Consider the following 111928-nt stretch of genomic DNA (forward strand, 5'->3'; position numbering starts at 1 on the left):
GAACGCCATCTGCCCCAACAACTGTGCCTGCTTGGGGCCAACGGTGCGTTCGATCACATCGATGTCGCGGCTGTAGCTGTTAACGATCTGGCCACCGTTGCGGCCCGACGCGCCAAAACCCACCTTGGCGGCTTCCAGCACCGTGACCTTGAAACCGTGCTCCAGCAGAAACAGGGCAGAGGACAGACCGGTGTAACCGGCACCGATCACACAGACATCAGTCTCTACATCACCCTGCAAGGCCGAGCGTGGCGGAACCGAATTGGCCGATGCGGCGTAATAGGACTCTGGGTAGGGGGTGTTCGCCATCCTGCAGCCTCTGTTTAATATATTTTACGAGTGCCCCGATCCTACCCGAGTTAAAAATCGACCGCCAGCCACCACAAAATCTTCTTCGCAGACGCAAAATTAAATATTTTGCATATTCATAGGGTTAGCTCGAAAAAAGGTGTTGACACCCCTCCGGAATTCCGTAGAATGCCGCCTCACAGCAGGCACGTAGCTCAGTTGGTTAGAGCACCACCTTGACATGGTGGGGGTCGTTGGTTCGAGTCCAATCGCGCCTACCAAACAAAATCCGCTCTGCTGGGCGGTCTAGAAGGGCTCACCGAAAGGTGGGCCCTTTTTTGTTGCTTCGAGTTTCATGCAGGACTTTTGCAACACCCCGCTCAAAACGCCGATCAGCGCCCATCTGCCGTTCATCACCTCAAGGCAATCGCCGAGATATCATCCTGCGCAACCGGATGCGATTCTGAGGTGATGGCAATTTGGCATTGCTGAGATTTACGGGTATCGTAGCGCCCAATCTTTTACAGGCAATGGACGGCAGTAATGACAACAGGGACTTCAATCGTTACGAAGCAAGAGACTTACTCAGGTTACGAGATCCTTGTTGCTACAGTCGGCCCCATCAAAACAAATCCAGACGAACCAGAAAATCTGCAAACGCATCACACGACAAAAATTTCGATTTGGTTCGACGGAAAAGAAGTCAGAGGGGCCAGTGAAGCGCCTTCGATGCTTTTTGTATCCCGTGAAGATGCAGCCGAGTTTGGCTTCGAAATTGGCCGAATGATTGTCACCCAGCGTCGCAAGTCAGCTGCTTTCAAGCGGATAGTTCGCACCAGCGAGCTCTTTAAGCTACCGCGATTGCTTTTCCGTTATTAAGAATTCAGGTCGCGAAGCGGGTGAACTCATCCGTAATCATTGAACTGCCGGGCTGGCACTCCATGACGTGCCGGATAGCGCAGGTAGCCTCCGTCGCAGATGCTTGAAGCGGGCAATGCGATGCTTTTTGGGCTACTACTTCAGGCCAATCCGAACGTTGGCCTGAGGGAGTATATCGATGCTTGTGCACTGGTTTCTTGCTGCGATCCATCTCTTGGCGTTTGCCCTGGGTTTCTGGGCAGTCCTGTCTCGCGGTACGGCCTTTCGGCGCCTGGCTACAGGCGTGGGGGAAGCGCGCAGCGTATTGATCGCGGATAACCTGTGGGGGATTTCTGCAGTCCTCCTGTTGGTCACCGGTGGGATGCGCACCTTTGCCGGGTACGAAAAGGGCGCGGACTACTATCTTCACCAGCCGCTGTTCCACCTCAAGATGACGCTTTTCGTCCTCATTCTGCTGCTTGAAGTTGCGCCGATGGTGACGCTGATCAAATGGCGGATTGCACAGGCGAGGGGGGCGGCCATCAATACCGGCCGTGCAGCGCTGTTTGCACGGATCAGTCACATCGAAGCGCTGCTGGTTCTGTTGATGGTCGTGGCGGCTACCGGCATGGCGCGGGGTGTGACGTTTGGGTAGTCGAGTGCGGTTGCGCACTTCCCCAGGATTTATCCGAAACGTCCGACAGCCATGACGTGAGACATGCCGCTAGTATCGGCTTCACGTTCCGGGTGGCTGCGGTGGTGATAGCGACGCTTGAATCTTAGCCAGCCGTGGTTCCGGGGCGAACGGGCTGGCTACTGACTGCAGCAGGATTCAGGGTTGTGGCTTGTCCGGGGCGGTCAGGCCGGCCTGAATGCGCTGATAAATTTCTTCGCGGTGCACCGCAACGTCTTTCGGGGCGTTGATGCCGATTCTGACTTGCTGGCCGCTTACGCCCAGAATGGTGATCGTAATGTCATCGCCAATGTTTATGCTTTCACCGACTTTGCGGGTGAGTATCAGCATGGTCTTCTCCTTGATTGCTTTATAGGGCACCTGATTCGGACAGTGCAGAGGTCGGTGGTATGTATAGATTAGTGCGAAGTCTCACGGTTTGGGTGCCTCTTTCTGACGCGCAGATGCTGCATTAATTCCCAAGGCGTAACTATACAGAGGCCGCATCCATCATTCTCGTTGTTTTGAGCCCATTTTGCGGCACTCGGGAAGTATTCATGAATGTTAAAATCCCTGCTTTCAGCATTCAGAGGGAAGCGTTGTGCGCAAAATGGCCTTGGTAATCGCAGTACTGGCATTGGCGGGATGTGGTGAAGGCAAGAGCGTAGAGGCGCAAAAACCGCAGCCAGCGGCGACTGCCGCCCCAGTGGTGGCCGCCGCACCCCAGTGGGATCTGGAAGTACGAGGTGAAATAACCCAGGCGGTCAGCGATCTTAGCGGCTGGCTGATCGAGCACAGTTTTGTTGCCAGCGTGGTCAAGGAAAATGGCAAGACCCGCATCCTGATGGGCCCATACAATTCGAAAGCCGAAGCTGAAGCCAAGCAGACGGAGGTTCGCGCGGCGCTGACCCGGGCGAAAAAACAGAACATCGAATTGCTGGTCATCGAGCGTCCGGTGACTCAGTAACGGCGATTGACCACCCTGGTAAAGCGAGGGCGGTTAAAAACAAAAAAGGCCTTGGGCATTCAACCCAAGGCCTTTTTTGCGTTCAGTCAGCGTTCAACCGCACGCTTTCAAGTCAACCGGCCCGACAAACTCGTTTCCACGACCCATCACGCACGCCACACTTTGATTGCGTTGCCGTTCCCAGGCTTGCACCGGATAGGTTTTGTTCCAGGCCTCGTACAGTTGCCGATCCTGTTTTGACAGGCGCAAGCCGTACTGCTTGCTCATGTAGAAGTAAGTCCGGGCGATCATGCCGCGAATGGAAGGGCGAGGCATGACCTTCTTTGCCTTGAAATCAACCTGGGTCAGGCACGAGCCATATTGCCCGGATTGCTCAGGCAGCCAGCCAAAACTGAAGTTGCTGCGATCGCCGTTTACTTCGCCGATGCTCGGCACCAGATTGTGCAAGTCGGCCTCGGCTTTCTGATAGGTCGGGTCGTAGCGCGTGCAATTCTTGCGTCCGCCTTCCTGCCAGCACTGACGCTGGTGACCGATCTGCCAGGCAGGGACGATGTGCTCCCATTCGATGCGAGCAGCACGCTTGGCATTTTTGCGCGGCACATAACCACAGGCGGAGAGGTTCACCTTGTTGCCGGTGTACTTGCACCCGCAGTAGAACTCGGTGGATTGCGGCGCATACAACTTCCAGGCGACTTTCTTGGCTTCGCTGAAGGTGCGCGGAGCGTCAGCCTGGGCACCCATCGCGAAGAGCAGAAACAGCAAAGCAAAACAACGGACACTCATTGACTCAATCTTCCTTCGGCACAACCCAGAAAATCTGCACACCGCCATCGTCGCGATAGGCGAGGGTGACGTTGTCGTTCTCGTCGATTTCTTCGAGCAACTGTTCCCACTCATCCACGGGCTCGTCCGGAAGACGAAAGATCAGCGCAGCTTTGGCTTTTTGAGCGGTGGGGGAATTGATGATTTTCTGGACGCGCATGCCCATGCGTTCATAGGCGTCAGGAGAGGCAGAGGTGGTGGCCACGGAATTATCCTTATTAAGCTGTACGTGCATACAGTATTTAACTGTAGGCAATTTCGCAACTGCTTAAAATTCAAGAAAATCCTCTGACAGCGGTTTTTTCCGTTTGGTGTAGGAAGAGGCGAATTTTTTTATCGGATAAGAAACCACTCGCCGGGGATGGCGAGTGGCAACAGGTGCCCGACCGGGACCGGTCGGGCGAGGGTGAATCAGTATTCCCAGAACATCCGCTGCAGCTCTTTGCTGTCATTGGTCTTGGTCAGTGCGACCATGGCCAGGATGCGTGCTTTCTGTGGATTCAAGTCATGCGCAACGACCCAGTCGTACTTGTCGTCAGGTTGTTCAGCGTTACGCAGTACGAAACCGCCAGCGTTGACGTGGGAGGACCGAATGATCTGCACGCCGTCCTTGCGCAGGGCCTGCAAGGTTGGAACGACCCGCGAAGACACCGATCCATTACCGGTGCCGGCGTGGATGATGGCTTTGGCGCCGGACTGAGCCAGCGCTTTGTAGGCAGTGTCACTCACGTTGCCGTAGGAATAGGCGATTTCGACGTCAGGCAGACTCTTGATGTTCTTGATGTCGAATTCCGAATCCATGGTGTGGCGCTTGGCTGGCAGGCGGAACCAGTAGGATTTGCCTTCGACCACCATGCCGAGTGGACCCCAGGCACTTTTAAACGCCTCGGTCTTGATGTTGATCATCTTGCTGACGTCACGACCTGACTGGATTTCATCGTTCATGGTCACCAGCACGCCTTTGCCACGAGCGTCTTTACTGCTGGCTACAGCGACGGCGTTGTACAGGTTCAGCATGCCGTCGGCGGACATCGCGGTGCCCGGGCGCATGGAGCCCACGACGATGATCGGCTTGTCGGTTTTTTCGACCAGGTTCAGGAAGTAGGCGGTCTCTTCCAGGGTGTCGGTGCCGTGGGTGATGACGATGCCATCGACGTCTTTGCTGTCGGCCAGTTCGGCCACACGGCGGCCCAGTTGCAGCAGGTTGTCGTTGGTGATGCTTTCTGACGCAATCTGCATGACCTGTTCACCGCGAACGTTAGCCAGCTGGCTCAGTTCCGGAACGCCGGCGATCAATTGTTCGATGCCGACTTTCGCCGCTTGATACGTCGCGCTGTTGGCGGCGCTGGCGCCTGCGCCGGCAATGGTGCCGCCGGTGGCGAGGATCACCACGTTCGCCAGTTTCTGTTTGGTTTCGACTTCTTTCGCTTGAAGGGCGGTCGGAAGGAGCAGCAGGAGGGCCAAAGCGCCCGGAACGAAAGTCTTGAAAGCAGATGTCATTATTTTTCTCTCTAGTTGTGAGACGGTGCTGATGCAGGTTCATCTAGATGCGCCCCAGGTTGATCTGAGCGCCTGGGGTGGGGGAGAGGGAGCAGGATCTGTACCAGTCACATCCAGAATTGAAAAAATGCCTTTAACCTAATGATTTGTATCAATTATGTGGTTTTTGTCAGGGGGGCCTTAAACAGCTTGTTGTCCGGGTTTCCGAATATGTTTGGCATTTACGTTCGGCTCTCCGAAAAGGGCTACGGTCACTTTTAAACAACTTGTCATGCCAGTTGCCAATCAGTGCTAAAGAAACCCGTGCACAGGTCGATGCCCTTCAAAGGATCTTTTTCTCCAGGAGTTCACATGTCATTTTCGGTTGGCTTTCCCAATGCAGGCGCGATCACCATTGGTGGCAAGTCCACGGCGACGATCAACGCTTTGAGCGAATCGACTTCCGAAGCGTCGGCGCCGGCGTTGGGTAACGAGGAATCGGCTGACAAAACCAAGGTTCGCACCGGTGGCGGCACCCCGGCCGAAGCCAAAGCAGAAAGCGGCAGCGACCAAAGCATCGCAGTAAAGATGTTGCTCAAACGCATGCAGGAGCTGCAGCAGCAACTGCGCGAGCAACAGCAGCAATTGGCGGCAGCCCAGGCTGCGACTTACCCGACACCGGAAGCCAAGGCTGCAGTGGTCATGTCGATTCAGGGACAGGTCGCCGACACCAACGGCGCGCTATTGGAAGTAACCGGCAATCTGGTCAAGGAACTGGCCAAGGGTTCCAGCGCGGGTGGTATTGTCAGCACCACGGCATAAAAAGAGACACCCGCCGAAGTACAAAACGTTTTTTCGGTCGTTGACAAATGACCACAGGGTTCGCATAGTTCGGTCTACGCAAACGTTTGCGCGGCTCCGCCGATGGCTTGTTCCTCGGCGAATGCAGTGAAGCTTATGCCAGCGCAAGCGTTGCTCAGAATAATCATAAGATCGGAGTGAACCCATGAAGCTGCCATTCGCTGGACGTCTTCTCGCTGTCGCTATGCTGGCTGCCGCATCCGCCGCGTTGCCTGTCTCCTCGGCTTTGGCCGAATCCCCTGAAAAACCCAAAGTCGCGCTGGTCATGAAATCCCTGGCCAACGAATTCTTCCTGACCATGGAAGACGGCGCCAAGGCCTACCAGAAAGACCACTCCGGCGATTTCGAACTGATCTCCAACGGCATCAAGGACGAAACGGACACGGCCAACCAGATCCGCATCGTCGAGCAGATGATCGTCTCCAAGGTCAATGCGCTGGTCATCGCGCCGGCTGATTCCAAAGCCATGGTGCCAGTGATCAAGAAAGCGGTGGATGCCGGCATCACCGTGATCAACATCGATAACCAGCTGGATCCAGCCGTCGTCAAAAGCAAGAACATCACCGTCCCGTTTGTAGGTCCGGACAACCGCAAAGGCGCGCGGTTGGTGGGCGAATACCTGGCCAAGCAGCTGAAGGCCGGTGACGAAGTCGGCATCATCGAAGGCGTGTCCACCACCACCAATGCCCAGGCCCGTACTGCCGGCTTCAAGGATGCGATGGAAGCGGCGCAGATCAAGGTCGTATCCCTGCAATCCGGCGACTGGGAAATCAACAAGGGCAACCAGGTTGCCTCGTCCATGCTCAGCGAATACCCGAACATCAAGGCTCTGCTGGCCGGCAACGACAGCATGGCCGTAGGCGCCGTGTCTGCAGTCCGTGCCGCGGGCAAGGCCGGCAAGGTGCAAGTGGTTGGTTACGACAACATCAATGCCATCAAGCCGATGCTCAAGGATGGCCGTGTCCTGGCTACCGCTGACCAGTTTGCCGCCCGCCAAGCCGTGTTCGGTATCGAGACGGCGCTGAAAATCATCAAGGGCGAGAAGGTCGACAGCGGCACTAACGGTGTGATCGAAACGCCGGTAGAGCTGGTTACCAAGTAGTCCTTCCGGCGATACAACGGTGCTCGCCCGTCCGGGCGAGCACATGGAGATTCTTATGTCAGTTTCCGCTCCGAACGCTGTCCTCTCGGTCAGCGGTATCGGTAAGACCTATGCGCAGCCAGTCCTTGCCGGCATCGACCTGACGTTGATGCGTGGTGAGGTGCTGGCGCTGACCGGCGAGAACGGCGCCGGCAAAAGCACGCTGTCGAAGATCATCGGCGGGCTGGTCACGCCGACCACCGGCCAGATGCAATTCCAGGGTCAGGATTACCGCCCCGGCAGCCGCACCCAGGCTGAAGACCTGGGCATTCGCATGGTCATGCAAGAACTCAATCTGCTGCCGACCCTGTCGGTGGCGGAAAACCTGTTTCTCGACAACCTGCCCAGCAATGCGGGCTGGATCAGTCGCAAGCAACTGCGCAAGGCCGCGATCGAGGCTATGGCCCAGGTTGGGCTCGACGCGATCGACCCGGACACCCTGGTCGGCGAACTGGGCATCGGTCACCAGCAAATGGTCGAAATCGCCCGGAACCTGATCGGCGATTGTCATGTGCTGATCCTCGATGAACCGACCGCAATGCTGACGGCCCGTGAAGTCGAGATGCTGTTCGAGCAGATCACTCGTCTGCAGGCGCGCGGCGTGTCGATCATCTATATCTCGCACCGCCTCGAAGAGCTGGCCCGTGTCGCACAGCGCATTGCGGTGTTGCGCGACGGCAATCTGGTCTGCGTCGAACCGATGGCCAATTACAACAGCGAGCAACTGGTAACCCTGATGGTCGGCCGTGAGCTCGGTGAACACATCGACATGGGCCCACGCAAGATTGGCGCTCCGGCGTTGACGGTCAAGGGGCTGACTCGCTCGGACAAGGTGCGCGACGTGTCGTTCGAAGTGCGCGCTGGCGAGATTTTCGGGATTTCCGGTTTGATCGGGGCAGGGCGTACCGAGTTGCTGCGCCTGATCTTCGGCGCTGACCCGGCGGACAGCGGCACGGTCGCACTGGGATCGCCCGCACGGGTCGTGAGTATTCGTTCACCGGTTGATGCAGTTGATCATGGCATTGCCCTGATCACTGAAGACCGCAAGGGCGAGGGCTTGCTGCTGACGCAATCGATCAGCGCGAATATTGCCCTGGGCAACATGCCAGAGATTTCCAGTGGTGGTTTCGTCAATACCGGTGACGAGATGTCCCTGGCCCAGCGTCAGATCGACGCCATGCGCATCCGCAGTTCCAGCCCGACGCAATTGGTCTCGGAGCTGTCCGGCGGCAACCAGCAGAAAGTCGTGATCGGCCGTTGGCTGGAACGCGATTGTTCGGTGTTGCTGTTCGACGAGCCGACTCGCGGCATCGACGTCGGCGCCAAATTCGACATCTATGCACTGCTCGGCGAACTGACCCGTCAGGGCAAGGCGCTGGTGGTGGTGTCCAGCGACCTGCGCGAACTGATGCTGATCTGCGACCGCATCGGCGTGCTGTCGGCGGGGCGCCTGATCGAGACGTTCGAACGCGATAGCTGGACCCAGGATGACTTGCTTGCCGCCGCTTTCGCCGGTTACCAAAAACATGATGCGTTGCTCAATGAAGCAGCGCCTAGGGACCCTCAATGAAAACTGCAACGTCCGCCGGTAAACGTAGTGGCAATTTTTACGGCCTCGGCACCTATCTGGGCCTGGCCGGTGCCTTGCTGGCGATGGTCGCGCTGTTCTCTGTCCTGAGCAGCCATTTCCTGTCTTACGACACCTTCAGCACACTCGCCAACCAGATTCCGGACTTGATGGTGCTCGCGGTCGGCATGACATTCGTGTTGATCATCGGCGGCATCGACCTGTCGGTGGGCTCGGTGCTGGCGCTTGCAGCGTCGACGGTCAGCGTGGCGATTCTCGGCTGGGGCTGGAGCGTACTGCCGGCGGCGCTACTCGGCATGGCGGCGGCTGCGTTGGCCGGGACCATCACCGGTTCGATCACCGTAGCCTGGCGTATTCCGTCGTTCATCGTGTCCCTCGGCGTGCTGGAAATGGCGCGCGGCGTGGCGTATCAGATGACCGGTTCGCGCACGGCCTACATCGGTGATGCCTTTGCCTGGCTGTCCAACCCGATCGCCTTCGGTATCTCGCCATCGTTCATCATTGCCTTGCTGATCATCTTCATTGCGCAGGCGGTGTTGACCCGCACGGTGTTCGGTCGTTACCTGATCGGCATCGGCACCAATGAAGAAGCGGTACGTCTGGCAGGGATCAATCCAAAGCCCTACAAGATCCTGGTGTTCAGCCTGATGGGACTGCTGGCGGGTATCGCCGCGCTGTTCCAGATTTCGCGCCTGGAAGCGGCGGACCCGAATGCCGGGTCGGGCCTGGAGCTGCAAGTGATTGCCGCCGTGGTGATCGGCGGAACCAGCCTGATGGGCGGCCGCGGTTCGGTCATCAGCACCTTTTTCGGGGTCCTGATCATTTCCGTACTGGCGGCCGGCCTGGCGCAGATCGGCGCAACCGAACCGACCAAACGCATCATCACCGGCGCGGTCATCGTGGTGGCGGTGGTGCTTGATACCTATCGCAGTCAGCGCGCAAGCCGGCGGACCTGAGTCATGGCAACAATCAAGGATGTGGCAGCGCTCGCGGGGATTTCCTACACCACGGTGTCCCACGTGGTGAACAAGACCCGGCCGGTCAGTGAGGAGGTGCGGATCAAGGTCGAGGCCGCGATCAAAACTCTCGACTACGTGCCCAGCGCCGTGGCCCGCTCATTGAAGGCCAAGACCACGGCGACCATCGGTCTGCTGGTGCCCAACAGTCTCAACCCGTACTTTGCCGAACTGGCTCGCGGCATCGAGGATTACTGCGAGCGTAATGGCTATTGCGTGATCCTCTGCAACTCCGACGACAACCCGGAAAAGCAGCGCAGCTACCTGCGCGTGCTACTGGAAAAGCGCATCGACGGGCTGATCGTGGCATCGGCCGGTGGCGACGCGGGGCTGGCAGAAGGTCTGGCAGGCGTGCGCACGCCGATGGTCATCGTCGACCGCGGGCTGGAAGGGGTGAATGCCGATCTGGTGCGCATCGATCATGAGTACGGCGCTTATCTGGCGACCCGACACCTTCTGGAACTGGGGCATCGGGACATCGCCACCATTGGCGGGCCTGCCAGTACCAGCGTGGCGCAGATGCGTCTTGCAGGTTTTTGCCGCGCCTTGAAAGAGGCGGGCGTCGAAGTGCCTGACGAACGCATGCTGGAAAGCGATTTCACCAGCACCGGCGGTTACAGCGCCGCCGCCATCCTTTTGGAGAAGAACCCGCCCAGCGCGATTTTTGCCGGCAACGACATGATCGGCATCGGCGTGTTGCGAGCCGCCGCCGAGCGCAATATTCGTGTGCCGAGCGAGCTGTCGGTAATCGGTTTCGACGATATCCAGATGAGCCGTTATGTCTATCCGGCGTTGACCACCGTGGGCCAGTCGATCCTGCAGCTCGGCGAGATGGCGGCCGGCGTGCTTTTGCGCAGGATCGCCACACCGGACATGGCCACCGATCAACGGATTGTGACGCCCAGTATCGTCCTGCGGGAATCGACCGCGCCGCTGGCCGGTGTGTTTGACCACTTCCGTTGAATATGGAAAGCCGTTAAATCAAAAGCGCCGTTGAAACAGCATTTATGAGTAGTGATGTATGCCAGCAAAAGTAGTGGTGATAGGCAGTCTGAACATGGACTTGGTGACCCGCGCGTCGCGGTTGCCCCGCGGCGGTGAAACGCTGATCGGCGAGTCGTTTGCCACAGTCTCCGGCGGCAAGGGTGCCAATCAGGCGGTTGCGGCAGCGCGACTGGGGGCGCAGGTGTCGATGGTCGGTTGCGTGGGCAGCGATGCCTACGGCGAGGAACTGCGCGGGGCGTTGTTGGCCGACCGTATCGATTGCCAGGCGGTCAGCACCGTCGACGGTGCCAGCGGCGTGGCGTTGATCGTGGTGGATGACAACAGCCAGAACGCGATCGTTATCGTCGCCGGTGCCAATGGCGCGCTGACGCCAGAAGTGATCGATCGCTTTGACGCGGTATTGCAGGCGGCAGATGTGATCATTTGTCAGCTGGAAGTGCCGGATGCCACGGTCGGACATGCGCTCAAGCGCGGTCGTGAGCTAGGAAAAACCGTGATTCTCAACCCGGCGCCAGCCAGTCGTCCACTGCCGGCAGACTGGTATGCCGCCATCGATTACCTGATTCCCAATGAGAGCGAAGCCTCGGCACTGAGCGGTTTGCCGGTGGACTCCCTGGCAACCGCCGAAACCGCTGCGACCCGGTTGATTGCCATGGGGGCGGGCAAGGTCATCATTACCCTGGGGGCCCAAGGCTCGCTGTTTGCCAATGGCAAAAGCTTCGAACACTTTCCGGCGCCAAAGGTAAAAGCTGTGGATACCACGGCGGCAGGCGACACCTTTGTCGGTGGTTTCGCCGCCGCGTTGGCGGCCGGCAAAAACGAGGGCGACGCGATTCGTTTCGGCCAGGTGGCCGCCGCGCTGTCGGTGACCCGTGCCGGCGCGCAGCCCTCGATTCCCGATTTGTCCGATGTACAGGGCTTTAAAACACCATGAAGAAAACACCATTGCTCAACGTCGCGTTGTCGCGACTGATCGCTTCCCTGGGCCACGGCGACAAGGTCGTGATTGGCGATGCCGGTCTGCCGGTGCCGCCGGGCGTCGAGCTGATCGATCTGGCCCTGACCCACGGCATTCCTGATTTCATCAGCACGTTGAAAGTCGTGCTCAGCGAAATGCAGGTCGAAAGCCACGTGTTGGCCCAGGAGATCCTGGACAAGCAACCGTCGGCGCTGTCCACACTGGACGAACTGAATGCCGAAGGTGCGCTGGGTCAGCGTGAGTTGCTCAGTCATGACCAATTCAAGGTCTTGAGCCGACAGGCGCGGGCGATTGTTCGTACAGGCGAATGTCAGCCGTACTGCAACATCGTGCTGGTGGCCGGGGTCACGTTCTGATTCGCCATTGTCTCTCTGTTTTCCCACGCACAAGGAGTGCGCCATGCACCGCTATGCTCAGAAACTGCGCCACCTGCTCCGGAGTTTGCTGCTTTTGTCCTTGATAACCGCAACAAGCGCCCAGGCGGCGGAAAAGATCGACTTGATCATCGACACCGACCCGGGTGCCGATGACGTGGTGGCCTTGCTGTTTGCCCTGGCATCACCGGAAGAGTTGAACATCCGCGCGCTGACCACCGTCGCCGGTAACGTTCGCCTGGACAAGACCTCGCGTAATGCGCGGCTGGCCCGCGAGTGGGCAGGGCGCGAAGACGTTCCGGTGTATGCCGGTGCGCCGAAGCCGCTGATGCGCACGCCCATCTATGCCGAGAACATTCATGGCAAGGAAGGCCTGTCGGGTGTGACCGTGCATGAGCCGAAGAAAGGCCTGGCCAAGGGCAATGCGGTCAATTACCTGATCGACACCTTGAAAACCGCCAAGCCCCACAGCATCACCATCGCCATGCTCGGTCCACAGACCAACCTGGCCCTGGCGCTGATCCAGGAACCTGAAATCGTTCAGGGCATCAAGGAAGTGGTGATCATGGGTGGTGCGCACTTCAATGGCGGCAACATCACCCCGGTGGCGGAATTCAACCTGTTCGCTGACCCGCAAGCGGCGGAAGTGGTGCTGAAAAGTGGCGTCAAGCTGACGTATCTGCCCCTGGACGTAACCCACAAGATCCTCACCAGCGAGGCGCGCCTGAAGCAGATCGCCGCGCTGAACAACAACGCCAGCAAGCTGGTGGGCGATATTCTCAATGAATACGTCAAAGGCGACATGGAGCACTACGGTCTTCCGGGAGGCCCGGTACATGACGCTACGGTCATTGCCTACCTGCTCAAGCCCGAGTTGTTCACTGGTCGTTCGGTCAATGTGGTGGTTGATAGCGATGAGGGCCCGACATTCGGTCAAACCATCGTCGACTGGTATGACGGCCTGAAAGCGCCGAAGAACGCTTTCTGGGTTGAGAGTGGCGACGCTCAGGGTTTCTTCGACCTGCTGACCCAGCGTCTGGCGCGTCTGAAGTAAGTTTCACACCCGCAGGTGCCCGCCTGCGGGTTTCACTCCCTTTCGTTGTATTCGGCGCCTTTGTAGTCGGTCGGGTACTTCTCGAACACCTGCGCGATGAAGGATTGCGCCGCTTCAGTTCCCAGCTCCTTGACCAATAGATCGATACCAATGATTGCCAACTCTTCCGGGCTGCCCGGGCTGTATGAACTATGACCTTGCGGCCATTTGGCTTTGATGTCGGCGTCGATGCTTACGGTGGTCATGATGGGGCTCGTGAATTCGGGAAAGTCTGAGTGTGAGTTAACCATTTTGCCGGACGTTTGGCACTCCGACTTAGGCATGAGGGGAGGGCTATGCGACACTTGGCCTTTGAAGATTTATCAAGGACCGTGCTGTGCAGATCGATTTGAACTCTCCTGACGGCTTGACGCTTGAGGCCGTGCGCCAGCTGCTAGCCTCTGCCAGTGATGATGAGCACGCCCAATTGCGGGTGACCAAGGGCGGCATCGCTTACATTTCATCGGGCGTCGTGGGCGGCACCGACATCGACGGTCTCCTGTTTCGTCTGGAGACGTGGGCCAAAGGCTCTGGGTATGTGGGATTGGTCGCGGCCAGTGACGAAGTCTGGGTCATGCAGATTTTCAATGCGTTGAAAGGCAACTGGCCAACGCCACCGTTCGATTACATCGACATTTATTGAGCGCAGGTCATATAAAGTCACGATTGCGGGGTGAACGACCGGGAATGCTCAGGCAAACTCGCCGATTGTCCGGGTCGAGGGCAGGGTGAAAGCGCTGCCTGTGAAACCAAATGCCAGATTGGCGGTCGCACGATCTCAGCTTAACTATTGAAAAAAGGAGGCTTCATGCCTTGGAAGCTCGCGTCATTGGGTACTTTGTTGGCCGCTAGCCTGCTGGCCGGTTGCAGTAGTACGTCCACCGAATCGGCAACAGACCCTGTCACGACGACTGATACCGGTCACAGCCGTTGCGAAGCAAGGGCTGCCGAATTCACCATTGGCAAAAAGGCTTCGCCCGAACTGCTCGAGCAGGCGCGCATCCGCGCCGGTGCACAGAATGCCCGTATCCTCAAGCCTAACGATATGGTGACTCTGGAGTACCGTTCCGATCGCCTGAACCTGAACACCGATGACAAGCTGGTGATCACGCGCATCAACTGCGGCTGACAGCGTCAGGCTTTTGCTTCACCCATAAAAAACCCCGTCACATGGACGGGGTTTTTTTAGTGCGCCTGGAAATTACTCTGGGCGAACTTGAGCAGCTTGCATACCCTTTTGGCCTTTCTCAGCCACGAAGGAAACGGTCTGGCCTTCTTTCAGGCTTTTGAAACCGTCGCTTTCGATAGCTTTGAAGTGTACGAACAGGTCGTCACCGCCACCTTGAGGAGTGATGAAGCCGAAGCCTTTTTCATCGTTGAACCATTTAACGGTGCCGGTTTGGCGATTAGACATGGTGTATCTCCAAGAAACATATATTTTCAGTAGTACTGTGCTGCTCAGGCCAACTGGGCACACCGGGGTATCATAGTCGAAATGTTCGCTTTGGGAGCCCCCCGGACGTGCTGTTTGCCCTACAGTCACGCTTGCTTTGTTGCTTGATGTGGCTGAAAGCCCCGATTTAAAAGGCTTTCAGCCGAAAGTAAAGACGATAAAAAAAGCTGTAAAACCTGCATAAATTGTACGAAAAACAGCTTTTCAGGGGCTTTTCATCGGCTGTTGAGGCCTTCTAAGACTCCTCTGAGGCTTATTTTTTTGCGTTGGGATCGGCTTTGCACGCCGCGATTTTGGTCAGCGCTTTTTGTTTCAGTGCGTCGCTGGCCTTGTTGTCCATCAATGCCTGAATGTCACTGGCCGGGTACGACTTGATCGCATCGGCGCCACAAGCGCAGTGGGATTTTGCCGCGGCTGCACCGATCTGCGGAGTCGCTGCCTGGGTGCATTGAGCCATGTATTTCTCGCGCTCGCCCTTCGGCCAATCGGCATGGGCGGCCAGTGGCAGCAGCAGGACGATAGGGGCGACTACTGCGAACAAACGATTCAGACGCATGCTGGGATGCTCCTTGTGGGTCAATGTCTTGTTATCTGAGGGGTAAAACCGGGTTCAGTTCAGCACTCTGGCATAAAAACAGCTGATTTGCCCTTGCAGAAAAGCCGGCACCGCGACGACCGTTCATCTGTGCTAGCATGCCTCGCTCGGGCGTTTGCAGGCTCCGGATGACCTTCAGTCCCGGTGGCGGCAGATGTTCGAATAACCCTGATTTGAATCCCAGTCACTCTGGTTCGGTTTTCCGGTTGGCCGCAAGGCTCCTGCCGCTGTAAGGCAGGCGTTCGTCATTGAATGGCCTGGACCGGATCTTGTACTGGCTCATCCCAACCCACGTGACCTTTGGTAGGGGTCACCACTAGGAGAGGAGGCGCCATGCCAACTATTACTCTTCCCGACGGCAGTCAACGTTCATTCGATCACCCGGTTTCCGTAGCCGAGGTCGCCGCATCCATTGGTGCAGGTCTGGCCAAGGCCACCGTGGCCGGCAAGGTCGATGGCAAGCTGGTCGACGCCAGTGACATCATTAGCGCCGACGCGACGCTGCAAATCATTACGCCAAAGGATGAAGAGGGGCTGGAGATCATTCGCCACTCTTGCGCCCACCTGGTTGGTCACGCGGTCAAGCAGCTGTACCCGACGGCCAAAATGGTCATTGGCCCGGTCATCGACGAAGGCTTCTATTACGACATCGCCTTCGAACGTCCCTTCACTCCGGACGACCTGGCCGCCATCGAACAGCGCATGCAGCAACTGATCGAAAAAGATTACGACGTGATCAAGAAAGTCACTCCGCGCGCCGAAGTGATCGAAGTGTTCAAGGCCCGCGGCGAAGACTACAAGCTGCGCCTGGTCGAGGACATGCCGAACGAACAGGCCATGGGCCTGTACTATCACGAAGAATACGTCGACATGTGCCGCGGTCCGCACGTGCCGAACACGCGTTTCCTGAAATCCTTCAAACTGACCAAGTTGTCCGGCGCCTACTGGCGCGGCGATGCCAAGAACGAGCAATTGCAGCGCGTCTACGGCACCGCGTGGGCTGACAAGAAGCAGCTGGCGGCTTACATCCAGCGCATCGAAGAAGCTGAAAAACGCGATCACCGCAAGATCGGCAAGCGCCTGGGCCTGTTCCACACCCAGGAAGAGTCGCCGGGCATGGTGTTCTGGCACCCGAACGGCTGGACGTTGTACCAGGTGCTCGAGCAGTACATGCGCAAGGTTCAGCGCGACAACGGCTACCTGGAGATCAAGACTCCGCAAGTCGTTGACCGCAGCCTGTGGGAGAAATCCGGGCACTGGGCCAACTACGCCGACAACATGTTCACCACCCAGTCGGAAAACCGCGACTACGCCATCAAGCCGATGAACTGCCCTTGCCACGTGCAAGTGTTCAATCAGGGCCTGAAAAGCTACCGCGAGTTGCCGATGCGCCTGGCCGAATTCGGTGCCTGCCACCGTAACGAGCCATCGGGTGCGCTGCACGGCATCATGCGTGTGCGGGCGTTCACTCAGGATGACGCGCACATCTTCTGCACCGAAGAGCAGATGCAGGCCGAATCCGCCGCGTTCATCAAGCTGACCATGGATGTCTACGCCGACTTCGGCTTCAAAGATGTCGAGATGAAGCTGTCCACTCGTCCGGAAAAACGTGTCGGTTCCGACGAGCTGTGGGATCGCGCCGAAGCTGCACTGGCTGCAGCCCTTGACAGCGCTGGCTTGCCGTACGATTTGCAGCCGGGCGAAGGTGCGTTCTACGGTCCGAAGATCGAGTTCTCGCTGAAAGATTGCCTCGGTCGTGTCTGGCAGTGTGGTACCCTGCAGCTCGATTTTAACCTGCCTGTCCGTCTGGGAGCCGAATACGTCTCCGAAGACAACAGTCGCAAGCACCCGGTGATGTTGCACCGGGCGATCCTCGGATCCTTCGAACGTTTCGTCGGCATCCTGATCGAGCACTACGAGGGTGCATTCCCTGCGTGGCTGGCTCCGACCCAGGCAGTGATCATGAACATCACTGACAAACAGGCCGATTTTGCCGCCGAGGTTGAAAAAACTCTCAACGAAAGCGGATTTCGTGCCAAGTCTGACTTGAGAAATGAAAAGATCGGCTTTAAAATCCGCGAGCATACTTTGCTCAAGGTTCCCTATCTCTTGGTTATCGGAGATCGGGAGGTCGAGATGCAGACTGTCGCTGTGCGTACTCGTGAAGGTGCTGACCTGGGCTCGATGCCCGTCGCCCAGTTCGCTGAGTTTCTCGCGCAAGCGGTTTCCCGGCGTGGTCGCCCAGATTCGGAGTAATTATTATTAAGCGTGAAATGAGACAAGATAAACGAGCTGCACCGAAAGCCCCGATCAACGAGAATATCTCGGCACGCGAGGTTCGGTTAATTGGGGCTGAAGGTGAACAGCTTGGGATTGTGTCAATTGAAGACGCGCTTCTTAAGGCTGAAGAGGCCAAACTGGATTTGGTGGAAATTTCCGCCGATGCAGTACCCCCTGTTTGCAAACTGATGGACTACGGCAAATCGATCTTCGAGAAGAAGAAGCAGATTGCCGCGGCCAAGAAAAACCAGAAGCAGATTCAGGTTAAAGAAATCAAGTTTCGTCCAGGGACGGAGGAAGGGGATTACCAGGTAAAACTGCGCAACCTGGTACGTTTCCTGAGTGATGGGGACAGGGCCAAGGTATCCTTGCGATTCCGCGGCCGTGAGATGGCCCACCAGGAGCTGGGGATGGAACTCCTCAAGCGAGTTGAAGGTGACTTGCTCGAGTACGGTTCGGTCGAACAGCATCCTAAGATGGAAGGACGCCAGCTGATCATGGTCATCGCCCCGAAAAAGAAGAAGTAATCATCAGGGCACGGCAGGCCTTCTGATTATGTTTATCAACTGAATGCGGAGTATCCGAACATGCCAAAAATGAAAACGAAAAGTGGTGCTGCTAAGCGGTTTCTGAAAACTGCTAACGGTATCAAGCACAAGCACGCTTTCAAGAGCCACATCCTGACTAAAATGTCGACCAAGCGTAAGCGTCAACTGCGCGGTAGCAGCTTGCTGCATCCGTCTGACGTGGCAAAAGTCGAGCGCATGCTGCGCCTTCGTTAATTTTAGTCAAGAATAGAGGAAGTAACTCATGGCTCGTGTAAAGCGTGGCGTCATTGCCCGTAAACGTCACAAAAAAATTCTGAAACTTGCTAAAGGCTACTACGGCGCTCGCTCGCGCGTATTCCGTGTTGCCAAGCAAGCGGTAATCAAGGCAGGCCAATACGCCTACCGTGACCGTCGTCAGAAAAAACGTCAGTTCCGCGCTCTGTGGATCGCTCGTATCAATGCTGGTGCACGTATCAACGGTCTGTCCTACAGCCGTTTCATCGCCGGCCTGAAAAAAGCGTCCATCGAGATCGACCGTAAGGTTCTGGCTGATCTGGCAGTGAACGAAAAAGCGGCGTTTGCTGCGATTGTCGAGAAAGCTAAAGCCACCTTGGCTTAAGTACCCCCGACAGTCACCCGGCCTCACCTCTGTGGGGCCAGGTGTTAAGCGTCATAAATAGGGGAAGAGCCTTCAAGCTCTTCCCCTATTTTGTATCTGGAGTCTGTACATGGAAAACCTGGATGCGCTCGTCTCTCAAGCACTAGAGGCTGTGCAAAGCGCTGAAGATATCAATGCCCTGGAGCAAATCCGGGTTCACTACCTTGGCAAAAAGGGTGAATTGACTCAGGTGATGAAGACCCTGGGGAATTTGCCGGCAGAAGAGCGTCCGCAAGTCGGCGCGCTGATCAACGTTGCCAAGGAGCGTGTCACAGAGGTTCTCAATGCCCGCAAGGCACTGTTTGAGGAGGCCGACCTGGCCGCCAAACTGTCTGCCGAGTCCATTGACGTGACCCTGCCTGGCCGTGGCCAGACCTCGGGTGGTCTGCATCCGGTTACTCGTACTCTGGAACGTATCGAACAGTTCTTCACCCATATTGGCTACGGCATCGCCGAAGGCCCTGAGGTCGAAGACGATTACCACAACTTCGAAGCGCTCAACATCCCAGGCCATCACCCGGCCCGGTCGATGCATGACACCTTCTATTTCAATGCCAACATGTTGCTGCGCACCCATACCTCGCCGGTACAGGTCCGCACCATGGAATCGAAACGGCCGCCGATCCGCATCGTCTGTCCAGGCCGTGTGTATCGCAGCGACTCCGATATCACTCACTCGCCGATGTTTCACCAGGTCGAAGGCCTGCTGGTCGATCGCGATATCAACTTCGCTGACCTGAAAGGCACCATCGAAGAGTTCCTGCGTGTGTTCTTCGAAAAAGAACTGGCCGTGCGCTTCCGTCCTTCGTACTTCCCGTTCACCGAGCCATCCGCTGAAGTCGACATGGAATGCGTGATGTGCAGCGGCAAAGGCTGCCGTGTCTGCAAGCAGACTGGCTGGCTGGAAGTCATGGGCTGCGGCATGGTTCACCCGAACGTGCTGCGCATGTCCGGGATCGACCCGGAAGAGTTTTCGGGCTTTGCCTTCGGCATGGGCGTTGAACGTCTGGCCATGCTGCGTTACGGCGTGAACGACTTGCGTCTGTTCTTCGACAACGACTTGCGGTTCCTCGCGCAATTTCGCTAGTCGTAACGAATTCTTAGGAGAGCAGGATGAAATTCAGTGAACAATGGCTGCGTGGCTGGGTAAGCCCGCAGGTAAGTCGCGACGAGCTGGTTGCTCGTCTGTCGATGGCCGGTCTTGAGGTCGATAGCGTTACGCCGGCCGCCGGTGAATTCGTTGGCGTAGTGGTGGGCGAGGTGTTGAGCACCGAGCAGCACCCGGACGCTGACAAGTTGCGTGTTTGCCAGGTCAGCAATGGCTCGGAGACTTTCCAGGTTGTGTGCGGTGCGCCAAACGTGCGCCCGGGCCTGAAGATCCCGTTCGCCATGATCGGTGCCGAACTGCCGGGCGACTTCAAAATCAAGAAAGCCAAGCTGCGTGGCGTTGAGTCCAACGGCATGCTGTGCTCGCAAGCCGAGCTGCAAATCGGCGAAGGCAATGATGGCCTGATGGAATTGCCGGCCGATGCGCCGGTGGGCCAGGACATTCGTGAATACCTGAGCCTGGACGACGCCAGCATCGAGGTCGACCTGACCCCGAACCGCGGCGATTGCCTGTCCCTGGCGGGTCTGGCCCGTGAAGTTGGCGCGCTGTACGCCGCTGAAGTCACCCGCCCGGTCATCGCCACCGTTCCAGCCGTGCACGACGAAGTGCGTTCGGTTGAAGTGCTCGCGCCAGCCGCTTGCTCGCGTTACCTGGGGCGTGTGATCCGTAATGTTGATCTGTCCAGGCCTACGCCGCTGTGGATGGTCGAGCGTCTGCGTCGTGGCGATGTGCGCAGCATCGACGCTGCCGTCGACATCACCAATTACGTGATGCTGGAGCTGGGGCAACCGCTGCACGCGTTCGACCTCGCCGAAATCAATGGCGGCATCCGTGTGCGCATGGCCGAAGAAGGCGAGAAGCTGGTATTGCTCGACGGTCAGGAAGTCAGCCTGCGTAGCGATACGCTGGTGATCGCCGACCACACCCGTGCATTGGCTATCGCCGGCGTCATGGGTGGCGAGCACAGCGGCGTCAACACCGCGACCACTCGCGACATCTTCCTCGAAAGCGCGTTCTTCGATCAGATCGCTGTCGCTGGCAAGGCCCGTTCCTATGGCCTGCACACCGACGCTTCGCACCGCTACGAGCGTGGCGTGGACTGGCAACTGGCCCGTGAAGCCATGGAGCGCGCCACTGGCCTGCTGCTGGAAATCACCGGGGGCGAAGCCGGTCCGATCATCGAAACCGTCAGCGAACAGCATCTGCCGAAGATCGCACCGGTCACCCTGCGTGCCCAGCGCATCACCCAGATGCTGGGTATGGAAATGGAACCGGCCGAAGTCGAGCGTTTGCTCAACGGCTTGGGCCTCACCGTTTCGGCGGACGGGGCAGGGCAGTGGCGCGTTGAAGTGCCAAGCCATCGCTTCGATATCAGCCTCGAAGTTGACCTGATCGAAGAGCTGGCCCGTCTGTACGGCTACAACCGTCTACCGGTTCGTTACCCGCAAGCCCGTCTGGCGCCGCAAGCCAAGGCTGAAGCGCGAAGCGACCTGCCTGAGTTGCGTCGTCTGCTGGTAGCCCGTGGTTATCAGGAAGCGATCACCTACAGCTTCATCGATCCGAAACAATTCGAGTTGTTTAATCCGGGTGTCGAGCCGCTGCTGCTGGCCAACCCGATTTCCAACGACATGGCGGCCATGCGCTCGTCCCTGTGGCCAGGTCTGGTCAAGGCGCTTCAGCACAACCTGAATCGTCAACAGGATCGCGTCCGTCTGTTCGAAAGCGGCCTGCGTTTCGTCGGTCAGCTGGAAGGTTTGAAGCAAGAGCCGATGCTGGCTGGCGTGGTGTGCGGCAGCCGTCTGCCGGAAGGCTGGGCGCAAGGTCGCGATGTCGTGGATTTCTTTGACGTCAAGGCTGACGTGGAAGCGGTGCTGGGCTTCGCCGGTGCGCTGGACTCGTTCACGTTTGTGCCGGGCAAGCACCCAGCGCTGCACCCGGGTCAAACCGCGCGCATCGAACGCGAAGGTCGGCTGGTAGGTTTCGTGGGTGCGATTCACCCTGAATTGTCGAAAGCCCTCGGTCTCGATCGTCCGGTCTTCGTTTTCGAGCTGGTTCTGGCTGAAGTGGCGTTGGGCAAAATGCCTAAATTCCAGGAGTTATCGCGCTTTCCTGAAGTGCGTCGTGATCTCGCGTTGATTGCCGAAAAAGGCGTCGCGGCTAGCGCTGTACTGGACGTAATCCGTGAAAATGCAGGGGAATGGCTGACGGACCTCAGGCTATTTGACGTATATCAGGGTAAAGGCATTGATCCTGATAGAAAAAGCCTTGCAGTCGGCTTGACCTGGCAGCATCCATCGCGCACTCTTAATGACGATGAGGTGAATACCGCGACGCAAAACATCCTCACCTCGCTCGAACAAAGGTTGAACGCCACGTTAAGGAAGTGACGTATGGGGGCTCTGACGAAAGCTGAAATGGCGGAACGTCTGTATGAAGAGCTGGGCCTGAACAAACGGGAGGCCAAGGAATTGGTCGAACTGTTTTTTGAAGAAATCAGGCACGCTCTTGAAGACAACGAACAAGTCAAATTGTCCGGTTTCGGCAATTTCGACCTTCGGGACAAACGCCAGCGGCCCGGCCGCAATCCGAAAACGGGTGAAGAAATCCCGATCACGGCTCGCCGTGTGGTCACCTTTCGTCCAGGGCAGAAGTTGAAGGCCCGAGTTGAGGCTTATGCTGGAACCAAGTCATAACGACGAGCTACCCGTCATCCCAGGCAAACGCTACTTCACCATTGGTGAAGTCAGCGAGCTGTGTGCGGTAAAACCGCATGTGCTGCGCTATTGGGAGCAGGAGTTTCCTCAACTCAACCCCGTCAAACGACGCGGAAACCGCCGGTATTATCAGCGACAGGACGTGCTGATGATCCGGCAGATCCGCGCGCTTCTTTACGATCAAGGGTTCACCATCGGCGGCGCACGCTTGCGTTTGTCCGGCGATGAAGCCAAAGACGACACCACTCAATACAAGCAGATGATTCGGCAGATGATTGCCGAACTGGAAGATGTGCTGGTGGTGCTCAAGAAATAAATTCATGCGTTTGAATACTTCCAGTTTTCAAAAGCTTGCGATATATTCTTGACCGTTCTTCGAGATGAAGAACGGGTTTCACGCCTAGTCGGGGCGTAGCGCAGTCCGGTAGCGCACTAGCATGGGGTGCTAGGGGTCGAGTGTTCGAATCACTCCGTCCCGACCATATTTACTGATTAATATCAGACACTTAAGCCGATCAGATAGATCGGCTTTTTTGTGTCCGCGCAAAACCCGCGCAAAACTGGCGCAAAACTACCCGGTGATTTCGCTGATATTTAGGTCTGGAATCGCCTCGGACCAGACAATTTCCTCGTGGTCCCGCTGGTAGTTTTTGGTCATGCCCTCGCTCGCATGCCCCGCAATTTTCTGCCCATCCTTTCCGGCTTTCTTGTACAAGTGCAGCGACAGCGCTCGTACTTCGTGGAAGCCCGGCATCTCCTCTTCCTTCCAGCCCTTGTAACATTCCGCCGCCTCCCGCGCCTCCTTGAATGCTCGCGTCAAATACCGCTCCTCAACCTTCGTCCAGTGGTCCTTGGTCTGCGCCTGCTTCTGTTTCAGTCGATCGGGTTTCCGGTGCACCAGGTACGGCGAGACAACATCGTCACGGCACCGACTGATGACTGCCTGGAGTTCCGGCGTCACCTGAAATCGAATCCATGCGGCGTCACTGACTTTGGCCGTTTTCTTCTGCACCACGTACAAGTACCCCTCTCGGACGCCGTCGAACCTCATGTCGAGGATGTCTGTTCGGCGCTGCGCGGTGATCAGCGCCAGGTCGATCGCGTTCTGCAGCCAGGCTGGCGACTTCTCCCTGATGGCCTTCAGCCCCTCGACGGTGTGACGCTTGCGCAGTTTCTTCTCGATGCGATTGATCGTGCTCGCCGCCGGGTTGTCTGGGCACAGTCCTTTGGAAGCGGCGTGGTTGAATATGTCTGTCAGCAGCGCACGGCACTGGTTCGCCGTGCGCGGCGTAAGTGCATCCAGCATTTCGGCGACCATGCGGATCGTAATCTGGTCGACAGCCTTGCCCTCGAATTGTTTACGGAAACGACGGAAGTGCACCGCGTACAAACTAAGCGTGCCTTTGGCTAGCTCGCGCGGTGGCAGGACGTCTTTTTCATAAGTGTCGAGGAAGCCCGCGAACGACTCCGATGATACGGACATCACGGATCCGACCAAGTCGGCACCGCGCATGAACTCCAGATTCAATTGCTTGGCCGCGTCGATTGCCTTAATGCGATCAGCGCCGAACGGGAACCACTTGCCGTCGGTTGGACGCCGGTAGCGATATGTCGAGCGTCGCGCATCGAAGTACAGATTCTGCGGGAGGTTCTTATTCGCCTTATTCCGCGGCCGAGGGACCATCACGCAGCTCCTTTCAATACCATCGCCACCAAGTCGTTTCCGTACGATCGGTTGAATGCCGTCCAGTCAACGTACCAGAGTTTTCCGATCTGCTCGCCGGGCACCATACCATTGCGGATGTGATTGCGGATCGCTTGGGGGCAGGGAGGGGTTCCGTTTTCGCCCCAGCGCCGGCGCTGAAACTCGCTGATCTTTATCAGTTCTCGCTTCATTGGATGCCTCGGGTTGATCTCTGATGCTGATTCATTTCGCCGGTGTCGTGTTTCGCTATGGAAGGTTGGCTTTGACGAGTAGGGAATGCCTCTCCCTCCCACCTTCCTGGCTTGCCGCGTATGGCTCCATGGTGCTCGTAACGTCGGGCTTTCTTGCTGGCAAAGAGCTTCTCGCAAGCCTCGAACAGCGCCTTCTCCCCCATTGTGGCTATCAGGTCTTGTCCCGCAATTGAGCCAACCTGAATCCAGCCCGACTTGTCGCGGCCGTAGTTTTCAGTCTTGAACAGCCGGTAGCGGTTCCTGTGCCCGGTGTTGGGCGACGAGCTCTCCGTGTTCAGGTAGAAGTGGACCCCGTCCTGATGCACCTGCAGGATTGTTTTAGCCATTACGCACCTCTGCGCCAGGCCCTGAGCGAAGGTTTAGCAGCTTGATGCCGCAGGCCCTTGCTAGCTCTTGTAGATCCCTCACTGTGGTCTGGTCGCGCTTCATCGCCATGCCCAGGTCTATAAGGCGCTGGCCAAACTCCGCGAATTCGCTTGCTGGGGTCTGTGCTTTAGTACTCACTGCGTATCCTCTCGTGTTAAGGGTTGCCAACCACTCAGTTTCTCCAGGACGAGCAAAGGCCCGCCGCGTTGTTGGCATTCGCACCATTTGGTGAAGGCTTTAGGTTTGCCATGAGGCAAAGGAGAAGTGATGCGAAAATAGCAAACGCTAAATTAGCAGTCAATACAAATTGCTAAATGATATTTGACTATGCGGTGACAGAGCGGCAGGTGCAACGCGGTACTGCTCGTAGTGGCGATTCAATGGTGATAAATTTCGCGGCGTTAGCAACCTGTACGGATGAGAGGGGGACGCCTTGTTCTGGGTTCGGACGGCGGCAACAGCTTCACCAAGGTTCAATAGCGGCATGTGTTCCGGTGGGCGATGTATTCGCGCTGAAGCTGATGAAGCAATGCCCTGAAGAAGGGTTGATCAATGCCAAAGAAACGTCAGGAAAGCAAAGCAGCGACTGCTGCTGATATTGAGCGCTCCATCCAAGCCCTGAACAAAATGGCTGAACGCCTTTGGGGAGATGGTCGAGAGACCGAGGCGAAAGCTCTCCTTGATGCCTTAGATGCGTTAAACCGGGCGCTTGATCGGATCAGGATTGGCGAAAGTCGCAGGGTTCTTCATTGAAGACCGTTATGGATCTGGAACGAGGGTTGATGGCATGGCGCACTCTCTTCAATACCAGATAACCGAATCCGTTCGAGTCGTTGAGATCGAGGTGGGAAAGCTTCTCGATCTGGCTGCAACGCTTCGAGACGATGGTAATGATGACTTGGCTTCGGCCGTATCAATCCAAGCGCACAGGCTTCTTGAGGCAGCGGTAGCGCTGAGAATCGCAATGGCAGGCTGACTGCTTACGCCGACGAGATCAGCCGGTGCGATAACTAGGAAACTCATATAAATGACAGATCTAATACAAGCACTCGATGGTCCCAGAACAGCCCAGCAGGAGTTGTTCTACGACTTGGAAGACTTGGCCTCGGTAATCCGCTGGTCGGTCCTTGAGCTGAGTGACTTGGCCAGTCGTACCAAGGCTCCTCTCGACTCGCTCAATCTGTCGAAGTTGTGCGCGCTGCTTACAGCGGAACAGGAAAAGGTTCGCCGCCACGCTGATGAGGTGAAGGCGGGAAGGATTGTCCGGGGAAAGGCTGAGTAGGTGGTTCGTCAGGGTTTTTATATTTTTTCAACGCGCGCTAGACGCAATAACAAATGGACTTGGAAGCATGGCTAAGCCTGGGCAAATACCGTACGCCGACGCGATTCACGCTATTGCCCTCGGCAAAGAGTGGTCCGGCGGCGGCAGCCTGAAATGGATAGTCAAAGGTCCCGAGGGCTTTCCTGACCATCATAAATGTCGTGCAAACATATCCATTAACGGGGTCATACAGGAAGGCTACTTTGTAGACATCTTCCACAAGAAAAGCATGATTGACGGCATACCTGACAAGGTTTCCATTGCGCTGATCGTCAATAGCGCGAGGATTCTTGCCCTAGATGAAAACGGCCCTTCGCAGCATGCCAATACCGTCGGCAAGGGCCACTCTTTTTATCAGCAGATTGCCGACCATCCTCATCTCCATGTCCCTACCGCCGAGTCATCTGCTGGCTACGCTGAGCCACTGAAGCGTACGTCTATCGAAGATTTATGGCAGGTGTTCCTAGACCGTGCCAATATCAACAACGCCCCACCGTTCAATTTTCCACAGAAAGACAGCCAGATGGACCTCCTATGAACTGTGCCCAGATCAGCACTCAGCTTGGCTTTCAATGCAGCTCGATCAGAGAAGGACTTACCTATGTCCAGTCTCCGCTGACGCTTGCGTTTGACGGCCTGTTGATCGGCGCCTTTGTCCAAGACATTGGGCGGGGGCTGGTGCGCATTTCTGATAACGCTGACATTCTGTTTACAGCTATGACTCATGGCATGACGCCAAACGCCAAGCGAGCAAAACGTTTTAGTGCTATCGCTCAAGAAAGCGGAATCTCGCTTTCGGATAACGGCGAGTTGTACACAACGTGTCCCGAGGGTCAGGCAGGATTTTACATCGCACGTTTTATCGAAGCCGCCTCCCGGATAGGGAATGCTTGCGATGACCAGCTAATTATTCCTGTATCTAAATTTGAGAAGACAGTCGGAAGAGCGCTGACCACAGGATTCAGCAAGAGGTTCAAGCGAAGCTTTGCGTTGGTGGGGGCAAGCGGGCACCAACTTGTATTCCCGTTCGTTATTGATCCAGGGACGCCGCAGCAGCGGATAATACAAACGATTTCGTCTGGGAAAAGCGGCAAGCCAAGTTGGGGGTCGGTGTATGGCGCCATAGGAAAAATGGGTGATCTGAAAAACTCCGGGGACAAAACCCGTCGTATTGTTGTGATGCAAGACGGAGACCCCGACACCGTTCAGCAGGCCACCATAGCTCTTGCGCAGACAGCTTCAATCATCATTTATAAGAGCGATGCAAGCCTGATTGAGGCACTAAAAGCCGCTTAATTAAAGCCCGGCTCAGCGCCGGGCTTTTTGTCTACTCAGCCCCGTCCAACCAGTGTCAGGCTGCCACCATTTACATCCCGCTCCCGGCTACTAGGATTAGGTCCTTCTCGTTGGTTTACGGATAAGCGAATGGACACCCTAAGCAAAATGGAAATCGAGGCGGCCCTCGCAAGCCGACTGCCTAACTGCGCGATTTCCTGCACGATTAACCCGGATAGCGGCCTTTCCATCGACATCATCGGTCCAGATTCCCACCAATTCACGATCATCAACATCAATCGGCTTCAGTATCACGGAGAAGCGGGAATCAACAGACTCGTTCGGGAGATCCTGGAAGAGATGGTGATCACCCGGAAGTCCTCCAATTTTTGACACAGCATTGCGGTTGCCATTAAGCCACCACGCTCTACACCCACAGATCGCGTCTTCGACGGCGCGCGCATATGTTGCCGTCGCCACCTCTATCAAGGTCTTGCGTTCTTCTGGGTCAATAATTTCTTTCTCCCGAAAATGGTCAGCAAGCCGAAGTAGTTCTTCGTATTGCTCCTGCGCATTCATCCGATCTTCGGGGTTCGTCAGTAACTCATACCAAGCGTGAAGCGCGTTCGCTTTCGCGTCATCGTACATGGCCCTTCTCCGAGGAGTTTTTCGGTAGAGACCACCATGCCTTAGAGGTTTCGTTGCTGGCGACGGGTGGCATAGGCACGGCGCCGGGCATTTTCGTTCTGGCGTTCACGGGCTGATGGTGGCTGTACGCCATGGTAGAGTTGGAGATCAATCCTGGAGGGAACCATATGCGATTAACTGTTATCGCCTCATTGGCTGCATTAGCGTTGTCTGGCTGTGTGCCGCCTCAGCGTATTGATGCGGCACGTCTTGTGCAGCGACCTGGCCCAGAAACATTTAGCTTGTTGAGCAGCAACCCTTTAAATGGCTCGGCTACAGAAGTCGAAAACGGACTTTCCCTGATCGACAAAATCACAGCAGGGGGTGGTGAAAAAAATGAATATGAGTCGAGCGGCGAATACAACCGCAGGATTTCCGGGCTAATACCTGAGGCCCTTTCTTTTCAGTTAAAACTGGACAGGTCTTTGATTAGTTATGATGCCGATACTGGTCTGCTGGCAGTCAGCGTGGCGCTTGATGATGCGGCAAACAAAGGGTATCAAGGGTCTGGCAGCTCTGCCGGGGCACAAAAAACATATCCCGCGCTTTTGATGGGTGGGAGTGTAAAAATAAACGGCCAGTATCAAGGGCAAAATGCATTCGGGGCTTCGGCAACGGTTAGCCAAGTCAGTGCAAAAAAGGTCTTTGTTGTCTTGGGAGAAGTCTCAGGCTCCATTGGAGTCGTGTCTAGCATCAGCGGAAAAGCTGCGATTCCATCGGCAACCATGAAGTCTATCGCGAACGATCTTGCGCTCCGAATAGACGGGCGCTCCGCTGCGCCTTATTTCACAACATCAGCTGATTTTCAAGAAGCTACTATCTACACCAAGCAACAGACCTCTTCCCGGCTGTACTTCCTAAGACTCGACCCCGTTAGAGTTTCGCTAATCAACACCAAGACCGGGGCTGTTTATGCTGGGGATATCAAGATGACTGTTACCAGATACTAGTCAGCCATCAGCGTCTCGAAAGCCCGCCAGACGCGGGCTTTCTGTCGCCTTCGCTTAGCTCAAGCTTCGGCGCTGATCTGGGTGGCAAGGGGGAGGGCGGCCGCAATCTCGTCCATCGTCGCCTTGTCTCGGTCGAAGTAGGCGGCGCCTGTACGTGTAATCGCAAGCTGATGATCCCCAATCTCGACAACGTCCACCAAAGCAAAGAGAGAGATCAGGGCTAGACCTTCGGCTCTACCGATCTCTGTCGCTGGCCACTCACTTCCCTCATCCAACATTGCAGCAAACTCTTCGGCTTCTTCCTGCGTATTGAAAAGCTCAAGCATCTCCGTCGACCATATCTTGGTGCGATCGCGATACGCCACCGTCTCCGGGGTTCCTGGGCTCCCCAAATAATAGGCGTACCTGTTTGCGAGAGCTTGGGTGTCCGGATGGTTGGGCCCGCGCCGAATTATCCAGGCGCCGTTAGGGCCCTTCGCGCTTACATGTGGAATCAGGACGTACTGCTTGATGGTGGGTTCATCATCGAATGCGTTGTACGGCAAGACTGGGCGCCCCAGATGCAACGCTGTCGCCCCGCAGTCCAACTTTACGCGATAGCTGTCCGACGATTCCCATATCCCGAAGCGCTCGTGTTTTTTCATAAGCCGAATTATCGCGGGTATAAGCACTAGGGATTTCTTCGCCATCATGGGGGCAATCCGAAGGAGCTTTTTATCTCGGTGGCTGATTTCTTCTAGCGGTACCGGCTCGAGGTCCGCCGCGGTGAACTCAACGAACTCCCACTCAAGTAAACCTTCCTTCTCTTGGGTCGCTATCCCCTGCAGACGCTCCGGTTCCATGTACAACTGTTCCGGTCGTAATGGGATCGAGTCCGTCTCTCGTGTTGCACGGCCGGCGCTGGTGACTGGCTTAATTGAATTGATCGCCGCTCCCCAATCACAGCCAGGCTCGGTCCAGATCGGGACAGCGTCAGGGAATACCACACCCGACGTGCTGCTCTCTGGTTTTCCAAAGTAATAGCTAACGTACGGAAGGGCGCCAAAGAAAGTCTTCGTTATTGTCCGAGGCGCAGGGTGGTGTCCCTCAACGAGTCGATGCTCAATGACGAGATCTAGGTCACCACAGGTCATTGCGCCGCGGGCGTATGAGCCCACAACCCACAGCGATGTTATCTGCACCTGGGACGTCGCTGGTTTATTGAAGAAGTCTTTGTGAGCGATGGTGCGGGTGGATGCCTCGTCCAACCTCTGGCAGATCCGCTCCAGCTTCTTGGTGAACGACTCGCGGGGATAACGCTTTTCGAGTGCTGCCATGCTCTTGTCTCTCCACGCAAGGTGAGGAGAGCGACCGTATCATTCATGGTAGCTAAATCACCATTAGCAACAGGTACTGAGAGACGGTTTTCATGACGCATAAAAAGCCCGCTCAATTACGGGCATGTGATTCTACGAGTCCTAGTAGCTTTGATCCAAATTCATAGATGCTTGGTAAACGGTTTCCAGTGGGTGATCACGGCAATATTTATCGACGAAGGCCGTCAATGTCTCTCCATCCGGTTGCTTCTTCATGCTCGTTTCACTATCCATAAATCGTTGAGTGTTGGTTCCACTCAAGTAGCCCTGTATCCATGTTACAACCATGGCGTCAGACATCTCCTTATTGACTGAAGGGGGTCTTAGGTACTGGCCGCACGATAGGGCGCCCACACCAGCGATCGCGAATTTTGGCTCAGCCAGGGATGTATTCGAGTAAACGAACGCGAATGTGACTGCTAGTGCGATGGCTGAGTTTTTTGTTTTATGCGCATGCGCCACGGAATTTCTCCTTATTTTAACAGCTCTATCCATCAGGTTTCAGAAAAACGTACTTAAGCCTAGCGCATCCCTGGCGGCACGCCCCGCTTCGTATGACCACGTCTCATCTATTACATTTTGCTAACTGGCGATAGACTGGATGCTATTTTTGCAGTCCAGGATTTCGTATGAGTGACTCGTTCGATGAGACTAGAGCCCTATTTATAGAAAAAGCTAAAGAGTTTGGGGCTGAGCCAGATGAGGTAATATTTGGTGGTGATGATTTTGTGAGTATGCAAAATCATATTGTTGGGGTATTGGCGTCGATTTCAGCGGTAGGCCTCTCGAGGAAGGTTAAATCTGTAGAAAGTTTGTTTGATCTAGCTGCGGATTTGGGAGCGGTTGTTTTAGGGCCGTTATTGCAGCTTCAAAATTACTTTGATAACACTTCCAATAAATGTATGGCTGAACAGAAGGCGCTCACAGAACTTTTATTCAATATATCTCACTTGTTTTTCATCCCTAGTGGAAATTTACGAAATCGATATAGGGTCGAAAGCTCAGCGTTCAATTCTTCCTTAGGTTTTGTTAATGAGTTGAAAGAGGCTATTAGAGAACGGGCACAAACGATTGCAGATGAAAAGTGGAAATCAGATGCGAAAAAGAAGGAATACCCCCGATTATCAGACATGGCTCTCTATGTCAAGGGACGATTAGAAAGTGAGGGCTGGTCAGACGATTTGCCCAAAACCATCGAAACAATCAAAGGCTGGCTAAGGCCAGTGGCTCCAGCTTACGCGAAGCAACCAGGCCGCTCTCCTAAATCATCCTGAGCGCTACGCTCAAGGGGTTTTACGCCCGTGTAAACCCCTGTTAACGGGGCGTTGACGATGTTTTCCTCTGCATTTCTATCGAGTCCAATGAAGGCTCACTCCGATCAGAGGCTTCCCAATTAGAAAGAAACGAAAGCGCATCGCAATGTGACGCTGAGCACTGGCTGGGAACGAATCACGGCATTAAATCGAAGCTGCTTTGGCGGGGCAGCAGTGGATTGCCAGCAATCCTTCTATTATGTGCTCCCGCAAGCCAAGAAACAGACATTTGGGCCAAACATATTAAAAAGAACGTGCCCTATGGTGTTCGATTAAGATTTAGCGTTGGTGTTTCTGATCCTGATCGCCGTCCTCGTCAAGAGCGTCAATTCGATCCAATAAGCCTGGCGATTCTGCTTCTATCATCTTGCGCATCTCAGGATCTTTTGAGCGCTCCCTCAAACCTACCATTGTCAGCTTACGCACGAGCTCTTCAGTGGTGATTCCGAGACCAGCAGCTGCGGTGTCGAGGTATTGAGCCTCATCAGATGAAAATTCAATTTCGATTTCGTGAGTAGTTTTCCTAAGCTCAGGCATCAAATCGTACGCATCCATTTTTAAGACGCGAGCCAACTTTAGGGCACCACCGAGACGTGGCTTAGATCGGCCAGCTTCATACCGCACGATTTGCGGAAGGCTAATACCGCTCTTTTCCGAGAGATCTTTTTGGGTCAATCCTGCCTCAGATCTGGCCCACAAAAGGCGCTCCGCGAAGGGTCTGAAGTCGGTCATTAGGGATGGCTGCCTTTCGATTGTTGAGTTTCATATCACTATAACAGACAAGAAATGACGTTCGATGATCGGTATTGACAGGTGATCATAAGAGGTATCAAATGATCATAAGTGATCACAAAAAAAGGTTCGGAGGTAGAAAATGAAGCAAGAGAAAAGACCGCTGCTCATCCGATTGCCAGCGCAGATAAGGGAGTGGCTGGATGCGAAATCAGAGGAGAACGGGAGGTCAGCGAACGGGGAGGTGGTTTTCCGGTTGAGGAAAATGATGGAGCAGGAGCTAGTGCATGAAAATCAACAGGCATGAAAAAGCCCCAAGCGCGCCAACGCTTGAGGCCTATGAAGCAGTGAACATTTCTGAGGACATTCACATGAAACAGGATACGGCATCACAAGAAAAACTCAATGCTGGCGGTATCAGGATGCCGGTCACGGTGGAGTTGTCTTTCACGATTTGTAATCCCAACCAAGACCACCTGCTTGCTGTCCGTCCTGGGATCCCAGTAACCGATGCCCTTGAGGAGGCGTCCTGCATTCTTAGTGAGTTGAAATCCTCACTTGAGGCAGCGGCCATGGGGATGGACGGAATCACGCCTAATCAAGCTTGGCTCCTGTTTCGGGCTGCGAATACAGCGAAGGTTATTGTCGACTCTACGCATGCAGGCTTGGAGAGAGCGCAATGAACATTTCCTTTAGTCAGCAGGGGCAGAATGGCATCGCGGCACATTTTCAGATTCAACAAGATATGTCGCGGACCACAATGTCCTCTCGTGAGATTGCCGATTTGGTTGGCTCTCGTCATGACAAGGTCAAGCAATCCATCGAGCGCCTTGTTGAGCGTGGCGTAATCGTCCAACCCCCAATGGGGAGTGAACAGTTTCGCGATTCGATCGGCCGGCCTCGGGATGAATCCGTCTACCAGGTCTGCAAGCGCGATAGCTTCGTCGTCGTCGCCCAACTCAGCCCGGAGTTTACGGCTCGCCTGGTTGATCGCTGGCAGGAACTGGAACAGCAAGTTGCTAAGCCAGCCTTCGACTACGCTGCGGCACTTAGCGATCCCCGCACACTCCTGGCGCTGCTTACCGAAAACGTGACTAAGGTCGTCGCGTTGGAGGCGGATAACACGGAGCTCACCAAAGAGAACCATCTGCTGGAAGTGAAGGTGGAGCAGGACGCGCCGAAGGTGGCGTTCCACGACATGGTCGCGGTTTCGCACAAGACGTACAACGCAGCTCAAGCTGCGAAGATCATCGGCACTGGCCGCACAAGGCTATTGCAGTTCATGCGGCAGAAGGGATGGGTGACCAGGAACAACGAGCCGTACCAAGCGAAGATCGAGGCAGGTTTGCTCGATGTAAAACTGGGCACCTTTGAGCATCCAATCGATGGCACGATCCCTACGTGCTCGACGCTGATCACCGGCAAGGGACTGACCAAGCTGCAGGCTATGTGGCAGGACAGGGAAGAGGACTTGCTGAAGTAATTGAGAGCCCGGCCTAGCGCCGGGCTTTTGCTATCTGGGGTTTATGGCTTTTCGGAGTTGGCTTTCTCAAGCAGTCCCGCGATGCCTTCCAGCAACACCAGGTCCGACTCTTTCAGCTTCCCCTTAGCCGCAGCTCTGGCCAGTTTCTCAACGATGGCAATCGCCCGGGGCGAGGCGGTCCCTAACATCGCTTGGTATGCAGGCGACTGCTCACGTACGACTTCATGACGGGTGAACTCACCCTCGATGACGTTCGAACCGTAGCCGCCCGGGTTAACCAGTACGCCAGGCGCCAAGCCGATCTTCTGCTCAAGATTGAGCGCAGCTTTCTCGCCCAGGCCTCGATGCCCATTGAGGATCTGGGACAAATAGGAAGCGTCCAGATCGTGCTGGTCGGCGAAATCTTTCTGGCTGAGTGGGCCGATTACGCGCCGCAGCGCTTCGACCCGAAGAGTTTTCATATCCATAGGCGAAATATAGGTCTCGATTTAGCAGTTAGTAAATTACGATACGCTATTGCTATGTAATTTAGCATTGTGTAATCTGAGCTTCTTTCGGAGATCACCATGACGCTACTCGACCTCATCCGCTCCTTGGAGCCGGCCCAACTGGATGCTCTAGCAGAGCGCAGCGGTACCAGTGTCGGCAACCTCAAACAGATTGCGTACGGGTATCGCCTGGCTGGTCCTGGGCTCGCCATCAATCTTGATCGCGAGTCGGGGAGGGCGGTGACGTGTGAAGAACTGCGCCCTGATATCGACTGGGCATATCTGCGTAATTCATCCACCAGCTCCGAGCAATCTGCCGCCTGATCCGATGAGCAAAGTTTCGCTCATTGCTAAGACGTGTTGCCACGACAACTGCCAAGAGGTTTCCCGAATGGAACAAGTACATCGCGCAATTCATGAGGCAGTGCTTGATGCGGGGCCAAAACAACTGGCTCACCTGATGGGCATGAGCCACACCGCGCTGCTCAACCGCAGCAATCCAAATGACGACTCGCACCGGCTGAACCTGGAGCAATTCCTTCAAATTCTGGTGCACAGCAAGAACCCTGAACCATTGCAGTTATTGGCGAGCGCCTTGGGGTACGAGTTGGTGCCACTGGTGAAGCCGGAGGGGAAAAGCCTGGTTCAAGCGCTGGTGCACATGGCGGCTGAATCTGGGGATGTTTCTCGCGCGGTTCACGACGCCATGGCAGACGGCCGGGTAACGCAGATCGAGAAGGCCGGCATCCAGAAAGAAATCGGCCATGTGCGGCAGAGCTTGTTGGTGCTGGAAGAGTCGGTAAAGGCGGCGTGAACACGCTGCCAGGGTAGGGTTTGCATTATTTCAAAGGGGCGAATGATGAAATTCGCCCGGTGCATAAAGCAACAAACCCGGCGGGAACCGGGCTTATCAAATCGTCCTGTGCAACCAGGACAACACATCTCGTAGAGGTATTAATCATGGCACACGCAATTGGTGGTGAACAAGCTCGTCGACTGATGTTGATCAACTATCCGCTGATTCGTACGCGCGAAGGCCTGAGTTTTACAGCTCGTGACGTTCAGGGGCGCATGGTCAATTGGCCCCGGAACAACCCTGGCGTCGCTGCCGATTGGGAAAAGGGCATGTCTTTCTTCGATCAAGAAGTCAGCGCATTGGCGGCGTTTGACGAAACCGAAGCGTTCCATGCGATTCAGTTCGCAATCATGGGCATGGGCGGGCGCTACACGAATCTAGAAATTGGCTTTGCTGAGCGCGTTGCTGCAGCTGCAGTGTTGGGCCTGCGCGCATTGCGAGATGGCGAAGCCGATTTCGTTCCTGTCGATCGGGAGGACAACTAATGGGCCGATCAACCGAACCCACAGTGATCGACGAAGCCTACATGGAGCGTTTCGCTGACGACGTGCTTGCGTATAAGGCTTGGGAAGGCGCCGATTTCGCGCAAGAGATCTTGTTCGACGAGGCATCGGACGCGGATAGCTTGAGCGATGCGAAATGCGAGGTCGCTCAAGCAGCCATGGCTTTGCGAGTCCTCGTCCGGCGGATGACCGGGATGGACGCCGACGAGCTCCGCAAGGCCATCTTCGAGCGACGTCTGGAGCATGTCATGCGACTCGATGGTGATGCGCCGGTGACCGCGCACCTACCGGATGGGGAGACTCTTCAATGAGAACTCTACAGGTACCGCATGTGGAGTCCTCCACGGCCTGCAAGATCGCCGGCCCTTGGCCAACCTATGCCAGCTTCCGAAATCTCCCTGAGCGTGAGCGCTGGGTGCTTTACGGAAGTGCCAAGGCATATCGGCAGGCGCTGGAGGATCAGGGATTCGTCATGGCCGAGTCTTACGACGCTTTCATCAAGCGTGTCACTGACGAGATGGAGCTCTGACGTATGAGCATTCAGTCAATGGTCTGGGCTCTAGAGCAGCGATTGGTAGAGGAGTCCACTGCACGCCACGTTCTCCTTTGTCTCGCCAACTATGCCGACAAGAATGGTAAAGGCGCATTCCCCTCTACGAACAGCTTGAGCGATGACACTGGCTTGGCCGTGCGAACGGTCAAGTACAAGCTCGAGGCGCTTGAGGCACTTGGTGCGATTCGCCGCGGCAATCAAGCGATCGCGGCAGCCTATATCGACAGACACGATCGTCGTCCGGTGGTCTACGACATGGCCGTGGAGCGGGGTGCACCAGATGCACCCCGTTGCGAACGGGGTGCAAATGAAGACGTAACGAGGTGCAACTCACAACAGAACGACGTGCAAATGACGACAGAACGGGGTGCACCACATGCACCCAATCCTTCATCTATCCGTCAACTACCCGTTAATAAACCAAAAGAAGGCGCAGGCAAGCCTGCTGGTGCGCAGCCGAAGGGAAAGTTGAGCAAATTTGATCCTCTCACAGCCAAGCCGGAGAACGCATCGACCGAATCCTGGGTTGGGTTCTGCGAAATGCGCAAATCCAAACGCAAGGATCTGACCGAGCGCGCCTGTCAGTTGATCTCGAAGAAGCTGGCTAACCACCCCGATCCTGATGCCGTCTTGGATAACTCCACCACAAATTCGTGGAGCGACATCTACCCGGATTCGGTACTGCCCGGCGCTAGCGCCAAGACAGCGAAAACATCGGCCTATCACGGCCTGCCGAACCATACGCACGAGATGTATCCGGAGGTGCAGAGTGGCGCGAATTTCTAATTTTTGCAGACATCCTCGTGTCCGCTTTTTTGATCTCGAATGTCCGTTGCATGGCTCGGTGAGCAGTTCCGAGATCGAGCAGTTCGGCGGTTCCGTGTTGCCACGTGGTTGCAAGCATTGCCACTGGGAAGCATTGAACACCGCGCCGATCGAAAGTGACGCGCACCTCGAGGCGCGAGGCCGGAAGAAGGCTGAAGACCTCAATAAATTGCTTGTCGGCTCCGGGATTACGCCGCGGTTCAGCACCTGCACCTTCAGCAGTTACAGAACCACTGGCGGCGTAGACGGTATGGCAAAGGCGCTGAAAATCTGCTCGGAGTACGTTGCTCAGTTCGGAGAAAATTATGACGCCGGTCGTTCGTTGATTCTCTCGGGAAACGTAGGTAACGGAAAGACGCATCTGGCTTGCGCGATGGTTCAGGAGGTAGTTCGGGAGCATGGGGCCCAGGCAGTGATCGTATCCGCTGCTGAAATTATTCGGGTCTTCAAAGGGGCGATGGATCGGAGTGCTGAATACACCGACAAAGACGTACTCAATGAACTGGCGAGTTTCGACCTTCTGGTGATCGATGAGGTTGGGGCCCAGGCTGGCAGTGCTTACGAACTGGGCATTCTTCATGAGGTGATCGACCGGCGTTATCAGTTCGTACTGCCTACTGTAGTGGTCTCCAATTTGATGGCTGCGGACCTGGGGCGTTACATCGGCGATCGAGCGTTGGATCGTTTGAGGGAGAGTGGCGGGCAGGCGGTGGGATTTAGCTGGGCCTCAGCTCGAGGTGCTGTATGAGCCGAGAACTTTTTAGCATCGAGGCAGAGCACGGGGTGTTGGGGGCGCTGTTGCAAGACGAATCGCTTTTCGATGAGTTAACAGCCCGCGTAGCTACAAGGGATTTCAGCGATCTTGAAAACGCGGCTATGTACCAGGCAATTCTCGATACTCACGCGAGTGGTCAGCCGATCGACGTTGTTACTGTCGGAGTATGTCGACCCGCTTTACCGAGCGGGTACAGCACCTTCGCCTATGCCGCCGAGATCGCCAAGAACGTACCGAGTGTCGCGAACTGGAAAGCTTACGCCAGAGTCGTGCTGGAGCGCTCGGCACTGCGCAAGGTAGTGGAGGTCGCCGAGATCATCCGTGACAGCGCGAATGAAGACCGACCAGTAGCGGAGATCATAGCGCTGGCTCAGCAAGCCACAGCAGACCTGCGCGAGCTTGGAGATGGTGAGCCAAAGTACCAGCGTCTTGACCACATGATGGGCCGAGCAGCAGAGGTCGTCGACGACAAATTGAACCACCGCCTCCCGACTTGGCCATCAACAAGCCTCTCGGCACTCGACAATTTAATGCAGGGGGTCAGACCGAAAAAGGTCACGGTGATAGCGGGTCTCCCTGGGAGTGGCAAAACAACCCTGGCGCTGCAAATCGCACAGCACAATGCTTGCGTCGCAGGTAAGCCGTGGCTTGTGTTTTCAATCGAGATGCCCGGAGAGGAGCTTGGACTCCGAGCTATTGCTTCACTGGGCGGTGTCGACCTACGGCGGCTTGATAACCCAGAAAAAATGGAAGATGACGACTGGGCCAGAATGGTTGGCGCGGTAGCCAAGGCGAGGGGGGCACCGCTGTTCATTTGCGACGATCCCGTACAAACCCCTGCGAGCATTCGATCGACGGCAAGGCAATGTCAGCGAGAGCATGGATTGGCAGGAATCGTTGTCGATTACCTGGGATTGATTCAGTCGGAAAGAAAGGGGCGGAGTCGAACGGAAGAGGTTGGTGCTATCAGCAAATCCCTTCTGCGGCTTGCGAAGGAGCTTGACGTCCCTGTGCTGGAGTTGGCGCAGCTAAACCGTGACTCAACGAAGCGTGTCGGAAAGAAACCTCAGTCCAGTGATTTACGCGATTCGGGCGAGATCGAGGCTGACGCCAGCTGCATCATCATGGTTCATCGCGATATGGACTCGGAGGAAGGGCAAAACGGTGTCACCGAGCTTTTGATGACCAAATGTCGTCACGCCAAAGTTGGTAGCTGCATCGTCCAACAGCAGGGTGAGTTTGGCCGGTTTGTGAACTTTGCGGGGAATCCATATCCGTCCAGCGAAGAGGTCGAGATGAAACGTCCCTTCGCTGGTAAGTACAAAGGGGGAGCCAAATGAACAACCGAGTAACTGCAATGCTGCCGCGCAAAAGCATGAGTGATCTTGAGCGTCGTTTCTTGAAGATCGCAGGTGAAGAGTTATCGAAGGTCAAAGTTGGCGGCCCCAACGCGCTGGCGTGCTTGCTTGACATGGTCGCCTCCTGGCATGGCATGCGGGCCGAAGTCGGGTTTCACGATTTCGGTCAACGTTGGCTGATTGAGGGCAACGCCAAGAACAAACCTGCAGATCGGTTGTTGCGCGACCTGTTCGGTTTGAGTGATCCAGACCCGAGGAAGGCCGCATGAAAAAGCGAACGTACATCGGTAAAGCCTTGGGGGATACCGAGTGGCTGTTGGAACAGTGGGGCTATTGGCGGATGGATGGGATGGGCGTGCCGCGGTACGTATCGCCGCTTTATGCGCTGATTCGCGACAACACCCCGTGCGAGGGAGGCGTGAAGGAATACTCGCTGACCGATGATCTCGCACTGGTGTTGGATGGGGCTGTCGCACGCTTGATCAATCGTGATGATCAGATGGGAAATTTCATCTGGCTCTACTTCGGCGCCAAGTGGCCAGCCTTGCGAATTGCCAGAGAAAACGGCATCGGCGAGGCAAAGGCGCGGGAGGTCATCAAAGCCGGTGTTGCTTGGATTGATTGCGCACTGGAAGGAATTCGCGAGGCTGCGTAAAAAAGTCTTTCCACGCGGATAACGACCTGTTTTCATGACACGGTGTTCAGCTGTTTCAGCGCGACACCACAGAAAAAGCCCGGCAGCTGAGTCGGGCTTTTTTATGGGCTAAGATCTGTATTCATTTACAGGAGCCCATCATGGGAAACATTCAAATCAAAGAAGCACAAAAAATCGCAGAAAATTGGACCGATGGGGATTGCACCCATCCATCTCTCTACAAAGAGTACGACCTCGGGTCAGCCACTGGCGATTACATATGTAAGACCTGCGGTAAAGCCGGTTTCGGAAGGGACTGGCCTGAAAAAAGACGCACTCAGAATCCTTCAGCCTAAATGAGCCCCGCCATTCGCGGGGCTTTTCGTTTTTAGAGGGTGGCGCTCAGGGTGAGCGGTCCGGTTTGAACCCGGAGTTGCTGGCAACGGCAAAAGTTCGACTCTTTCGCCTTTCCTCGACGCAGCTCAACGTCGTTACAAGTCAGCGATTATTGTCTCGGCCGGATCCAGACGGTTCGCCGGTGGTGCTCGGCCAGTTGCGGTGACAGTCAATGACTACAACGTCTTCGTCTTTCACTGCCATGCGGCGCAGGTTAGAGACAGGGCGTATATCGCAACTCTCAGTAGGCGACCATGTGCAGACATTTTGATCGCCATACCTATCAATTGATTCCTTAAGTGCTTTTATCAGTTCGCTGGCTTTCATCGCGTTCCTTGCCTTTATTAGTTTTGAGGTGCCCAACCATTATGGGTGGCTTACAACACTTTACGATTAGAAGGGCAGCCCCTGCAAATGCAGCCCCGCTGCGTTGATGGTTTGAAAGAATCGTATTTTTTACTTGAATCAAGCCTCGGTATTAACCGGGGCTTTTCCGTTTTCGGCTCCACCACACCCATCGCTCTGAGCTGGGAGTGCTGCTGGAGCTGACTTAAATCCGCACGGTACCGCCAATGACTGAAGTCTCGCGCATTGCAGACAGCACCACGTTCAAGGTCGCTGTCCCGATACTGCAAACGATCCTGTCGGCCGGTGCCATTGGCGCGTTTGTGTACGTAGTCGGATCACTCGGCTCGCTTCAAGTGCAGCTTGCCGCCTACCAGACCAATCAGGCCCTGATCGGCCAGAGGGTCGACTCTTTGGAGCGCTCAAGGGAATCGACAGACAAGTTCGTCGACTCCCTCCGCACATCAGTCCAGCGGCAAGAGTTCCAGATCAACCAGCTCGGCGATGGCCTCAAGGGACTCGCCCAGATGGGTAGGCCTAAATGAAGCGACTGCTGATCGTCCTCATGCTGCTCACTGGTTGCGCGCAGACAGAAACGATCCAGGAGCCTCCCAAGGTTCAGCGCACAACCATCTACCGATACATCAGCGCTCCATGCCTTCCTGATGGTCACCAAAACACCGCACTGCGTGATGCCCTCAAGAGCCGCGATCACTGGAAGCGGTATGCCGAAAGCCTCGAAAAACTACCTGGAGCAACAATCAATGACCCTGATCGATAACTGGAAACAAGCACTGAGCCTGACCAGCGTTCAGGCTGGTGGTGCCATTGCGGCACTGGGTGTGGCTGAGCAACTGATGCCATCGCTTCAGGCGGTCCTTCCGCCGATTGCTTACGGCGTGCTAGGCCTGCTGGTAATGATTGCTCGGGTAATCCTCCAGCCGAAGCTGGCTAAGTAGGTCGTCGCTATGGCTAGGCTTACCACTCTCGCCACCAGGGTGAAGACCCAGGGTGATCGGTTGGCCACTGTAGACCCGGAGTCATGGCGCTCCGACAAGCGCACATCCAATCAGCGTGGCTACACCTACGAATGGCAGCAGGCACGATTGGTGTTCCTCAATGAGAACCCGTTGTGCACGTACTGCGACCGTGAAGGCCGCGTGACTGGCGCATGCATCGTTGACCACAAGATCCCTCATCGTGGAGACATGGTGCTGTTCTGGGACCGAACCAACTGGCAGTCGCTCTGCAAGCCCTGCCACGACGTGGTGAAGAAGCGCGAAGAGGCTCAGCTGCCCAGATGGTGAGGTGGTAGCTAGGGTCAGGCTTGGCGCAGAGGTGAAGCACATCAACTCCCCGAACCCTGCACCAGAACGGTGCGGAACGTCAGTCACTCACCCCGGGGGGGGCAAAATTTGGGAAAGGGAAAAGCTTCTAGACCACTCGCCCCCGCACGGACAGATTTTTTTCCTCTCATAGGTTTTTTGTTAATGGCATTAACACCCAAACAGCAGGCATTTGTGAATGCTGTTAGGGAAGGTGCGTCCAATAAAAGTGCAGCCATCGCCGCGGGCTACGCGGTCGACAGCGCATCGGTCGCCGGTTCAAGGTTGGCAAAACATCCCGCCGTCATGGCTGCCCTTGCAGCGTCGGGCGTTAACAAAATTGTTAAAGCCCGCGCACCTAGGTCTGCACCAGCCGCCGACGTCGGGGAAGCGTTCGAAGAAACTACCGAAGCCGGTTTCGATCTCGCCCAGGCGATGCGGCACAGCGACCCCAAGGACTTTTTGCTCGCCGTAATGAACGACTTCGGTAGCGAAGCCAAGCTTCGAGTCGATGCGGCAAAAGCGCTGATGCCTTTCGTTCACCAGCGCAAGGGCGATGCTGGGAAAAAACAGGACAAGCAGGACGCCGCGAAGCAGGCCGGTACCGGTCGCTTCGGCACCGGTGCGCCACCGCTCCGCGCGGTGAAGTGATATGGAATGGACAACCGCTTGCCCTGATTGGGAAAGGCGCATCTTGGCGAGCGAGTCGCTGGTGCCAGTTGTTCCACTGTTCCCCACAGAACGCACAGAAGCGATGGAGGTTTTCAAACAGCTTCGTGTCGCGGACATGGCCGGCAAGCCAACGATGGGCGAAGTCTCCCGCGACTGGATCATCGATTTTGTTGGTTCAGTGTTCGGTTCGTACGATCCAGAACAGGGTCGCCGTCTGATCACCGAGTTCTTCCTTCTGATCTCGAAGAAGAACACTAAGTCGACGACCGCCGCCGGGATCATGCTCACTGCGCTGATCCGCAACTGGCGTCATTCGGCAGAGTTCCTGATCCTTGCGCCGACGATTGAGATCGCCAACAACAGTTTCTTTCCTGCGCGGGACATGGTGAACAGCGACGACGAACTGTCGGAACTGCTCCAGGTGCAGGACCACACACGAACCATCACTCACCGCCTGACCGGCGCCACATTGAAAGTAGTGGCTGCCGACAGCGACACGGTCGGCGGCAAGAAAGCCACCGGAGTTCTGATCGATGAGTTGTGGTTGTTCGGTAAGCGGCCCAACGCCGAGAACATGCTGCGCGAAGCCTGCGGCGGTCTGGCGTCACGGCCTGAAGGTTTCACCATCTTTCTCTCCACCCAATCCGACGAGCCTCCGGCTGGCGTATTTCGGCAGAAGCTGAACTATGCCCGCGGCGTACGGGATGGGCGCATCAACGACAAACGCTTTCTTCCGGTGATTTACGAATTTCCGGAAGAGATGATCAAGGCAAACAAGCATCGGGATCCTGCCAACTTCTTCGTCACCAACCCGAACATGGGGGCGTCAGTCGACACCGAGTTTCTGCTTCGTGAATTCCAAAAGGCGAATGAGGACGGCGAGGAATCAATGCGGGGCTTCCTTGCGAAGCACCTGAACGTTGAGATCGGTTTGGCGCTTCGCTCAGATCGCTGGGCGGGAGCCGAGTTCTGGGAAGCCCAAGCGCGCCCGGCAGGTGTCAGCTTCGAGTACTTGCTTGATCGCAGCGAAGTCATTGATGTGGGAATCGATGGTGGCGGGCTGGATGACTTGCTTGGCTTTGCAGCGATCGGCCGGGACCGGGATACGAGGGAGTGGTTGTTGTGGACCCATGCCTGGGCACACCCATCAGTGCTGATTCGGCGGAAAAGTGAGGCGGCCAGGTTTCATGACTTTGCTCGCGATGGGCATCTGACGCTGGTGAAAACCATCGGAGATGACGTAGCCGAAGTGGCGCAGCTGGTGGCGCGGATAGAAATGGCTGGGCTGCTCGATAAGGTCGGCGTCGACCCGGCTGGCGTTGGGGCGATTCTGGATGCGTTAGTGGAAGCCGAAGTGCCAGAGGAAAAGGTCATCGGCATTTCTCAAGGCTGGAAGCTCGGCGGCGCCATCAAGACGACTGAGCGCCGGCTGGCGGAGGGAGGTTTGGTGCACGGCGGTCAACCGCTTATGAACTGGTGCTGCGGGAATGCTCGAGTAGAGCCCCGCGGGAACTCCATTCTCATTACCAAACAGGCATCGGGCTTCGCCAAGATCGACCCGCTCATGGCCACATTCAATGCCGTATCGCTGATCTCGTTAAACCCGCAAGCCCAAGGCGGGCTCGACAACTACCTCTCCGGCGGATTCTTCGGACTCATCGGCTCGAACTAATAGGCTGACTATGGCATCTCGTTGGTACAACCCGCTGTCCTGGCGCATGTTCGGATACAACGATCCTGTGACCGGAGATTACGTCGAGGTCGACATGACCATTGGCGGGAAGCGGACCAAGTCGGGGGTGGTGATCACCGCGAAAAACGCGATGACCATTCCCATCATCTGGTCTTGCATCAAGATCCTGAGCGAATCGGTATCAGGCCTTCCACTCAAAATATATGACGATGCAAGCGGCGCTCGTGTTCTGGTTGATTCCAAAACGCGCCCGGCCCGGGTGCTCCGAAAGCCTAATCCTCACATGACGCGCCTCAATTTTTTGAAGTGCGCTGTGGTGAACATGGCGCTACGCGGCAACGCCTACTCAATTATCGAGCGCGCCGAAAACGGCGACTGGATCGGCTTCATTCCGGTGAACGCCGACAACGTCGAGGTCGATACCAGCGACGATCTCATCTACTGGGTGACCCTCGGCGAGCGGTTTCCGGTCTCGCCGGAGAACATGCTGCATTTCAAATTGTTCAGCGGCGACGGCATCAATGGGCTTTCGCCCGTTGAACACATGGCGGAATCCATGGGGCTCGCCAAGACCGCGCAGGATTGGTCGTCTCGCTTCATGCGAAAAGGCGGGTTCACTGGGGGCTATGTCATCTATGACCAGTTCCTGACCGCCGCTCAACAGACGCAGATACTCGCTAAATTTCCCGATGTTCGGAAAGGCGATGTCGATGACATCGGCTCAATGGGGATTCTGCAGGGCGGACCAAAAATAACCCCGGCCGGCCTGAGTCAAAAGGATAGTCAGTTCATCGAGTCGCAGCAGTTCCAGGAAGAAGCGCTGGCTGGTGTTTACGGCGTTCCTCTCTACTTGGCCAACCGCGCCGGCAAGACATCGATCATGGGGTCGAACCTGGAGCAGCAAACCAGCGGGTTCGTCACCTTCGGCCTGAAGCCATACCTCGACGCCGTCGAGGATGAAATGAACGACAAGCTTTTCAGCGGTACGACTCAGTTCGTTGAGTTCATCGTTGAGGGTTTGCTGCGCGCGGACAGCGCGGGACGCGCCACGTATTACCAGGCTGCTTTGGGCGGCTCTGGTGGATCCGGCTGGATGTGCATCAACGAAGTCCGCGACAAAGAAAACCTGCCACGCCTGGACGGCGATGAATACAACCGGGTCACCCGGTGGGAGATGCAGACCAATGCTCAGCAAACTTGAAGTCCCCTTCGAGGTAAAAGCCGTCGATGACGCGGGCAACTTCGAGGGTTACGCGGCGGTGTTCAACAACATCGATTTGGGTGACGACGTCATCCTGCCCGGCGCTTTCACCAAGGTGAAGACCACCCGCGCTGGCCGCTTGAAGTTGGCACTCTTTCATGACTTGAAACTTCTTGTTGGCTCGGCTGAATTCAGTCAGGACGATCACGGCCTGCACCTAAAAGGCAAGGTCAACCTTGCTGTGAGTTATGCGCGAGACGCTTACGAGCTGATGAAAGAAGGCACCCTCGACAGTATGTCGATCGGCTTCAACACCTTGCTTTCAACATTTGAAGAGCGTGCAGGCCGCACGGTTCGAATCATCAAGCAAGCGGAGCTTTGGGAGGCATCGATCGTGCCCTTCGGCATGAACCCCCAGGCAACTATTTCCGATGTGAAGTCGGATATCAGACTTTTTGAAAATGCCCTGCGCGAACGCATGGGCCTTTCGCAGAAGGAAGCGGCAGCCGTCGCTTCGCTCGGCTACTCCGCAGTACACCGTGATGGTGGAACGGCGGCCACGGCGATCGTGGATGAGCTGAAAGAAATATCCAACCTGTTCAGAAATCAATTTGGAGTTCAGCCATGACCGCTGATGTTAAAGAAATTCGCGAGGCCCTCGAAAAGCAGCTCAAAGAAGGCTTCGGCACACTGCAAGTCAAGTACGACGCAGTGTCTGACGAGCTTGAAAAAGGCAGCACCGCATCTGCCGATCTGAAAAAGCAGATCGAAAACCAAAAAGGCGAGATCGAACGCGTCATCGAGCAGGTGCAGAAGCTCGAAGAAAAGGGCGTGAAGCTGCGCAATCAAAACCCTGAGAAGAAAAGCTTCATTGACTTCGTCAAGGGTAATGACAAGTACCAGGCACTGGCTCAGAAAAGCCAAAGCTTCGCCGAGATGGAAGTTACCAAGTCCGACATGGCCAGCATGGCTGAAACCAAAGTCACCAGCGCGGGCCTGGTTGCTCCGCAGTACGACACGGTGATTCAGGGCGCTCCACGCCAGAACCTGCTTATCCGTGACCTGATTCCGACTACTCCGGTTACTGGTCAGTCGTTCACCTACTTTCGTGAACTGCTGCACACGCTGGGCGCGGGCATGGTAGCTGAAGGTGCGGCCAAGCCAACCAGCAACGTGACCTTCGAACAAGTTACCGACATCATCAAGAAAATCGCAGTATGGATGCCGGTCACCGATGAAGCGCTCGACGACGTCCCTCAGCTCTACAGCTACATCCAGGAACTGCTGCGTTATGACCTCGAGCTGAAGCGCGAAGGTCAGTTGCTGAAAGGCGACGGCATCGGTAACAACCTCAACGGCATCATGACCCAGGCCACAGCGTTCGACACAGACCTCACCAAAGCCACCGACACGGCGATTGATACTGTGCGCCGTGCGATCTACCAGGCGCGCAAGCAATCCAAGCTGCCAGCGGATGCGGTTGTGATGTCCGATCTGGACTGGATGAACATCGAGCTGCAGAAGGATGGCGAGAACCGCTACCTGTTCGCGAATTTGCAGGGGCTGTCGACCCCAATCTTGTGGGGTCGCCCAGTGGTTGCTTCCGACAGTATGGACGAAGGCGATGGCGCAACCACCGGCGGTGAATTTCTGACTGGTTCGTTCCAGCAGGGCGCTCGTATCTACGACCGCATGGCGTTCACCATCAAGGTCGGCATGATCAACGACGACTTCATTAAAAACCAGCGCGCCATTCTGGTCGAAGAGCGTCTTGGTCTGGCAGTTCGTAAGAAGTATGCCTTTGTGAAAGGCCGCTTCGCGCTGACTGAATAACTCTCCTTGTCATCCGGGGCCTTCTGGCCCCAACCACCTGGAAAATATCATGGAAATTAAAGTGCTTTGGGGCTTCGAGGGCGATCCTGAAAAGCTCAAAACCGGGAACGGCCGCGTGATGGCCGGCGCCGTTCTTGATCTCGATGACGACGAATATGCGCACGCCCTCATCGGTAAAGGCCTTGCCGAGATCGTGAAGCCTGCCACCACCAAACAAGCTAAGCCCAACGAGAACAAGTGATGATCGAGCTATCCCTGGTGAAGCAACATTTGCGCGTCGATCACGATGATGAAGATGTCCTGATCCAGGGGTATATCGACGGTGCGCTTGCTCACGTCGAGCAGCATTGTGATCGGGAGCTGGTTACGGTTGATCCCGTACTGCCCGAACAAATGGGTCTGACCAAAGATGTCATTCAGGCCGTTCTACTGCTTGTGGGGCATTGGTACTCGAATCGTGAGGCCGTGATGATCGGCTCGAACGGTGTTTCCGCGACCGAAGTGCCGCTCGCGTATGAGCGGTTGCTCTGGTACCGCAAGCGCTTCTGAGGAATTGTCATGGCTGCTTACCGCGAACCCGCCGCGGGCGAGTTGAACCGACGCCTGGCGATCCGCCGCAGGACCGATCAGCCGGCGGATAATATGGGGTTGGATTCGACCTTCTCCGTGTTGAAAGCCCGATGGGGGAAGATCCAGCCAGTGGGCACGGCGGTGTACTCCGAAGGTGTGCAAACCGACGTAAAGATCACCCACCGCATCTGGTTCAGGATCATCAAGGGCATCACCGACGCTCATGAAATCGTGCACGTAACGCGTGTGCCAGGCGTTGATGATGTTTACGAGGTTGTCCCGGAAACACCGTTGTATCGCGTCAAACGCTCAGCAGACATGAACGGCTCCAGGCGCTTCACGCTACTGGAAGTCGAAGAGCTCAGCCCATCGCAATCAGGAGCGGGCATCTATGTCTAACTCGGCATCGATTGACGGTTACCTGCACGTCGAGGGCTTCGACAACTTTGAGCGAGATGCCTTCGACAAGCGAAAGATCCGCGCCGGGATGCGCAAGGTTGGTCTTCTCATAACCCAGCGCGCACAGATGAACCTGGTTATGGGCAAGGGCCAGGAGGGCTATCCGGTCAATCGCACCGGCACCACGGTCGAGTCGGTCAGCTTCAAGGTGTCTCGGTCCGGATTCTTGGTCCGCATCTCTCCGACCAAAACGTCGGCCATGGAAGAGTTCTATCCGGCCTACCTGCACTACGGGGTAAAGAAGGGGCGAAAGCTCGGCAAACTGGCACCCGGTGCTGGCAAAGGTAAATCCAACCGTCGCGCCGCCGGTGCCAGAGCGGCAGCACTCGCCGAGCGTGCGTCAGGCGAATGGCGAATCAAGCCCCGCGATAACTACATGGCCGACGCGCTACAGGACTCGGCCACGCAAGTTCAATCAATCCTTTCTGCTGCGTTCGCCGCTGCCCTGGGTTGATCCACGCAATTACGGACACCTTTATGAAACTGAACCCGCTCGTCGCACACCTGCGGCAGGCTTGCCCGTCCTTTGCTGGAAGGGTGACCGGCGGCATCGACTGGGATGCTGTAGTCGAGAGTGCGCAGTTGCCGCTTCCCGCTGCCTACGTGATTGCAACCGCTGATGCTGCCGCCCCGAGCAGGGCACAGAATATGGTGATCCAGGACATCACGGACCAGTTCAACGTGGTAATCGTGCTCGACACCTCAGACGAGCGAGGGCAGGCGGACAACGATTTGTTGCATGACATGCGTGCCGAGCTATGGCGCGCCCTGATTGGGTTTATCCCATCGCCCGAATACACGCCAATCGAATACGGCAAAGGGGCGCTGCTACACATCAGCCGCGCCCGTGTGGTTTACCAATTCACATTCTTCAGCGAATTCCAGATTGGCCGCAACAGAGCCGATCAGCCGGCCGAAACATGGCAGGAGCTAGAACTCGACGGCCTCACCGGTTTTACAGGCGTCGATTTCAAAATGGATTGCATCGATCCCGCGGACCCGAACCTGCAACGACCCGGCCCGGATGGGCGCATTGAAGTGCATTTCTCAGGAGACGTAACACCATGACCAAGCGCATCACTGTGGTGCCGGCCAAAGGCCGCTCTGTGCCCGATCCGGAGGCTGGCGACTTGTTGCCTGTTGAAGGCCGGGAAGTTCCCGACAACGCCTGGTGGCGCCGCCGCCAAGCTGACGGCGACGTCAAGCTCAAGGATGTCGAAACCTCTACCACCAAGGCCGTAACCACGGCGAAACCTGAGGTGGCCAAATAATGCCTATCGGATTCAGCAACATCCCCGCCGATATCCGCGTCCCGCTGTTTTATGCGGAGATGGACAACTCGGCCGCGAATAGCGCGTCGTCGGCCATGCGCCGGCTGATCGTCGCTCAGGTCAACGACGACGCGACCGGCGAGAGCATCGGCCAATTGGTTCTGGTGTCGAGCCTGGCGCTGGCCAAGGATATCGGCGGCCAGGGCTCGATGCTCGCCGCCATGTACGAAGCCTGGCGCAAGATCGACCCAATTGGTGAAATCTGGTGCTTGCCCTTGATCAACGATACCGGCGAGTCGGCTTCGGCCACCGTCACCATCACCGGCGCTGCTACTGAGTCCGGTTTGCTGAATCTTTACGTCGGCGGCGTCCGCGTGCAGTCTGTCGTTCCTTCTGCGGCCACACCCACCGTGGCGGCTGCTGCGCTGGCGGTAAAGATTAACGCTACGCCAGACCTGCCAGTGACTGCGCTCGCCGCGGCCGGTGTCGTGACGCTGACCTGTAAATGGACCGGCGAGAGCGGCAACGACATCAGCATCGCCATGAATCGACTGGGCAAATCCAACGGTGAGTTGACGCCGGCTGGATTGACAATTGTTGCCACTCCGATGACCGCTGGTGTCGGCGCGCCTGATCAGGTTGATGCGATTGCGGCTTTGGGTGACGAGTCATTCGAATTCCTGTGCCAGCCTTGGACAGACACAACTTCGCTGAATGCCTGGAAGGATGCGATGGACGACAACGTCGGTCGCTGGAGCTGGGCCAAGCAGTTGTTCGGTCACGTCTACAGTGCCAAACGCGGCACACTCGGCACGTTGGTTGCTGCAGGGCAGGCACGTAACGATCAACACATGACCGTTCAAGGTATGGAGTCGGGCGTTCCTCAACCATTCTGGGTCCAATCGGCCGCCTTGGCAGCGCGCACAGCCGTATTCATCTCCGCCGATGCCAGTCGCCCAACTCAGAGCGGCAGCATGCCTGGGGTGGATCCCGCGCCGTCCAGTGAGCGATTCACGCTAACCGAGCGGCAATCGCTACTGAACTACGGCATCGCCACGGCGTACTACGAAGGTGGTTATGTGCGTATCCAGCGCTCGATCACCACGTACCAAAAGAACGCCTATGGTCAGGCCGACAACTCTTACCTGGACAGTGAGACGATGCACCAGTCCGCTTACATCATTCGGCGGATGCAAAGCGTGATCACCAGTAAGTATGGTCGCCACAAGCTAGCGAACGACGGTACTCGCTTCGGTGCTGGCCAGCCCATCGTGACGCCGAGTGTGATTCGGGGCGAGTTGATCGCGGAGTACGGCAAACTCGAGATTGAAGGTCATGTCGAGAATGCCGAACTGTTCGCTGAATATTTGATTGTTGAGCGGGACAGCCTGAACCCATCGCGGATTAACGTGCTGTTTCCGCCGGACTACATCAACGGCCTGCGCATCTTCGCGATGCTCAACCAATTCCGTAACCAATACGCAGCCGCGGCGTAACGCTAACCCTGCTTATCCAGCCCGCCATGTGCGGGCTTTTTCATTCCAGAGGAAAAGACCATGGGTCAAAAAGTAGCGGGTACCGCCTATGTGAAAGTAGACGGTGCGCAACTGACCATCACCGGCGGCGCCGAAGCGCCACTGATGGAAGTCAAGCGGGAGACGGTTTACCCAGGCTTCTATAAGGAAGAAGAGCTGGCGCCATACCTGAAGATGACCACCATCTTCGAGCAGGGGTTTCCGACCAAGGCTCTTTCCAATGGCCGCGACATGACTGTCACCTGTGAATTCAACAATGGCCGGGTTTACGTGCTGTCCGGCGCTTATCTGGTGGACGAGCCATCCTTCAAGGGCGATGACGGCACGGTCGAGCTGGAATTCAACGGCATCAAAGGGAGCTGGCAATGAGTGATTCCGTGAAGTTGCAGGTCCCGATCGAGGCGCACGGCGAGCCACTGACTGCGCTGAATCTGCGCCGTCCAACGGTGCAGGAGGTCCGCGCAATCAAGGCGCTGCCGTACAAGGTCGACAAAAACGAAGAGGTCAGTCTCGACATGGATGTGGCCGCCAAATACATCGCGGTTTGCGCCGGGATCCCTCCGTCGTCCGTCAACCAGCTGGACCTGGCCGACCTCAATGTCCTGAGTTGGCAGGTGGCCAGTTTTTTCATGAGCGCGGCATCGGCACCGTCGAGCAACTGATCGAGGTCGCGTATGACCTGGCGTGGTTCTGGAAGACCGACCCGGAGCTTCTGATGGCCCGGCCGCTGGATGTGCTCCTTGAATCACTGGAGCACGCCCAACGTATCAACCAATCCCAGCAGGTGCAGTGATGGCGGACAAGTTCCAGCTCAAGGCGTTGATCACCGGCGTCGACAAGCTGTCGCCGACACTCGCCGGGATCCGCAAGAATGTTGCGGGTTTCCGCAAGCAGATGAATAGCTCAGGCCTGGGCAACATAGGGTTCAAGGACTTGGTGCAGGGTGGTGCGTTTGCAGCGCCATTCATTGCTGGCGCCCGAGCAGCTATAGAGTTTGAAACAGCGATGGCCGACGTGAAGAAGGTCGTCGACTTCGATACTCCTGCGCAGTTCAAGCAGATGGGGCAAGACGTTCTCGACCTGTCGGAAAAAATGCCGATGGCGGCCAGTGGTATTGCGGCAATAGTCGCGGCAGGGGGCCAGGCCGGTTTTGCACGGGGCGAACTCAAGCAGTTCGCTGAAGACGCCGTGAAGATGGGTATCGCCTTCGACCAGACCGCCGAGCAATCGGGCGACATGATGGCCAAGTGGCGGACGTCCTTCAAACTGACTCAGCCTGAAGTTGTGAAACTGGCTGATCAGATCAACTACCTGAGCAACGTCGGCCCGTCCTCGGCCGCGCAGATATCCGACATTGTCACTCGTATCGGTCCGCTCGGCGCCATTGCTGGTTTGGCTTCTGGCCAGATCGCGGCGATGGGTGCCACCCTGGCAGGCGTGGGCGTGCCCAGCGAGGTCGCCGCTACCGGCATGAAGAACTTCATGCTGGCTCTGACCAAGGGCAGTGCGGCCACCAAGCAGCAGGCGGAAGCTTTCAAGTCGTTGCGCCTCGATGTAAAGAAAGTTGCCAAAAGCATGCAGAAGGATGCCCAGGGCACAATTGAAGACGTGCTGGAACGCATCGCCCAAGTCGCACCTGAAAAGCAGGCGGGCTTGCTGACTCAGCTGTTCGGTTCTGAATCGGTTACTGCGATCGCGCCGTTGCTTACAAACCTCGATCTGCTGAAAAAGAGTTTTAAGGATGTGGGCGAGGGCTCCGGATACGCCGGGTCCATGCAGAAGGAATACAGCGCTCGGTCGGCCACTACGGCCAACGCCATGCAGCTGTTGCAAAACAAGGTCACGCGCCTAGGCGTCGAAGTGGGCAGCGCCTTGCTTCCACCGTTCAATGATTTCATGACCCTCATAGGCCCGTTGGTTTCTAAGCTGTCCAAGCTGGCCGCCGAACACCCCGAGCTGATCAAAGGTGTCCTTGCTGCCGCTGTGGCTTATGGCGTGCTGCGCGTTGCAGTCACCGCCAGCACCATGGCGATGATGCTCTTCGAAAAGGTGACGAAGAAATCCATCGTGGGCTTGGTAGTTCGGGCAATCGCTTTGTCAGCCGGGTTGCTGATAGCCAATTGGGCGACAGTTGGTCCTTACTTTGAAAAGCTCTGGGCAAAAATTCAGGGGCCGCTCACGGTCTTGTGGGGTTGGTTCCAGCGAGCTTTCGCGTTCGCTCCCATTGACCTGGTGATAGAGAACTGGGAACCGCTCGTTGGATTTTTCGGCGCGCTGTGGGGGGCATTGATTGCAGTCTCTGGGCCCGTCTCCGAATTCATGAGCCACATGTTCGACTGGACGCCGCTCGGACTCATCACCCGTAACTGGGGGCCGATCACGGCCTGGTTCCAAAACTTGTGGGCCAAGCTGAAACCCATTATCGAGCCAATCATGAAATGGTTCGGTGGCGGGGAGGGGGGCGAAGGGATCATCCAGGCCGCGACCAACAAAGTGAACGCCTTCACCGAGGCTCAACAAAAACGTAACGCCGGCGCCGGCGGGGGTACCGGCGATCTGCTGGCGGCCGATGCGACGCAAGCTGCACAGGCCCGACAGGCTGCCAACAACCAAACGTTCGGCATCGACAACAACCGGTTGCTGAACAAACCCGGGCAATTACCGCCGTCTGGCAGCCTGCTTCAGCAGACAGCGGCCAATAGCTCGCAAAAGGTTAACGGCGAAATCAACATCAACCTCAACGGCGCTCCGCCTGGCACCACGGTGGATCAACCGCGATCCAACCAAAGCGGTTTGAAAATAAAGCCCAACGTCGGAACACGAACCGTTGGCGTCATGAGGGCGCAGTAAATGGCAGAGAGAACATGGCGGGACGAGTTGCTGCCGGCGTCCTTCCGGGGGATCAGTTTCTTGATTCCTCAGGCGTCGGTCCCTGTGGGTATGAAGGGGCAGTTGCATGAATTTCCGCAGCGTGATGAGCCATATTTCGAACAGCTGGGCAAGCAATCCCAAGTACATCGGCTGACGATCTGGATCATCGGCGACGACTGCTTCGAGCGACGCGACAAGTTTCTCGAAGCCATCCAGACCCCGGGCGCCGGTGAGTTGGTTCATCCGTGGCTCGGGCGCATGCAGGCCAAGGCCGGCGAAGCGGAAATGACTCACGATTTTCAGCAGGGCGGGATGATCAGTCTTTTGGTGACGTTCTACCCGGACACCCCGCTGAAGTTTCCAGTCGCCAGGGTCAACAGTCAGCAGCAGGTGGTAAAGGCGTCCGAGAGCTTTTGGGATTCAGCGCTGGATCGGTACAAGTCGGCGATGGCGAAAGTGGATCAAGCCCGCCTCGGTTTGGCCCGTCTGCGCAACAGTTTGTCGGCGGTCTATACGGTGATCCAGCAACAGTTCGCCCCATTCGTGGGAGTCTTCACCAACCTGACCGGGCTGGCGCAATCGATTATGAATGCGCCGGATTCGCTGTCGTCGCTGTTCTCCAGCTACTTCAGCGACTTCTCGGTGCAGGACTATCTCGGAGATGAATCGGGTTACCGCAACACCGTGGCCACGGCCAGCCAGCAAACCGAAGCAGTCGCCAGCATCAACACCGTCAGCCCGTTGGGCGGCGTCGATGCTGTGGCTGCGTCTCAAGCTGCGGCCGATCTGGTGCAAGACGCGCTGCTGCTTCAAATCGCACTGATCGTGAGCGAGATGCCGATTGCTTCGCAGCCGGTATCAACCAATACGACGCCGTCGGTGGAACAGCAGGCCAGTCAGCCGTTTGTGCGCCCCGAGGTGCCGGTCGCTGACGATGTGCTTGAACTGCGCGATAACCTCAACGAGGCGATGCTTGAAGCCTCACTCAAGGCTGACTCCGCGCATTACGTGGTGCTGAACACCTTGCGTCAAACGGTAGTGAAGCACTTGACCGCTGTGGCGGCGTCGGGGGTTCGGCTGGTGGATATCACCCCGCCTGAAACCTTGTCGGCTTTAGTCCTGGCCTATCGTAGGTTCGGTGATGCCACCCGCGAGTCAGAGGTTGTGCAGCGCAATCGCATCCGTCATCCGGGCTTTATTCCGGCGGTGCCGATCAAGATCGCCCAGAGGTAACCCATGCTCGAAGACGAAAACACCGTCACGCTGACAGCAGACGGTTCGGATTACTCTGGCTGGAAATCGGTGGAGATTACTCCAGGGCTCGAAGACCAAGCACGGTCGTTTAATCTGAGCATTACCTGGAAGTGGCCGGGCCAGGACGTTGGCCGGCCAATTCGTGAAGGTGCGAAATGTCAGATCCGTATTGGGGATGACCTGGTGCTGACCGGATGGGCTTTCGCTTCTCCCATCGACTACGACGACAAGCAAATCACCATGTCCATCAGCGGTCGATCGCTGACCGCGGATCTGGTGGACAGTGCGGCGATCAACGAGCCAGGGCAGTGGAACAACCAGAGCGTGCTGTCGATCGTCACCGCGCTGGCGGCGCCTTACAACATCAAGGTGCGCAGCGAGATCCCGGAAAGCGCCAAGCTCTCTGACCACACCATTGAGCCGGGCGAGACGGTGTTTGAATCCATTGACCGGCTTCTGACGCTGTTTCGCGTTTTCTCAACCGACGATGCCACTGGCGTGGTGGTGTTGGCTCGGCCGGGCAGCGAGGGACGTGCCTTCGATAATTTGGAAGTCGGCAAGAACATTCTCACCGGCAGCGCCGGTCTGGACTTCTCCGCCGTCTTTTCCGAATACCGTGTGCTGGGCCAGAAGACCGGCACCGACGAAGAGTTCGGTGCCGATGCGGCGGAAGTATCGGCCACTGTCACTGACGACCGAGTGACCCGCCGTCGCGTAATGGTCATCCAGCAATCCGGGCAGCTGACTCAGGAGCTGGCACAGGCCAGGGCGAATTGGGAAAGCGTTACTCGAATGGGTAAGGCGCTCACCACCACTTACACCGTACAGGGCTGGCGGCAGACCAATGGCGCGCTCTGGAAACACAACATGCTGGTGCGAGTCATCGATCCAATCATCGGGTTTGACCGCTGGATGCTAATCGCCCGGGTGACTTACATCCTCAGCGAGGGCGGCATGATTACAAAAATGGAGGTCGGTCCGCCTGACAGTTTCGAGCCTGAACCGAACGACTCCTTGAAAAACCGCAAACTGAAGAAGGGCGGCAAGGGCGACAACTTCGAATACCTCATCCCCGCAGACTACGAGCCCAAACAATGAGCCTGAAAAGCATGATGGCCCGCGGCACCGTGGTGCTGGCGGCTGCCGGGAAAATGATGCAGACCCTGCAGGTGCGGTTGACTGCCGGTGAACTGAAGGATGGCGCCGAACACTTCGAGCCTTACGGCTATACCAGCAATCCGTTGCCAGGTGCTGAGGTGCTGACTGCGTTTCTCGGTGGTGACCGGTCCCACGCCATCGTGCTGGTGGCGTCTGATCGGCGGTACCGGATCAAGGAGCTGAAGCCCGGCGAGGTGGTCATCTACACGGATGAAGGTGACAAGGTGCATTTCAAGCGCGGCCGGATCATCGACATCGAAACCGAGACGTTGAATATCAAGGCGACTACCTCCGTGAATTTCGATACGCCGACGATTACCCAGACAGGGCAGATCGTCTCCCAGGGCGATCAGGTCGCCGGCGGCGTCAGTCTGATCAATCACCCGCACAGCAACGTTGAAATGGGCGACGACCAAAGCGGGCCACCTATTCCGGAGGCTGGATGATTATTTCGCATACAGCTGAAGCCGGACTGATCCGCGCCGTGATGATCAGCCTATACACCTGGCGCCGCGCGACCACTGACGACCCCGTCGATGATGAAGAGTTGTACGGCTGGTGGGGCGACAGTTACCCCGCGGTTGCCGACGACCGCATCGGCTCTCGCCTGTGGTTGCTTCGCCGCGTGAAGCTGACACCAGCCACCCAACGAGATGCTGAGTTCTACGCCGATGAAGCGCTGCGCTGGCTGCTCGATGATGGCCATGTGATCGGTATCGAAATCAGCAGCGAGAAGGTCGACATCAGCAGGCTCAACCTGATTGTGATTCTGACGATCACTGGCGGCGCTCGGCTGGAAATCAAACCCACCACTGCATGGCAGGTGATTTATGCCGTTTGAAACACCTTCATTGCCAGTGCTGATCGATCGCACTCAAAGCGACCTGGCCAGCGATGCGCTACGCCGCTCCGATGCTCAGGTGCTCGCTCGTACTCTGTCCGGCACAGCCTACGGTTTGTACGGCTACATGGACTGGCTCGTCGACCAGATCCTGCCCGACCGGGCGGATGAGGAAACTTTGGAGCGTGTGGCCGCTCTGCGGCTGAACCAGCCCCGTTTCCCAGCCCAACCCGCAGAAGGCGTCGTAAGTTTCACGGCGGCTGCTTTCGCTGTCCTCGACACCGATGTTGTATTGCAAGCCAGTGATGGTCGAGCCTACAGAATCACCACCGGAGTTACGACTGCTGCAGGGGTTAACACTGCGCTGATCGCCGCCGTAGACGCGGGGGTACTGGGAAATGCCGACGCAGGCTTGACCATGATGCTTGTTCAGCCAGTCGAAGGTGTCGTGAACGCCTTCACTGTGATGGCGCCAGGGCTTGTCGGTGGCATCGCTCAGGAAAGCGTTGAGTCACTACGCGCTCGCGTCGTCCGTTCTTACCGCGTGATCCCGCACGGAGGCTCGGCTGACGATTATGAAACCTGGGCTCTAGAGGTGCCGGGAGTTACACGAGCCTGGTGTCGGCGCAATTATTTAGGGCCAGGCACTGTCGGCCTGTTCGTGATGCGTGATGGCGACGCCGATCCGGTACCGAACCCGACTCAGTTGGCTGAGGTAAAGGCCTACATCGAGCAGCCGAATGTGCGTCCGGTCACTGCTGAGTTGTACGTACTGGCGCCCGTCGAAGTGCCGGTGCTTTACAGCATTCACGCGGTGCCTGATACCACCGCTGTGCGCGCCAACATCCAGAGCCAGCTGATCGACCTGCATGATCGCGAAGCGGGCCTGGGTGAAACCTTGCTGCTGACCCATATTGCCGAAGCCATCAGCGGGTCCCCCGGTGAAACCGACCACGACTTGGTCGGACCGGTGGCTGACGTTGTTCCTGCGACCAACCAGTTGCTGACATTCGGGGGTATCACATGGCTGTGATTCGAACCGCCGATGAATACCGCTTGCAACTGCAGGGCCTGCTGCCCTCAGGTCCTGCCTGGGATCCAGAGCTTGTCCCTGAAGTGGCCCGGGTGTTGGGTGGTGTTGCCGTGGAGTTTTCGCGCCTCGACGCTAGAGCTGTCGATCTTCTCAATGAGATGGACCCTGCTGGTGTGAGTGAACTGGTACCTGATTGGGAATCGATCATGGGCTTGCCTGACGACTGTCTTGGCCCAAATCCGGCTTTTGAAGATCGCCGCCTTGCGGTACGCCGGAGACTGGTCGAGGTGGGAGGACAGAGCCGCGCCTACTTCATTGAAATCGCCGTCAGCCAGGGCTACCCAAACGCCACCATCACCGAACACCGAGCGCCCCGTATGGGGCGTTCTCGTTTTGGCTCCGCGCACTTTGGTACCTGGCGCGCCCAATTCATGTGGACGCTCAACACTGGCGGCCGTCAGCGGAAGGGTAGGCGCTTCGGCGTCAGCTACTGGGGCGAAAGATTCGGCACCAACCCGGGCAACGCACTCGAGTGCCTAATCCGCCGACCGGCACCGGCGCACACGGTTGTGCGCATCAATTACGACTGAGGGTTAAAACGTGGATTTTCCGATTAGTGTGCCCAGCATCGGGCTGGTAGATGGCAAGTTTGTTGACGAAGATCCGCTCTCCGGTTCGCCGGGGTCATTGATCCCGTCGGCGTGGGGTAATGCGGTCACCTTCGAAGTTCTCAATGTGATCGAGGCCGCGGGCCTTGCACCTGACGAAGACAACAATGCTCAGTTGTTGCAGGCCATCAGCGCGATGTTGGCCACGGCGACACCCGAAGCTACCGAAACAGTTCTTGGCCTGGTCAAGCGCGCGACTCAGTTGCAAGTGGATGCTGGCACCAACGACACAGCAGTGGTTACCCCGAAGAAACTGGCTACTGCAGTCCAAAATCAAACTCTCACGGCGTTCACCACGGCCGGCACTGCGACAGCTTTGACGTTGACGCCAACCCCAGCGATCCAGGCCTACGCCCCATACCTGCGCTTCAGTGTCAAATTCAGCGTGACCGGCGGACTCAACCCGACTTTGAATGTCTCGGGTAAGGGGCCAAAGAGCCTAAAGCAATATGACTCCACCGGTACAAAGGTTGCTGCAGTGTTTTTCGCCGACCAAGTTGGTGATGTGGTTTACGACGGCACGGACTGGGTTCTTATCAATGCTATCAACGCCTCGCCTGATGCTACGGATACAGTCAAGGGCGTCGTTGAGCTCGCTACCGCTGCCGAACTTCTCGGCGGCACTGATGCCGTTCGTGCAGCCACCGCTGCCGGACTCCTTGCTGGCTTTCTCGGATCGGGAGGAACATCCGGTACCGACTGGGTAAAAATTCCATTCCGGGATAAGACGACAGGGGTTCGAAGGGAGCTGATTATTCAGTGGACTACCGTGACTAGCGTTGGAGCGTCAGCCCCAAACTTTAGCGGTTCTTGGCCCATGACATTTCCAAACGGACTTCTGGGGTGTGTTGCTACTCCGGTCACCTCGACAAGTGGGTTGTTCGCACAATACAACACCAGAAGTCTGTCTGGGTTTACTGGGCAGGCGCAAGCTTATAACGCGCTTTCCAATGGCATTCCTGTCTCTCTTATAGCGGTTGGGTGGTGAAATGAACGTTTACTATTATCTTGAAGAGAACAGTGGCTGGTATAGCGACGAGTTTCATGGGCCTCGATTCATTGAAGGAAAGCCAAACCCGGATACGCTCATACCTCTAGCCGCGGTTGAAGTTACGGCCGCAGACTACGAGCGCTTAAAGTCGTTGCCCACAGAAGGCGACGAAAATGGTTACCCGGTTGTAGCCCCGCCGCGAACCCCTACGCTAGAAGAGCTCCTCGTCGTCGCCAGGGCTGAGCGTGATCGTCTCTTGGTGTACGCAACGCTGCGCATCAACCCACTGCAATATGCCGCGGACGTCGACGAAGCGAGTGAAGAGGACTTGGCGCTGTTGAAACTCTGGAAAAAGTACAGCGTTGCTGTCAGCAAAACCGAAACCAAACCAGGTTGGCCTGAAGCTCCACAATGGCCGATACCGCCAGTCGCGATTGAATAGACAAATGTATTGATGCCCGCACCTTGCGGGTATTTTTTTGCGTGGAGAAAAGTAATGCCTGTAACTGAAAAGGATCGTGACGTCCTCGCTCGCACATTGTGGGGGGAGGCACGCGGCGAAAGCCTGGCCGGCCAGATCGCTGTGGCTTGGACCATTCGCAACCGAGTGGACGACGGCAAGGATAAATCATGGTGGGGGGAGGGCTACGCTGGCGTATGCCAGAAGCCGTATCAGTTCAGTTGCTGGAACAAGAACGACCCGAACTATCCGTTCCTGAGTGGCGCGAGGCAGATCCCGTTCCGCGAGCTTGCTCAGGCGAGGATCGCCGCTGACCAAGTGATTGATGGAAAGGTGCCGGATCCGACCGGCGGCGCCACACACTACTACGCGACAACGATGCCGAAGCCACCAAACTGGACGAAGGGGGCAAAGCAGACGCTGAAGCTCGGCCACCACCTCTTCTTCAAGGATGTGCCGTGAGCTGGGCTACCCACGATCCCTCTTTTCCTTGAGCAGCCTCTGGTTTTCTCTAAACAGGTGATCCCGCTGGTCAGATATCAGGAGGCGACTGCGAACCCTCCCGGAGAGCTCAGAGTTTTCCTCGGTGACACGATTTAATTCCGCTCTCAGCCGGTCCCGCTCCGTGGATACGTCAGCATGCATTTGCACCAGGCCGAAGATGTCCTCCCGGGCCTTGCGCAATTGCAGGTTGAGCTCTTGGATCTCGTTCTCGTACATGCGCAGAAAGTGACGGCAGGTTTGAAGCTCTGTCGGACAGCCAAGCCAGTCGCTGGTGTCTTCAATTTCATGCGGGTCCACGGTGGTGCCTTATCGATACTGTTTGGATATACAGTAATCGAGGTTTATCAATTCGGCGAGGGCGGGGCGACGAGTTGCTGTCGGAACAGAGATAAGCCGCTCCCGACTTTTGGCTGCGGTTCGCGTTTTAGCAGCCTGGGGCGGATACTCGGAAACACTGATTCCGTGAATATCAGTTTTATCTTAATGCGAGATGAAATGGGGGCAAGATGCCATCTAATGAAAGTATGACCATCAATATGCAGCAGGTCGAACCGAGCCAATCGCTAGGGCCTTTACCGGAAGGCCAGGTACCCATGTACGAGGTCCGTCACGAAAGCGCGCGACGCTGGGTAGACTTCAGTCTTCACCTCTCCGATCTCAACGTCACTCTCAGTTGGCTTGAACTTCTCGTTCACAAGCACACTCAGCGAACGCCAGAAGCAGATGCCTTGTGGACGGCAGCGCTCACCATGTTTTTCAAGTGTTTCCAGCACAGCGAAAGTCGGAACAAACTTAATGCAGCATTGGCCCTCGCGAACGAGCCAGAGGAAGGGCGCGCACAGTTTGCGGTTCTCAAGTCGTTGAGGAATAAGACAGTTGTGCATGATCAAAATGCGTACACGCAAGGCGCCGTGTTGGTGCCAATCGCCAACGCCGATGGACCAGCAAAGAGGGGCTCAGCGAGTGTGACTATCTTTAAGGCGTCAACGCTCGATGATGGGCACATCAACAATTTACGGCTACTTACCTTGGCATCAATCACTTACGTGAATTCTGAAATTTCAGTTGCTTCAGCAGAAGTCGAGGCTTACTTGTGTTCGGCTACCTGTGCCGATCTTGTGGCGGCTGGTCCTTACCTCTATACATCACCTTCCGTAGAAACTGTAAACCGGAGCAGAAACGATCGATAAAAAATCAGCCAAGAACGACGGGAGCGTAGCGATAGCAGGCGCATGGCGATGCCCTTGGCACCGACAAATATTCGCCTATAGCTATCCGTCTGCCCTCACTCGGGCGACATCAGCACCGCGAGTGTTAGCTTGATGAACTCTTCGTTCTTGTCGATGGTGTCCAGGGCCCCGCGCACGTTGTCCGCGACTTCGGCGGCACCTTGCTGCTCGACCCAGTTGGACAGTTCAAGGATGGCGGCCTCAAGGGCCAATTGGTTTTCGTTGATCTTGTAGAGCAGGGAAGGGAGCAGGTCTGAATTTGGCATGGTGTTCCTCCGTGGAAGAGGAAAGCGTAGCAGTCAAAAAGGATTGGCACTCGTTCGGCAGAACGCCGGAGAAGGGGGGTACTACTGTAGGAATATATAACGCAAAGTTATTGATTCTTATAGGGTGATATGCGGGTTTTGAGAGTATCGAAAATCACCATATTTACCTTTTACATCAATAGGTTACAACTAGCTATCGGTCACCTTGACATGGTGGGTGCCTAATTGTTTAGGCTAGGCGTAGCGCTTGTAGCGCAATGCAATCGATGTGCTTCGTCGACTAGGACTTTGCCTTGAAATCACACGCGATGGCATCAATGATCTCTGACCCCGATCGGAAGTGTCTGTACGTGAGATAACCTTCTAAATTTTTTCCCTCAAGACGTCGTAGGAATGTACCAGCCCCCTGGCTGGTTACGGACTTCTCTTCGGAAAAGAACGTGAAGGTTAGAAATTCTTTATTGTAGCGGCCTACGATTTTGTATTCCTTTCCTTTAAAGAAGATTGCGCCAGTCACCTTGTGGCCTAATTTTTTAAGGTTGAGTGATATTTCTTGCTCTCCCGATTCAGCCCAGGTCAGCACTCCCGAGTAAAAAGGCTCTAGCTTAGTGTCTTCTTGTGTTTTTTCGATAAAAAGGGGATACAAAAAATCTTTGTAGATAGCAACGAATATGCCTCCCACGATTGCAGCAATGACTTCAGAAGCTAGGGATTCGAACATGATGCGCTCCGCTGTTCATTTCTGAGTGAACCGGAATCTAGGGGGCTCGCTTGTAAATCATAGCAGTTGGCGGTTGATTGGCTCTGCAGTAAAAGTTTGCGCAAAACCTCCTCTGGAGGCCGTGTATTTCCGTTTGCAAAAGCACAAAAAAACGGATTTTTTGCGACGCTGAGAAGGGCATGTATTCTTTTTAAAACAATGGGTTAGGCCGCTACAGTCCCCAGCATGGGGTGCTAGGGGTCGAGTGTTCGAATCACTCCGTCCCGACCATATATTTCAAAGGGTTGCGAGATTTTATCTCGCGACCCTTTTTTATTTTTGGTCGTTTTTACCCCCACAAAACCACCGGCTCTGGGTGGATCCTCACGACTCCCGCGTGGGCGGACGCAGGCTTTGGCGCTCACGCCTGGTCTCTTTACCGATGTTGTTTGGTCTTTCTCTCGAGAAGCGCCTGGCACTGCTTTAGGTAACTCACCAAGTTCTTCGTGCATTTGCTCCTAGAGGAATCCGACGGTGCCATCGACATTTTCCCACGCTTGGCTCGCTTTGCATGCTTCATACGTGGCGAGCTCATCGCGAGCGCGAACCGCCAGGCGCAAGCGAATGCGCAGCTAGCGCTGCTCCGTCTTCTCGCCCCACTGGTATTCCGCCTGAACCGCTTCGATACCTTGAACCTTGCAGTCGATCGTTTGCGTACAAACTTGCTGCGCGCGACCTTCAGAGGCACTGGCAGAGTGGGGAGGTTTTCGATTATGGGGTACAGCACGGCCTCTGCATTGATTGCAATGTTTCAGCGCCAAGGAGGCCTCACGCCGGAGCAGTACCGCCGACACATGCTTAAGTGAAGGGGCAATGTAAATTGAGCCAAACCTGCAGTTTTATGGACGAAGTGGGCACAACGGTTAATAGATGTCGTAGTGTGGTTAGCTAAAATTTTGTTGCTGATACTACGTTGGGACTGAACATTTGCAACGGCTCACTAGCTATAAGCCAGAAGGCAAGCCATTGAGGGTCTGCCTTTTAGCCAAATTTACTGTTCCTGGAAAACAGATTTTAAGAATACTTGCATGTCGGCCCACGTCATTAGAAATACACCAGTGCTTCCACAGTCCCGGTCAGCTGGTTTCGCGCATCACCCTGGCCGAACGGTCGTGCGTCGTCACGACCGTCGAACCAGTCGTAGCGCAGCTCCGGGCGCAGGGACAGGTATTTGTTGAAGTCGTAGCGCAGCCCCGTGGTCAGTGCATTAAAGGCACCGCGGGCGGTGGAAGAGGGGAACAGTACATAACCGTCCGGGTCATCGAAATGCTCGGCTCGTACGGAAAACGACAAGTCCTTGCGCTGCTGATACGTCAACACGACGTTGGCCCCCCACCAGTGCGCGCCATCGAAACCGGGGCCGGTGACGATGTCCACGGTCGAGGCTTTGCCGTCCCCCGATTGACGGCCATAGACCATTTCCCCGCCCATCGACCACTGCTCGTTGAGCTTGTGCCAGCCATTGAGCGAGTGCTGCTGCTTGAACTGACCGTCCGCAGAGATAAGCCGACCGCGTGGCGTCTGGATGTCGTTGCGACTGTCATTCTGTGAATCGCCGACGAGAAACTCATAGTCGATCCAGGTGTTCATGTCGGGCGTGCGCCAGCGCAGGGCGCCGAGCAGCGCCTTGCTGTCGTTGTTGTCGCGCAGGTTGCCTTGCCCCTGGATCACACCCAGTTCGGCACCGAGCAACATGTTGGAGTTGTTGATCAGGCGCTTGCCCAGCAAGAAACCGGACACCGCGCCGGACTCGGTCATGAACGCGTAGGAACGGCTGGCGAACGGGTTGCGCGCAGCACGTACGTTGGGCGGGATTTCGTAGCCGAGCGCCGGGCCGAAAATGCCGGCGATTGCGGTAAATCCGCCCGCGTATGGCAGGTAAGCCGTGGCAGCGATGTTCGGTACGGCGAGGAAGTTCTGTTTGTCTCGGCGGGCCTTGTCCGGGTCGTCATCACCTGGAGAGTTGATGCCCCAATGCATGTCCCAACCATAGGTGCGGGCTTGCTGGGCGTTGCGGCCATAAGCGGTTTCGAAGGTGAAACCGAACGACGCTTCAGTCGGCGCCGGGCCTGGCAAGGGCGTGACTCGCGGGATGAAATTGGCCTTCAGTGCCTTGTCGGCAAACAGGTGCAGGGTGGCGAGTTCGAAGTTTTCATCGCCGAATCCGGCCACAGGCGTGTTGGTCTGCCCGGACTCGCGGTCCACATGGGACGAGTTGTTGTTGCGCGAATAACCGGCATCCAGCAGACCGGAGACCTTGATGCCGTAGTCGCGCTCCAGTGAGTCACCAAAAATACCGCGAAACACAGTGCCTTCGCCGGTATCGGCCGTTTGGCCAGCCAGGCAATGACCCGTTGCGAGGGCGAACAGAACCGCACCGAACGATTTGACGTTGATGTTCTTCATGGGGTTTCTCTTGTTTTTATCGGGGGAGCAGCCATCCGCTGGCCGCAGTGCGGAACGCTTAGTTGGTGACTGGCACAGCCGTCGTCCGGTTGAGGCGCCAGAAGCCGATGATGCCGATGGCAGCAATAGCGGCCGGGATGGCGGCGGCTACCAGCAAATCACTCGTCGACCATTGCAGGGTCAGGAGCAGGGCGCCAATGAACGGGCCCCAGATGCCACCCAGGCGACCGACTCCCAAGGTCCATCCGGTACCGGTGGCGCGCAGTGCCGTCGGATAGAACGTGGAGGTCATGGCGTTCAGCGCCGCCTGGCCGCCAAGGATGCCGAAGCCGGCGACGGCAATGCTCAGGTATGCCAGGTTGATCGAGGTGTAGAAGTGACTGAACAGGACGATGGCCACGGCCGAAACGATGAACGTGGGCACCAGCACCGCACCGAAGCCGCGACGGTCGACAAACCAGCCCAGCAACCAGCCGCCCGCCAGTCCACCCAGCCACATCGATGTGCCGGCCAGGACCGCTTGCGACGGTGAATGACCCGCGCCGCTCATCAGCACCGGCGTCCACGAGGCAAGGAAGTACACGCAGAGCATGTTCATGAAGTTGATCAGCCACAACAGCAGGGTGCCGGGCAGACGGCCGTCGGCAAACAACAGAGAGAACGACAGGCCTTTCTTGCGCGGCTCACCGATCACCAGAGTGGTTTGGGGATCAATCTGCAGACCAGGCTCGATGCGTTTGAGGATGGCCCGGACGCGGTCCAGCTGGCGGCCGCGCAGTACGCACCATTGCAATGATTCGGGAAGGGCGAAAAACATCAGCACGCCCAGCAACAAGGGTGCGACGGCCCCGAGGTAAAACACCGCCTGCCAGCCGTACAGCGGAATCAGCGCGGCGGCAATGGCACCGCCGACCAGCCCGCCGACCACCATGCCCGACGAGACCAGCGTCAACAGCATCACCCGGTTATGGCGAGGGGCGTATTCGGTTACCAGCGTGGCGACGTTGGGCACGATGGCACCCATGGCGATGCCGGTAAAAAAGCGCAGGGCAAGCAGGCTGTCCACCGTGGTGGCCTGGGCAGTGAAGTACATCAGGACAGCCATTACCAGCGAAGCGGTGACCAGCACTGGCCGTCGACCGACGCGGTCCGCCACCGAGCCCAGTGCAAGCGAGCCGATCAACATGCCGAGCATGCTGATGCTGAATACTGGGCCAAGGTTGGCTTTGGCGATGCCCCAATCGGCAATGAGGCTGGGGGCGGCGTAGGCCATGGCCTGGATGTCGAAGCCATCGACGACCATGCACAGGAAGCATTGGATGAGCACGAGCAGCTGAAAGGCGCCCAAGCGACTCCTTTCGACAATCACGCTGATGTCGAGTTGATTGTTCACGAGCGAATACCTCTGTTGTAGTTATTTTCGGTAAGTGTTGAACGCAGGATCAAAGCGGTGACCGGGTGTTGAAAACCTCTGTCGTGCAGGTGCCGAAGGAAGATGATCAGGCCGCGAGCCAGGCGCTGGCCTCGGCGCGCATGACTTGCTCCAGCTCGCTGCCACGGGTGGCAAACACGCGGTCGAGCGGGAAGCCGCTCTTGTCCAGCAGATAAGCCAGCGGCGCATATTCCCGTGGGTAGCGCGCTACGGTGTCGCGATCGATTTCGACCAGGCCCTGGGGGAAGGTGAAGCTGCCCATGTCGTAGATGCTCTGGCGCTTGACCAGCTTCCACAGGCCATCGCGTTTTTCCACCAGGTCATAGAAACGGTTGTGCACGCTGCAACCCAGGTTCAGGCGGACGTTATCGGCAACGATCACCGCGTTGGTTTCCACCACGGCCTTGTTGCCATTGAAGGTGACCACCGGTGTGCCGATCAGGTGTTTGGTGCGCAGGTCGGATTTGCCCATGCGCTTGGAGCCTTCGACGAACTCGGCGAACGGCCCTTCGAACCAGGTGATCTCGATAACGGCGTCCGGGTGCGCGAGGTCCGCCAGTTGCTCCCACTGGCCCAGATCTCGGTGCATCCAGCCCGTGATCAGGTCGGTAATTTGAATCCGGTCTTCCAGGTAGTTCTGCATGATTTTCCTCGGCAGGGTGTGTAGTGGGATTCAGCATCTGCCGCTGGACAGATAACTTCAAATAGATTGATATGAAGGATCGATCATTAAATCTGATGGGGTGTCGGGCCGATGGATTTGCGTCATTTGCGGTATTTCCTGGCGGTGGCCGAGGAAGGTCATTTTGGCCGGGCAGCCCAGCGTCTGCACATCGTGCAGTCGGCGCTGAGCATGCAGATCCGCGCCTTGGAAGAAGAGCTCGGCGGTCCGTTATTCCTGCGCACCAGTCGTCGCGTCGAGCTCACCGAAGCCGGGATCCTGTTGCGTGCCGAGGCGCAGCGCACCCTCGATCAGGCGGCGCATGCCCAGCGTGTGGTGCAGCGCTCGTTGCGCGGGGAGATGGGCACGGTGCGGATCGGCTTCGCTGGCAATGCGGTGTTCAGCGGGCGACTGATGGCTGACGTACGAGCTTTTCGCGCGGCGTACCCGGATGCGGAAGTCATCCTGCGCGAGCTGGCGCCACAACAACAGGTTGAAGCCATTCAGAACGGTCAGTTGGACCTGGGCTATGCGCCGAGTCATGGCGGTCAGGTGCACGACAATGACCTGTTATTCGAGCGAATCGGCACCTGGCCGCTGGTCGTCGCCTTGCCGGAGGATCATCCGCTGGCCATCCAGAAAACCTTGCGCGTGCCGATGCTCGCCGCCGAGTCGTTGATCATCTATGCCGCCCACGGCGCCGACGAATACATGCTGGCCGGGTTGCGCCGGGCGCTGGGTCGCGAGCCCAAGGTGCAACGGACCACCAGCACCTTGAGCGTGCTGGCGCTGGTGGCCGCGGGCATGGGCGTCGCGATGGTGCCGGCGCCGTTGATGCAGGTCACGATCCCGGGCCTGACCTACCGCCCGTTCGACGACGTGGAACCGCACACCGACTTGCTGCTGATCAGTCGCGTCAACGAAATCGGCGGTGCGGTGCGGGCGTTTTTGCGGGTTGCGCATCAGGGTGGTTTGGCGGCTGCGACGCTTCGCTAGTGTGGGGTGCGTCAAGCCGCATTCAGCTTTCCGTATTGGCCAGAGAAGAACAACAGCGGTCGCGCCTGTGCCGCCTCGACAAGTTCGATCACTTCAGCGATGTACAACTGGTGATCGCCGGCGGCATGGATCTGCACCACCCGGGCAACAATGTGCGCCAGGCTGCCTTCGATGATTGGCACGCCCTGAAGCTTGTTCATGGCCACGTCCAGTCCCTCCACGGCGCGGCCGGCAAAGTGGCCACTGATGTGCTCCTGTTGTTCGGTGAGGAAATTCACGCCGTAACAGTCGCCTTGCTTGATGTGTTTGCAGAAGCGTGACTCGTTCTTGATCGACACCAGGATCAGTTGCGGCTCCAGCGACACCGACAGGAAGGCATTGGCCGTCATGCCTGCGGCTTCATTTTCTCGTTCGTAGGTCACCACGGTGACCCCGGTGGCAAAGCGGCCCATCACGCGGCGAAACTTGGCGGCGTCATTGTGTGCATCGTTCATGGTCATTCCCCATTGGTTTGCAAGCGGTCAGTACGCCTGACCGCGCGAGTCGTGCAATCACACCAGCGGTGTGTTCGCCTCTTTGCCACACAGGATTCTTCCGAACAGCTCCAGGTTGGTGGAGGTGCACACCACGCCATGCAGGTTGGCTACCCTGGCGTCGCGCCACAGTCGATTGAATGGGTTGGCACTGCCAGCCAGGGAACCGCCGCTGGCTGTGGCCAACAGGTCGACACCTTCCCAGATCAACTGACTGGCATAACCGGTGTCGCGACGAATGCGCGCGCGAGTCTGCCGGTCCATCGTGGTGCCGGCAGCGGCGCAGGCGTCGATTTCATCTACACAACGCTCCACCACCAAGCGCGCAGCGTCGAGCTTGGCCGAGGCTTCACCCACCTGCAGGTGAGTGACGGCGGCCTCGTCCTGTTGGCTGTACCAGGTGTACTGGATGCCGCGACCAGGCAGTTTGGCGAGGAAAGTTTCCAGGGCGGCCTTGGCGATGCCCAAGGCCGGAAACACAAGGATAATGGCCAGCAACGGGATGAACGCGCCGCGATACAGCGCTTCACCTTGCAAATGGGTGGAGGCATATTCGCCGGCGATGGCTTTGGACACCGAAGCAATACGCTCATCGGGCACGAACAGATTTTTCACCGACACCGAGGTGCTGCCGCTGCCGCGCAGCGCCATGGTGTCCCAGTCGTGCAGCAACGTGATGTCTTCAATCGGAATGAGCGCCAAGCCCTGGTCCACGGTTTCACCGGCTTCATTGACGATGGGAATCCCGAGCAGGTCCCACTGAGCGTGATACACGCCGCTGTTGAAACCCCACAGGCCTTCCTCGATGAGGATACCGCCGGCCACGCGCTTGACCTGGGCCTTGCGCGGCGACAGCACGCCACTGCTGCGCACCTTGCCGCCACTGGCGAAGATCGGGTCACTGACGGTTTTGGAATACAAGGTGGCGAGCATCCAGTTGCAGATATTGATCAGGGCGCAGGCCCAGCCCGCCGACCCATCGCCACGACCGATTTCACTGACTACTTCCATGTAGGTTCTGACGCTGGTTTGCAGACCGCCATGCTGGCGTGGAATCATCAGGTCGAAGGCGCCGATGGCGTCAAGATCGTTCACGGTATTCTCGGGCAGACGCGCCAATTCATCGACTTCACGGGTACGCGAGCGCAGGGTTGCGACAAGACCGCTGGCGCGAGCGATCAAATCGTTGCTATCCACTTGGGCGTTGACAGTTACGTTGGCGAGGAGGGAATTCATGGCTTTTCCTGTTATTGAGATTATTGGATGAGCTTCTGACACAATAGTGACGAATCTGTCACGGTGACGAATTCGATATTAATAGAAATATATTTTTTTAGTAAAGATATAAATTCATCTATTCGCCCGTGCGATTCGAGGCGAAAAGGCATAACGCAATGGAAATTATGGCAACACAGACAATCGAGTTGGACGCACCGCTGGATCACCGCAGCGTCACCGCCCAGCGCAAGCGCGATGCGATGCGCGCGCGGATACTATCGGCGACCATGGATTTACTGGAGGACCCGTCGAAGGTTTCAGTTACCATCGAAGACGTGGCACGGGTGGCGAACATTTCCCGAGGCGCTTTCTACAAACACTTTGCTTCGCTGGAGGAGGCCGTGGCCGCCATCGGCCAGGAAGCCACCGACGGCATGACGTTGCACATCCTGCCGGTGTATGACGTGCTGACCCATCCGCTGGAGCGCATCAGCACGGCGATGCGCCTGTTTTTGCTGCGCGCCCACACCGACCGGCGTTGGGCGGCGTTTTTCCTGCGGGCGGATTTGGTCCAGGACCAATCGATCCTGCTCAAGTACGTGCTGGCCGACCTGCAGGCGGGGCGCGATGCAGGCCTGCTTGACCTGCCCTCGATGCAGGCCGGGGTCGACGCGTTGATTGGCGCGACCCTGGAAGGGGTGCGAAGCATGAACCAGCGCCGGGTCGACGACCCGCAGGCTTACATCGACGCGGTCATTCTGATGGTGCTGCGCGGTTTTGGCGTGGAGAACATGTCGGCGCATGAGGCCGTGACGTTTTCCCGGTCCTACCTGCAAACGCAAGCTCAGGTCGACTGAACCCTCAATCGTGCCAGCAGCGATACCAGCCGTTTTTCTCGCTGATGTGCAACGGCGTCTCGTAGAGGTCCGACAGGTGTGCGCTGGTCAAGAGTTCCGATTTAGGGCCATCGGCAACAATCTGCCCCTGCCTGATCAACACCACGCGCTCGATTTCCGGAATGATCTCGTCGACGTGGTGGGTGGTAATCAGCAGCGCGCGACCCTCACTGCAAAAGCCGCGCAACAGCGTCAGCATGGCCAGGCTCGCGCCCATGTCGAGGCCGTTGGCCGGTTCGTCGAAAATCAGCGCCTGGGGTTCATGCACCAGTGCTCGGGCGAGCAACAGGCGCCTTTTCTGCCCGGTGGACAGGCGCTGGAACATGCAGGATTCATCGTGTGAAATCCCCAGCCTGGCCATCATCGCGCGCGCCTGCTCGCGCTGCAGTTCGGTAGGCTGCAAGTGTTCATGAGCGCCAATGGCACCGAAAAAACCGGACACCACCACGTCCAGCGCGCTGGTGTATGGCGTGTAATCTTCCTGCAGGTCCTGAGACACGAAACCGATCCTGTTGCGCAGTTGCCACAGGTTCAGGGTCTCGCTGCCGAACAGCTTCAAATAGCTGCCGTCCTGAGCGACGGGGTAGAGTTCCCGGTTGATCAATTTCAGTAAGGTGCTTTTCCCCGCACCGTTGGGGCCGAGAATCGCCACGCGCTCCTGCGGGCCGATGTTCAGGGACAACTGGTCCAGCACTCGGGTCTGTTGCTGATACGCCGTGACTTGATGCAGTTCGATCATGTGAAAAACCTTGCAGGAAAAGAGGCAGAAATAGCCGGGCTAAATGCGAAATCTGTCGATGTGTCCACGTAGCCCTGCGGCCAAGTGTGACAACTCTTCGCTGGTCGAGTGTATCTGTACAGCGCTGTTCGAGCTTTGCAACGACAGATCGCGAATATTGACCAGGCTGCGGTCGATTTCCCGAGACGCCAGTGCCTGTTGTTCTGAAGCGCTGGCGATGACCACGTTCATCTGGCTGATCGTCTCCACGGCAACGGTGACCTCTTGCAGGGCCGAGTACGCTTCCCGGGCAATGCCCAAGGTCGAATGGACACGCTCGGTGCTCAGCTGCATGGACGACAGCGCGTGTGTCGCCACGCTGCGCACCGAGCTGACCATCTGCTCGATTTCGCCCGTCGATTGCTGGGTCCTGAAGGCCAGCGCCCTGACTTCCTCGGCGACCACTGCAAAGCCGCGACCCGCTTCGCCAGCCCGGGCAGCTTCAATGGCGGCGTTGAGGGCCAGCAGGTTGGTCTGTTCGGCGATCGAGCGTATCACCTCCAGCACCCGGTTGATCCCGGTCACACTGCTCGCCAGTTCCTGGACCCGATCTGCGGTAATCGAAATGCCCTCGGTCAACAGCGAGAGCGATTCGAGGGTCTGCATGACCCGGGATTTGCCGGTTTGCGCCGCGCTGTCCGTGGTCCGTGAAGCCAGGGCGGTAGCCGATGCGTGCCTTGCCACTTCATCAACAGCGGCGGTCATTTCATTGACTGCCGTGGCGGCTTGTTCGATTTCCTGGTTCTGTTGCTGAAGCCCGCTGGTCGTTGTCGCGATCACGCCATGAAATTGTTGTGAAGACAGCGCCAGCCGGGTGGATGAGTCGGTGATGCGCAGGACCGTGTCGTGAAGATGAACCTGCATGGTCTTCAACGCCTGGAGCAATAAGGCCGGTTCGTCCTTGCCCGTATCGTTGATGGCGGATGTCAGGTCGCCGCGTGCGATGTTCTGCGCAACCTTGAGCGCATCGAGCAGTGGCTGGTTGATGCTTCGGGTGTAGAAGGTCGCCAGCAGTACTGTCAACAGAGCGGCGAGGGCAATGGCCGCAACCACGCCTGTCACCACGCGCTGGCGGGTTTGTTGTTCAAGCTCGGCCACCAGTTGATATTGCTGCAGATAGAAATCCTGCAATTGACTGGAGCGTGCGCCCAGTTCCATGGCGAACTTGTCGATCGGGCCGTTGAGAATGTCAGTGGCTGCCTGGCGCTGGCCTTCGCCTGCCAGGCGGATCACTTCAAGCTGTTCATGTCGGAACGCCGTTGAAGCGTCCAGATAACGTTGAAAAATCTGCCGTTCCGAGGGCTGCCGAAGTTGCGCAGTGAACGCCTCTTGCTGCTGGCGCACGGTGTCGAGAACTTCCATCAGCGAATGCTGGTTGGCTGCCATGGCGGCCGGGTCCTGCAGGACGACCATGCGGAAGGTCATGATCCCGGCTCGATCCTCTGCGTTGTTCAGCGCTGCCAGACGAATGATCCCCGGCACCCAGACCTCTCTGATCGCGTCGGCCTGCACGCTCATCTGCTTGACCATGGCCAGCGAGAACAATCCCAGCAGCAGGACAACCACGCCGAACAGGCCAAAGCCGAAGATTGAGCGGGGTGCCAATTTCATTTTTCTGAAAAACAACGGATTTTCCTCAAAGAAGAAATGATTTGGCGCCAGCTTGTGGCCGGCGCCGTTGTTTTAACGAAACGCTATGGGAGAGTTCAGTGCCGAGTGTTCGTGGCACTCGGCACTGGCATGCACCCCCTGTGCATGACGGGGCGTTTTACTGCATGCACAAACGCCCATTCCGACATCCTGTCGCTCCCCGAAAGGAGTGAATGAGTCAAACGCTGTCGATGCCCTCGGCGGCCGGAGCAGAAACCCTGGCCGGTGCGGTTTCGCGCAGGCAGGTGGCGACCAGCAGCCCGACCAGCACAGCGCCGAGTGCCAGATACATGGTGTTTTCGATGCCATGGTGCTGGGCGATATAACCGGCGATGGCCGGCGCGACGCCGCCACCGAAAATCTCGCCGATGCCGACTACCAGGCCGGTGGCGGTGGAGGTCAGCGCCGCTGGAACCGACTCGCTGGTCAGCGGCCCGACGGTCATGCAGATCATGCTGAAGTTGAAAAAAATAGTCAGGAACAGCAGCGCGAACAGTTTCACCGGCTCGGCACCCGTGCCCATCAGCAGCCACAGGAACACCCCGGTGGCCACGAACGAGATGAGCACCACCGGTTTGCGGCCGATACGGTCCGACACTGCCGGCATGATCAACTGCCCGAGAAAACCACCGAGGCCGATGGCCGACATCACAAAGCCCATCTGCTGCACTTGCAGGTGCAGATAGTCCATCAGGTAGTTGGGCATCATCACGCTGATGACGAACAGGCAGGTGAGCATGCAGAACATGCCGACGATATTCAGCCACACATTGCGAAAGCGCAGGGCATCCAGCCAGCCCGGTTGATCAGCGGCGGTGCGGCTTTTGGCTTTTTGCGGCGTGGCGGTGCGGGTTTCCCGCAGGTAGCGGTACATCGCCACAGCCAATAGGAAACCCGGCAGCGAGACGATCACGAACACCCAGCGCCAGGACGGCACCACCAACAGCAACTGCGTGGCCAGAATCGGTGCAAGCCCCAGGCCCATGATCGGGAAGAACGCCTGTTGAATGCCGATGTTCATGCCGCGTCGGGCCGGGTGCGAAGATTCCGCCGTGGCCGCCAGCGCCGTTGGGGTGAAGGCGCCTTCGGAGATGCCCATGATCGCCCGAATCAGCATCAAACCGCCGATACCGGTGGCCAGACCGGAAAGCCCCGCAAGCAACGAAAACACCAGCACCGCAGGGATCAGCACCTTGCGCCGGCCGATTCGGTCGGACAGTCGGCCCATGAAAATCGAAGAAATGCCCCAGGCCAGGCCCAGGATGGCGGTCACATTACCGAGGTCCTGATAATCCAGGCCGAGGTCTTTCATCATTACCGGGAACAGCGGCAGGATGATGAACCGGTCCAGGCCCACCAGGCCGAAACCCAGTGCCAGCAAGGCCACCGCTTTGAACTCGTAGCGAACATCCCACGCATGCTTATTGTTGTTCATGGTTGTTACTCGGATGGAGTTGAGGAGGGCAGCCGCCTCAGTGACGCGACTGCCACGGGCTTAGAAATAAACCAGCGCTTCGACCAGCCCGGTCAGTTGCGTGCGGTCACGCCCGGCGCCGAACGGGTGGTCATCGGCATCGCCATCGAACACGTCGTAGCGCACTTCGGGACGCAGCGAGATGTACTTGTTCAGGTCATAACGCAGGCCGGCGGTGACGGCATTGAAGTTGCCGCGGGCGGTGGAGGCGGGCAGCAGGATGAAACCGTCCGGGTCGGCGAAATGCTCGGCGCGCACCGAGTACGAAAGGTCCGGCCGCTGCTGGTAAGTCAGCACCGCGTTCGCGCCCCACCAATGCGCGCCATCGAAACCGGGGCCGTTGATGATGTCGACGGTGCTGGCTTTGCCGTCGCCGTCCTGATGGCCGTAGACCACTTCGGCGCCCATCGACCAGTTCGAGTCGAAGCGATGCCAGCCGTTAAGCGAGTGCTGCTGTTTGAATTGGCCGTTTGCCGACACCAGGCGCGAGGTCGGCGCCTGCACATCGCTGAAGCTGTCGTTCTGTTCATCGCCGAGGATGAATTCATAATCGATCCAGGTCTGCATGTCGGCGGTGCGCCAGCGCACCGCACCCATCAGCGACTTGCTGTCGTTGTTGTCGCGCAGGTTGTTCCAGCCCTGCACCACGCCCAGTTCCACACCGAGAATCCCCGACTCGCCGTTGTACAGGCGGGTGCCGAACTGGACGCCCCCCACCGTGCCGGGCTCGCTGACAAAGGCGTAGGTCTTGCTGGCGAACGGGTTGCGCGCGGCACGGATGTTCGGCGGGATTTCATAGCCGAGCGCCGGGCCGAATACCCCGGCCATGGCGGTGATGCCGGGGCCGTAAGGCAAGTAAGCCGTGGCGGCGATGTTGGGAATGGCGAGGAATTTCTGTTTGTCACGCTGAGCCTTCGCCAGGTCGTCATCTCCCGGGGAGTTGACGTCCCAATGCATGTCCCAGCCTTGGGTACGGGCGAATTGCGCGTTGCGGCCGTAGTTCATTTCGAAGGTGAAGCCGAAGGACGCTTCGGTCGGTGCCGGGCCGGGCAGGGGAGTAATGCGCGGGATCATGTCGCCCTTGAGTGCTTTGTCGACGAACAGGTGCAGGCCGCCCCATTCCAAGCCTTCATCGGCGAAGCCCACCAACGGCAGGTTGCTCAAGCCATCCTGACGCTCGTCGTGGGTCGAGCGGTTGTTGCGCGAGTAGCCAACGTCGAACAGACCGGAGACCGTGATCCCGTAATCCTTTTCCAGCGTGTCGCCGAACAGGCTGCGAAACAGCGTGCCTTCGCCGGTCTCGGGCGTTTCTGCCGCGTGAACATTGAGCGTCGCGAAGGCGGCCAGAACCGCACCAAGGGTTTTCACTTTGATGGTGTGCATTGTCTCTCTCTTGTTTTTATTGTCAGAGTTTCAGAGGAAAGGGGCGTCCATGCCCGGCAGATCGGTGTCAGACGTGACAAGCCTTCGCGTCGTTATCGACGGCGTTGTGGCGGGGGCTGTGTTGCAGTTGCTGGCGCAGTGAACCGAGCAGCTTCGGCAGTGCCGACAGCTCGGCCACGCCGCCGTAGCAGTAGTAATCCGGACGCACGACCAGGGCCTTGAGCCCGGCCTCGGCCATGAACTGCAAGTACTTGCCCGACACGTCGCGGTAGATGCCCTTGGCGCTGTCGGCGACAGTGGCCAGTCGCACGACCTTGAGGTCGTATTCGTTGATGAACGTCAGCAGTTGCGGATCGAGTGGCGCCAGAGGGTCTTCGTCTCCCCTGACCAGCAAGTGGAAACCACGGCCGATGACGTCGTCGTAGCGGCCGACCTTGCCGTTGATTTCAATCGAGCCGTGTACTCCGAGAATGCCGCGCAATTCACTGCCCTCCTGTAAAAGCCCATCGGTCAGGCCGGGGAACGGCGGCAGCGGCGCAACGTTGCCGCTCAAATACGCCGCATCGCGCTCGGCGGCTTGCACCGGGTCCGACACACACACCACTTTGCCCATGGCCATCGACGCTTCGATCACCGCGCGGATCTGCGGCTTGCGCTCCAGGGTGTAGCTGTCCAGCAGGGTGTTGTCGGCCAGACCGCGCAGCAGCAAGTCCAGGCGCCATGACAGGTTCCATGCATCGCGAATGCCCGAGCACATGCCCTGGCCCATGAACGGCGGCATCACGTGGGCCGCGTCGCCGGCCAGCAGCACCCGCCCGCTGTGCCAGTTCGCGGCGATGCGCGAGCGGAATTGATAGACCGCGTGGCGCACCAGGTCGGCGGTGTCCGGCGTGACCCAGCGCGACAGCAACGACCAGACCTTGTCGGTGTCTTGCAGGTCTTCGATGGTTTCATGGGGCAGGCGCATGAATTCCCAGCGGCGATAGCCGGGGCCGCCGGGCACCATGGTGGTCGGGCGTTCGGGGTTGCACCATTGGCCGATGTCCGGCACGTCCAGTTGCACACCGGGTTTTGGCTGCAGGTCGACCACCAGCCAGTCTTCCTGGAAACCGAGGTCCTGCCATTCAATGCCCAGCGACTGGCGCACGAAACTGTTGGCGCCGTCGGCACCGATCACGTAGCGAGCGCGCACGCTTTGCTGTTCTTCACCGAGGGAGAATTTGCCGTCCTGGCGAATTGCCCGATTGAGCACCATGTCGCAGCCATTCGCGTCCTGCTTGAGTGCAGTGGCTTCCCAGCCCTGATGAATCTGTACGTTGCCGATGCTCTTGGCCTTGCGGTCCAGTGCGGCTTCCAGAGAAGGCTGGTTGAACAGGTAGCCGAACGGTCCGTCGCTGATGGATTCGGCCGACCAGTCGATTTCTACCAGCACTTTCCAGTCGGCGTTGAACCACTGGTAGCGCGCCGACGGCTGGGAGATTTTCGCCAGCTCTTCGCCAAGGCCCATGGACAGGAAAATGCGGCGGATTTCATGATCGTAAAACACCGCGCGCGGCAGCGGATAAAGCGCCGGCCAGCGTTCGAAGACGGCGACCGAGTAACCCATCTGACCCAACAGAATGGCCAGGGTCTGGCCGACAGGACCGTAACCGGCGATGGCGACATCGACTGTGGTGTGCTGATTCATGACTGTGCCTCGTTTACTGCGCAATGATTTCCGGACATGGCCGGGCCCGTCGCGCGGTTCGGTGGAATCGCGCGATGCAGGAATTCAGGATGGTTGGTGGGGGGGCTTAGGCCGGCGCCGGAGGCTCTGCTTCAGTATTGAAAATGAAGTTGTCCGGTACGTTCGGCCCCCACAGGTACAGGGAGTTTTCCGGGGGGAAATCACCGGCGGGCCATTCGACGCCCTGGTCGATGTAGTCGATGTCAGCCGAGTACTCGCAGAACGAACCCCACGGGTCCTGCACGTAATGGAAGTAGTTCGAGCCCAGGCAATGGCGACCGGTACCCCAGCCTTTTGCATGCCCGGCAGCGGCCATCTGTGATGCGCCGGCGCCGACTTCGTTGATGTTGTCGACTTCCCACGCCGCGTGGTGCCAGCCCTTGGCGCTGCTTTTGGCAAAGGCTACCAGGTGATGATCGCAGCCGTGGGGCGCGTGGCTGAAGGCGATGATGTCCAGGGACTTGTCGGAAAGCTTCAGGCCCAGCGCTTGTTCGTAAAAGTGCAAGGCGCCGAGGACATCCGGCGTGAACAACAGGACATGAGACAGGCGGCGCGGACGGATCCGGACCTGGTCATCGCGTGTGGTTGCGCCACGGTTATTGGCTGGCGTGCTGCTGCTGAGGTGGGCGGTCTTCTGGTCGGGCATGGTTTTCTCGCCGACCTTGACCTGCAACAGGTTGCCATCAGGATCGCGGAACCAGATGCCGTCGCCAGGATGATTTTCAAAGCGACCACCTGCCGTTTCGATCTGCTGGCGGAGCGCGGTGAAATCCTGCTCGTAGCAATTGAAGCTCAGGTAGGCCATGGACTTGGCGGCGGCGGGCAGGATTTTTGCCCACACATGCCCGTCGGCGGCCCGTAGCAGGAGCTGGTCGGGTTGACGTTCCACATCGAGGCCGAAGCTATCGAAGAACTGGCAGGCTTCGTCCAGCGACGGAACGTTCAGCGCGTAGTGATCGATTGAATGCACACCATGGGACACGCTCATGATTGCCTCCATTTTCAATTATTGTAGTTATTGTGCGCAGGGCCGTCGGGCAGCCCTGCGCAAGCGTTGAAACAGTGCGATCAGGCTTCGTCGACCACCGGGTTGACCAGCTTGCCGATGCCTTCGATGGACACTTCCACCACATCACCGGCCTTCAGGTACACCTTAGGGTTCATGCCGAAGCCGACGCCTGCCGGGGTGCCGCTGACGATCACGTCGCCGGCTTCCAGGGTCACCGCTTCGCTGAGGGTCGAAATGATGGTGGCCACGTCGAACAGCATGTCGTTGGTATTGGCGGATTGTACGACCTTGCCGTTGACCCGGGTTTCCAGGAGCAAGCCTTTACCACCGGCCGGCAGTTCATCAGCGGTGACCAGTACCGGACCGAAGGCGCCGGTGTCATCGAAGTTCTTGCCGACGGTCCACTGCGGCGAAATGAACTGATACTCGCGCACCGAACCTTCGTTGAACAGCGCATAACCGGCGACATGACTCAGCGCATCTTCCTTGCTGATGTGACGGCCACCGCTTTTCAGCACCACCGCCATTTCACCCTCGTAGTCGAGGCTGTCGGATACCCGTGGACGAATCAGCGGCTTGTTGTGGGCCGTCAGGCTGGAATTCCAGCGCGGGAACAGCGTCGGGTAATCCGGTTGGGCGTACGGCGATTCCTTGGTGTGGTCGGCGTAGTTCAGACCCACGCAAACGATCTTGGTAGGGCGCGCCATCAGGGGCAGGTAGGCGTCTTCGGCGATTTCGACCAGCGCCCCGTTGGCTTCGGCACCGTGGGTGGTCAGGTTGACACCGCGAGCCAGCAGGGACTCCAGCGACTCGGTACCCAGTAAACGGACGCCTTCGGCGGTGACGACACCCAGGACCGGTTGACCTTGATTGAGGAAGCGAACGTAGCGCATGACGGTTTCTCTTGTTGGAGTGGAAAGGGCCGGTGTGATGGGCAGCCGACCGCGTAGCCCTAAAGCTAGGGCTAAAAAAATATATCGTCAACAAAAAAATATATATTTCATTGGATGTGAGAAATTTTGAAGTCTGTGTATGATTCGTCCAGACAGCGTAAAAGGAGTCGAGCGTGAATTCCCCTCAGATCAACTGGCAATCCGCGGAACCCGCCGAAAAGCGCACCATGGCCTCGCAACTTGAAGCCAGGATTCGCCAGGACATCATCAACGGCCATCTGGCCCCGGGCAGTCGCCTGCGCCTCAAGGAGCTGGCCGAAGCCTACGACGTCGGGGTCATTCCGTTGCGCGAAGCGCTGTCGCGCCTGGCCAGCAGTGGCTTCGTCTCGGCAGCGGACCAGAAGGGCTTCAGCGTCGGGCAGATTTCCGCCGCGGAAATTGCCGACATCACCGCCGCCCGCCTGCACATCGAATGCAAAGCGCTGGCCGACTCTATTCGCCAGGGTGACGTGGAGTGGGAGAGCCGCGTACTGGCCGCGCATCATCGGCTTGATCGCCTGACCATCGTCGAAGGTCCCGAGCGCCTGCTGAAGCCGGAATGGGAAAATGCCCATGAAGTCTTTCACCAGGCGTTGATTTCCAGCTGCAACTCTCCGACGTTGTTGCGGCTGTGCTCAGCGTTGCGGGATCAGACTGCGCGCTATCGCTTTCTGTCGATGCATTACAAGGAAAGCAGCCAACGGGATGTTCCCCACGAACATCGACAGCTAATGGATGCTGCGCTGGCCAAGGACGTCGACAAGGCGTGCGAGCTGTTGTCCAGCCATTACCAGACGACGACGGATTCGGTGTTGAAGCACGCGTTGCTGGTCTAGGCCTGCGGACCCCTTGGCGTGCAATCAATACTCTTTCGGCAGCCTGGGAACGAGGTACGGCAGGCCTCCAGCACCTGACGGAAGTCTTCGGCGCCGCTCAAAGCATGAGGTGGGTGCCACGATTGCGACGGCATGAGGGCCCATGAAGTCGGAATCGGAATGCTGCAGGCACTGATACATCCCAGCCAATCATCTTCTGCGCAGCATTGATCAGTGTCTCGATCTGAGTGACCTGCGCCATTACCTCGCCGGAGTACGTGCGCTCTCGCCACGAACGTGAGACGGTTGAAATGTTGTTTGCCCACCTCAAGCGCATACTGAAACTGGATCGCTTGCGACTACGTGGCATGAGTGGCGCGTCCGATGAGTTCACGCTGGCGGCCGCGGTACAGAACCAGCGACGTCTGGCCAAACTTGCATCTCAAGGGCCATCTTCTACGGGATAGGTGCGCCTGCACTAAGCCAAAAACCTAAAATTAACCCAATAACAGAGCAGCAAAGGTCAACGCCGGGCTGAGAAACCACACAAAGTGGTGAGTCGACTCTCCTGGTAGCCGTGCTTGATTTTACGCAGGCTGAAAATCCGACTTTTCCAACAGAATCGCCCGTTGGCTACCCGTCACCCGCGCGGTTTTTGGAAGTGATTGCGCTCAAGATGTTAAAGAGCCGGTCGCCATTTCGACGTACATCCCACGGTTCTCAATGACAGATCCACCGTCCTAAGAGTTTAGGGCCGCCGAGGTGAATCAAATGGTCGCGTCAGGTTCGATTGCAATCAGCGTTTGACATTCACATCAAAGTACACCTCAAAATTATCGTCCTGCAGATATCAAGCGATAAGCGCCTGCTCGTCCTACGGGGCTGGCCTCTAAGCAATGCTCTCCAGACATCTGTGAGTCCGACACCGCTGCAGCGGATGCAGACGTCCCCGATCCAATGCCCCCGAATTTATTGCCCGAACGTTGACGGTTAACTCATCGCGGTTGCCCGCTGTTTTTCCAGCACAGCACTCCGTCCAACCTTTCACTTGCCATTTATCTCAACTGCTGTTGATATAAATTGCGTGTGGACGTAGGCTCGTGAACAAGCCGGGTCCGTTGCGTCATCGACCCAAAGCTCAAAGCGCGTGTGCCATTACAAAAATAAGGACGCAAGAGATGAAACGTTGGTCAGTACTTGTTGGATGTTTTCTCGGAATGAGCATCGCGTCGCCGGCCATTCTACTGATTCCGCTGGGCCTGTTCATGAAGGCGGTGACGGCTGAGTTCGGTTGGTCGCGTACCGATTTTGCGATCATCATTTCCGTCGCGTCCATCTGTAACGCGCTGGTGATGCCACTGGCTGGCTTCCTCGTTGACCGCTTTGGCGCGCGCCGTGTCGCGCTGGTCGGAACGCTGTTGGGATGTGGCAGCTACATGTGCCTGTCGCTCATTCACTCGTTCCCTGCGTTCGTTGCGATCACGGCGCTTAGCGTGGCGTTCGGCAATCTGGCGAGTTATCCCGCCTTCCTGTTTTTGACCCAGCGCTGGTTCGATAAACACCTGGGGCTGGCCTTTGCGATTACTTCATCGGGCCTTGCGGTCGGCACCGGTGCGTTCTCGTATCTGATTTCGCAAAACATTGCATTGAACGGCTGGCGCGAGGCGTTTCTGGTGGCTGGGGCGATTGCTCTGGTGATTGGCCTGGTCAATCTGGCCGTGTTTGTCCGTGACAACAAAGGGCCGATTCCGGAGGCCGAACGCCGCACTGAAAAAAGCCAGCTGGAGGTGGTCGGTATGACGCTGCGGGAGGCCATGGTCACCCGTGATTTCTGGCTGTATTCGCTGGCCTTTGTACTGGTGCTGTTTGGCGTCGTGGGGGCCAGCGTGCACTTGCCGGCGATGCTCTCGGATTGGGGCGCATCCGCCAATCAGATCGCCGGCATTGTTGCGGCGGGTTCTGCCGGGTCGTTGCTCGGGCGACTGTTTGGCGGTGCCTTGCTCGATCATCTGCACACCCGAACCGTCGCGGGGATTTTCCTCACTTGCCAGTTGGTTGGCTTTCTGATGTTGCTGGACGGGCTGCACTGGGCGCTGGCGGCCAGTTTCCTGATTGGCGCGACCCAGGGTGCCGAGATCGACATTCTCGGTTATTTGATTTCCCGCCGCTTTGGCAAATTGGCGTATGCGCGGATCTTTGGCAGCGCCTTTTCGGTGACCCTGCTAGGCGCCATTATCGGCCCGTTCGTGTTGGGCATGGTGTTCGATAAAAGCGGTTCATACCGCACAGCCCTGATGCTGTTTCCGATACTCCCGGTTGTGGCGTTTGGTTTGTTGTGCCTGTCTGCCAAGTCACCCGATCAACCACAGCGTGTGATCGCGCCTGAAGCCACCTAGTAAAAACAAGCAATACGGCCACCGTGCGTGCCTGCGCCGTGGCCGGCTACAACGCTAATGACTGCCGAAAATAAGAATAAAAGGAAATTGTATGCGGCCCCATCAAAACGGGACGAACCGAATCCGTAAGCATGCGCCTGAATTTGTCCGCGTGACGCTGGCGGCACTGTTGGCAATCTGGGCGGCTCACTCGATGAATGCTCGTGCTGAAACAAACCCGACGCCGCAGAACGTTGTGGGTCAGGTTGCCCCGGAATTGAAGCAACCGGCTAAAAGTCTTGATCAGGCGGCTACAGAAAAAAACTTGCCCGACAGCCAACTGCTGGGCCACATCATCGAACGCAAAAAGCAGTTCGCGAAGATCGATGCACTGGTTGAACACGGGCAATTGACCGAGTTGCCGCCACCGTCGGAAAGCATCCTTGGGGACGCCGGCGGACTTCGCAGTGATCTGGCTGATTACGGCATTGGTTTCAACATGTTGAACATGACCACCTTCGCCAATAACTACCTCGATCACGACCGCCACAAACCGCAGGCTTATGGCGGGGAGCGTCCAACTTACTCGTCAAACCTGCTGCTCGGGTTTACCTACGATCTGGGTCAGGTAGGGCTCGACAACGGACAGTTCATTTTCGGTGTGGGCAGTTACTACTCCAGCTGGGATGAAGTGAATCCGTCCTCAAAATTCAGCTACACGCGCATCGCCTACTACCAGAGCCTGTGGGATAAAACCGTCGAATTCAAAATCGGCGTGCTGCCCAACGACCTGGAATTTATCGGCCCGTTTACCGGCGGCACGTTGGTGGGCGGCACTCAGGGTTTACAAGCGGTGATCCCGTTTCAAGTGGGTTTGAGCCACGCGCCGGTGTCCAGCCCGGCAGCCAACTTCACGCTGAATTACGGCAACTTCTATAACAAATTCGGCGTTCAACGCTCTATTAGTCCTGACGGCATGGGGCCGGAGATCGACCGCCATGCCGGTGAGCTCGACTTGCACGTTGATCACGCCGGCGCGCTGTACATCGATGAGCTCGGCTACAAACGCGCCTCTGCGCCGGGCACACCGTACGCGTGGCTGCGAGCCGGTTACATCCATAACACCTCGGAATACACGCAGTTCCTCAGCAACGAGCGCAGTGATGACAACTACGCCGGCTACGTGCTGGGCGACTACCAGTTTTACCAATTCGACAGCGCCATCGCTTCCCGTGGCTTGTACGCCGGGTTTACCTGGATGACCGCGCCTGAAGATCGCAACCTGTTTGACCTGTATTACGGCTTGCGCGTGTTTGCCAAAGGGCCGTTGGACTCGCGTCCATTCGACATGGTGATGCTGGAGTACGGCTACACCAGCTACAGCGACGACGCCAATAAAAAGCTCGATACGCTGCATGTGTCCAATGCCGACGACTCGAAATCGACAACGCTCGCTTACAACATGCGCGTTGCCGCCGGCACTTATGTACGCGCGGGGCTGAGTTACGTCGAACATCCGGCGTTCAGTCCGGACGTCAAAGACGCCCTCAACCTGCAAGCCAGTTTCACGCTGTTTTTCTAAAGCTTGATTGACCAACGAATTAGTTGCCCCCGGTGAGTACCGGCGCCAGACAAGGGAGTCTCTCCATGAGCGATACGCAAAAAGTTTACACACCGTCCACGCCACTGCCACCTGCCCGAACCGGCTTGTTGACCGCTTTCGAGCCGGGCACGCGGACGCTGGAAAAAGGCTTTCAAATCGCCCCACAGTTTCGCCCGATTCCCGTCGACATCGTGTTCGAGAAGGACGTCGCGGTGCAGTTGCGCGATGGCGTGACGATTTACGTCGACGTGTTCCGCCCGGCCGGTAGCGAAAAAGTGCCGGTGATTGTTGCGTGGAGTCCTTACGGCAAAGGGCAGGGCACCTCCGTCAGTGTTATGGGCGTGTTTGGTCTGGTCGGTTTGAACAACAATGTCGTGTCGGGGCTGGCCAAGTTCGAAGCGCCGGATCCTGCGTATTGGTGCGCCAACGGTTACGCGATCTGCAACCCGGACATTCGTGGCTGCGTTGATTCTGAAGGCAACAGCGTGCTTTGGGATCGTCAGGACGGTCGCGATTGCCACGACCTGATCAACTGGCTCGCGGAGCAGTCGTGGTGCAGCGGCAATGTCGGCATGAGCGGAACCTCGTATCTGGCCGTTTCGCAGTGGTTTACCGCCGCCGAGCAGCCTGCGGCGCTGAAAGCGATCAACCCGTGGGAAGGTGTCAGTGACGTGTACCGCGACCTGGTGCTGCGTGGCGGCATGCCCGATCTCGCCTTCGCCGGGCTGTTGCAGAACGGCAGTTTCTTCGGCAAGAACAACAAGGAAGACATTCTTGCTGAAGCCGCGCGCTACCCGTTGATGAACGAACTTTGGGAAAACAAGATTCCAGAGTTCGAACGCATCAATGTGCCGGCTTACATTGTCGCTAGCTATTCCAACACATTGCACACCGCCGGTACGTTCCGCGGGTGGCGACGAATTGCTTCGCATGACAAATGGCTGCGCATCCACAACACTCAAGAGTGGCCGGATTACTACGACGAAGCGAACGTCGAAGACTTGCGGCGCTTCTTTGACCGCTACCTCAAAGGCCAGGCTAACGACTGGGAATCCACCCCGCGCGTGCGTTACGCCGTGCACGACTTCGAAGGCGGCGACCAAGTTAACGTCGCGGCTGAAGAGTTTCCGCCACAAGGCGCGGTATCGACCAGGTTCTACCTTGACGGTCGCTCGCGTATGTTGACCTCCGACGCACCGGCGGCCGATGTCGCGGTGTCCTATGGTGTTGCCAACAATCCGAATGCGGTCTCGTTTATCACCCGTTTCGATCAGGTCACCGAGCTGGTCGGCTACCCCAAAGCGCACCTTTGGGTAGAAGCCAAAGGCGCCGACGACATGGATTTGTTTGTGCTGGTGCAGAAACTCGATGCCTATGGCACACCGCTGCAGCAGTTCACCACGCCTAATCACAGCGCGATGATTCACGATCTCACCGATCACGGCGCGACCATTCTTCGCTACAAAGGCTCGGACGGCCGCTTGCGTGTCTCGGCGCGGCATCTGGACAAAGCGCTTTCAAGCGTGGACGTGCCGGCCCACAGCTTTGATCGCGTGGAAAAACTCGCTCCGGGCGAGATCGTCGATGTCGAGATCGACCTGCTGCCGCTCGGCATCAAGTTCTACCCCGGCGAACAGCTGCGTTTCGTCATCAGCTCGCGCAACTTGATGGGAACGATGATGCCCGGCATCGCCGAATACACCGGCGCCAACAGCGGCGAACACGTGATCCACACCGGCGGTGAACACGCCTCCTACCTGCAACTCCCCGTCAAACTCAGCTGATCCTGGTGTGCGCCGTGCTCTTCAAAGGGCAGGGCGTACCTCACCTGTGGCGTTGAAAAGCCTGTATCGATCGCGCCATGGATTCCTTTCAGGAGAAAAATCCATTGATCCTTATCACCTCGGCTAACGGTAACCAGGGCAAACGGCTGGTGCCCAAACTGCTCGCGTCCGGCCATCAAATACGGGCTTGCGTCAGAACCGAATCCTCCGCCGAGCAACTGCACAAGCTCGGCGTACACCAAGTGCGGGTAGGCGATCTCGCCGATCCGGCGTTTATTGCCCAAGCCATGAAGGGCGTCAAAAGCGTGTACCACATCGGCCCGACGCTGCATCACGACGAACGCGCGATGGGCTTCGCCATGATTGATGCCGCCAGAGCAGAGGGCGTCGAGCATTTCGTGTTCAGTTCTGTGCTGCACGCCATCGCCAGCGACTTGATCCAGCATGAAATCAAGCGCGACATTGAAGAACACCTGCTGTCCTCAGGACTCGAATACACCATTTTGCAACCCGCCAATTACATGCTGCCAACACGACTGAAAGCGGTGTTCGAGGAAGGCGTGTTCCGCTTGGCGTGGTCGCTGGACAGACGCCAGTCGATGGTCGATCTGGAAGACTTTACGGACGTGGTTGCGTTGGTGTTGTCTGATCGCAAACGTCACGGCGGGGCCACCTACGAGCTGGTCGGCCCCGGACGGTTCACTGCGCACGAGATTGGCGCGGTTGCTTCGCAAGTGGTGGGGCGCGAGATCAAAGTCGAACGCTTCGATGTCGAGGTGTTTGTCCGCGAACGTTTCGGCAATCTGGAGCCCGAAGCGCTTCAACATATGTTGCGGATGAACCTGGCGATCGCCAGGCATTACAGTAACCACGACTTTGTCGGTAATTCCAATGTGCTGGCCTTTCTATTGGGCCGCGCGCCGACGGCGTTCGAAACGTTTGTCCGCAGGGAATACGCGCGTTTCAAGGAAGCCCAGAAAACGCTTTCTAATTGAGGCGCTCGACGTATTTCTGTTCCCTGAGCCGCTCGTGCAATGCGACGGCTCACCTGTAAATCCAAGGCTATTAGCGTTTCAACTGACGCCCATCTTTATTGGCCATTGGCCGAGCCACATGCCTACGCGATAGGCTCTGAACGTACGAAATGCAGCGCCTCTGAATCCAAAAAAACAACAACAAGAAGCCCTCATATGCTCAGTTTGCCTTGGTGTTTTCTGCCGTTTCCGTTCGGGTTCAGATTTGCCTCGCCTGCGTGCCAAGGTGCGTTCCGGTGATGGGCCGCGCACTCGGCAACCTGTCGGTTGGCAGCAAACTGTGGCTGGGTTTTGGCTTGGTGTTGTTGTCGACATTAGCCGTAGCGGCGACTGCGTTTTACGCCTTCAACGTACTCGAAACCCGCGCCAGGAAGATGAACGATGTGGCCGCCGTTGAGTCGTTGATTCTGCAAGCGCAGGTCGCGGTCAAGGCGTTCGGCCTGAACCTGGCCGAGGACGAAGCCAAAAAGGTCGCCGGGCTTACCGCCGAGCTGGTGGCGTTGCTGGAAAAATCGCAAATGGACAGCGGGCAGGGTGCCTCCAAAGAAGCCGCCCACTATTATCTCGCCCAGTTCGAACGGTATGCCCAGGCCCTGCGAGATGCCCGCGAGGCACGCCTGCGCATGCAACAGTTGGCGCAAGTGGTGGGCGAGCGTTTCACCGTGGTAATGCTCGATCAACTCGACGCGGTCAACTTTCTGGCTTCGCGGACCCAGCCGGCGGACGCGGTACGCATGCTGCAGCTGGAACAAGCCTCCACGCTGCGCGACAAATTGGCGAACCTGCGTGACAGCGAACTCTATTTCACTCTGCAAGGCAGCACCGAAGAGCGCAACGCCTGGGAAGCGCGAGTTATTGAACTGCGCTCTTACATGGAAAACCTCGAACTGCGCCTCGAAGGCGCCGAGCGCGAATCGCTGACCCAGGCTCGTACAGCGCTGGATGAATACCGCGCCGCGTTCAATGGTTACGCCGCGAGCCGCGAGCAAACCAGCGACAGCCAGGCGGCAATGAACGTCGCCGCTGACAAAGTCAGTCAATTGCTCAGCGAAGTACGCGCCACACAGGTTCAAGCCTCGCAGGCAATGGGTCAGAGGGTATCGCGGCTGCTAGCGGGGATGGTGCTGTTGGCGCTCGCCCTTGGCATCGGGGCGAGTCTGTTGATTCGTCACTTGATACTGCAACCGCTGCGCCAAGCGGTTGAATTGACGCGCCGTGTAGCGTCAGGCGATCTCAGCGCGCAGATCGATGCTGCAGGACGCCGCGATGAGCTGGGCCAGTTGCTCGGCAGCGTCGGCGTCATGCTGGAAAGTTTACGCGGGCTGATTGGTCGGATTGGCCAAGGCGTCGGGCAGTTGAACCACGCCGCCGACAGTCTGGTGCAGGTCACCGAGCGCACGCGTCAAGGCGTCGAATCGCAGCGTGAAGAAACCGAGCTGGCGGCCACCGCGATGCAACAGATGGCCGCAACGGCCCAAGACGTTACGCGCAATGCCAGCCAGACCCGCCACGCCGTCGAACAGGCCAATGATCAAGCGCGCAAAGGCGAAGCACTGGTGCATCAGGCGACCAGCAAGATCGGTCACCTGCCGTAGAAATGAGCGGCTGTTCCGACGCCATGGGCTCATTGCTCAACGAGAGCGCAGCGATCGGCAAGGTACTCGACGTGATCAGTGCCCTGGCCGGGCAGACCAATCTGCTCGCCCTCAATGCAGCAATTGAAGCGGCACGGGCCGGCGAAAACGGTCGTGGTTTTGCTGTAGTCGCCGATGAGGTACGCAACCTGGCCCGGCGCACCCAAACCTCCACTGACGACATCGCCGCCATCATTCAACAGTTGCGAATCGTCGCTGAGCACGCCGCCAGCCGCTTGCAGGGCAGTCAAGTGCTGACCGGCGAAAGCGTGGTGCTTGCCGCACAAGCGTCACAAGCGCTGCAGGAAATTGCAGCGGCGGTGTCGACGGTCGAGCAGATGAGTCAGCAGATCGCGGCGGCGGCAGAACAGCAGAGTGCCGTGGCAGAACAGGTTGGAGAAAGCATGCAACGGGTACGTGCAGTGTCTGAGCAAAGCACTGCTGCCAGCGGCTTGCTCGACGCCTCGGTGCGCGGCCTGGAACAGGTGGGCGGCGCGCTCAACGCAGCCGTTGGTGGTTTTCGCACGGTGTCTTGAAACAGGTTCATTTGCAGTTATGAGGCTGAGTACGGCGGCACGTTCTGTCGGTTCATCTCTAAGCAAACAACAACAAGAGTGGAGGCAGATATGAGTTCGCTAAATGAAAATTCGATCCCTGGGTCGTTGGCTTCACTGGATAGCGACCGGGATGAAACGCAGGAATGGCTCGAGTCGCTGGAGGCCGTCGTGCGCGATGGCGGCTCCGAGCGCGGCCAGTTTCTGCTCAAACAGTTAGAGCAACACGCAAGAGCACTTGGCATCACCTCGCATGTGCACCCGTACTCGGCGTATCGGAACACAATTCCGATTGAACGGCAGGGTCCCTACCCAGGGGACCTTGCTGTCGAGGAACGGATCACGTCGATCATTCGCTGGAATGCATTGGCCATGGTGGTGCGCGCCAATCAGGCATATGGGGATCTGGGTGGGCATATCGCAAGTTATGCGTCCGCCGCAGAAATCTTCGAGGTCGGTTCCAACCATTTCTTCCGTGCTCGCGACGAAAGTCACGGCGGCGATCTGGTGTTTTATCAGCCGCACTCGGCGCCGGGTGTCTACGCCCGGGCGTTCCTGGAGGGCAGGCTGTCCGAGGAACAACTGGCCAACTATCGCCAGGAAGTCGGCGGCAACGGCTTGAGTTCCTACCCACACCCTTGGTTGATGCCGGACTTCTGGCAGTTCCCGACCGGCTCGATGGGTATTGGTCCGATCAGTGCGGTTTATCAAGCGCGCTACATGCGCTACCTCGAACACCGCAACTTGGCCGAAACCGCCGACCGTCATGTGTGGGGCGTGTTTGGTGACGGTGAAATGGACGAACCCGAATCGATCGCCGGGCTCACGCTCGCGGCGCGGGAAAAACTCGACAACCTGACCTTTATCGTCAACTGCAACTTGCAGCGGCTGGACGGACCCGTGCGGGGCAACGGTCAAGTCATTCAAGAGCTCGAAGCGTTGTTCACGGGCGCCGGCTGGAATGTGGTCAAAGTCATTTGGGGCTCGGACTGGGATCCGTTGTTTTCGCGGGACACCAACAACGCCTTGCTACAACGTTTTGCCCAAACCGTCGACGGTCAATATCAGACGCTCGGTTCCAAGGACGGCGCCTACAACCTGCTGCACTTTTTCCAGCAGGACCCAGAGATCAAAGAATTGGTCTCGCACATGTCGGATGCTGAAATCGATGCACTGAAGCGCGGCGGTCACGATTTCCGCAAGCTACATGCAGCGTTCGCCGCAGCCAAAGCGCACAAGGGCCGGCCAACTGTCATCCTGGCGAAAACCAAAAAAGGTTACGGCATGGGCGGCGCCGGCGAATCGCGGATGACCTCGCACCAGGCCAAGAAGCTCGATATCGATGCACTGAAGGCTTTCCGTGACCGTTTCGCGCTGCCACTGTCCGACGATGACGTCGCGCAACTGCGCTTCTATCGCCCGGCCGAAGACAGCCAGGAAATGCGTTATCTGCGTGAGCGCCGAACATCGCTAGGCGGCTACATGCCGGCTCGGCAGAAGGGCCGCGAGCACGTCGCCATCCCGGCATTGGCGGACTACGCACGTTTCGCTTTTGAAGCTGACGGCAAGGAAATGTCCACCACCATGGCCGTGGTGCGCATGCTTGGCGGTTTGCTCAAAGACAAAGAACTCGGGCCGCGCGTTGTTCCGATCGTCGCCGATGAAGCGCGTACCTTTGGCATGGCCAACCTGTTCCGTCAGATCGGTATCTACTCGCCACTCGGGCAACTGTACGAGCCAGAAGATGCCGGCTCGATGCTGTATTACCGTGAAGCCCGTGACGGTCAGCTGCTGGAGGAGGGCATCACCGAAGCTGGTGCATTGTCTTCGTGGGTCGCTGCCGCGACGTCTTACAGCGCGCACGGCAAACCCATGCTGCCGTTCTACATCTACTACTCGATGTTCGGTTTCCAGCGGGTCGGCGACCTGATTTGGGCCGCGGCCGACCAACGCGCACGTGGTTTCTTGCTCGGCGCCACCGCCGGGCGCACGACGCTGGGCGGGGAAGGGCTGCAACACCAGGACGGTAGCAGCCATGTGGTGGCCGCCACCGTTCCCAACTGCCGAGCCTACGACCCGGCGTTCGCTGGTGAACTTGCGGTGATTGTCGACCATGGCATGCGCCAGATGATGGAACGCGATGTCGATGAGTTCTATTACATCACCGTGATGAACGAGAACTACGCCCAGCCTTCTTTGCCCTCCGGTGTGGAAGATCAAATCATTCGCGGCATGTATCGCTACGCCGTGACACATGCACCTGCGTCGCGTGGAACCGTGCGGCTGCTGGGTTCCGGCACGATTCTGCGCGAAGTCATCGCGGCATCTGAACTGTTGGCAGCTGACTGGCAGGTGTCGAGCGAGGTCTTCAGCGTCACCAGTTTCAGCGAACTGGCACGAGAAGCGCGGGAAGTGGAGCGACGTAATCGTCTGAATCCAACTGAACCTGAGCAAGTCAGCCATCTGTGTGCCTCGCTGACCGGCAACGCGCCGGTGATTGCCGCCACCGACTATGTCCGCGCCTGGCCGCAACTGATCGCCAGTTACGTCGATGCACGTTTCATTGCCCTGGGCACCGACGGCTTTGGTCGCAGCGATACCCGGGCCGCGTTGCGCAGCTTCTTCGAAGTCGATCGCCATCAAGTGGTACTGGCTGCACTGGACGGTCTGGTGCGTGACGGCAGCTTGTCGCGTCAGGTGCTGGCCGAGGCTGTTGAACGCTATGGCCTGAAAGGTGATAGCCCGGCGCCGTGGACACGCTAAGCGGTTTTCTCTTCGCACGCGCTCGATGAGCGCTCCCTCCGTTGCGTGAGCGCGCAACGGATCTAATTCTGGGCGACGGTACGTCATGAGTGAAATCAGAGAAATTCATGTCCCTGACATCGGGGACTTCAAAGACCTGCCGGTGATCGAGGTATTGGTCAAACCGGGCGATAAAGTAGCGTTCGATGACCCACTGCTGACGCTGGAATCGGACAAGGCCTCAATGGACGTGCCCAGCCCAGGCGCCGGCACCGTTGTGGCGGTGACGATCAAGGAAGGCGATCGCGTTTCCAAAGGCAGTTCGATCCTCACGTTGCAGATGGCGATTGATGAAGCGCCTGTTGCGCAACCGCTGGTCATTAGCCCGGTCGCGGCCGAACCCATCGCCTACGTTACTCCGCAGCCAGCCGTCGCCAAAGCGCCTGCGCCAGTGGTGAGTATTTCTGGGCCGAAACCCCACGCCAGCCCTTCGGTACGCAGCTATGCGCGAAAACTGGGCGTGGATGTCAGCCGCGCAATTGCCACCGGCAAGGGCGGGCGACTGCTTCGTGAAGATATCGAACGTTTCGTCAAAGACGCTCTGCTGCGTCTGGACAGTTCCGCGCCGCGTGCCGATCAAACCGGTGGGCTCAATCTGCTGCCGTGGCCGGACATCGACTTTGCCAAATTCGGCACGGTCGAGAAGGTCGCGATGTCGCGTATCAAAAAGATCTCCGGCGCAAATCTCGCGCGCAACTGGGTGATGATCCCCCACGTCACCAACAACGAAGAAGTCGATATTACCGAGCTGGAAGCATTTCGCGTGCAGCTCAATCTGGAGGGCGGCAAGGACGCGATCAAGTACACCATGCTCGCGTTTTTGATCAAGGCCGCGGTCGCCACCTTGAAAGCCTTCCCGTCGTTCAACAGTTCGCTGGGCAACGAAGACGGCGAGCCGATCCTGATTCTCAAACAGTACTTCCACATCGGTTTTGCCGCTGACACGCCGAACGGTCTGGTGGTGCCGGTCATTCGCGATGCCGATCAGAAAGGCATTGGCCAGATCGCCACCGAATGCGCCGAACTGGCGCGCAAAGCTCGGGACGGCAAGTTGGGGCCCGCCGACATGAGCGGCGGAACCTTCACCGTTTCCAGCCTGGGCGGCATTGGCGGCACCGGTTTTACGCCGATTATCAATGCGCCGGAAGTGGCAATCCTCGGCGTCACTCGCGCGCAAATCAGACCGGTGTGGGATGGCAACGCCTTCGCGCCGCGACTGATTCTGCCCATGGCGTTGTCATGGGATCACCGCGTCGTCGATGGCGCGGCGGCTGCACGGTTCCTTCAGCATCTGGCGGCTCTGTTGGCAGATTTCCGTCGAATTACGCTGTGAGGGAATGCCAATGAGTCAGGTGATTGAAGTGAAGATGCCCGGCATCGGCGATGCCGCCGCCATGCCGGTGATTGAAATACTGGTCAAGATTGGCGATGTGGTGGCCGTCGATGACCCGCTCTGCACGCTGGAGTCCGACAAGGCGACCATGGATGTACCGTCTTCTGCCGCCGGTGTGGTCAAGGAAATTAGAGTCAAGGTTGGCGAGAAGGTCGGCGAAGGCGCGGTGTTGTTGACGCTGGAATCGAATGGGTCGGCGATTCAGCCAACGCCAACAACAGCAGCGGCCGCAACCGCCAGCGGCACAGAGCTGCAGTGCGACGTGCTGGTGCTCGGCGGCGGTCCCGGCGGTTACTCCGCCGCGTTCCGCTCGGCCGATCTGGGCCGGAAAACCATCATTGTCGAGCGCTACGCCTCATTGGGCGGCGTGTGCCTGAACGTCGGTTGCATCCCTTCCAAAGCGCTGTTGCATATCGCTTCGGTCATGGAGGAAGTTCCGCATCTAGCGTCGCTGGGCATCGACTTCGGTGCCCAAAAGGTCGATATCGACAAGTTACGCGCGCACAAAGATTCGGTGGTCAACAAGCTCACGGGCGGCCTTGCCGGCATGGCTAAGGGGCGCAAAGTCGAGGTCGTGCGCGGCGTTGGCCGATTCCTCGATCCGCAGCGCATCGAGGTCGCTCTGTGTTCCGGCTCCGGGCAGGAGCAGACGGGCGAGAAACAGGTAATTCGCTTCAAACAATGCGTGATTGCCGCCGGCAGTCAGGCCGTGAAGTTGCCGTTTATGCCCCAGGATCCGCGCATCGTTGACTCAACCGGTGCTCTGGAACTCAGGTCTGTGCCGAAACGCATGTTGGTGGTCGGCGGTGGGATTATCGGCCTGGAAATGGCTACGGTTTATTCGGCCCTGGGCGCACGTATCGATGTGGTCGAGATGCTGGACGGCTTGATGCAAGGCCCGGATCGCGACCTGGTCAAAGTCTGGGAAAAGCACAACAGCCATCGTTTCGATCACCTGATGTTGAACACGCGCACGCTGAAAGCCGAGGCGAGCGAGCAGGGCATCTGGGTGACCTTCGAGGGTGAAAAAGCGCCCGCCGAGCCTCAATGCTATGACTTGGTGCTGGTCGCAGTCGGTCGCAAACCCAATGGAAACCAGCTCGATGCCGACAAGGCCGGCGTCAATATCAATGAGCGCGGTTTCATCCCCGTCGATAAGCAACTGCGCACCAACGTGCCGCATATCTTCGCGATTGGCGACATCGTCGGCCAACCGATGCTGGCCCACAAAGCCGTTCACGAGGGCCATGTCGCCGCTGAAGTCGCGGCAGGCGAAGCCTTGAACAATGCCGAACTGGCCCGCAGCCGCTTTGATACGTTGCAGATTCCCGGCGTGGCCTACACCAATCCCGAAGTGGCTTGGGCCGGCCTGACCCAGCAAGAAGCCAAAGACCAAGGCATCAAGGTCGAGACGGCGGTTTTCCCATGGGCGGCATCTGGCCGTGCCATTGCCAATGGTCGCGATGAAGGCTTCACCAAGCTGCTGTTCGACGCACACACCCATCGCGTGGTCGGCGGCGGCATCGTCGGTACCGGTGCGGGTGATCTGATCAGCGAGGTGTGCCTCGCTATCGAAATGGGCGCCAACGCCGAGGACATCGGCAAAACCATCCACCCGCATCCGACATTGGGTGAAACCGTGGGGATGGCGGCAGAAGTTGCCCACGGCAGCTGCACCGACTTGCCGGCGGCACGGCGTAAAGAGGCGTGAAGGAGATGACCATGAATGCCTGTAATGAGGCGATTCTCGCGGACTTGAGCGATTGGGTGGGCCGCGAGGAACTGCGTAGCGATCGTATCGATCAACGCACTGCGCAAGCGCTGGCAGCGACGCTCGACCTCGATCCCGACACCCTGCAGGAAGGCTGTGAATTGCCGCCCTTGTGGCACTGGGTGTACTTCTCGCCAAATGCCCGACACAGCGAAATCGGCGTCGACGGCCATCCGCAACGCGGTGGATTCCTGCCGCCAGTGAACCTGCCCAACCGTATGTGGGCGGGCGGACGCTTGAACTTCGAGCAGCCGCTGCGCGTCGGGGAAGCCGTCACCAGGGTTTCGCGCATCCTGCGCTGCGAACGCAAATCCGGGCGCAATGGCGAGCTGCTGTTTGTCACCGTCGAACACAAGATTTCCGGTGAGCGTGGTGTGTGCGTGGTGGAGGAACAGGACATTGTCTACCGCCAACCAGCGCCTGCAGGAGCGCCCCTTGCCGGCGAAGCGACGGAGCGCCAAGGCGAATTCCGACGACTGATTCATCCCGACCCGGTGTTGCTGTTCCGTTATTCGGCACTGACGTTCAACGGCCATCGCATTCACTACGACAAGCCCTACGCCACGCTGAAAGAAGGCTATCCGGGCCTCGTCGTGCAGGGCCCGCTGGCCGCGACATTGCTGCTCGAAGCCTTTCGCGCGGTGCACCCGAACAAGCGCATACGACGCTTCGCTTTCCGTGCGATCGGCCCGCTGTTCGATACGGCGGACTTTGCAGTGTGCGGACAGGCCACCGGCCCGGGCAATGCCGATCTTTGGATCGACTGCAACAGGCGCTCGACGATGAAAGCTGAAGTCACGTTCGACTGACACCCAAGCGTTTTCAAAAAAGGTGCCGCTGTGCAGAAGCGCCAAGGGCACTGCTGCGCCGCGATCACCACAAACAAGACAGGAAACCGACATGACCATGCTCTACGCCCCCGATGAACACCAGGAAATCCGCGACGCCGTCCGTGCCTTGTGCAGTGAGTTTCCAGACGAATACCACCGCAAGATCGACGAGCAGCGGGCCTACCCTGAGGCCTTTGTCGATGCACTGATCAGCGCGGGCTGGCTCTCGGCGATGATCCCGGAAGAATACGGCGGCTCGGGTCTGGGGCTGACCGAGGCGTCGGTGATCATGGAAGAGATCAACCGTTCCGGCGGCAACTCCGGCGCAGTCCATGGCCAGATGTACAACATGAGCACGCTGCTGCGTAACGGCAGTACCGCGCAGAAAGAAAAATACCTGCCAAAGATTGCCGCCGGCGAGTTGCGCATCCAGTCGATGGCGGTCACCGAGCCAACCACGGGCACAGACACCACCAAGATCAAAACCAACGCCGTGAAGAAAGACGGCCGCTACGTGGTCAACGGCCAAAAAGTCTGGATTTCGCGGGTGCAGCACTCCGACCTGATGATCCTGCTTGCACGCACCACGCCGCTGACCGAGGTGAAGCGCAAGTCTGAAGGCATGTCGATTTTCATCGTCGACCTCAAAGACGCCATCGGCAAGGGCCTGACCGTGCAGCCAATCCCCAACATGGTCAACCACGAGACCAACGAGCTGTTCTTCGACAGCCTGGAGATCCCTGAGGAAAACCTGATTGGCGAGGAGGGCAAGGGCTTCAAATACATCCTCGACGGGCTTAATGCCGAGCGCACCTTGATCGCCGCCGAATGCATCGGCGACGGTTACTGGTTCATGGAGCGCGCGGTCAAATACGCCAACGAACGCGTGGTGTTCGACCGTCCGATCGGACAGAACCAAGGCGTGCAATTCCCGATTGCCGACGCCTTCATCGAGATCGAAGCCGCCAACCTGATGCGCTTCAAGGCCTGCCAGCTATTCGACGCGCACCAACCCTGTGGCGCCCAGGCCAACATGGCCAAGTACCTCGCCGCCAAAGCGTCGTGGGAAGCCGCCAACGTTTGCCTGCAAACCCACGGCGGGTTTGGGTTCGCCAATGAATACGACATTGAGCGCAAGTTCCGCGAGACCCGGCTGTACCAGGTCGCGCCGATCTCCACCAATCTGATCTATTCCTACGTCGCCGAGCACTTGCTCGGGCTGCCGCGTTCTTTCTGAGGACTCTGTCATGGCTTCTACCCAACCGGTACTTGCGCTAGAAGGGATCACGGTGGTCTCGCTCGAACACGCCATCGCAGCACCTTTGGCCACGCGTCATCTGGCTGATCAGGGCGCACGGGTGATCAAGGTCGAGCGTCCGGGCAGCGGCGATTTTGCCCGCGCCTATGACGCACGCGTCGATGGTTTGGCCTCGCATTTTGTCTGGGTCAATCGCTCGAAAGAGAGCCTTGCGCTCGACCTGAAACAACCCGAGGCTCAGGAAATTCTGATGAAGCTTCTGGCCGAAGCCGATGTGCTGGTGCAAAACCTTGCGCCGGGCGCGGCTGCCCGATTGGGGCTTTCGTTTGAAGCACTGGCTGCGAAAAACCCAAAGCTGATCGTCTGTGATATTTCGGGATACGGCGAGGGCGGCCCGTACACCGAGAAAAAGGCTTACGACTTGCTGATTCAGAGCGAGGCCGGCTTCCTGTCGATCACCGGTACACCGGATGAGCAGGTCAAGGCCGGCATTTCCATCGCCGACATTGCTGCGGGCATGTACGCCTACACCAATATCCTTGCGGCGCTGATCGAGCGCGGCAAAACCGGCCGTGGCCGGCGCATCGAGATCGCGATGATTGATGCGATGGTCGAGTGGATGGGCTTCCCGATGTACTACGCCTACGAAGGGCAGGAACCGCCGCGCCGCACCGGTGCTTCCCACGCGACGATTTACCCGTACGGGCCGTTCCGTGCCGGCGATGGCCGTACCGTCATGCTCGGCCTGCAGAACGAACGCGAGTGGGCGGTGTTCTGCGACAAGTTGCTGGGCGACGCGGCACTCACCACGGATGTGCGGTTTGCCAGCAACGCGCTGCGCACCGCTAACCGGGAGGTCTTGAGCAAGTTGATCGAGCACAACTTCGCCAGCCTCAGCGCTGATGAAGTGATGGCCCGCCTCGATGCCGCTGACATCGCCAATGCCAACGTCAGCACCATGAACGACATCTGGAACCATCCGCAACTTGCTGCGCGCCAACGCTGGACGAGCGTGGATACGCCCTCAGGCCGGGTGCCTGCACTGCAGCCACCGGGCATGGGCGGTGAGCATCCCGCGCGCATGGGGCCGGTGCCGGCACTCGGGGAACATACCGCTGCGATTCTTCGCGAACTTGGCTATGCCGTGCATGCCGATGAACTGCGCGACAGGAAGGTGGTGTGATGGCGATTCGACAATTGAATCTGGCGCGGGCACGCACCTTTCTGTTCGTGCCGGCGAACCGTCCGGAACGCATTGGTAAAGCACTGAACAGCGGCACCGACGTGGTCGTGGTCGATCTTGAAGACGCGGTGGCACCGGTCGACAAACCGGCGGCGCGCCTGGCCTTGCTGGCCTGGCTGGATGAGCATCCCGATGAGCGCGTGACGGTGCGCATCAATGCCGCCGACACGCTGTGGCATGAGCAAGATTTGGCAGCCTGCCGTCACACCGGCGTCGCTGCCGTGATGCTGCCAAAAGCCGACAACGCGGCGCAGGTGCAGCACGCCCATCATGCCACTGGTAAACCGCAGTTGTGCATCATCGAGACCGTGCAAGGCATTGACGCCCTGGCGCATATCGCCGGCGCGCCGGGTTGCGCGCGGTTGATGTTCGGCAAGCTGGATCTGGCCGTCGAACTGGATCTGATCCCCGACGAGTCAGACCCTGAAGAGCTGGTGTTCCTGCCATGGCGCGCCATGCTCGTGCTCGCGAGCAAACGGGCGCGATTGCCGGCGCCGGTCGATGGCGTGTTCACCGCCATCGGTGATCAATCAGGCTTGGCCCGCTACGCCGCGCGTGCGCGGCGGCACGGCTTCAGTGGCCAGTTGTTGATTCATCCCAGTCAGGTCACAGAAGCCGCGGCGGCCTTCACGCCCTCGGCGCAGGACATCGAATGGGCGCAAGCCGTTTGCCAGCTGGGTGACGCGGCCGGCGGCGGGGTGGTGGTGCTCAATGGCCGGATGATCGATGCCCCGGTGATGGCGCGGGCGCGGAACATTCTTGCCTTGGCGGCGGAGTTTGGCCTCGCTACCTGAAGCGTCGTTCTTTTCTATTTCGGAACAACTCTTCGGCCCATTCACAAATTCTTAAAAGCGGCCCATCTCAATACTATCGAGGTGTGGCAACCGCAGCCGAATTCGCCTTGCGCCGGGCACTCCCGCCGCAGGCCAAACGTTTCAAATGCAGGAGCATGACCCATGGAAAATAACGCAAACAAAAAACCGATGGCCATGAGTGGAGCCCGCAACGGAGTACGCAACGGGGCCGATTATATCGCCTCGCTGCAAGACGGTCGCTCCGTGTGGATTGATGGCGAGCGCATCAAGGACGTGACGGTGGATCGCCGTTTCCGTGGCGCGATTCAATCCATCGCTGATCTGTATGACATCCAGTGCGATCCCGCCTTGCAGGACAAGATGACCTTCGAATCACCGACCTCAGGTGCGCGTGTTGGTCGCTCGTTCATGTTGCCGCGTTCGGCTGACGATCTGCGGCTGCGCCGGGAAATGATGAAGACCTGGATGGACGCTGTCGGCGGCATGATGGGCCGCACACCGGACTTCCTTAACGTCATGGTCAGCGCGCATGCATCGGCGCACGAACTGTTCGCTGCCGGCGGTGAGCAATTCGGCCAGAACATTCTCAAATACCATGAGTTCATCCGCGAAAACGATCTCGCGCTGACGCACTCGCTGGTGTCGCCGGACATCGACAAGCGCCTGCAAATGTTCGAGCAGCCGGGTGACATGGTCATGCGCGTGGTGCGCGAATCCGATGCCGGCATCTACGTATCCGGCGCGCGCTCAGTAGCCACCCTCGGCCCGTTGGCCAACGAAGTATTGATCATGCCGGCGGCGGCGAAATTCCCGCTGGTGGCGGATGCCGAAGCCTACGCGGTGGGTTTCGCAGCACCGATCGACACCCCCGGGATGAAGATGATTTGCCGTCCTTCGCTGCCAGCGAAGGGCCGTTTCGCCAACGACCCGCTGACCGGACGCATGGACGAAATGGACGCCGTGCTCTGGTTCGAAGAGGCGTTTATCCCGTGGGAACGGGTGTTCATGTACCGCAGCATCAAAGCGGTTGAATCGGCGATGAAGTCGCCTTCCGGCCCGCACGGTTCGCACCAGTCCGCCACCCGGTCACTGGCGAAGATGGAGTTCCTGTTGGGCATCGCCTACAACCTGACCGAAGTGAACCACAGCCGTTTCCCCAACGTCATGGTGCAGCTGTCGGAACTGGTCGCTTATGTTGAAACCCTGCGCGCGATGATTCGTGTCGCTGAAATCGACTGCGTGCCGGGCCCCGGCGGCACCGTTGTGCCGTACGAGCAACCGCTGAATGTGGTGCGCGCGCAATACCCGGCGATGCATGCGCGAGCGCTGGAAATCCTGCAATTGTTGGGTGCTGGCAACGTGGTGGTCGCGCCAACGGTCGAAGACCTCTACAGCGAAAACGGCCCTGCCATCGAGCGTTATTGCGCCGGGGCAGACATCCCTGCCGAACGCAAAATGCAGCTATTGCGGCTGGCCTGGGATGCGTCCTGCTCATCGTTTGCCGGACGCCAGAACCTGTACGAGAAGTTCTTCTCTGGCGATCCATGGCGCAACGCACAGATGCGCGGTGAACGCTATCCGGGTGCTCGCGAGGCGCAAGACCGTGTGTGGGCGTTCCTTGATCGCAATAGCGAATGGGATCAGCGCATCAACGGCCAATAAGCGAAAGCTGCCGCAGCGGTCTTGATAGCCACGCTGCGGCGGCTGACTAAAACAATAATGTGCGGAGTTTTGTATGCCTCGTATCCAGCTGCCCACCCCCGACGACGAACCCGAAGCCTTTGCCCTGCTGCGCGCCAAGCGTGGCCACGCGCCGAATGCGCAGATCTTTCGCACTCTGGCGACATGCCCGGAGATTCTCGAGGTTTTCATTCCCATGGCCGACGCGGTGCGCGACGGCTGTGGCATTGATCCGAAATTACGTGAGATGGCCATCGTCATGGCGTGCCAGACCATGGGCACTCATTACGAACACGATCCGCATTGGAATCGGGCCCTCAAGGAAGGCGTGCTAAAGGAACAGATGCAAGCGCTGTGGGATTTTGAAAAGAGCGCGCTGTTCTCCGATCTGGAGAAGGCCGTGCTGCGCCTGGCCCGGGACGCAACCCGCGCGCCGGCGCAGGTCAGCGACAAGGTCTGGGGAGACGTTTACCACGGCCTCGGGCAAAAGCAGAGCGTGGCGCTGCTGTTCAATATTGGTTGGTACAACATGACCGGTCGGTTGACTGGCCCCCTCGAGTTGAGCAACGAGGCCGATTTCACTCGGCTCTGAAAAGACATCAGGAGAATTAACATGCCATTGCCAACACCGGTCTATTACCCGCCGTTCAATATCACCCGCTCGAGTCACGCCGTCATCACTTCACGCGACCTGGAAGCCAGTCGCGATTTTTACGAACAGGTCATTGGCCTGGTGCTGACCGAACTCGATGCCGACACCCTGTATTTCCGCGGTCTGGAAGAGGTTTGCCACCACAGTCTGGTGATCAAGCGCCACGACGGCGAGCACTCTGCCGAAGCCATCGGTTTTCGGGTGTACACCGAAGAAGAGCTGGACAAGGCCGCGCACTTCTATAAATCCAAAGGCTTGCCGGCCCGCTGGATCGAAGTGCCGCATCAGGGCCGTACGCTGCTGGTCAATGACCCGGCCGGCACCCCGGTGCAGCTCTGCGCCACGATGACCACGACGCCGCGCGTGTACACGCAATTTCAGGACTTCAAAGGTGGCGCGGCGATGCGCTTCGACCACTACCAGATCCAAGTGCCGAACGTGCAGGAGCAGACCGATTTCTACGCTGAGATGGGTTTTCGCATCTCCGAATACATGGCGCTGGACGAGAAGTTGATTGCGACTTTCATGTTCCGCAAGCCCGGCACCCAGGACATCGTATTCCTGGAGAACCCGGGCCCGCGTCTGCACCATTTTGCCTACACCGTATCCGACTCCCACAGCATCCTGCGCGCCTGCGATATCGCCGGCAATCTGGGCATGGGCGATGTCGTGGAGCGTGGCCCGGGTCGGCATGGCCCGGCCGGTGTGCTGTTCGTTTACCTGCGCGATCCAGATGGCCATCGGGTCGAGTTGTTCTGTGATCACTACCTGCTGATCGATATCGAGGTCGAGCCCGTTGCGTGGGACGTGCGCAAGCCCGGCCTGGCGCTGCGTTGGGGCATGCCCCCGCAGGAATGCTGGTTCAACGAGACCACCGCGTTCAGCGGCATTGCGACCAAACAGCTCGATCACGAGCGTGGCCCGTTGGTCACCCTGGAAACTTATCTGGCGGACAAGGCCCGCGTCAGAGCCGCCAAATAGTCAAGCAGGGGCCACTTCGGTGGCCCATCGCAGCGCGGCGGTTTCGATAATAAGAAGACTGGAGGCATTCACCATGACGACACAGACAGCAACTCAAACAGATCCTTCCAAAGCCGGGCCGAGCTTCGATAGCCGCGCGCTGCGTGACGCTTTTGGCTCGTTTGCTACGGGCGTGACGATTGTCACTACTGCGGGGCCTGACGGCGTCGACATCGGTTTGACCGCGAACAGTTTCTCTTCGGTGTCGCTGGATCCACCGATGGTGCTTTGGAGCCTGGCGCGCACCTCGTTGAACATGGATGCCTTCCGCAACAACGGGCATTTCGCCGTGCATATCCTCTCCGCGGATCAGGAAGCGTTGTCGTCGCGCTTTGCGAGCAAAGGCATTGACCGTTTCGAAGGGCTTACGCTGGATCGCGGCCCGGACGGCGTGCCTTTGCTACCCGACTGCATGGCGCGCTTCACCTGCAAACTCGCCTATCAGTACGAGGGCGGCGATCACGTCATTTTCGTCGGCGAGATTGTCGATTTCGGCCATTCGGCGCGCAAACCACTGGTGTTCCATGGCGGCCGCTACGGCATGTTGCTGCCAAAGCAAGCCGTCGCCTCAGTTGAATCGGCAGACGAGTTCAGTAACCTGTCTTCTGATGATCTGCTGTATCAGGTTTCGAATGCTTATTTGCGCACGCGCCAAAGCGTGATTGAAAAGCTCGAATCCCGGCAGTGGACGGCCGAGGAATACGCAGTGCTTAGCATCATTGGCCGTGAAGACGGCTTGTGCATGCCGGAAATCGTTGCGCGCAGCGAGAAGGTACGCGGTCAGGGCATTTCCGCTGCGATCGTACAACAGCTCATCACGCGAGGCCTGTTGGAGGAGGTGGACGCCAGTGACGGCCGTATTGCCGTCAGGTTGACTGCCGATGGCCGTCACGCGGTGCTGGAACTGATCGCCATCCGCAAGTCGAGCGAGGCCGATGTGCAGGGCAAGCTCGATCCGAGTGAAGTGCAATTGCTCAAGCACCTTCTGGCCAGGCTCGACGCATGAAGATCGCACGCTACCAATCATCCGCAGGGCCCGAACGACTCGGGATCGTCACTGCCGCGTCGGGGCGTGAACACCTCATTGATGTCGCGAAAGCGGCGGCTGTGCGAGGCGGCCCAGCCACACCTACATCGGTAATGGCCCTGATCGAGGGCGGCGCAGCGGCGATGGACGCCACCCGCGAGTTGCTCCGGTGGGCGGCGGATCGTCAGGATCCGCTGTGGATGGATGACCCCAATACCGTCGAGTGGCTGACGCCGGTGCCGGAGAAATCGATCTTCTGCGCCGGGCGCAATTTTGGCCGGCACAAGCTGGAGTCGATGAAGGGCAATGCCGACAACGCCAGCAAACTGCACAGCGATTTCCCGACCGGTTTCATCAAACTCGGGCGCACGCTGGTGCCGCATAAAAGTCAGGTGAAGCGGCCCGACGATGTGCTCGATTTCGACTACGAAGTCGAGATCGTGCTGGTGATCGGCAAGGCGATCGACGCGCGCCGCGATATCGATCCAGCCAGCGCCATTTTCGGCTACACCATTTTCAATGACCTGTCGGCACGGGAATGGCAGCTGCGCGAAATGCAGAACGGCATGATCATGCTCGGCAAGAACTTTCCGGGGTTTGGCCCGATCGGCCCCTACATTTTGACCGCCGACGAAGTACCGGACCCCAAAGCCCTGGTGCTGTGGCTGAAGGTCAATGGCGAGTTGCGCCAGCACTCCGACTGTCGCGATTTGATTTTCGGTTTCGCCGAAATGCTCGCGTTCTGGTCGCGTTTCGGTCTGGTGCCCGGCGATTTGATCAGCACCGGTACGCCTGAAGGCGTGGCCTTGCACCACAAGCCCGATCCGCATGAGTGGTACCTCAAACCGGGCGACCGGGTGGAGGCGGGCGTTGACGGTATCGGCGTCCTCGAAACGTTCATCGTCTAGTCACCGCGTTGCGTTGGCGACCCCACAATAAGGAATGTTTATGAAATTGTTCTTTTTGCCCGGTGCCTGCCAGATTGGCATCCATGCCTTGCTTGCTGAAATCGGCAAGCCGTTCGAGATCGAGAAAGCAGCGCGCGCGGGCACGCCAGAGTTCGAGGCGTACACGCAGATCAACCCCAAGGGCAAAGTCCCCGCGCTGATTCGCGACGATGGTTCGCTGCTCACCGAGTTCCCGGTGATCGCGCTCTATCTCGCCCGGACGAACCCCGAGCGAGAGCTGATCCCGACGGACATCGAAGGCGAGATTCGTGTGCTGGAAATGACTGAGTATTTGGTATCTACCGTGCACATGCAAGGCTACACTCGCGCTCGCCGGCCAGAGAAGTTTGCGCCGAGCGAAGCAGATCATGCGGCGGTGAAAGCGCAGGGTCTGAAGATATTCCAGGCCGGGCTCGACCGGGCAGAACGACAGATCAACGGCAAAGACTGGCTCTTCGAAAAAATGACCATCGCCGATTTCGCGCTCTTCTATCTGGAGCATTGGTGCGTGGTCAACGGCATCGGCAAGCTGGGGCAAAGTTGTCAGGCGCACCACGATCGTCTGTGGGCGAACGTTGAAATCCGTCGCGCGATCGAGTCCGAACTCATTACTTGATGTTGAGCGCTCCACCATGGACATGCTGTTGAAGCTGAAGGCTTTCGTCGTCACCGCCGACACCGGTAACTTCTCAGCCGCTGCGCGCACGCTGTACACCTCGCCCTCGGTCATCATGAAGCGGGTTGACGAACTCGAATGGGATTTCAAAACCACCTTCTTCGATCGCTCAACCCGCCGTTTGACCCTGACTGACACCGGGCAAAGCTACCTGACTCATGCCCGGCAGCTGCTGCGCGCTTACAGCGACATGGCCAGTGGCGCGATCTTAAGCCCCGGCGCCATCGAAGGCCCGATCAGGATCAAAGCCCCGGCGGTGCTGATCCGCCAGGGCCTCGGCGATCTGTTTACCCGTTACCGTGCTGAACATCCGATGGTGCAACTGGAGATTGTTGCGTCTGATCGGGGCGGTAATCCGGCGGAGGAGGGCTTCGATATCTCGGTCGGCATGGATCAGATGGCCTACTCGGATGTGGTCGAGCAGGTCATCCGCCCCTTTCCTCGGGTGATGTGTGCGGCGCCGGCGTATCTCGCGCGATGTGAAGCGCTGTTGCATCCTCGCGACCTGGTCGATCATCCCTGTCTGTCGTTTTCCCTTGCCGGGTCAATCTGGGCGTTCAACTCGCCCGAAGGCCGGATAGAAGTGGACGTGCGTCCGGTGCTCATCACCAACGATGAAGGCTATTTGTGCGCCGCCGCCCGCGATGGCCAGGGGATTGTGCAACTGGCCTTGCCGATCGTTGCCGATGCTCTGACAGCGGGGGAGTTGGTGCCGGTGCTGGAGCAATTCCCGCTGGTGGAGCGCTGGGTGAAAATCATGGTGCCGACGGCGCGACTGGAGCTGACGCGGGTGAAGCTGCTGTTCGATAAAATGGCACTGCATTTAACCAGCGACAACTCCTGAGGCGAACTCTGTTGTGAGGGGTTTATCCCCGACGGGCTGCACAGCAGCCGTGAATCAGCCACCGCAGTTTTTCAGAGACATCGCATTGGCAGGGTTTGGGTCTGCTTCGCAGCCCATCGGGGATAAATCCCCTCGCTACAATTTTCTGCGCCAACCTGCCATCTCTGCCAGTCCTGCGGTTCTTGCGAGTCCTGCCAAGTCCTGCCAAATTCGATCAGATTTCCTGTGTATTTCCCGCTTGTCTGCACGCCTATTTAGCGCTCGCAGCTGTGTCTCTTTGCGCCTTTTCCCAAAGAATCCGCGTCTTCATTGCACCATCAGTTTTCTGGCTGCGGTGTAGCGGGTTTTATCATTGTTCAGGCCGAAAAGGGCCTGCATATACTCGGGCCAACACAGAAACACCGTCACGGCTGGGAACAATAAAACCATCTCAAACCAAGACTCTGTGTTGCCTGCACATGATTTGTCCGTGCATGAATTCAACCGGTACCACAACTTCATGGGAGGTTTTTCTTGTGGGTCGCTGTGACTGGCCAACGTTCATGTAATCGGCCTGATCAGCAACCGGAGTTCATGCGTCACACAATCCCTCTAGGTAGCAAAAATGCAAATAATAAAAATAAGATTTGCAGTGCCGCACGACGTTTTGTATCGCCAGAGTCTTCGCTCCATGCTGGTTGCCACCAGCCTGATGGCGGCAGGCTCGACGCTGGCCGCACCGATTGATGTGGGTAACCCTGACATCAAACTGCGCTGGGACAACACGTTCAAATACTCTGCCGGTATGCGTCTCAAGGATCAGGATGACACGCTGACCCAAAACGTTCCTGCCACGCCGGGCGGCGGCAAGGGGCCGGCGGCGCTCAACGCTGACGATGGCGACCGTAACTTCAAAAAAGGCCGGCTGATTTCCAACCGTCTCGATGTGCTGTCCGAGATGGATCTGGTTATTCACGACGATTACGGCCTGCGCATCAGCGGCGCGGCCTGGTACGACGACGTCTATAACCAGAAAAACGATAACAACTCGCCAGCGACCAACAACTCGTTGTCGGTGCCGAGTGACCATTTCACCCACGACACCCGCGATTTGCACGGTCGCCAAGCCGAGATTCTCGACGCCTTCGTTTTTGGTGGTGCTGACGTCGGCGACGCGCGAGTCAGTGGCCGTTTGGGCCAACACACCGTGCTGTGGGGCGAGAGTCTGTTCTTCGGCGCCAATGCCATTGCCGGCACCCAGTCTCCGGTGGACGCGGTCAAGGCTTCCTCGGTACCTGGCTCGACCACCAAAGAAATCATCAGGCCGGTGGGCCAGTTTTCCGGGCAGATCCAGTTTTCCCCAGCGCTGACCCTGATGGGTTACTACCAATACGACTGGGAAGCTACTCGCTTGCCGGCCGCAGGTAGCTACTTCTCGGTCAACGACTTCATCGCCGATGGCGGCGAACGAATTCGCTTTGCACCAGGTTTACCGGGAATCGGTTTGTCGCGCGGTGCTGACATCAAGGCTAAAGATAGCGGCCAGTTCGGTCTTGGACTGCGCACGCAATTGGGCGACTGGGAACTGGGTGCCTACGCGATCCGTTACCACGCCAAAACGCCTGTGCTTTATTCACACGCAGGACGCACCCCTGTCACAGGTGCCGGGTTCGGAACATACCAATGGGTGTACCCCGAGGACATCAAGGCGTTCGGTATCAGTGCCACCACTACAGTGGATACGATCAACTACGCCGGAGAGATCTCCGTACGTCGCGACACGCCGTTGACCAGCCTGCCGGTGGAGGTTGGAGCCCAAGAGGCGGACAACAACAACCACGCGTTTTATGCCATCGGTAATTCAGCGCATGCCAACGTGTCGATGATCTGGACTATGCCGCGCAACTTCATGTCCGACGAACCTTCGTTCAGCATGGAAGTGGCCTACAACCAGCTGACCAGTTGCACCAGTAATTGCTCGGCCATGGATCCGGATCTGGATCGACGCGCTGCTGCGGTGCGGGCCTTGTACGCGATACCGCAGCGCAACGTCATGGACGGCCTCGACCTCACGCCTTCCTTCACCGTTGGCTACAACAATGGCAAATCCCCGGTGGCGATCATGGGGCCAGACGATGGCGGCGACATGACCTTCACGCTCGCCGGTAACTATCTGACCGTGTGGGATTTCACGATGGCGTACACCCATTACTACGGCGGCGCAAACACCGCCACGTATGCGTCGAGCGACCCGAGCGTCAACGGCACGTACACCTTCGCTCAGACCTTGAAAGATCGTGATTTCGTCTCAGTCTCGCTGCGTCGCACCTTCTAAGGGAAAACAATAATGACTATGTTCAATCGCATGACCTTGCTGGCTCTGACGTGCGCCGTACTGACGGCACCGGTTATCCAGGCTGCTGTTTCGGCAGACGAAGCCGCCAAGCTGAAGACCACGCTGACGCCTCTGGGCGCCGAGCGCGCCGGCAACAAGGACGGGACGATTCCGCCTTGGGAGGGGGGGTATCCGGTCGACAACTCGTACAACTCAGCGGCGATTCCGGATCTGTTCAAGGATAAGCCTCTGCTGACTATCACTGCGCAGAATGCCGATCAGTACAAAGACAAGTTGACCGAAGGCACCTTGGGCCTTTTGAAGAAGTTTCCGAGCTTCAATGTTCAGGTGTTCCCAACCCGGCGCACCGCAGCGGCGCCGCAGTGGGTATACGACAACACCTTAGCCAACGCCACTCGAGCGACAATGGATCCATCTGGCGAACTCGGTCCGTTCCCGAAAGGCACCTACGGCGGCATCCCGTTCCCGATTCCGAAAAACGGGGAAGAGGCGATCTGGAACCACCTGTTGCGATGGACAACCCCCAGCTACCAGACCACGCCTAGCCTGGCTCGCGTAACGCCAGAAGGCAAAGTGATTCCGGTCTCGCAGAACGTCGCCAAGAGCTCGTTCCCTTACTACGACCAGAACAGCAACCTGGAGAAATGGCAGGCCGCCGGCTCCAACATTGTCGTGCGTCGCGTCGACACGTCCGGCCCGCCGATCCGTGCCGGCGAGATCCTGCTGCAACGCGTCAACATCAACGACATCGAGTCTAAAACCTGGGTCTATCTGACCGGCCAGCGTCGCGTCCGCCGTCTGCCGCTGACCTGCTGCGATGTACCGAGCCCGGTGGCGGGCGGCATCCTCAATTTCGACGAAGTCGAGGTGTATTCCTCGTCCATCGGACGTTACGACTGGAAGCTGGTCGGCAAGAAAGAAATGTACGTGCCGTACAACACCAACAGCTATCACCAGGCGCCGTCGCTGGAAAAGCTCATGTCTGAAAAGACCGTCAACCCGGACTTCGTGCGCTTCGAGCAGCATCGGGTGTGGGTGGTGGAGGGCACGCTCAAGGCCGGTCAGCGCCACGTGATTCCGCGTCTGCGCGTGTATCTGGATGAAGACACCTGGATCGCTGTCGCCGGCGAACGTTGGGATGCCCAGGGGCAACTGTGGAAAGTGACGTACAACTTGCCAACCGTGTTCCCGGCAGGTCCCGGCACCATCGTCGCAGGCTATATGTCGTACGACCTGATCGGCGGCGGCTACTTCGCCTCTGCCTATTTCCCGCGTGATAAACAAGTCGACCTGAAGGCCACGTTGCCAGACCGCATCTTCACGCCCGAGTCCCTGTCTGGAGAGGGCGTGCGCTAAAGACTGTATCTGGCTTGAACGATGAACCTGATGAGATGACCCGTATGAATAACAATAACAATGAAGGCGTCGACGTTTCCCGTCGCGGGCTGTTGCTGGTGGGGTTGGGCCTGGGTTTGCAAGTGTTGTTGGCCCCGACACTGGCCTCTACCACGGTAGCGTTCGCTTCGGCAGCCATGCCTGGGCTGCTCGGCCAACCTGCGACCATGACCCCACGGGCAGCACAGGCTGTGCTGACCCGCGTGGTGGTGGCCGGTGAGCGTTTGGTGGCATTGGGCGAACGCGGCATGGTCGTGCTGTCCGACGACGGCGGCCGGCATTGGCGCCAGGCCCGCGTACCGGTCAGTGTGACGCTGACATCAGCGAGTTTTGTCGATGCCCGTCAGGGCTGGATCGCTGGCCACAGTGGTGTTGTGTTGCATACCTCTGACGGTGGTGAGAATTGGTCCATTCAGACCGATGGAATCGCCCTGGCACAGGCCAGTCTCGTTCAGGCGCAGGCGTTGCCCGATACCGATGCCGATCGCGAACACCGCGTCCAGCAGGCTCAGCGTCTGGTGGATGACGGTGCAGACAAACCGCTGCTGTCGATCTGTTTTGCCGACGCATTGCACGGGATGGTGGTGGGCGCCTTCGGCCTCGCCGCCAGCACCGATGACGGCGGTAAAACCTGGACGCCTTGCCGCGAGCGTCTGGTCAATCCCATGAGCATGCATCTGTATGCGGTTGCCCACCATGCCAAGACCTGGGTGGTGGCGGGCGAGCAGGGCGTGCTGATGCGCAGCGACGACGATGGCGCTAGCTTCACGGCCTTGGCGGCACCTTCCGAACGCACTCTGTTCACCGCAACGGCCACGCTCGGTGGGAGTTTTGTCTTTGCCGGGCTGTTGGGGGCTGCGTGCCGCATCGACTCGGGGAGTACAACCGTGAACGCGATCGAACTGACAGCGCCGTTGACGATTCTGTCCAGCGTTGAGCTGCGCGATGGTCGGGTGATGCTGTTGGCGTCAGGCGGGCGAGTGCTTGCCAGTCGCGACGGTGGTGTCCATTTCGCCGAACAGCAACTGCAGCGACGCGTGCCGCTGACCTCGCTGGTCGAAGCCGCAGACGGTGGGCTGGTG

127 protein-coding genes, 2 tRNA genes and 2 pseudogenes (2 of these 131 running past the window's edge) are annotated in these 111928 nt (G+C 57.9%); 100 read left to right on the forward strand and 31 right to left on the reverse strand.

Going from position 1 to position 111928, the window contains the following annotated elements; translation table 11 throughout:
- A protein-coding gene (locus B723_RS16050; protein WP_017337654.1) for an NAD(P)/FAD-dependent oxidoreductase crosses the window boundary here: on the reverse strand, positions 1-309 show its 5' portion. It extends 975 nt beyond the left edge of the window; the window shows 309 of its 1284 coding nt (coding positions 1-309); the start codon lies at positions 307-309; its stop codon lies beyond the left edge, outside the window.
- 183 nt (positions 310-492) lie between these two features.
- Here B723_RS16050 and B723_RS16055 point away from each other — a divergent pair.
- From B723_RS16055 to B723_RS16065, 3 genes are all read left to right on the forward strand, one after another.
- A tRNA-Val gene (locus tag B723_RS16055) sits at positions 493-569 on the forward strand.
- Between the two features lie 262 nt (positions 570-831).
- Positions 832-1167, forward strand: a complete 336-nt coding sequence (locus B723_RS16060; RefSeq protein ID WP_017337655.1) for a hypothetical protein — start codon at positions 832-834, stop codon at positions 1165-1167.
- Between the two features lie 178 nt (positions 1168-1345).
- Positions 1346-1801: a DUF2214 family protein gene (locus B723_RS16065; RefSeq protein ID WP_017337656.1), complete on the forward strand. Its 456-nt coding sequence runs from the start codon at positions 1346-1348 to the stop codon at positions 1799-1801.
- Between the two features lie 177 nt (positions 1802-1978).
- On the opposite strand, the gene csrA is transcribed toward B723_RS16065, so the two are convergent.
- Positions 1979-2170 carry a carbon storage regulator CsrA gene (gene csrA / locus B723_RS16070; RefSeq protein WP_017337657.1) on the reverse strand — a complete coding sequence of 64 codons (192 nt, stop codon included), beginning with the start codon at positions 2168-2170 and terminating at the stop codon, positions 1979-1981.
- Between the two features lie 250 nt (positions 2171-2420).
- Here csrA and B723_RS16075 point away from each other — a divergent pair, with 250 nt between their 5' ends.
- Complete coding sequence (locus B723_RS16075) at positions 2421-2786, forward strand: hypothetical protein (protein WP_017337658.1); 366 nt, start codon at positions 2421-2423, stop codon at positions 2784-2786.
- Between the two features lie 93 nt (positions 2787-2879).
- Here the strand turns inward: B723_RS16075 and B723_RS16080 are convergent, their stop codons facing one another.
- The 3 genes from B723_RS16080 to B723_RS16090 form a co-directional block, all read right to left on the reverse strand.
- On the reverse strand, positions 2880-3569 hold the full coding sequence (locus B723_RS16080) for an endonuclease (RefSeq protein WP_017337659.1): 690 nt from the start codon (positions 3567-3569) through the stop codon (positions 2880-2882).
- A gap of 4 nt (positions 3570-3573) precedes the next feature.
- Positions 3574-3843: a DUF1654 domain-containing protein gene (locus B723_RS16085; protein ID WP_193393007.1), complete on the reverse strand. Its 270-nt coding sequence runs from the start codon at positions 3841-3843 to the stop codon at positions 3574-3576.
- Positions 3844-4019: 176 nt separating this feature from the next.
- Positions 4020-5108: an asparaginase gene (locus tag B723_RS16090; protein WP_017337661.1), complete on the reverse strand. Its 1089-nt coding sequence runs from the start codon at positions 5106-5108 to the stop codon at positions 4020-4022.
- A 351-nt stretch (positions 5109-5459) separates the two neighbouring features.
- Between B723_RS16090 and B723_RS16095 the strand changes: the two genes are divergently transcribed.
- From B723_RS16095 to B723_RS16130, 8 genes are all read left to right on the forward strand, one after another.
- Positions 5460-5909 (forward strand): hypothetical protein, encoded by a 450-nt coding sequence (locus B723_RS16095; RefSeq protein WP_017337662.1) that lies wholly within the window; start codon positions 5460-5462, stop codon positions 5907-5909.
- Between the two features lie 184 nt (positions 5910-6093).
- Positions 6094-7050, forward strand: coding sequence for a sugar ABC transporter substrate-binding protein (locus B723_RS16100; RefSeq protein ID WP_017337663.1), 957 nt, complete (start codon positions 6094-6096; stop codon positions 7048-7050).
- 55 nt (positions 7051-7105) lie between these two features.
- Positions 7106-8659, forward strand: a complete 1554-nt coding sequence (locus tag B723_RS16105; protein ID WP_017337664.1) for a sugar ABC transporter ATP-binding protein — start codon at positions 7106-7108, stop codon at positions 8657-8659.
- The gene (locus B723_RS16110) at positions 8656-9633 is read left to right on the forward strand and encodes an ABC transporter permease (protein ID WP_008028232.1); all 978 of its coding nucleotides are present in this window, start codon (positions 8656-8658) and stop codon (positions 9631-9633) included. The genes B723_RS16105 and B723_RS16110 overlap by 4 nt, the downstream gene beginning before the upstream one ends.
- A gap of 3 nt (positions 9634-9636) precedes the next feature.
- Positions 9637-10656 carry a LacI family DNA-binding transcriptional regulator gene (locus B723_RS16115; protein WP_017337665.1) on the forward strand — a complete coding sequence of 340 codons (1020 nt, stop codon included), beginning with the start codon at positions 9637-9639 and terminating at the stop codon, positions 10654-10656.
- 58 nt (positions 10657-10714) lie between these two features.
- A complete protein-coding gene (gene rbsK, locus B723_RS16120; RefSeq protein WP_017337666.1) occupies positions 10715-11632 on the forward strand; it encodes a ribokinase in 918 nt (305 codons plus the stop codon).
- Positions 11629-12033 (forward strand): D-ribose pyranase, encoded by a 405-nt coding sequence (gene rbsD / locus B723_RS16125; RefSeq protein ID WP_017337667.1) that lies wholly within the window; start codon positions 11629-11631, stop codon positions 12031-12033. Before rbsK ends, rbsD begins: the two co-directional genes overlap by 4 nt.
- 43 nt (positions 12034-12076) lie before the next feature.
- Positions 12077-13105, forward strand: coding sequence for a nucleoside hydrolase (locus B723_RS16130; protein ID WP_017337668.1), 1029 nt, complete (start codon positions 12077-12079; stop codon positions 13103-13105).
- A 32-nt stretch (positions 13106-13137) separates the two neighbouring features.
- On the opposite strand, the gene B723_RS16135 is transcribed toward B723_RS16130, so the two are convergent.
- The gene (locus B723_RS16135) at positions 13138-13350 is read right to left on the reverse strand and encodes a hypothetical protein (RefSeq protein WP_017337669.1); all 213 of its coding nucleotides are present in this window, start codon (positions 13348-13350) and stop codon (positions 13138-13140) included.
- Between the two features lie 131 nt (positions 13351-13481).
- Between B723_RS16135 and B723_RS16140 the strand changes: the two genes are divergently transcribed.
- Together B723_RS16140 and B723_RS16145 are read left to right on the forward strand one after the other, a co-directional pair.
- On the forward strand, positions 13482-13787 hold the full coding sequence (locus B723_RS16140) for a hypothetical protein (protein ID WP_017337670.1): 306 nt from the start codon (positions 13482-13484) through the stop codon (positions 13785-13787).
- Between the two features lie 165 nt (positions 13788-13952).
- Positions 13953-14273 (forward strand): I78 family peptidase inhibitor, encoded by a 321-nt coding sequence (locus B723_RS16145; RefSeq protein ID WP_017337671.1) that lies wholly within the window; start codon positions 13953-13955, stop codon positions 14271-14273.
- Between the two features lie 72 nt (positions 14274-14345).
- Here the strand turns inward: B723_RS16145 and B723_RS16150 are convergent, their stop codons facing one another.
- Complete coding sequence (locus B723_RS16150) at positions 14346-14558, reverse strand: cold-shock protein (RefSeq protein ID WP_003179963.1); 213 nt, start codon at positions 14556-14558, stop codon at positions 14346-14348.
- Between the two features lie 292 nt (positions 14559-14850).
- A complete protein-coding gene (locus B723_RS16155; protein ID WP_017337672.1) occupies positions 14851-15153 on the reverse strand; it encodes a hypothetical protein in 303 nt (100 codons plus the stop codon).
- A 372-nt stretch (positions 15154-15525) separates the two neighbouring features.
- On the opposite strand from B723_RS16155, the gene thrS reads away from it, so the two are divergent.
- The 9 genes from thrS to B723_RS16200 all read left to right on the forward strand — a co-directional run bounded on the left by thrS (position 15526) and on the right by B723_RS16200 (position 22982).
- Positions 15526-17448 carry a threonine--tRNA ligase gene (thrS, locus tag B723_RS16160; RefSeq protein WP_008023971.1) on the forward strand — a complete coding sequence of 641 codons (1923 nt, stop codon included), beginning with the start codon at positions 15526-15528 and terminating at the stop codon, positions 17446-17448.
- On the forward strand, positions 17448-17999 hold the full coding sequence (gene infC / locus B723_RS16165; protein ID WP_172435341.1) for a translation initiation factor IF-3: 552 nt from the start codon (positions 17448-17450) through the stop codon (positions 17997-17999). Before thrS ends, infC begins: the two co-directional genes overlap by 1 nt.
- 60 nt (positions 18000-18059) lie before the next feature.
- Positions 18060-18254, forward strand: a complete 195-nt coding sequence (gene rpmI / locus B723_RS16170) for a 50S ribosomal protein L35 (RefSeq protein WP_002553160.1) — start codon at positions 18060-18062, stop codon at positions 18252-18254.
- Positions 18255-18282: 28 nt separating this feature from the next.
- Positions 18283-18639, forward strand: coding sequence for a 50S ribosomal protein L20 (gene rplT, locus B723_RS16175; RefSeq protein ID WP_007905879.1), 357 nt, complete (start codon positions 18283-18285; stop codon positions 18637-18639).
- Between the two features lie 109 nt (positions 18640-18748).
- Positions 18749-19765: a phenylalanine--tRNA ligase subunit alpha gene (pheS, locus tag B723_RS16180; protein ID WP_017337673.1), complete on the forward strand. Its 1017-nt coding sequence runs from the start codon at positions 18749-18751 to the stop codon at positions 19763-19765.
- A gap of 26 nt (positions 19766-19791) precedes the next feature.
- The gene (pheT, locus tag B723_RS16185; RefSeq protein WP_017337674.1) at positions 19792-22173 is read left to right on the forward strand and encodes a phenylalanine--tRNA ligase subunit beta; all 2382 of its coding nucleotides are present in this window, start codon (positions 19792-19794) and stop codon (positions 22171-22173) included.
- A gap of 3 nt (positions 22174-22176) precedes the next feature.
- A complete protein-coding gene (gene ihfA, locus B723_RS16190; protein ID WP_002553164.1) occupies positions 22177-22479 on the forward strand; it encodes an integration host factor subunit alpha in 303 nt (100 codons plus the stop codon).
- Positions 22460-22816, forward strand: a complete 357-nt coding sequence (locus B723_RS16195; protein ID WP_003179985.1) for a MerR family transcriptional regulator — start codon at positions 22460-22462, stop codon at positions 22814-22816. Before ihfA ends, B723_RS16195 begins: the two co-directional genes overlap by 20 nt.
- 89 nt (positions 22817-22905) lie before the next feature.
- Positions 22906-22982, forward strand: a tRNA-Pro gene (locus B723_RS16200).
- A gap of 89 nt (positions 22983-23071) precedes the next feature.
- Here the strand turns inward: B723_RS16200 and B723_RS16205 are convergent.
- The 3 genes from B723_RS16205 to B723_RS16215 are packed head-to-tail and all read right to left on the reverse strand — an operon-like array spanning position 23072 to position 24782.
- Positions 23072-24184: a tyrosine-type recombinase/integrase gene (locus tag B723_RS16205; protein WP_017337675.1), complete on the reverse strand. Its 1113-nt coding sequence runs from the start codon at positions 24182-24184 to the stop codon at positions 23072-23074.
- Entirely contained in the window at positions 24184-24396 is a 213-nt protein-coding gene (locus B723_RS16210; RefSeq protein WP_017337676.1) for a hypothetical protein, read from the reverse strand. The genes B723_RS16205 and B723_RS16210 overlap by 1 nt, the downstream gene beginning before the upstream one ends.
- Entirely contained in the window at positions 24393-24782 is a 390-nt protein-coding gene (locus B723_RS16215) for a hypothetical protein (protein ID WP_017337677.1), read from the reverse strand. Before B723_RS16215 ends, B723_RS16210 begins: the two co-directional genes overlap by 4 nt.
- A gap of 592 nt (positions 24783-25374) precedes the next feature.
- Between B723_RS16215 and B723_RS16225 the strand changes: the two genes are divergently transcribed.
- From B723_RS16225 to B723_RS16245, 4 genes are all read left to right on the forward strand, one after another.
- Positions 25375-25575 carry a hypothetical protein gene (locus tag B723_RS16225; RefSeq protein ID WP_017337679.1) on the forward strand — a complete coding sequence of 67 codons (201 nt, stop codon included), beginning with the start codon at positions 25375-25377 and terminating at the stop codon, positions 25573-25575.
- Between the two features lie 274 nt (positions 25576-25849).
- Positions 25850-26104 (forward strand): hypothetical protein, encoded by a 255-nt coding sequence (locus B723_RS34110; protein ID WP_017337681.1) that lies wholly within the window; start codon positions 25850-25852, stop codon positions 26102-26104.
- A 67-nt stretch (positions 26105-26171) separates the two neighbouring features.
- Positions 26172-26681: a hypothetical protein gene (locus B723_RS16240; protein WP_017337682.1), complete on the forward strand. Its 510-nt coding sequence runs from the start codon at positions 26172-26174 to the stop codon at positions 26679-26681.
- Positions 26678-27439, forward strand: coding sequence for a DUF1828 domain-containing protein (locus B723_RS16245; RefSeq protein ID WP_017337683.1), 762 nt, complete (start codon positions 26678-26680; stop codon positions 27437-27439). Before B723_RS16240 ends, B723_RS16245 begins: the two co-directional genes overlap by 4 nt.
- 138 nt (positions 27440-27577) lie before the next feature.
- Here the strand turns inward: B723_RS16245 and B723_RS33985 are convergent, their stop codons facing one another.
- Complete coding sequence (locus tag B723_RS33985) at positions 27578-28066, reverse strand: hypothetical protein (RefSeq protein WP_193392997.1); 489 nt, start codon at positions 28064-28066, stop codon at positions 27578-27580.
- A 167-nt stretch (positions 28067-28233) separates the two neighbouring features.
- Here B723_RS33985 and B723_RS16255 point away from each other — a divergent pair, with 167 nt between their 5' ends.
- The gene (locus tag B723_RS16255; RefSeq protein ID WP_017337685.1) at positions 28234-29055 is read left to right on the forward strand and encodes a hypothetical protein; all 822 of its coding nucleotides are present in this window, start codon (positions 28234-28236) and stop codon (positions 29053-29055) included.
- Between the two features lie 59 nt (positions 29056-29114).
- On the opposite strand, the gene B723_RS16260 is transcribed toward B723_RS16255, so the two are convergent.
- On the reverse strand, positions 29115-30371 hold the full coding sequence (locus B723_RS16260; protein WP_017337686.1) for a hypothetical protein: 1257 nt from the start codon (positions 30369-30371) through the stop codon (positions 29115-29117).
- 141 nt (positions 30372-30512) lie between these two features.
- Positions 30513-30905 (reverse strand): HdeA/HdeB family chaperone, encoded by a 393-nt coding sequence (locus tag B723_RS34115; protein WP_080995124.1) that lies wholly within the window; start codon positions 30903-30905, stop codon positions 30513-30515.
- 134 nt (positions 30906-31039) lie between these two features.
- Here B723_RS34115 and B723_RS16270 point away from each other — a divergent pair, with 134 nt between their 5' ends.
- On the forward strand, positions 31040-31684 hold the full coding sequence (locus tag B723_RS16270; protein ID WP_017337688.1) for a hypothetical protein: 645 nt from the start codon (positions 31040-31042) through the stop codon (positions 31682-31684).
- A gap of 318 nt (positions 31685-32002) precedes the next feature.
- On the opposite strand, the gene B723_RS16275 is transcribed toward B723_RS16270, so the two are convergent.
- Positions 32003-32455 (reverse strand): helix-turn-helix transcriptional regulator, encoded by a 453-nt coding sequence (locus B723_RS16275; RefSeq protein ID WP_017337689.1) that lies wholly within the window; start codon positions 32453-32455, stop codon positions 32003-32005.
- A 142-nt stretch (positions 32456-32597) separates the two neighbouring features.
- Here B723_RS16275 and B723_RS32265 point away from each other — a divergent pair, with 142 nt between their 5' ends.
- Genes B723_RS32265 through B723_RS16285 form a run of 3 tightly spaced genes read left to right on the forward strand, consistent with a single transcriptional unit; the run spans position 32598 to position 33938 of the window.
- On the forward strand, positions 32598-32762 hold the full coding sequence (locus B723_RS32265; protein WP_017337690.1) for an Arc family DNA-binding protein: 165 nt from the start codon (positions 32598-32600) through the stop codon (positions 32760-32762).
- Positions 32743-33138 (forward strand): DUF3077 domain-containing protein, encoded by a 396-nt coding sequence (locus B723_RS16280; protein WP_017337691.1) that lies wholly within the window; start codon positions 32743-32745, stop codon positions 33136-33138. The genes B723_RS32265 and B723_RS16280 overlap by 20 nt, the downstream gene beginning before the upstream one ends.
- Positions 33135-33938 carry a phage antirepressor KilAC domain-containing protein gene (locus tag B723_RS16285; RefSeq protein ID WP_017337692.1) on the forward strand — a complete coding sequence of 268 codons (804 nt, stop codon included), beginning with the start codon at positions 33135-33137 and terminating at the stop codon, positions 33936-33938. Before B723_RS16280 ends, B723_RS16285 begins: the two co-directional genes overlap by 4 nt.
- Positions 33939-33979: 41 nt before the next feature.
- Here the strand turns inward: B723_RS16285 and B723_RS16290 are convergent, their stop codons facing one another.
- A complete protein-coding gene (locus B723_RS16290) occupies positions 33980-34399 on the reverse strand; it encodes a hypothetical protein (RefSeq protein ID WP_017337693.1) in 420 nt (139 codons plus the stop codon).
- A gap of 105 nt (positions 34400-34504) precedes the next feature.
- Here B723_RS16290 and B723_RS16295 point away from each other — a divergent pair, with 105 nt between their 5' ends.
- The 39 genes from B723_RS16295 (at position 34505) to B723_RS16475 (ending at position 60968) form a co-directional block, all read left to right on the forward strand.
- Entirely contained in the window at positions 34505-34750 is a 246-nt protein-coding gene (locus tag B723_RS16295; protein WP_017337694.1) for a transcriptional regulator, read from the forward strand.
- Positions 34751-34817: 67 nt separating this feature from the next.
- Positions 34818-35240, forward strand: a complete 423-nt coding sequence (locus B723_RS16300; protein WP_017337695.1) for a phage regulatory CII family protein — start codon at positions 34818-34820, stop codon at positions 35238-35240.
- 20 nt (positions 35241-35260) lie between these two features.
- Positions 35261-35767 carry a hypothetical protein gene (locus tag B723_RS16305; protein WP_144425236.1) on the forward strand — a complete coding sequence of 169 codons (507 nt, stop codon included), beginning with the start codon at positions 35261-35263 and terminating at the stop codon, positions 35765-35767.
- On the forward strand, positions 35767-36096 hold the full coding sequence (locus B723_RS16310; protein ID WP_017337697.1) for a hypothetical protein: 330 nt from the start codon (positions 35767-35769) through the stop codon (positions 36094-36096). The genes B723_RS16305 and B723_RS16310 overlap by 1 nt, the downstream gene beginning before the upstream one ends.
- Complete coding sequence (locus B723_RS16315) at positions 36093-36314, forward strand: hypothetical protein (protein ID WP_017337698.1); 222 nt, start codon at positions 36093-36095, stop codon at positions 36312-36314. Before B723_RS16310 ends, B723_RS16315 begins: the two co-directional genes overlap by 4 nt.
- A gap of 3 nt (positions 36315-36317) precedes the next feature.
- Complete coding sequence (locus tag B723_RS16320; RefSeq protein WP_017337699.1) at positions 36318-37124, forward strand: helix-turn-helix domain-containing protein; 807 nt, start codon at positions 36318-36320, stop codon at positions 37122-37124.
- Complete coding sequence (locus B723_RS16325) at positions 37108-37911, forward strand: ATP-binding protein (protein ID WP_031318642.1); 804 nt, start codon at positions 37108-37110, stop codon at positions 37909-37911. The genes B723_RS16320 and B723_RS16325 overlap by 17 nt, the downstream gene beginning before the upstream one ends.
- Positions 37908-39278: a replicative DNA helicase gene (locus B723_RS16330; protein WP_017337701.1), complete on the forward strand. Its 1371-nt coding sequence runs from the start codon at positions 37908-37910 to the stop codon at positions 39276-39278. The genes B723_RS16325 and B723_RS16330 overlap by 4 nt, the downstream gene beginning before the upstream one ends.
- Before the next feature lie 17 nt (positions 39279-39295).
- Positions 39296-39565: a hypothetical protein gene (locus B723_RS16335; protein WP_017337702.1), complete on the forward strand. Its 270-nt coding sequence runs from the start codon at positions 39296-39298 to the stop codon at positions 39563-39565.
- Positions 39562-39951, forward strand: a complete 390-nt coding sequence (locus B723_RS16340; protein WP_017337703.1) for an antiterminator Q family protein — start codon at positions 39562-39564, stop codon at positions 39949-39951. The genes B723_RS16335 and B723_RS16340 overlap by 4 nt, the downstream gene beginning before the upstream one ends.
- Positions 39952-40091: 140 nt before the next feature.
- A complete protein-coding gene (locus B723_RS32985) occupies positions 40092-40286 on the forward strand; it encodes a hypothetical protein (RefSeq protein WP_144425237.1) in 195 nt (64 codons plus the stop codon).
- Positions 40287-40898: 612 nt separating this feature from the next.
- Positions 40899-41216, forward strand: coding sequence for a hypothetical protein (locus B723_RS16345; protein WP_017337704.1), 318 nt, complete (start codon positions 40899-40901; stop codon positions 41214-41216).
- Complete coding sequence (locus tag B723_RS32990) at positions 41213-41452, forward strand: hypothetical protein (protein ID WP_144425238.1); 240 nt, start codon at positions 41213-41215, stop codon at positions 41450-41452. The genes B723_RS16345 and B723_RS32990 overlap by 4 nt, the downstream gene beginning before the upstream one ends.
- Positions 41436-41630, forward strand: coding sequence for a hypothetical protein (locus B723_RS16350; protein ID WP_031318646.1), 195 nt, complete (start codon positions 41436-41438; stop codon positions 41628-41630). The genes B723_RS32990 and B723_RS16350 overlap by 17 nt, the downstream gene beginning before the upstream one ends.
- Positions 41631-41639: 9 nt before the next feature.
- Complete coding sequence (locus tag B723_RS16355; protein WP_017337706.1) at positions 41640-41978, forward strand: HNH endonuclease; 339 nt, start codon at positions 41640-41642, stop codon at positions 41976-41978.
- 183 nt (positions 41979-42161) lie between these two features.
- A complete protein-coding gene (locus B723_RS16360; protein WP_017337707.1) occupies positions 42162-42647 on the forward strand; it encodes a terminase small subunit in 486 nt (161 codons plus the stop codon).
- Between the two features lies 1 nt (position 42648).
- A complete protein-coding gene (locus B723_RS16365) occupies positions 42649-44340 on the forward strand; it encodes a terminase large subunit (protein ID WP_017337708.1) in 1692 nt (563 codons plus the stop codon).
- Positions 44341-44350: 10 nt separating this feature from the next.
- Complete coding sequence (locus B723_RS16370) at positions 44351-45562, forward strand: phage portal protein (protein WP_017337709.1); 1212 nt, start codon at positions 44351-44353, stop codon at positions 45560-45562.
- Positions 45546-46190 (forward strand): HK97 family phage prohead protease, encoded by a 645-nt coding sequence (locus B723_RS16375; protein ID WP_017337710.1) that lies wholly within the window; start codon positions 45546-45548, stop codon positions 46188-46190. Before B723_RS16370 ends, B723_RS16375 begins: the two co-directional genes overlap by 17 nt.
- Positions 46187-47395 (forward strand): phage major capsid protein, encoded by a 1209-nt coding sequence (locus B723_RS16380; RefSeq protein WP_017337711.1) that lies wholly within the window; start codon positions 46187-46189, stop codon positions 47393-47395. Before B723_RS16375 ends, B723_RS16380 begins: the two co-directional genes overlap by 4 nt.
- A gap of 49 nt (positions 47396-47444) precedes the next feature.
- Positions 47445-47636: a hypothetical protein gene (locus B723_RS16385; protein WP_017337712.1), complete on the forward strand. Its 192-nt coding sequence runs from the start codon at positions 47445-47447 to the stop codon at positions 47634-47636.
- Positions 47636-47944, forward strand: coding sequence for a head-tail connector protein (locus B723_RS16390; RefSeq protein WP_017337713.1), 309 nt, complete (start codon positions 47636-47638; stop codon positions 47942-47944). The genes B723_RS16385 and B723_RS16390 overlap by 1 nt, the downstream gene beginning before the upstream one ends.
- 9 nt (positions 47945-47953) lie before the next feature.
- A complete protein-coding gene (locus B723_RS16395; RefSeq protein WP_017337714.1) occupies positions 47954-48364 on the forward strand; it encodes a head-tail adaptor protein in 411 nt (136 codons plus the stop codon).
- Positions 48357-48878 (forward strand): hypothetical protein, encoded by a 522-nt coding sequence (locus B723_RS16400; protein ID WP_017337715.1) that lies wholly within the window; start codon positions 48357-48359, stop codon positions 48876-48878. Before B723_RS16395 ends, B723_RS16400 begins: the two co-directional genes overlap by 8 nt.
- A 23-nt stretch (positions 48879-48901) precedes the next feature.
- On the forward strand, positions 48902-49492 hold the full coding sequence (locus B723_RS16405; RefSeq protein ID WP_017337716.1) for a phage tail terminator protein: 591 nt from the start codon (positions 48902-48904) through the stop codon (positions 49490-49492).
- Positions 49489-49695: a DUF2635 domain-containing protein gene (locus tag B723_RS16410; protein ID WP_017337717.1), complete on the forward strand. Its 207-nt coding sequence runs from the start codon at positions 49489-49491 to the stop codon at positions 49693-49695. The genes B723_RS16405 and B723_RS16410 overlap by 4 nt, the downstream gene beginning before the upstream one ends.
- Positions 49695-51191: a phage tail sheath subtilisin-like domain-containing protein gene (locus B723_RS16415; RefSeq protein ID WP_017337718.1), complete on the forward strand. Its 1497-nt coding sequence runs from the start codon at positions 49695-49697 to the stop codon at positions 51189-51191. Before B723_RS16410 ends, B723_RS16415 begins: the two co-directional genes overlap by 1 nt.
- A 60-nt stretch (positions 51192-51251) precedes the next feature.
- Positions 51252-51599, forward strand: coding sequence for a phage tail tube protein (locus B723_RS16420; protein ID WP_017337719.1), 348 nt, complete (start codon positions 51252-51254; stop codon positions 51597-51599).
- The gene (locus B723_RS16425) at positions 51596-51892 is read left to right on the forward strand and encodes a phage tail assembly protein (RefSeq protein ID WP_017337720.1); all 297 of its coding nucleotides are present in this window, start codon (positions 51596-51598) and stop codon (positions 51890-51892) included. Before B723_RS16420 ends, B723_RS16425 begins: the two co-directional genes overlap by 4 nt.
- Positions 51893-52022: 130 nt before the next feature.
- Positions 52023-54080: a phage tail tape measure protein gene (locus B723_RS16430; RefSeq protein ID WP_017337721.1), complete on the forward strand. Its 2058-nt coding sequence runs from the start codon at positions 52023-52025 to the stop codon at positions 54078-54080.
- Positions 54081-55334, forward strand: coding sequence for a DNA circularization protein (locus B723_RS16435; RefSeq protein WP_017337722.1), 1254 nt, complete (start codon positions 54081-54083; stop codon positions 55332-55334).
- A gap of 3 nt (positions 55335-55337) precedes the next feature.
- A complete protein-coding gene (locus B723_RS16440) occupies positions 55338-56453 on the forward strand; it encodes a phage baseplate assembly protein (protein ID WP_017337723.1) in 1116 nt (371 codons plus the stop codon).
- Entirely contained in the window at positions 56450-56959 is a 510-nt protein-coding gene (locus tag B723_RS16445; RefSeq protein ID WP_017337724.1) for a phage baseplate assembly protein V, read from the forward strand. The genes B723_RS16440 and B723_RS16445 overlap by 4 nt, the downstream gene beginning before the upstream one ends.
- On the forward strand, positions 56956-57354 hold the full coding sequence (locus tag B723_RS16450) for a phage GP46 family protein (RefSeq protein ID WP_017337725.1): 399 nt from the start codon (positions 56956-56958) through the stop codon (positions 57352-57354). Before B723_RS16445 ends, B723_RS16450 begins: the two co-directional genes overlap by 4 nt.
- Positions 57344-58387 carry a baseplate J/gp47 family protein gene (locus B723_RS16455; RefSeq protein WP_017337726.1) on the forward strand — a complete coding sequence of 348 codons (1044 nt, stop codon included), beginning with the start codon at positions 57344-57346 and terminating at the stop codon, positions 58385-58387. The genes B723_RS16450 and B723_RS16455 overlap by 11 nt, the downstream gene beginning before the upstream one ends.
- Positions 58378-58977 carry a YmfQ family protein gene (locus B723_RS16460; protein WP_017337727.1) on the forward strand — a complete coding sequence of 200 codons (600 nt, stop codon included), beginning with the start codon at positions 58378-58380 and terminating at the stop codon, positions 58975-58977. Before B723_RS16455 ends, B723_RS16460 begins: the two co-directional genes overlap by 10 nt.
- Positions 58978-58987: 10 nt before the next feature.
- Positions 58988-60043 (forward strand): gp53-like domain-containing protein, encoded by a 1056-nt coding sequence (locus B723_RS33475; RefSeq protein ID WP_017337728.1) that lies wholly within the window; start codon positions 58988-58990, stop codon positions 60041-60043.
- A 1-nt stretch (position 60044) separates the two neighbouring features.
- Positions 60045-60488 carry a tail fiber assembly protein gene (locus B723_RS16470; RefSeq protein WP_031318653.1) on the forward strand — a complete coding sequence of 148 codons (444 nt, stop codon included), beginning with the start codon at positions 60045-60047 and terminating at the stop codon, positions 60486-60488.
- Between the two features lie 54 nt (positions 60489-60542).
- Positions 60543-60968 (forward strand): cell wall hydrolase, encoded by a 426-nt coding sequence (locus B723_RS16475; protein ID WP_017337730.1) that lies wholly within the window; start codon positions 60543-60545, stop codon positions 60966-60968.
- A gap of 6 nt (positions 60969-60974) precedes the next feature.
- On the opposite strand, the gene B723_RS16480 is transcribed toward B723_RS16475, so the two are convergent.
- Positions 60975-61307: a hypothetical protein gene (locus B723_RS16480; RefSeq protein ID WP_017337731.1), complete on the reverse strand. Its 333-nt coding sequence runs from the start codon at positions 61305-61307 to the stop codon at positions 60975-60977.
- 209 nt (positions 61308-61516) lie between these two features.
- Between B723_RS16480 and B723_RS16485 the strand changes: the two genes are divergently transcribed.
- The gene (locus B723_RS16485) at positions 61517-62200 is read left to right on the forward strand and encodes a hypothetical protein (protein ID WP_144425239.1); all 684 of its coding nucleotides are present in this window, start codon (positions 61517-61519) and stop codon (positions 62198-62200) included.
- Between the two features lie 95 nt (positions 62201-62295).
- On the opposite strand, the gene B723_RS16490 is transcribed toward B723_RS16485, so the two are convergent.
- Together B723_RS16490 and B723_RS16495 are read right to left on the reverse strand one after the other, a co-directional pair.
- On the reverse strand, positions 62296-62505 hold the full coding sequence (locus B723_RS16490; RefSeq protein ID WP_017337733.1) for a hypothetical protein: 210 nt from the start codon (positions 62503-62505) through the stop codon (positions 62296-62298).
- 280 nt (positions 62506-62785) lie between these two features.
- Complete coding sequence (locus B723_RS16495; RefSeq protein WP_017337734.1) at positions 62786-63226, reverse strand: hypothetical protein; 441 nt, start codon at positions 63224-63226, stop codon at positions 62786-62788.
- Between the two features lie 752 nt (positions 63227-63978).
- On the opposite strand from B723_RS16495, the pseudogene B723_RS33660 reads away from it, so the two are divergent.
- Positions 63979-64071, forward strand: a pseudogene (locus tag B723_RS33660) (AraC family transcriptional regulator); the annotation flags it as partial.
- Positions 64072-64309: 238 nt separating this feature from the next.
- Here B723_RS33660 and B723_RS16505 read toward each other — a convergent pair.
- The 3 genes from B723_RS16505 to B723_RS16515 all read right to left on the reverse strand — a co-directional run bounded on the left by B723_RS16505 (position 64310) and on the right by B723_RS16515 (position 67746).
- Positions 64310-65671, reverse strand: a complete 1362-nt coding sequence (locus B723_RS16505) for an outer membrane beta-barrel protein (RefSeq protein ID WP_017337736.1) — start codon at positions 65669-65671, stop codon at positions 64310-64312.
- Between the two features lie 58 nt (positions 65672-65729).
- A complete protein-coding gene (locus B723_RS16510) occupies positions 65730-67064 on the reverse strand; it encodes an MFS transporter (protein WP_017337737.1) in 1335 nt (444 codons plus the stop codon).
- Positions 67065-67170: 106 nt separating this feature from the next.
- Positions 67171-67746: a nuclear transport factor 2 family protein gene (locus B723_RS16515; protein ID WP_017337738.1), complete on the reverse strand. Its 576-nt coding sequence runs from the start codon at positions 67744-67746 to the stop codon at positions 67171-67173.
- Between the two features lie 111 nt (positions 67747-67857).
- Between B723_RS16515 and B723_RS16520 the strand changes: the two genes are divergently transcribed.
- Entirely contained in the window at positions 67858-68760 is a 903-nt protein-coding gene (locus tag B723_RS16520) for a LysR substrate-binding domain-containing protein (RefSeq protein WP_017337739.1), read from the forward strand.
- An 11-nt stretch (positions 68761-68771) separates the two neighbouring features.
- Here the strand turns inward: B723_RS16520 and B723_RS16525 are convergent, their stop codons facing one another.
- Together B723_RS16525 and B723_RS16530 are read right to left on the reverse strand one after the other, a co-directional pair.
- On the reverse strand, positions 68772-69254 hold the full coding sequence (locus tag B723_RS16525) for a flavin reductase family protein (RefSeq protein WP_144425240.1): 483 nt from the start codon (positions 69252-69254) through the stop codon (positions 68772-68774).
- 57 nt (positions 69255-69311) lie between these two features.
- Entirely contained in the window at positions 69312-70529 is a 1218-nt protein-coding gene (locus tag B723_RS16530; protein ID WP_017337741.1) for an acyl-CoA dehydrogenase family protein, read from the reverse strand.
- A gap of 167 nt (positions 70530-70696) precedes the next feature.
- Here B723_RS16530 and B723_RS16535 point away from each other — a divergent pair, with 167 nt between their 5' ends.
- Positions 70697-71368, forward strand: coding sequence for a TetR/AcrR family transcriptional regulator (locus B723_RS16535; protein ID WP_158488431.1), 672 nt, complete (start codon positions 70697-70699; stop codon positions 71366-71368).
- A 4-nt stretch (positions 71369-71372) separates the two neighbouring features.
- On the opposite strand, the gene B723_RS16540 is transcribed toward B723_RS16535, so the two are convergent.
- From B723_RS16540 to B723_RS16570, 7 genes are all read right to left on the reverse strand, one after another.
- Complete coding sequence (locus tag B723_RS16540) at positions 71373-72146, reverse strand: ABC transporter ATP-binding protein (RefSeq protein ID WP_017337743.1); 774 nt, start codon at positions 72144-72146, stop codon at positions 71373-71375.
- Between the two features lie 39 nt (positions 72147-72185).
- Positions 72186-73796, reverse strand: a complete 1611-nt coding sequence (locus tag B723_RS16545) for a methyl-accepting chemotaxis protein (protein ID WP_017337744.1) — start codon at positions 73794-73796, stop codon at positions 72186-72188.
- 217 nt (positions 73797-74013) lie between these two features.
- Positions 74014-75270: an MFS transporter gene (locus B723_RS16550; protein ID WP_017337745.1), complete on the reverse strand. Its 1257-nt coding sequence runs from the start codon at positions 75268-75270 to the stop codon at positions 74014-74016.
- A gap of 60 nt (positions 75271-75330) precedes the next feature.
- Positions 75331-76692 (reverse strand): outer membrane beta-barrel protein, encoded by a 1362-nt coding sequence (locus B723_RS16555; protein WP_017337746.1) that lies wholly within the window; start codon positions 76690-76692, stop codon positions 75331-75333.
- 67 nt (positions 76693-76759) lie between these two features.
- Entirely contained in the window at positions 76760-78379 is a 1620-nt protein-coding gene (locus B723_RS16560) for a bifunctional 3-(3-hydroxy-phenyl)propionate/3-hydroxycinnamic acid hydroxylase (protein ID WP_017337747.1), read from the reverse strand.
- Between the two features lie 106 nt (positions 78380-78485).
- Positions 78486-79406, reverse strand: a complete 921-nt coding sequence (locus B723_RS16565) for a VOC family protein (RefSeq protein WP_017337748.1) — start codon at positions 79404-79406, stop codon at positions 78486-78488.
- Between the two features lie 80 nt (positions 79407-79486).
- The gene (locus B723_RS16570) at positions 79487-80320 is read right to left on the reverse strand and encodes a fumarylacetoacetate hydrolase family protein (protein WP_017337749.1); all 834 of its coding nucleotides are present in this window, start codon (positions 80318-80320) and stop codon (positions 79487-79489) included.
- A 173-nt stretch (positions 80321-80493) separates the two neighbouring features.
- Here B723_RS16570 and B723_RS16575 point away from each other — a divergent pair, with 173 nt between their 5' ends.
- The 25 genes and pseudogenes from B723_RS16575 to B723_RS16690 form a co-directional block, all read left to right on the forward strand.
- Positions 80494-81195, forward strand: a complete 702-nt coding sequence (locus B723_RS16575) for a GntR family transcriptional regulator (protein ID WP_017337750.1) — start codon at positions 80494-80496, stop codon at positions 81193-81195.
- A 251-nt stretch (positions 81196-81446) separates the two neighbouring features.
- A pseudogene (locus B723_RS32280) lies at positions 81447-81641 on the forward strand (transposase); the annotation flags it as partial.
- A 750-nt stretch (positions 81642-82391) separates the two neighbouring features.
- Complete coding sequence (locus tag B723_RS16580) at positions 82392-83570, forward strand: MFS transporter (RefSeq protein WP_017337751.1); 1179 nt, start codon at positions 82392-82394, stop codon at positions 83568-83570.
- Between the two features lie 91 nt (positions 83571-83661).
- Positions 83662-85131, forward strand: coding sequence for a carbohydrate porin (locus tag B723_RS16585; protein ID WP_017337752.1), 1470 nt, complete (start codon positions 83662-83664; stop codon positions 85129-85131).
- Between the two features lie 65 nt (positions 85132-85196).
- Positions 85197-86936, forward strand: coding sequence for a CocE/NonD family hydrolase (locus B723_RS16590; protein ID WP_017337753.1), 1740 nt, complete (start codon positions 85197-85199; stop codon positions 86934-86936).
- A 77-nt stretch (positions 86937-87013) separates the two neighbouring features.
- Positions 87014-87931 (forward strand): SDR family oxidoreductase, encoded by a 918-nt coding sequence (locus B723_RS16595; RefSeq protein ID WP_017337754.1) that lies wholly within the window; start codon positions 87014-87016, stop codon positions 87929-87931.
- 278 nt (positions 87932-88209) lie between these two features.
- Positions 88210-89565, forward strand: coding sequence for a methyl-accepting chemotaxis protein (locus B723_RS16600; RefSeq protein ID WP_238588281.1), 1356 nt, complete (start codon positions 88210-88212; stop codon positions 89563-89565).
- A gap of 2 nt (positions 89566-89567) precedes the next feature.
- Complete coding sequence (locus B723_RS33665) at positions 89568-90140, forward strand: methyl-accepting chemotaxis protein (RefSeq protein ID WP_238588282.1); 573 nt, start codon at positions 89568-89570, stop codon at positions 90138-90140.
- Between the two features lie 90 nt (positions 90141-90230).
- A complete protein-coding gene (mdeB, locus tag B723_RS16605) occupies positions 90231-92921 on the forward strand; it encodes an alpha-ketoglutarate dehydrogenase (protein ID WP_017337756.1) in 2691 nt (896 codons plus the stop codon).
- Positions 92922-93006: 85 nt separating this feature from the next.
- Positions 93007-94293 carry a dihydrolipoyllysine-residue acetyltransferase gene (locus B723_RS16610; RefSeq protein WP_017337757.1) on the forward strand — a complete coding sequence of 429 codons (1287 nt, stop codon included), beginning with the start codon at positions 93007-93009 and terminating at the stop codon, positions 94291-94293.
- Between the two features lie 10 nt (positions 94294-94303).
- Positions 94304-96064: a dihydrolipoyl dehydrogenase gene (gene lpdA, locus B723_RS16615; RefSeq protein WP_017337758.1), complete on the forward strand. Its 1761-nt coding sequence runs from the start codon at positions 94304-94306 to the stop codon at positions 96062-96064.
- An 11-nt stretch (positions 96065-96075) separates the two neighbouring features.
- Positions 96076-96933: an FAS1-like dehydratase domain-containing protein gene (locus B723_RS16620; RefSeq protein WP_017337759.1), complete on the forward strand. Its 858-nt coding sequence runs from the start codon at positions 96076-96078 to the stop codon at positions 96931-96933.
- A gap of 97 nt (positions 96934-97030) precedes the next feature.
- The gene (locus B723_RS16625) at positions 97031-98191 is read left to right on the forward strand and encodes an acyl-CoA dehydrogenase family protein (RefSeq protein ID WP_033037529.1); all 1161 of its coding nucleotides are present in this window, start codon (positions 97031-97033) and stop codon (positions 98189-98191) included.
- Positions 98192-98201: 10 nt separating this feature from the next.
- Positions 98202-99395: a CaiB/BaiF CoA transferase family protein gene (locus B723_RS16630; RefSeq protein ID WP_017337761.1), complete on the forward strand. Its 1194-nt coding sequence runs from the start codon at positions 98202-98204 to the stop codon at positions 99393-99395.
- Positions 99395-100249, forward strand: coding sequence for an HpcH/HpaI aldolase/citrate lyase family protein (locus B723_RS16635; protein WP_017337762.1), 855 nt, complete (start codon positions 99395-99397; stop codon positions 100247-100249). The genes B723_RS16630 and B723_RS16635 overlap by 1 nt, the downstream gene beginning before the upstream one ends.
- Before the next feature lie 162 nt (positions 100250-100411).
- Positions 100412-101932, forward strand: coding sequence for a 4-hydroxyphenylacetate 3-hydroxylase family protein (locus B723_RS16640; RefSeq protein WP_017337763.1), 1521 nt, complete (start codon positions 100412-100414; stop codon positions 101930-101932).
- Positions 101933-102005: 73 nt separating this feature from the next.
- On the forward strand, positions 102006-102542 hold the full coding sequence (locus B723_RS16645) for a carboxymuconolactone decarboxylase family protein (RefSeq protein ID WP_017337764.1): 537 nt from the start codon (positions 102006-102008) through the stop codon (positions 102540-102542).
- 21 nt (positions 102543-102563) lie between these two features.
- Positions 102564-103583 carry a VOC family protein gene (locus B723_RS16650; protein WP_017337765.1) on the forward strand — a complete coding sequence of 340 codons (1020 nt, stop codon included), beginning with the start codon at positions 102564-102566 and terminating at the stop codon, positions 103581-103583.
- Between the two features lie 73 nt (positions 103584-103656).
- Complete coding sequence (locus B723_RS16655) at positions 103657-104628, forward strand: flavin reductase (RefSeq protein ID WP_017337766.1); 972 nt, start codon at positions 103657-103659, stop codon at positions 104626-104628.
- Positions 104625-105557, forward strand: a complete 933-nt coding sequence (locus tag B723_RS16660; RefSeq protein WP_031318662.1) for a fumarylacetoacetate hydrolase family protein — start codon at positions 104625-104627, stop codon at positions 105555-105557. Before B723_RS16655 ends, B723_RS16660 begins: the two co-directional genes overlap by 4 nt.
- A 40-nt stretch (positions 105558-105597) precedes the next feature.
- Complete coding sequence (locus B723_RS16665; protein ID WP_017337768.1) at positions 105598-106212, forward strand: glutathione S-transferase family protein; 615 nt, start codon at positions 105598-105600, stop codon at positions 106210-106212.
- A gap of 16 nt (positions 106213-106228) precedes the next feature.
- Entirely contained in the window at positions 106229-107116 is an 888-nt protein-coding gene (locus B723_RS16670; RefSeq protein WP_017337769.1) for a LysR family transcriptional regulator, read from the forward strand.
- Positions 107117-107786: 670 nt separating this feature from the next.
- Positions 107787-109430 carry a DUF1302 domain-containing protein gene (locus B723_RS16680; RefSeq protein ID WP_017337771.1) on the forward strand — a complete coding sequence of 548 codons (1644 nt, stop codon included), beginning with the start codon at positions 107787-107789 and terminating at the stop codon, positions 109428-109430.
- A 12-nt stretch (positions 109431-109442) separates the two neighbouring features.
- Positions 109443-110807, forward strand: coding sequence for a DUF1329 domain-containing protein (locus tag B723_RS16685; RefSeq protein WP_017337772.1), 1365 nt, complete (start codon positions 109443-109445; stop codon positions 110805-110807).
- A 44-nt stretch (positions 110808-110851) separates the two neighbouring features.
- Positions 110852-111928, forward strand: partial view of a WD40/YVTN/BNR-like repeat-containing protein gene (locus B723_RS16690; protein ID WP_017337773.1) — the 5' portion only. Its footprint extends 36 nt past the window's final position; 1077 of the gene's 1113 nt are visible here — the first part of the coding sequence; it begins with the start codon at positions 110852-110854; its stop codon lies beyond the right edge, outside the window.

Origin of the sequence: Pseudomonas fluorescens NCIMB 11764 (genome assembly GCF_000293885.2) — a bacterium.
GTDB lineage: Bacteria > Pseudomonadota > Gammaproteobacteria > Pseudomonadales > Pseudomonadaceae > Aquipseudomonas > Aquipseudomonas fluorescens_B.

Coding starts and splice junctions, on each gene's coding strand:
- B723_RS16060 (WP_017337655.1), top strand. CDS start 832: ATGACAACAGGGACTTCAATCGTTACGAAGCAAGAGACTTACTCAGGT.
- B723_RS16065 (WP_017337656.1), top strand. CDS start 1,346: ATGCTTGTGCACTGGTTTCTTGCTGCGATCCATCTCTTGGCGTTTGCC.
- csrA (WP_017337657.1), bottom strand. CDS start 2,170: ATGCTGATACTCACCCGCAAAGTCGGTGAAAGCATAAACATTGGCGAT.
- B723_RS16080 (WP_017337659.1), bottom strand. CDS start 3,569: ATGAGTGTCCGTTGTTTTGCTTTGCTGTTTCTGCTCTTCGCGATGGGT.
- B723_RS16085 (WP_193393007.1), bottom strand. CDS start 3,843: ATGCACGTACAGCTTAATAAGGATAATTCCGTGGCCACCACCTCTGCC.
- B723_RS16090 (WP_017337661.1), bottom strand. CDS start 5,108: ATGACATCTGCTTTCAAGACTTTCGTTCCGGGCGCTTTGGCCCTCCTG.
- B723_RS16095 (WP_017337662.1), top strand. CDS start 5,460: ATGTCATTTTCGGTTGGCTTTCCCAATGCAGGCGCGATCACCATTGGT.
- B723_RS16100 (WP_017337663.1), top strand. CDS start 6,094: ATGAAGCTGCCATTCGCTGGACGTCTTCTCGCTGTCGCTATGCTGGCT.
- B723_RS16105 (WP_017337664.1), top strand. CDS start 7,106: ATGTCAGTTTCCGCTCCGAACGCTGTCCTCTCGGTCAGCGGTATCGGT.
- B723_RS16110 (WP_008028232.1), top strand. CDS start 8,656: ATGAAAACTGCAACGTCCGCCGGTAAACGTAGTGGCAATTTTTACGGC.
- B723_RS16115 (WP_017337665.1), top strand. CDS start 9,637: ATGGCAACAATCAAGGATGTGGCAGCGCTCGCGGGGATTTCCTACACC.
- rbsK (WP_017337666.1), top strand. CDS start 10,715: ATGCCAGCAAAAGTAGTGGTGATAGGCAGTCTGAACATGGACTTGGTG.
- rbsD (WP_017337667.1), top strand. CDS start 11,629: ATGAAGAAAACACCATTGCTCAACGTCGCGTTGTCGCGACTGATCGCT.
- B723_RS16130 (WP_017337668.1), top strand. CDS start 12,077: ATGCACCGCTATGCTCAGAAACTGCGCCACCTGCTCCGGAGTTTGCTG.
- B723_RS16135 (WP_017337669.1), bottom strand. CDS start 13,350: ATGACCACCGTAAGCATCGACGCCGACATCAAAGCCAAATGGCCGCAA.
- B723_RS16145 (WP_017337671.1), top strand. CDS start 13,953: ATGCCTTGGAAGCTCGCGTCATTGGGTACTTTGTTGGCCGCTAGCCTG.
- B723_RS16150 (WP_003179963.1), bottom strand. CDS start 14,558: ATGTCTAATCGCCAAACCGGCACCGTTAAATGGTTCAACGATGAAAAA.
- B723_RS16155 (WP_017337672.1), bottom strand. CDS start 15,153: ATGCGTCTGAATCGTTTGTTCGCAGTAGTCGCCCCTATCGTCCTGCTG.
- thrS (WP_008023971.1), top strand. CDS start 15,526: ATGCCAACTATTACTCTTCCCGACGGCAGTCAACGTTCATTCGATCAC.
- rpmI (WP_002553160.1), top strand. CDS start 18,060: ATGCCAAAAATGAAAACGAAAAGTGGTGCTGCTAAGCGGTTTCTGAAA.
- rplT (WP_007905879.1), top strand. CDS start 18,283: ATGGCTCGTGTAAAGCGTGGCGTCATTGCCCGTAAACGTCACAAAAAA.
- pheS (WP_017337673.1), top strand. CDS start 18,749: ATGGAAAACCTGGATGCGCTCGTCTCTCAAGCACTAGAGGCTGTGCAA.
- pheT (WP_017337674.1), top strand. CDS start 19,792: ATGAAATTCAGTGAACAATGGCTGCGTGGCTGGGTAAGCCCGCAGGTA.
- ihfA (WP_002553164.1), top strand. CDS start 22,177: ATGGGGGCTCTGACGAAAGCTGAAATGGCGGAACGTCTGTATGAAGAG.
- B723_RS16195 (WP_003179985.1), top strand. CDS start 22,460: ATGCTGGAACCAAGTCATAACGACGAGCTACCCGTCATCCCAGGCAAA.
- B723_RS16205 (WP_017337675.1), bottom strand. CDS start 24,184: ATGGTCCCTCGGCCGCGGAATAAGGCGAATAAGAACCTCCCGCAGAAT.
- B723_RS16210 (WP_017337676.1), bottom strand. CDS start 24,396: ATGAAGCGAGAACTGATAAAGATCAGCGAGTTTCAGCGCCGGCGCTGG.
- B723_RS16215 (WP_017337677.1), bottom strand. CDS start 24,782: ATGGCTAAAACAATCCTGCAGGTGCATCAGGACGGGGTCCACTTCTAC.
- B723_RS16225 (WP_017337679.1), top strand. CDS start 25,375: ATGCCAAAGAAACGTCAGGAAAGCAAAGCAGCGACTGCTGCTGATATT.
- B723_RS34110 (WP_017337681.1), top strand. CDS start 25,850: ATGACAGATCTAATACAAGCACTCGATGGTCCCAGAACAGCCCAGCAG.
- B723_RS16240 (WP_017337682.1), top strand. CDS start 26,172: ATGGCTAAGCCTGGGCAAATACCGTACGCCGACGCGATTCACGCTATT.
- B723_RS16245 (WP_017337683.1), top strand. CDS start 26,678: ATGAACTGTGCCCAGATCAGCACTCAGCTTGGCTTTCAATGCAGCTCG.
- B723_RS33985 (WP_193392997.1), bottom strand. CDS start 28,066: ATGTACGATGACGCGAAAGCGAACGCGCTTCACGCTTGGTATGAGTTA.
- B723_RS16255 (WP_017337685.1), top strand. CDS start 28,234: ATGCGATTAACTGTTATCGCCTCATTGGCTGCATTAGCGTTGTCTGGC.
- B723_RS16260 (WP_017337686.1), bottom strand. CDS start 30,371: ATGGCAGCACTCGAAAAGCGTTATCCCCGCGAGTCGTTCACCAAGAAG.
- B723_RS34115 (WP_080995124.1), bottom strand. CDS start 30,905: ATGGATAGAGCTGTTAAAATAAGGAGAAATTCCGTGGCGCATGCGCAT.
- B723_RS16270 (WP_017337688.1), top strand. CDS start 31,040: ATGAGTGACTCGTTCGATGAGACTAGAGCCCTATTTATAGAAAAAGCT.
- B723_RS16275 (WP_017337689.1), bottom strand. CDS start 32,455: ATGACCGACTTCAGACCCTTCGCGGAGCGCCTTTTGTGGGCCAGATCT.
- B723_RS32265 (WP_017337690.1), top strand. CDS start 32,598: ATGAAGCAAGAGAAAAGACCGCTGCTCATCCGATTGCCAGCGCAGATA.
- B723_RS16280 (WP_017337691.1), top strand. CDS start 32,743: ATGAAAATCAACAGGCATGAAAAAGCCCCAAGCGCGCCAACGCTTGAG.
- B723_RS16285 (WP_017337692.1), top strand. CDS start 33,135: ATGAACATTTCCTTTAGTCAGCAGGGGCAGAATGGCATCGCGGCACAT.
- B723_RS16290 (WP_017337693.1), bottom strand. CDS start 34,399: ATGAAAACTCTTCGGGTCGAAGCGCTGCGGCGCGTAATCGGCCCACTC.
- B723_RS16295 (WP_017337694.1), top strand. CDS start 34,505: ATGACGCTACTCGACCTCATCCGCTCCTTGGAGCCGGCCCAACTGGAT.
- B723_RS16300 (WP_017337695.1), top strand. CDS start 34,818: ATGGAACAAGTACATCGCGCAATTCATGAGGCAGTGCTTGATGCGGGG.
- B723_RS16310 (WP_017337697.1), top strand. CDS start 35,767: ATGGGCCGATCAACCGAACCCACAGTGATCGACGAAGCCTACATGGAG.
- B723_RS16315 (WP_017337698.1), top strand. CDS start 36,093: ATGAGAACTCTACAGGTACCGCATGTGGAGTCCTCCACGGCCTGCAAG.
- B723_RS16320 (WP_017337699.1), top strand. CDS start 36,318: ATGAGCATTCAGTCAATGGTCTGGGCTCTAGAGCAGCGATTGGTAGAG.
- B723_RS16330 (WP_017337701.1), top strand. CDS start 37,908: ATGAGCCGAGAACTTTTTAGCATCGAGGCAGAGCACGGGGTGTTGGGG.
- B723_RS16335 (WP_017337702.1), top strand. CDS start 39,296: ATGCTGCCGCGCAAAAGCATGAGTGATCTTGAGCGTCGTTTCTTGAAG.
- B723_RS16340 (WP_017337703.1), top strand. CDS start 39,562: ATGAAAAAGCGAACGTACATCGGTAAAGCCTTGGGGGATACCGAGTGG.
- B723_RS32985 (WP_144425237.1), top strand. CDS start 40,092: ATGGGAAACATTCAAATCAAAGAAGCACAAAAAATCGCAGAAAATTGG.
- B723_RS16345 (WP_017337704.1), top strand. CDS start 40,899: ATGACTGAAGTCTCGCGCATTGCAGACAGCACCACGTTCAAGGTCGCT.
- B723_RS32990 (WP_144425238.1), top strand. CDS start 41,213: ATGAAGCGACTGCTGATCGTCCTCATGCTGCTCACTGGTTGCGCGCAG.
- B723_RS16350 (WP_031318646.1), top strand. CDS start 41,436: ATGACCCTGATCGATAACTGGAAACAAGCACTGAGCCTGACCAGCGTT.
- B723_RS16355 (WP_017337706.1), top strand. CDS start 41,640: ATGGCTAGGCTTACCACTCTCGCCACCAGGGTGAAGACCCAGGGTGAT.
- B723_RS16360 (WP_017337707.1), top strand. CDS start 42,162: ATGGCATTAACACCCAAACAGCAGGCATTTGTGAATGCTGTTAGGGAA.
- B723_RS16365 (WP_017337708.1), top strand. CDS start 42,649: ATGGAATGGACAACCGCTTGCCCTGATTGGGAAAGGCGCATCTTGGCG.
- B723_RS16370 (WP_017337709.1), top strand. CDS start 44,351: ATGGCATCTCGTTGGTACAACCCGCTGTCCTGGCGCATGTTCGGATAC.
- B723_RS16375 (WP_017337710.1), top strand. CDS start 45,546: ATGCTCAGCAAACTTGAAGTCCCCTTCGAGGTAAAAGCCGTCGATGAC.
- B723_RS16380 (WP_017337711.1), top strand. CDS start 46,187: ATGACCGCTGATGTTAAAGAAATTCGCGAGGCCCTCGAAAAGCAGCTC.
- B723_RS16385 (WP_017337712.1), top strand. CDS start 47,445: ATGGAAATTAAAGTGCTTTGGGGCTTCGAGGGCGATCCTGAAAAGCTC.
- B723_RS16390 (WP_017337713.1), top strand. CDS start 47,636: ATGATCGAGCTATCCCTGGTGAAGCAACATTTGCGCGTCGATCACGAT.
- B723_RS16395 (WP_017337714.1), top strand. CDS start 47,954: ATGGCTGCTTACCGCGAACCCGCCGCGGGCGAGTTGAACCGACGCCTG.
- B723_RS16400 (WP_017337715.1), top strand. CDS start 48,357: ATGTCTAACTCGGCATCGATTGACGGTTACCTGCACGTCGAGGGCTTC.
- B723_RS16405 (WP_017337716.1), top strand. CDS start 48,902: ATGAAACTGAACCCGCTCGTCGCACACCTGCGGCAGGCTTGCCCGTCC.
- B723_RS16410 (WP_017337717.1), top strand. CDS start 49,489: ATGACCAAGCGCATCACTGTGGTGCCGGCCAAAGGCCGCTCTGTGCCC.
- B723_RS16415 (WP_017337718.1), top strand. CDS start 49,695: ATGCCTATCGGATTCAGCAACATCCCCGCCGATATCCGCGTCCCGCTG.
- B723_RS16420 (WP_017337719.1), top strand. CDS start 51,252: ATGGGTCAAAAAGTAGCGGGTACCGCCTATGTGAAAGTAGACGGTGCG.
- B723_RS16425 (WP_017337720.1), top strand. CDS start 51,596: ATGAGTGATTCCGTGAAGTTGCAGGTCCCGATCGAGGCGCACGGCGAG.
- B723_RS16430 (WP_017337721.1), top strand. CDS start 52,023: ATGGCGGACAAGTTCCAGCTCAAGGCGTTGATCACCGGCGTCGACAAG.
- B723_RS16435 (WP_017337722.1), top strand. CDS start 54,081: ATGGCAGAGAGAACATGGCGGGACGAGTTGCTGCCGGCGTCCTTCCGG.
- B723_RS16440 (WP_017337723.1), top strand. CDS start 55,338: ATGCTCGAAGACGAAAACACCGTCACGCTGACAGCAGACGGTTCGGAT.
- B723_RS16445 (WP_017337724.1), top strand. CDS start 56,450: ATGAGCCTGAAAAGCATGATGGCCCGCGGCACCGTGGTGCTGGCGGCT.
- B723_RS16450 (WP_017337725.1), top strand. CDS start 56,956: ATGATTATTTCGCATACAGCTGAAGCCGGACTGATCCGCGCCGTGATG.
- B723_RS16455 (WP_017337726.1), top strand. CDS start 57,344: ATGCCGTTTGAAACACCTTCATTGCCAGTGCTGATCGATCGCACTCAA.
- B723_RS16460 (WP_017337727.1), top strand. CDS start 58,378: ATGGCTGTGATTCGAACCGCCGATGAATACCGCTTGCAACTGCAGGGC.
- B723_RS16470 (WP_031318653.1), top strand. CDS start 60,045: ATGAACGTTTACTATTATCTTGAAGAGAACAGTGGCTGGTATAGCGAC.
- B723_RS16475 (WP_017337730.1), top strand. CDS start 60,543: ATGCCTGTAACTGAAAAGGATCGTGACGTCCTCGCTCGCACATTGTGG.
- B723_RS16485 (WP_144425239.1), top strand. CDS start 61,517: ATGCCATCTAATGAAAGTATGACCATCAATATGCAGCAGGTCGAACCG.
- B723_RS16490 (WP_017337733.1), bottom strand. CDS start 62,505: ATGCCAAATTCAGACCTGCTCCCTTCCCTGCTCTACAAGATCAACGAA.
- B723_RS16495 (WP_017337734.1), bottom strand. CDS start 63,226: ATGTTCGAATCCCTAGCTTCTGAAGTCATTGCTGCAATCGTGGGAGGC.
- B723_RS16505 (WP_017337736.1), bottom strand. CDS start 65,671: ATGAAGAACATCAACGTCAAATCGTTCGGTGCGGTTCTGTTCGCCCTC.
- B723_RS16515 (WP_017337738.1), bottom strand. CDS start 67,746: ATGCAGAACTACCTGGAAGACCGGATTCAAATTACCGACCTGATCACG.
- B723_RS16520 (WP_017337739.1), top strand. CDS start 67,858: ATGGATTTGCGTCATTTGCGGTATTTCCTGGCGGTGGCCGAGGAAGGT.
- B723_RS16525 (WP_144425240.1), bottom strand. CDS start 69,254: ATGAACGATGCACACAATGACGCCGCCAAGTTTCGCCGCGTGATGGGC.
- B723_RS16530 (WP_017337741.1), bottom strand. CDS start 70,529: ATGAATTCCCTCCTCGCCAACGTAACTGTCAACGCCCAAGTGGATAGC.
- B723_RS16535 (WP_158488431.1), top strand. CDS start 70,697: ATGGCAACACAGACAATCGAGTTGGACGCACCGCTGGATCACCGCAGC.
- B723_RS16540 (WP_017337743.1), bottom strand. CDS start 72,146: ATGATCGAACTGCATCAAGTCACGGCGTATCAGCAACAGACCCGAGTG.
- B723_RS16545 (WP_017337744.1), bottom strand. CDS start 73,796: ATGAAATTGGCACCCCGCTCAATCTTCGGCTTTGGCCTGTTCGGCGTG.
- B723_RS16550 (WP_017337745.1), bottom strand. CDS start 75,270: ATGAACAACAATAAGCATGCGTGGGATGTTCGCTACGAGTTCAAAGCG.
- B723_RS16555 (WP_017337746.1), bottom strand. CDS start 76,692: ATGCACACCATCAAAGTGAAAACCCTTGGTGCGGTTCTGGCCGCCTTC.
- B723_RS16560 (WP_017337747.1), bottom strand. CDS start 78,379: ATGAATCAGCACACCACAGTCGATGTCGCCATCGCCGGTTACGGTCCT.
- B723_RS16565 (WP_017337748.1), bottom strand. CDS start 79,406: ATGAGCGTGTCCCATGGTGTGCATTCAATCGATCACTACGCGCTGAAC.
- B723_RS16570 (WP_017337749.1), bottom strand. CDS start 80,320: ATGCGCTACGTTCGCTTCCTCAATCAAGGTCAACCGGTCCTGGGTGTC.
- B723_RS16580 (WP_017337751.1), top strand. CDS start 82,392: ATGAGCATCGCGTCGCCGGCCATTCTACTGATTCCGCTGGGCCTGTTC.
- B723_RS16585 (WP_017337752.1), top strand. CDS start 83,662: ATGCGGCCCCATCAAAACGGGACGAACCGAATCCGTAAGCATGCGCCT.
- B723_RS16590 (WP_017337753.1), top strand. CDS start 85,197: ATGAGCGATACGCAAAAAGTTTACACACCGTCCACGCCACTGCCACCT.
- B723_RS16595 (WP_017337754.1), top strand. CDS start 87,014: ATGGATTCCTTTCAGGAGAAAAATCCATTGATCCTTATCACCTCGGCT.
- B723_RS16600 (WP_238588281.1), top strand. CDS start 88,210: ATGGGCCGCGCACTCGGCAACCTGTCGGTTGGCAGCAAACTGTGGCTG.
- B723_RS33665 (WP_238588282.1), top strand. CDS start 89,568: ATGAGCGGCTGTTCCGACGCCATGGGCTCATTGCTCAACGAGAGCGCA.
- mdeB (WP_017337756.1), top strand. CDS start 90,231: ATGAGTTCGCTAAATGAAAATTCGATCCCTGGGTCGTTGGCTTCACTG.
- B723_RS16610 (WP_017337757.1), top strand. CDS start 93,007: ATGAGTGAAATCAGAGAAATTCATGTCCCTGACATCGGGGACTTCAAA.
- lpdA (WP_017337758.1), top strand. CDS start 94,304: ATGAGTCAGGTGATTGAAGTGAAGATGCCCGGCATCGGCGATGCCGCC.
- B723_RS16620 (WP_017337759.1), top strand. CDS start 96,076: ATGAATGCCTGTAATGAGGCGATTCTCGCGGACTTGAGCGATTGGGTG.
- B723_RS16625 (WP_033037529.1), top strand. CDS start 97,031: ATGCTCTACGCCCCCGATGAACACCAGGAAATCCGCGACGCCGTCCGT.
- B723_RS16630 (WP_017337761.1), top strand. CDS start 98,202: ATGGCTTCTACCCAACCGGTACTTGCGCTAGAAGGGATCACGGTGGTC.
- B723_RS16635 (WP_017337762.1), top strand. CDS start 99,395: ATGGCGATTCGACAATTGAATCTGGCGCGGGCACGCACCTTTCTGTTC.
- B723_RS16640 (WP_017337763.1), top strand. CDS start 100,412: ATGGAAAATAACGCAAACAAAAAACCGATGGCCATGAGTGGAGCCCGC.
- B723_RS16645 (WP_017337764.1), top strand. CDS start 102,006: ATGCCTCGTATCCAGCTGCCCACCCCCGACGACGAACCCGAAGCCTTT.
- B723_RS16650 (WP_017337765.1), top strand. CDS start 102,564: ATGCCATTGCCAACACCGGTCTATTACCCGCCGTTCAATATCACCCGC.
- B723_RS16655 (WP_017337766.1), top strand. CDS start 103,657: ATGACGACACAGACAGCAACTCAAACAGATCCTTCCAAAGCCGGGCCG.
- B723_RS16660 (WP_031318662.1), top strand. CDS start 104,625: ATGAAGATCGCACGCTACCAATCATCCGCAGGGCCCGAACGACTCGGG.
- B723_RS16665 (WP_017337768.1), top strand. CDS start 105,598: ATGAAATTGTTCTTTTTGCCCGGTGCCTGCCAGATTGGCATCCATGCC.
- B723_RS16670 (WP_017337769.1), top strand. CDS start 106,229: ATGGACATGCTGTTGAAGCTGAAGGCTTTCGTCGTCACCGCCGACACC.
- B723_RS16680 (WP_017337771.1), top strand. CDS start 107,787: ATGCTGGTTGCCACCAGCCTGATGGCGGCAGGCTCGACGCTGGCCGCA.
- B723_RS16685 (WP_017337772.1), top strand. CDS start 109,443: ATGACTATGTTCAATCGCATGACCTTGCTGGCTCTGACGTGCGCCGTA.